This window comes from Halarcobacter sp. (assembly GCF_963675975.1).
GTDB lineage: Bacteria > Campylobacterota > Campylobacteria > Campylobacterales > Arcobacteraceae > Halarcobacter.
Genome location: NZ_OY780939.1, coordinates 1,960,831 through 2,076,173, shown reverse-complemented (window position 1 = coordinate 2,076,173; position 115,343 = coordinate 1,960,831). Strand labels below are relative to the sequence as shown.

The 115,343-nt window shown below is 28.9% G+C and carries 91 protein-coding genes and 1 tRNA gene (2 of these 92 only partly in view); 23 read left to right on the top strand and 69 right to left on the bottom strand.

Going from position 1 to position 115,343, the window contains the following annotated elements:
- Together aroB and ACKU3H_RS10130 are read right to left on the bottom strand one after the other, a co-directional pair.
- Positions 1-676, bottom strand: partial view of a 3-dehydroquinate synthase gene (gene aroB / locus ACKU3H_RS10135; protein WP_320033736.1) — the 5' portion only. The gene continues 365 nt to the left of window position 1, outside the view; only the first 676 of its 1,041 coding nucleotides appear in the window; the start codon lies at positions 674-676; its stop codon lies off the left edge, out of view.
- A gap of 132 nt (positions 677-808) precedes the next feature.
- Positions 809-1,450 carry a thioredoxin domain-containing protein gene (locus ACKU3H_RS10130; protein WP_320033735.1) on the bottom strand — a complete coding sequence of 214 codons (642 nt, stop codon included), beginning with the start codon at positions 1,448-1,450 and terminating at the stop codon, positions 809-811.
- Between the two features lie 158 nt (positions 1,451-1,608).
- On the opposite strand from ACKU3H_RS10130, the gene ACKU3H_RS10125 reads away from it, so the two are divergent.
- The 3 genes from ACKU3H_RS10125 to ACKU3H_RS10115 all read left to right on the top strand — a co-directional run bounded on the left by ACKU3H_RS10125 (position 1,609) and on the right by ACKU3H_RS10115 (position 3,062).
- On the top strand, positions 1,609-2,376 hold the full coding sequence (locus tag ACKU3H_RS10125) for a TSUP family transporter (protein WP_320033734.1): 768 nt from the start codon (positions 1,609-1,611) through the stop codon (positions 2,374-2,376).
- Positions 2,377-2,468: 92 nt separating this feature from the next.
- Positions 2,469-2,606 (top strand): hypothetical protein, encoded by a 138-nt coding sequence (locus tag ACKU3H_RS10120; protein ID WP_320033733.1) that lies wholly within the window; start codon positions 2,469-2,471, stop codon positions 2,604-2,606.
- A 6-nt stretch (positions 2,607-2,612) separates the two neighbouring features.
- Entirely contained in the window at positions 2,613-3,062 is a 450-nt protein-coding gene (locus ACKU3H_RS10115; protein ID WP_320033732.1) for a Fur family transcriptional regulator, read from the top strand.
- Positions 3,063-3,069: 7 nt separating this feature from the next.
- Here the strand turns inward: ACKU3H_RS10115 and ACKU3H_RS10110 are convergent, their stop codons facing one another.
- From ACKU3H_RS10110 to ACKU3H_RS09995, 24 genes are all read right to left on the bottom strand, one after another.
- Entirely contained in the window at positions 3,070-3,435 is a 366-nt protein-coding gene (locus ACKU3H_RS10110; protein WP_320033731.1) for a diacylglycerol kinase, read from the bottom strand.
- Positions 3,419-4,114 (bottom strand): phosphatase PAP2 family protein, encoded by a 696-nt coding sequence (locus tag ACKU3H_RS10105; RefSeq protein ID WP_320033730.1) that lies wholly within the window; start codon positions 4,112-4,114, stop codon positions 3,419-3,421. The genes ACKU3H_RS10110 and ACKU3H_RS10105 overlap by 17 nt, the downstream gene beginning before the upstream one ends.
- The gene (locus ACKU3H_RS10100) at positions 4,095-5,705 is read right to left on the bottom strand and encodes a phosphoethanolamine--lipid A transferase (protein WP_320033729.1); all 1,611 of its coding nucleotides are present in this window, start codon (positions 5,703-5,705) and stop codon (positions 4,095-4,097) included. The genes ACKU3H_RS10105 and ACKU3H_RS10100 overlap by 20 nt, the downstream gene beginning before the upstream one ends.
- A gap of 9 nt (positions 5,706-5,714) precedes the next feature.
- Positions 5,715-7,619 (bottom strand): LTA synthase family protein, encoded by a 1,905-nt coding sequence (locus ACKU3H_RS10095; protein ID WP_320033728.1) that lies wholly within the window; start codon positions 7,617-7,619, stop codon positions 5,715-5,717.
- 179 nt (positions 7,620-7,798) lie between these two features.
- Positions 7,799-7,875, bottom strand: a tRNA-Glu gene (locus tag ACKU3H_RS10090).
- Positions 7,876-7,924: 49 nt separating this feature from the next.
- The gene (locus ACKU3H_RS10085) at positions 7,925-10,360 is read right to left on the bottom strand and encodes a PAS domain-containing sensor histidine kinase (RefSeq protein WP_320033727.1); all 2,436 of its coding nucleotides are present in this window, start codon (positions 10,358-10,360) and stop codon (positions 7,925-7,927) included.
- A gap of 21 nt (positions 10,361-10,381) precedes the next feature.
- Positions 10,382-11,164: an ABC transporter substrate-binding protein gene (locus ACKU3H_RS10080; RefSeq protein ID WP_320033726.1), complete on the bottom strand. Its 783-nt coding sequence runs from the start codon at positions 11,162-11,164 to the stop codon at positions 10,382-10,384.
- A 106-nt stretch (positions 11,165-11,270) separates the two neighbouring features.
- Positions 11,271-12,206 (bottom strand): tetratricopeptide repeat protein, encoded by a 936-nt coding sequence (locus ACKU3H_RS10075; protein ID WP_320033725.1) that lies wholly within the window; start codon positions 12,204-12,206, stop codon positions 11,271-11,273.
- Positions 12,199-12,975, bottom strand: a complete 777-nt coding sequence (locus ACKU3H_RS10070; RefSeq protein WP_320033724.1) for a hypothetical protein — start codon at positions 12,973-12,975, stop codon at positions 12,199-12,201. The genes ACKU3H_RS10075 and ACKU3H_RS10070 overlap by 8 nt, the downstream gene beginning before the upstream one ends.
- Before the next feature lie 9 nt (positions 12,976-12,984).
- The gene (locus ACKU3H_RS10065) at positions 12,985-15,171 is read right to left on the bottom strand and encodes an EAL domain-containing protein (RefSeq protein ID WP_320033723.1); all 2,187 of its coding nucleotides are present in this window, start codon (positions 15,169-15,171) and stop codon (positions 12,985-12,987) included.
- A complete protein-coding gene (locus tag ACKU3H_RS10060) occupies positions 15,168-18,848 on the bottom strand; it encodes a TolC family protein (protein ID WP_320033722.1) in 3,681 nt (1,226 codons plus the stop codon). Before ACKU3H_RS10060 ends, ACKU3H_RS10065 begins: the two co-directional genes overlap by 4 nt.
- 5 nt (positions 18,849-18,853) lie before the next feature.
- Positions 18,854-19,609: a hypothetical protein gene (locus ACKU3H_RS10055; protein WP_320033721.1), complete on the bottom strand. Its 756-nt coding sequence runs from the start codon at positions 19,607-19,609 to the stop codon at positions 18,854-18,856.
- Positions 19,610-19,621: 12 nt separating this feature from the next.
- The gene (locus ACKU3H_RS10050; protein ID WP_320033720.1) at positions 19,622-20,761 is read right to left on the bottom strand and encodes a hypothetical protein; all 1,140 of its coding nucleotides are present in this window, start codon (positions 20,759-20,761) and stop codon (positions 19,622-19,624) included.
- Positions 20,762-20,770: 9 nt separating this feature from the next.
- Positions 20,771-21,724 carry a hypothetical protein gene (locus ACKU3H_RS10045; RefSeq protein WP_320033719.1) on the bottom strand — a complete coding sequence of 318 codons (954 nt, stop codon included), beginning with the start codon at positions 21,722-21,724 and terminating at the stop codon, positions 20,771-20,773.
- A 107-nt stretch (positions 21,725-21,831) separates the two neighbouring features.
- Complete coding sequence (locus ACKU3H_RS10040) at positions 21,832-23,109, bottom strand: HlyD family type I secretion periplasmic adaptor subunit (RefSeq protein WP_320033718.1); 1,278 nt, start codon at positions 23,107-23,109, stop codon at positions 21,832-21,834.
- 2 nt (positions 23,110-23,111) lie between these two features.
- Complete coding sequence (locus ACKU3H_RS10035; RefSeq protein ID WP_320033717.1) at positions 23,112-25,214, bottom strand: type I secretion system permease/ATPase; 2,103 nt, start codon at positions 25,212-25,214, stop codon at positions 23,112-23,114.
- A gap of 6 nt (positions 25,215-25,220) precedes the next feature.
- Positions 25,221-27,650: a tetratricopeptide repeat protein gene (locus ACKU3H_RS10030; protein ID WP_320033716.1), complete on the bottom strand. Its 2,430-nt coding sequence runs from the start codon at positions 27,648-27,650 to the stop codon at positions 25,221-25,223.
- Positions 27,651-27,666: 16 nt separating this feature from the next.
- Positions 27,667-57,660: a calcium-binding protein gene (locus ACKU3H_RS10025; protein WP_320033715.1), complete on the bottom strand. Its 29,994-nt coding sequence runs from the start codon at positions 57,658-57,660 to the stop codon at positions 27,667-27,669.
- A 179-nt stretch (positions 57,661-57,839) separates the two neighbouring features.
- Positions 57,840-59,147 carry an ATP-binding protein gene (locus tag ACKU3H_RS10020; RefSeq protein WP_320033714.1) on the bottom strand — a complete coding sequence of 436 codons (1,308 nt, stop codon included), beginning with the start codon at positions 59,145-59,147 and terminating at the stop codon, positions 57,840-57,842.
- Positions 59,147-59,590 (bottom strand): Sua5 YciO YrdC YwlC family protein, encoded by a 444-nt coding sequence (locus tag ACKU3H_RS10015; protein ID WP_320033713.1) that lies wholly within the window; start codon positions 59,588-59,590, stop codon positions 59,147-59,149. The genes ACKU3H_RS10020 and ACKU3H_RS10015 overlap by 1 nt, the downstream gene beginning before the upstream one ends.
- The gene (gene carB, locus ACKU3H_RS10010; RefSeq protein ID WP_320033712.1) at positions 59,590-62,829 is read right to left on the bottom strand and encodes a carbamoyl-phosphate synthase large subunit; all 3,240 of its coding nucleotides are present in this window, start codon (positions 62,827-62,829) and stop codon (positions 59,590-59,592) included. The genes ACKU3H_RS10015 and carB overlap by 1 nt, the downstream gene beginning before the upstream one ends.
- Before the next feature lie 146 nt (positions 62,830-62,975).
- Positions 62,976-63,656, bottom strand: a complete 681-nt coding sequence (locus tag ACKU3H_RS10005) for a ThiF family adenylyltransferase (protein WP_320033711.1) — start codon at positions 63,654-63,656, stop codon at positions 62,976-62,978.
- Between the two features lie 115 nt (positions 63,657-63,771).
- On the bottom strand, positions 63,772-63,987 hold the full coding sequence (rhuM, locus tag ACKU3H_RS10000) for a RhuM family protein (protein WP_320033710.1): 216 nt from the start codon (positions 63,985-63,987) through the stop codon (positions 63,772-63,774).
- A 252-nt stretch (positions 63,988-64,239) separates the two neighbouring features.
- Positions 64,240-67,134 carry a type I restriction endonuclease subunit R gene (locus tag ACKU3H_RS09995; protein ID WP_320033709.1) on the bottom strand — a complete coding sequence of 965 codons (2,895 nt, stop codon included), beginning with the start codon at positions 67,132-67,134 and terminating at the stop codon, positions 64,240-64,242.
- A gap of 99 nt (positions 67,135-67,233) precedes the next feature.
- On the opposite strand from ACKU3H_RS09995, the gene ACKU3H_RS09990 reads away from it, so the two are divergent.
- Positions 67,234-67,389: a hypothetical protein gene (locus ACKU3H_RS09990; protein ID WP_164969344.1), complete on the top strand. Its 156-nt coding sequence runs from the start codon at positions 67,234-67,236 to the stop codon at positions 67,387-67,389.
- Here the strand turns inward: ACKU3H_RS09990 and ACKU3H_RS09985 are convergent.
- From ACKU3H_RS09985 to ACKU3H_RS09930, 12 genes are all read right to left on the bottom strand, one after another.
- The gene (locus ACKU3H_RS09985; RefSeq protein WP_320033708.1) at positions 67,376-68,170 is read right to left on the bottom strand and encodes a Fic family protein; all 795 of its coding nucleotides are present in this window, start codon (positions 68,168-68,170) and stop codon (positions 67,376-67,378) included. The genes ACKU3H_RS09990 and ACKU3H_RS09985 overlap by 14 nt on opposite strands.
- A gap of 205 nt (positions 68,171-68,375) precedes the next feature.
- Positions 68,376-69,413, bottom strand: coding sequence for a DUF4917 family protein (locus ACKU3H_RS09980; RefSeq protein ID WP_320033707.1), 1,038 nt, complete (start codon positions 69,411-69,413; stop codon positions 68,376-68,378).
- 15 nt (positions 69,414-69,428) lie between these two features.
- Complete coding sequence (locus ACKU3H_RS09975; RefSeq protein WP_320033706.1) at positions 69,429-70,415, bottom strand: hypothetical protein; 987 nt, start codon at positions 70,413-70,415, stop codon at positions 69,429-69,431.
- 8 nt (positions 70,416-70,423) lie between these two features.
- Entirely contained in the window at positions 70,424-71,650 is a 1,227-nt protein-coding gene (locus ACKU3H_RS09970) for a restriction endonuclease subunit S (protein ID WP_320033705.1), read from the bottom strand.
- A 15-nt stretch (positions 71,651-71,665) separates the two neighbouring features.
- A complete protein-coding gene (locus tag ACKU3H_RS09965; RefSeq protein WP_320033704.1) occupies positions 71,666-73,222 on the bottom strand; it encodes a type I restriction-modification system subunit M in 1,557 nt (518 codons plus the stop codon).
- Between the two features lie 202 nt (positions 73,223-73,424).
- Positions 73,425-73,820, bottom strand: a complete 396-nt coding sequence (locus ACKU3H_RS09960; protein WP_320033703.1) for a type II toxin-antitoxin system PemK/MazF family toxin — start codon at positions 73,818-73,820, stop codon at positions 73,425-73,427.
- The gene (radC, locus tag ACKU3H_RS09955; RefSeq protein WP_320033702.1) at positions 73,817-74,479 is read right to left on the bottom strand and encodes a DNA repair protein RadC; all 663 of its coding nucleotides are present in this window, start codon (positions 74,477-74,479) and stop codon (positions 73,817-73,819) included. Before radC ends, ACKU3H_RS09960 begins: the two co-directional genes overlap by 4 nt.
- Before the next feature lie 168 nt (positions 74,480-74,647).
- The gene (locus ACKU3H_RS09950; RefSeq protein WP_320033701.1) at positions 74,648-75,175 is read right to left on the bottom strand and encodes a type II toxin-antitoxin system PemK/MazF family toxin; all 528 of its coding nucleotides are present in this window, start codon (positions 75,173-75,175) and stop codon (positions 74,648-74,650) included.
- 79 nt (positions 75,176-75,254) lie between these two features.
- Entirely contained in the window at positions 75,255-75,479 is a 225-nt protein-coding gene (gene xseB / locus ACKU3H_RS09945) for an exodeoxyribonuclease VII small subunit (RefSeq protein WP_320033700.1), read from the bottom strand.
- Entirely contained in the window at positions 75,476-76,585 is a 1,110-nt protein-coding gene (locus ACKU3H_RS09940; RefSeq protein ID WP_320033699.1) for a homoserine O-acetyltransferase, read from the bottom strand. Before ACKU3H_RS09940 ends, xseB begins: the two co-directional genes overlap by 4 nt.
- A gap of 77 nt (positions 76,586-76,662) precedes the next feature.
- Positions 76,663-77,112: a protein tyrosine phosphatase family protein gene (locus ACKU3H_RS09935; RefSeq protein ID WP_320033698.1), complete on the bottom strand. Its 450-nt coding sequence runs from the start codon at positions 77,110-77,112 to the stop codon at positions 76,663-76,665.
- Positions 77,113-77,155: 43 nt separating this feature from the next.
- A complete protein-coding gene (locus ACKU3H_RS09930; protein WP_320033697.1) occupies positions 77,156-78,160 on the bottom strand; it encodes an adenosine deaminase in 1,005 nt (334 codons plus the stop codon).
- A 139-nt stretch (positions 78,161-78,299) separates the two neighbouring features.
- Between ACKU3H_RS09930 and ACKU3H_RS09925 the strand changes: the two genes are divergently transcribed.
- The 3 genes from ACKU3H_RS09925 (at position 78,300) to ACKU3H_RS09915 (ending at position 80,445) form a co-directional block, all read left to right on the top strand.
- Positions 78,300-78,560 (top strand): hypothetical protein, encoded by a 261-nt coding sequence (locus ACKU3H_RS09925; RefSeq protein WP_320033696.1) that lies wholly within the window; start codon positions 78,300-78,302, stop codon positions 78,558-78,560.
- A 133-nt stretch (positions 78,561-78,693) separates the two neighbouring features.
- Positions 78,694-79,776 carry a YeeE/YedE family protein gene (locus ACKU3H_RS09920; protein ID WP_320033695.1) on the top strand — a complete coding sequence of 361 codons (1,083 nt, stop codon included), beginning with the start codon at positions 78,694-78,696 and terminating at the stop codon, positions 79,774-79,776.
- Positions 79,777-79,830: 54 nt separating this feature from the next.
- The gene (locus tag ACKU3H_RS09915; protein WP_320033694.1) at positions 79,831-80,445 is read left to right on the top strand and encodes an ACP phosphodiesterase; all 615 of its coding nucleotides are present in this window, start codon (positions 79,831-79,833) and stop codon (positions 80,443-80,445) included.
- 1 nt (position 80,446) lies between these two features.
- On the opposite strand, the gene ACKU3H_RS09910 is transcribed toward ACKU3H_RS09915, so the two are convergent.
- The 3 genes from ACKU3H_RS09910 to ACKU3H_RS09900 are packed head-to-tail and all read right to left on the bottom strand — an operon-like array spanning position 80,447 to position 82,421.
- Entirely contained in the window at positions 80,447-81,004 is a 558-nt protein-coding gene (locus tag ACKU3H_RS09910; protein ID WP_320033693.1) for a TIGR00730 family Rossman fold protein, read from the bottom strand.
- 39 nt (positions 81,005-81,043) lie between these two features.
- A complete protein-coding gene (locus tag ACKU3H_RS09905; protein WP_320033692.1) occupies positions 81,044-81,472 on the bottom strand; it encodes a GNAT family N-acetyltransferase in 429 nt (142 codons plus the stop codon).
- A 10-nt stretch (positions 81,473-81,482) separates the two neighbouring features.
- The gene (locus ACKU3H_RS09900; protein ID WP_320033691.1) at positions 81,483-82,421 is read right to left on the bottom strand and encodes a matrixin family metalloprotease; all 939 of its coding nucleotides are present in this window, start codon (positions 82,419-82,421) and stop codon (positions 81,483-81,485) included.
- Between the two features lie 106 nt (positions 82,422-82,527).
- Here ACKU3H_RS09900 and ACKU3H_RS09895 point away from each other — a divergent pair, with 106 nt between their 5' ends.
- A complete protein-coding gene (locus tag ACKU3H_RS09895) occupies positions 82,528-82,947 on the top strand; it encodes an FKBP-type peptidyl-prolyl cis-trans isomerase (protein ID WP_320033690.1) in 420 nt (139 codons plus the stop codon).
- 29 nt (positions 82,948-82,976) lie between these two features.
- On the opposite strand, the gene ACKU3H_RS09890 is transcribed toward ACKU3H_RS09895, so the two are convergent.
- Complete coding sequence (locus ACKU3H_RS09890; RefSeq protein ID WP_320033689.1) at positions 82,977-83,558, bottom strand: hypothetical protein; 582 nt, start codon at positions 83,556-83,558, stop codon at positions 82,977-82,979.
- Positions 83,559-83,613: 55 nt separating this feature from the next.
- The gene (locus tag ACKU3H_RS09885) at positions 83,614-84,501 is read right to left on the bottom strand and encodes a polysaccharide deacetylase family protein (RefSeq protein WP_320033688.1); all 888 of its coding nucleotides are present in this window, start codon (positions 84,499-84,501) and stop codon (positions 83,614-83,616) included.
- A 133-nt stretch (positions 84,502-84,634) separates the two neighbouring features.
- On the opposite strand from ACKU3H_RS09885, the gene ACKU3H_RS09880 reads away from it, so the two are divergent.
- The 7 genes from ACKU3H_RS09880 to ACKU3H_RS09850 all read left to right on the top strand — a co-directional run bounded on the left by ACKU3H_RS09880 (position 84,635) and on the right by ACKU3H_RS09850 (position 93,217).
- Positions 84,635-85,132, top strand: coding sequence for a flavodoxin (locus tag ACKU3H_RS09880; protein WP_320033687.1), 498 nt, complete (start codon positions 84,635-84,637; stop codon positions 85,130-85,132).
- A gap of 91 nt (positions 85,133-85,223) precedes the next feature.
- Complete coding sequence (locus ACKU3H_RS09875; protein ID WP_320033686.1) at positions 85,224-85,643, top strand: peptidylprolyl isomerase; 420 nt, start codon at positions 85,224-85,226, stop codon at positions 85,641-85,643.
- Positions 85,644-85,787: 144 nt separating this feature from the next.
- Complete coding sequence (locus ACKU3H_RS09870) at positions 85,788-86,480, top strand: response regulator transcription factor (protein WP_320033685.1); 693 nt, start codon at positions 85,788-85,790, stop codon at positions 86,478-86,480.
- Positions 86,470-88,158, top strand: coding sequence for an ATP-binding protein (locus ACKU3H_RS09865; RefSeq protein WP_320033684.1), 1,689 nt, complete (start codon positions 86,470-86,472; stop codon positions 88,156-88,158). Before ACKU3H_RS09870 ends, ACKU3H_RS09865 begins: the two co-directional genes overlap by 11 nt.
- Positions 88,159-88,243: 85 nt before the next feature.
- The gene (dsrO, locus tag ACKU3H_RS09860; RefSeq protein WP_320033683.1) at positions 88,244-89,026 is read left to right on the top strand and encodes a sulfate reduction electron transfer complex DsrMKJOP subunit DsrO; all 783 of its coding nucleotides are present in this window, start codon (positions 88,244-88,246) and stop codon (positions 89,024-89,026) included.
- The gene (gene nrfD, locus ACKU3H_RS09855; protein ID WP_320033682.1) at positions 89,026-90,207 is read left to right on the top strand and encodes an NrfD/PsrC family molybdoenzyme membrane anchor subunit; all 1,182 of its coding nucleotides are present in this window, start codon (positions 89,026-89,028) and stop codon (positions 90,205-90,207) included. Before dsrO ends, nrfD begins: the two co-directional genes overlap by 1 nt.
- Positions 90,194-93,217: a molybdopterin-dependent oxidoreductase gene (locus ACKU3H_RS09850; RefSeq protein ID WP_320033681.1), complete on the top strand. Its 3,024-nt coding sequence runs from the start codon at positions 90,194-90,196 to the stop codon at positions 93,215-93,217. Before nrfD ends, ACKU3H_RS09850 begins: the two co-directional genes overlap by 14 nt.
- 33 nt (positions 93,218-93,250) lie before the next feature.
- Here the strand turns inward: ACKU3H_RS09850 and ACKU3H_RS09845 are convergent, their stop codons facing one another.
- The 6 genes from ACKU3H_RS09845 to ACKU3H_RS09820 form a co-directional block, all read right to left on the bottom strand.
- A complete protein-coding gene (locus ACKU3H_RS09845) occupies positions 93,251-93,565 on the bottom strand; it encodes a cupin domain-containing protein (protein ID WP_320033680.1) in 315 nt (104 codons plus the stop codon).
- Between the two features lie 2 nt (positions 93,566-93,567).
- Positions 93,568-93,969, bottom strand: a complete 402-nt coding sequence (locus ACKU3H_RS09840) for a DUF2391 family protein (protein ID WP_320033679.1) — start codon at positions 93,967-93,969, stop codon at positions 93,568-93,570.
- A 62-nt stretch (positions 93,970-94,031) separates the two neighbouring features.
- A complete protein-coding gene (locus ACKU3H_RS09835) occupies positions 94,032-94,364 on the bottom strand; it encodes a hypothetical protein (RefSeq protein ID WP_320033678.1) in 333 nt (110 codons plus the stop codon).
- A gap of 94 nt (positions 94,365-94,458) precedes the next feature.
- A complete protein-coding gene (locus ACKU3H_RS09830) occupies positions 94,459-94,746 on the bottom strand; it encodes a hypothetical protein (protein WP_320033677.1) in 288 nt (95 codons plus the stop codon).
- A 10-nt stretch (positions 94,747-94,756) separates the two neighbouring features.
- Positions 94,757-95,086 (bottom strand): hypothetical protein, encoded by a 330-nt coding sequence (locus ACKU3H_RS09825; RefSeq protein WP_320033676.1) that lies wholly within the window; start codon positions 95,084-95,086, stop codon positions 94,757-94,759.
- A gap of 24 nt (positions 95,087-95,110) precedes the next feature.
- On the bottom strand, positions 95,111-95,281 hold the full coding sequence (locus tag ACKU3H_RS09820; RefSeq protein WP_320033675.1) for a DUF1328 family protein: 171 nt from the start codon (positions 95,279-95,281) through the stop codon (positions 95,111-95,113).
- A gap of 185 nt (positions 95,282-95,466) precedes the next feature.
- Here ACKU3H_RS09820 and ACKU3H_RS09815 point away from each other — a divergent pair, with 185 nt between their 5' ends.
- Entirely contained in the window at positions 95,467-95,754 is a 288-nt protein-coding gene (locus tag ACKU3H_RS09815; protein WP_320033674.1) for a DUF3144 domain-containing protein, read from the top strand.
- 4 nt (positions 95,755-95,758) lie between these two features.
- Here ACKU3H_RS09815 and ACKU3H_RS09810 read toward each other — a convergent pair whose 3' ends face one another.
- The 9 genes from ACKU3H_RS09810 to ACKU3H_RS09770 all read right to left on the bottom strand — a co-directional run bounded on the left by ACKU3H_RS09810 (position 95,759) and on the right by ACKU3H_RS09770 (position 101,967).
- The gene (locus ACKU3H_RS09810) at positions 95,759-97,558 is read right to left on the bottom strand and encodes a UvrD-helicase domain-containing protein (RefSeq protein ID WP_320033673.1); all 1,800 of its coding nucleotides are present in this window, start codon (positions 97,556-97,558) and stop codon (positions 95,759-95,761) included.
- Between the two features lie 95 nt (positions 97,559-97,653).
- Positions 97,654-98,298 carry an adenylate kinase gene (locus tag ACKU3H_RS09805; protein ID WP_320033672.1) on the bottom strand — a complete coding sequence of 215 codons (645 nt, stop codon included), beginning with the start codon at positions 98,296-98,298 and terminating at the stop codon, positions 97,654-97,656.
- Positions 98,299-98,377: 79 nt separating this feature from the next.
- Positions 98,378-98,500, bottom strand: a complete 123-nt coding sequence (locus tag ACKU3H_RS09800) for a hypothetical protein (protein WP_320033671.1) — start codon at positions 98,498-98,500, stop codon at positions 98,378-98,380.
- Between the two features lie 59 nt (positions 98,501-98,559).
- Complete coding sequence (locus tag ACKU3H_RS09795; RefSeq protein ID WP_320033670.1) at positions 98,560-98,988, bottom strand: hypothetical protein; 429 nt, start codon at positions 98,986-98,988, stop codon at positions 98,560-98,562.
- Positions 98,988-99,674 (bottom strand): DUF4198 domain-containing protein, encoded by a 687-nt coding sequence (locus ACKU3H_RS09790; RefSeq protein ID WP_320033669.1) that lies wholly within the window; start codon positions 99,672-99,674, stop codon positions 98,988-98,990. The genes ACKU3H_RS09795 and ACKU3H_RS09790 overlap by 1 nt, the downstream gene beginning before the upstream one ends.
- 115 nt (positions 99,675-99,789) lie before the next feature.
- Positions 99,790-100,137: a DCC1-like thiol-disulfide oxidoreductase family protein gene (locus ACKU3H_RS09785; RefSeq protein ID WP_320033668.1), complete on the bottom strand. Its 348-nt coding sequence runs from the start codon at positions 100,135-100,137 to the stop codon at positions 99,790-99,792.
- Positions 100,138-100,359: 222 nt separating this feature from the next.
- On the bottom strand, positions 100,360-100,569 hold the full coding sequence (locus tag ACKU3H_RS09780; protein ID WP_320033667.1) for a hypothetical protein: 210 nt from the start codon (positions 100,567-100,569) through the stop codon (positions 100,360-100,362).
- A 124-nt stretch (positions 100,570-100,693) separates the two neighbouring features.
- Positions 100,694-101,128: a cupin domain-containing protein gene (locus tag ACKU3H_RS09775; RefSeq protein ID WP_320033666.1), complete on the bottom strand. Its 435-nt coding sequence runs from the start codon at positions 101,126-101,128 to the stop codon at positions 100,694-100,696.
- A 59-nt stretch (positions 101,129-101,187) separates the two neighbouring features.
- Positions 101,188-101,967, bottom strand: coding sequence for a hypothetical protein (locus ACKU3H_RS09770; protein WP_320033665.1), 780 nt, complete (start codon positions 101,965-101,967; stop codon positions 101,188-101,190).
- Positions 101,968-102,169: 202 nt separating this feature from the next.
- On the opposite strand from ACKU3H_RS09770, the gene ACKU3H_RS09765 reads away from it, so the two are divergent.
- On the top strand, positions 102,170-102,664 hold the full coding sequence (locus ACKU3H_RS09765; protein WP_320033664.1) for a hypothetical protein: 495 nt from the start codon (positions 102,170-102,172) through the stop codon (positions 102,662-102,664).
- Between the two features lie 65 nt (positions 102,665-102,729).
- Here ACKU3H_RS09765 and ACKU3H_RS09760 read toward each other — a convergent pair whose 3' ends face one another.
- Both ACKU3H_RS09760 and ACKU3H_RS09755 read right to left on the bottom strand, forming a co-directional pair.
- Positions 102,730-103,185: a DUF3592 domain-containing protein gene (locus tag ACKU3H_RS09760; RefSeq protein WP_320033663.1), complete on the bottom strand. Its 456-nt coding sequence runs from the start codon at positions 103,183-103,185 to the stop codon at positions 102,730-102,732.
- Positions 103,186-103,320: 135 nt separating this feature from the next.
- Positions 103,321-103,668, bottom strand: a complete 348-nt coding sequence (locus tag ACKU3H_RS09755) for a rhodanese-like domain-containing protein (RefSeq protein ID WP_320033662.1) — start codon at positions 103,666-103,668, stop codon at positions 103,321-103,323.
- A 200-nt stretch (positions 103,669-103,868) separates the two neighbouring features.
- On the opposite strand from ACKU3H_RS09755, the gene ACKU3H_RS09750 reads away from it, so the two are divergent.
- Complete coding sequence (locus ACKU3H_RS09750; RefSeq protein ID WP_320033661.1) at positions 103,869-105,386, top strand: alpha/beta fold hydrolase; 1,518 nt, start codon at positions 103,869-103,871, stop codon at positions 105,384-105,386.
- Between the two features lie 100 nt (positions 105,387-105,486).
- On the opposite strand, the gene ACKU3H_RS09745 is transcribed toward ACKU3H_RS09750, so the two are convergent.
- The 4 genes from ACKU3H_RS09745 to ACKU3H_RS09730 all read right to left on the bottom strand — a co-directional run bounded on the left by ACKU3H_RS09745 (position 105,487) and on the right by ACKU3H_RS09730 (position 108,165).
- The gene (locus ACKU3H_RS09745) at positions 105,487-105,930 is read right to left on the bottom strand and encodes an NINE protein (RefSeq protein ID WP_320033660.1); all 444 of its coding nucleotides are present in this window, start codon (positions 105,928-105,930) and stop codon (positions 105,487-105,489) included.
- 279 nt (positions 105,931-106,209) lie between these two features.
- Complete coding sequence (locus tag ACKU3H_RS09740; protein ID WP_320033659.1) at positions 106,210-106,563, bottom strand: hypothetical protein; 354 nt, start codon at positions 106,561-106,563, stop codon at positions 106,210-106,212.
- A 24-nt stretch (positions 106,564-106,587) separates the two neighbouring features.
- Entirely contained in the window at positions 106,588-107,055 is a 468-nt protein-coding gene (locus ACKU3H_RS09735; protein ID WP_320033658.1) for a DUF2059 domain-containing protein, read from the bottom strand.
- Between the two features lie 369 nt (positions 107,056-107,424).
- The gene (locus ACKU3H_RS09730; protein WP_320033657.1) at positions 107,425-108,165 is read right to left on the bottom strand and encodes a Bax inhibitor-1 family protein; all 741 of its coding nucleotides are present in this window, start codon (positions 108,163-108,165) and stop codon (positions 107,425-107,427) included.
- Positions 108,166-108,438: 273 nt separating this feature from the next.
- Between ACKU3H_RS09730 and ACKU3H_RS09725 the strand changes: the two genes are divergently transcribed.
- Together ACKU3H_RS09725 and ACKU3H_RS09720 are read left to right on the top strand one after the other, a co-directional pair.
- A complete protein-coding gene (locus ACKU3H_RS09725) occupies positions 108,439-108,846 on the top strand; it encodes a hypothetical protein (RefSeq protein ID WP_320033656.1) in 408 nt (135 codons plus the stop codon).
- Positions 108,847-108,968: 122 nt separating this feature from the next.
- Complete coding sequence (locus ACKU3H_RS09720; protein ID WP_320033655.1) at positions 108,969-109,148, top strand: hypothetical protein; 180 nt, start codon at positions 108,969-108,971, stop codon at positions 109,146-109,148.
- Between the two features lie 313 nt (positions 109,149-109,461).
- Here ACKU3H_RS09720 and ACKU3H_RS09715 read toward each other — a convergent pair whose 3' ends face one another.
- Positions 109,462-109,833 carry a rhodanese-like domain-containing protein gene (locus ACKU3H_RS09715; protein WP_320033654.1) on the bottom strand — a complete coding sequence of 124 codons (372 nt, stop codon included), beginning with the start codon at positions 109,831-109,833 and terminating at the stop codon, positions 109,462-109,464.
- Between the two features lie 213 nt (positions 109,834-110,046).
- On the opposite strand from ACKU3H_RS09715, the gene ACKU3H_RS09710 reads away from it, so the two are divergent.
- The 3 genes from ACKU3H_RS09710 to ACKU3H_RS09700 all read left to right on the top strand — a co-directional run bounded on the left by ACKU3H_RS09710 (position 110,047) and on the right by ACKU3H_RS09700 (position 111,080).
- The gene (locus ACKU3H_RS09710) at positions 110,047-110,334 is read left to right on the top strand and encodes a colicin Z C-terminal domain-related protein (protein WP_320033653.1); all 288 of its coding nucleotides are present in this window, start codon (positions 110,047-110,049) and stop codon (positions 110,332-110,334) included.
- Positions 110,334-110,753: a hypothetical protein gene (locus tag ACKU3H_RS09705; RefSeq protein ID WP_320033652.1), complete on the top strand. Its 420-nt coding sequence runs from the start codon at positions 110,334-110,336 to the stop codon at positions 110,751-110,753. Before ACKU3H_RS09710 ends, ACKU3H_RS09705 begins: the two co-directional genes overlap by 1 nt.
- A gap of 159 nt (positions 110,754-110,912) precedes the next feature.
- Positions 110,913-111,080, top strand: coding sequence for a hypothetical protein (locus ACKU3H_RS09700; protein WP_320033651.1), 168 nt, complete (start codon positions 110,913-110,915; stop codon positions 111,078-111,080).
- Between the two features lie 90 nt (positions 111,081-111,170).
- On the opposite strand, the gene ACKU3H_RS09695 is transcribed toward ACKU3H_RS09700, so the two are convergent.
- The 4 genes from ACKU3H_RS09695 to rplQ all read right to left on the bottom strand — a co-directional run.
- Positions 111,171-111,779, bottom strand: coding sequence for a hypothetical protein (locus tag ACKU3H_RS09695; RefSeq protein ID WP_320033650.1), 609 nt, complete (start codon positions 111,777-111,779; stop codon positions 111,171-111,173).
- Positions 111,780-112,018: 239 nt separating this feature from the next.
- Entirely contained in the window at positions 112,019-113,464 is a 1,446-nt protein-coding gene (gene guaB, locus ACKU3H_RS09690) for an IMP dehydrogenase (RefSeq protein WP_320033649.1), read from the bottom strand.
- Between the two features lie 23 nt (positions 113,465-113,487).
- A complete protein-coding gene (gene gatA / locus ACKU3H_RS09685) occupies positions 113,488-114,846 on the bottom strand; it encodes an Asp-tRNA(Asn)/Glu-tRNA(Gln) amidotransferase subunit GatA (protein ID WP_320033648.1) in 1,359 nt (452 codons plus the stop codon).
- Between the two features lie 165 nt (positions 114,847-115,011).
- A protein-coding gene (gene rplQ / locus ACKU3H_RS09680) for a 50S ribosomal protein L17 (protein WP_320033647.1) crosses the window boundary here: on the bottom strand, positions 115,012-115,343 show its 3' portion. Its footprint extends 19 nt past the window's final position; the window shows 332 of its 351 coding nt (coding positions 20-351); its start codon lies off the right edge, out of view — the gene reads right to left on this strand; the stop codon is at positions 115,012-115,014.

Genomic DNA, 115,343 nt, shown 5'->3' with positions numbered 1-115,343 from the left:
TTAAACCTTTTTCTTTTTCATCTTGTGAAACTACCCATGCTTTTGTTTCAACTGATTTTGCAATAGCTATTTTGATATTTTCATCTTCATTTAAATCATTGTTTTCTAGCCATTCAAAAAAGTCTTTATTGAAAGTAACGGCCATCTTAACTATCTCTGCAACTCCTGCACCAAACTCTCTTTTTGGTAAAGTAGTTAAAAAATAAGGGTCAATATAAACTGCTATTGGCTGATGAAAAGCACCTACAAGATTTTTTCCATATTTATTGTTTATTCCAGTTTTTCCACCAACACTCGCATCTACTTGAGAAAGAAGTGTAGTTGGAATTTGTACAAAATCAATACCTCTTTGGTATATTGATGCAGCAAAACCAGTCATATCTCCTATTACTCCACCACCAAAAGCTATTAAAAGAGAACTTCTATTTAACTTTTGTTCAAAACAGTGGTCTAAAATAGTGTCAATAGTTGACATATTTTTATACTCTTCCCCGTCAGGGATAGTTACAATACTTAACTCTTTTGCAAAAATATGTTTTTTTAAATAATCTAAATGAAATCCACTTATTGTTGGATTTGTTACAACAACAACTTTTCTATCAAAACTTAATTGTTTTAAATTGTCAATTGTTATATCGTATGAGGTTTTATCTGGTAAAGTTATGTTAACAATCATTAAATTTCCGTATATTATAGTTTACTAGATAATATCTTTTTTTTCTTGAAAAAGTACTGAGTTTAAGGCAGTTGTTAGAAGTTTATAAATTAATTTCAATATGAAGAGAAACTTAAAAGTTCCTCTTATATTTTAAAGATGAGAATCTATTAATTTAACTAAATTATCCCATCCAAAATCTACTAATGGTTCCCCATTTACAAAATAAGATGGAGTTTTATCAATTTTTAAAGTTTTAGTATCTTCAATATCTTGTTTAATTATGTCATTTGCTTTAGTAGAATTCATAAATTCTCCTAGTAATTCCATATCTAAACCTTCTACATTTGCCAAAATACTCCATAATTTTTGAGGATTTACAACATGATGCTCAACCCATGAACTTTGTGTTTTAAACATAAATTCTAAAGTTTCTTCAAATAATCCTTGTTCTCTTGCACCTTCAAGCATTTTTACTGCATAATTTGCATTTTTATGAAAAGGGGCATATCTTAAAACTAATTGAATATCACCTTTTTTATCTTCCATAAGTTTTTTAACTTTCGGATAAAAATAAGCACAAGCTCCACAAGCTGGGTCAAAAAATTCTACTAATTGTACTTTTGCATCTTTATTTCCTATAACTAAAGAATAAGGTCTTTTAAGTGTTTGGGCTTGTTCTTTTGTCATCTTAACTTTGTTTTCACTTTGTAAATTCTTGTAATAAGCTCCTCCTGCAAAAAAAGCTACAAGTAAAATTACTATTGAAAAAACAACCATTTTTTTATTTTGCATATCTACTCCAAATTAAAATTTTTAGATTTTATCTAATCAATGTGTAGTTTATATGTATTACTAATATATAAAATTATAATTAGTTATATTAAATATACAAAACAATAAACTTTTTTTTACCATTAGTGATATAATTACCACTTTTAAAGGATAAAGAGATGGAATTTCTTGATAATATTACAACTAATTGGATTATTATTTTTATTTTAACAGGATTTATAGCTGGATATATTGATTCTATTGCTGGTGGTGGTGGGATGATACAAGTTCCAGTATTACTTTATAGTGGTATTCCTCCTGTTTTCGTTTTAGCTGCAAATAAATCAGCTGGAATGTTTGGTGCACTTATGGCAACAATAAAATACGCAGCTAGTAAAAAAGTAAATTGGAAAGTTGTTTCAATAGCAATTATACCTTGTCTTCTTGCATCATATTTAGGAAGTTCACTTGTTATGTATCTACCTCAAGAATTAATCCATTGGGCAATATTATTATCTATTGCTATTGCAATGATTAGTTTGTTTAAAAAAAGTAAAACAATAAAAGAAGAAAATATAAAACTAACTAAAAAAAGTATTATATTAAGTACTGCACCTATTGGGTTTTATGATGGAATTTTAGGACCAGGTACAGGAACTTATCTTACAATCTCTATGAAGAAATTTTTAAATTTAGATTTTCTAGTTTCAACTGCTTCAACTAAGCCTTTAAATTTTGCTACAAATTTTGGTTCTGTAGTTGCATTCTTTTTTGCAGGAAAAATTTTATGGCTAGTTGCAATACCTATGGGAATTGCCAATATTTGTGGTTCTTATGTGGGAAGTCATTATGCAATAAAAGGTGGAGAAGCTTTTATAAAAAAAGTTTTAATAACTGTTTTAGTAGCTATGTTATTTGCAAATATCTATAAAATGATATTTCAATAGGAACAATACTTGCATTAAGAGAATTATATAGTGTTAAACTTTTATATGCTTATTAAGTTTTCGCTTGTATAATTTTAATTAAAGGCTAAAAGATGTCAATAAATGACAAAAATAATAGTTTTGAAGCTTCAATGTTTTATAAAATGAATATGAGAATAAACAAAGGGTTACCTTATATTTACTCAGCTACTCTTTTAGTTTCTTTGACAATTATATACATAGGAAAATAATTAAAAATGACAAAAAAAGAAGAAAAAAAGTTTGAACACTTTTTGGATGAATTTAAAACTTTAGTTACAAGAAAAGGTTTTAAAAATACTATTCAAAAAGATTGTATTCTAAAAATCTTGTATTTTAGTAATGAGCATCTAAGTGCAGAAGAGATTACTAAAAAAGTTCAAAAAGATTTTGACTTAGATATTGGTATTGCTACAGTTTATAGAAGTTTAAACTTCTTTGAGCAAATGAATATTGTAGAATCTTTAGATGTTGGAGATAACACAAAAAGATTTGAATTTAAACAAGAGCAACATCATGACCACATGATTTGTACAAACTGCCACAGTATAATTGAATTTGCAGATGATTTTATTGAATTAAATCAAATCAAAATTGCAGAAAAAAATGGTTTTGTTTTAGAAGACCATATTATGACTATTTATGGACTTTGCGAAAATTGTCAATAGACAATTTTCACTGAAAAAAGATTACATAAAATATACTAAGCCAAGTAACTACAAAAACAATAATACTAAAAAAAACAATTGCACTTCCTACATCTTTAGCTCGTTTTGCCATAATATGATGCTCTAATGTTACTAAATCAACAGTTCTTTCTATTGCACTGTTTATTGTTTCTGCAATTAACATTCCAAATAAACTAATAAACATAAGAAGTTTATTTACTAAAGTTGTATCAATAAAGATCAAAACTGGCAACAATAAAACTACAATTATCAATTCTATTTTAAATGATGTTTCTGTTTTTAGTAAATCAACAATCCCATTTAGTGCATAACTTGTATTTTTAAAAAAATTGTATTTAGGCTGATTTCTCAAAAAAATTCCTTTTTATAAATTTTGCTATTAATAATATCTCTAACCATGCAATTAACATGGTTATTATAGTATGACTCAAAAAATGGTCACCTATAATCATTTTGTATAATCCCATTGACCACGCTAAACCAATGGCAAAACTTAATGCTAAAACTTGATTTTTTCTTCTCTTAAAAAGAAAAAACAATGACATTAAAGCAAATCCACCACTTGCATGACCTGCTGGCCAACATCGTATTTTACCATATTGAATAAAATCTTTTGGATAAGAATCAAATACTTTTATATCAGGATAATTTCCCCCAAAGTATTCAATGTTTTTTGGACATGGAGTATTTGTAACATTTTTTAGACTAATGATAGTAAAAGGAACCACAATAGATGATAAAACGATTATAATTAATCCAAATCTATATTTTCTAATTATTTGTTTTTTCCAAAAAAATATTAATACAATTAGTATACAAAAAGCAAAAATAATTAGACTTTTTTTCAATCCTGAATATAATAAAAACTCACTAATTGGTTCATTTCTATCCCATATCCAAGTATTATTAGTAAAATTGAAAAAAAACTTTTGAACATAAATATCAGCATCTGTTATCTGAAAAAATACTAATACAAAAACCAAAAGCAAAAAACTAATAAGAATTTGAATATTAATCGATTTTTGCGTCATTTAATATATCCATATCTTTATTATACACTTTTGCTTCAACTTCAAATAATCCTAAAAGAGTATGGAAAAGATTATCATGCGAAAAACTTTTATTTGAATAACTTTTAAGTTTTTCCACATCTAAATCTTCTCTAATATCGCCCTTTCCTAACCATATAAATGAAGCAATATGCTTTTGATTATCAGGAGCAATTAAATATGGCATACCATGTAGATATAAACCATTTTCCCCTAAACTTTCCCCATGATCACTCATATATAACATAGCAGTTTCATAATTTTTTGAATAAGGTTTTAAGAAGTTTATCACTTTTGATAAAAAGTAATCTGTGTATAAAATTGCATTGTCATAAGTATTACTCACCTCTTCTTGGGTACATTTTTCTAACTCATTTGTTTTACAAACTGGTGTAAATTTTTCAAACTCTTTTGGATATCGTTTATAATAAGCCGGACCATGATTTCCCATTTGATGTAATACTATAAATATATCCTTACCTTTGTTTTCTTTTATATACTTATCTAATCCTACTAACATACCTTCATCACGACACTCTTCATCGCAGATTGTATTATTTTCTGGTATTTTATAATCTTGATAATCAACTCTTAAAGCTACACCTTTTGAATCTGAATTATTATCTCTCCAAAGTATTTTAACCCCTTTTGTATCATTTAAGACATCAAGTACATTTTCAGTTGATATACCTTTGTTATAAGTATAATCATCTTTTGTATAAAAAGAGAACATACAAGGAACTGAAACAGCGGTTGATGTACCACAAGAATACATATTAGAAAAATTTACAATATCTTCTTTTTCTAAAAGTGGATTAGTTTGTTTCTCATAACCATTTAAAGAAAATCTATCTGCTCTTGCTGCTTCTCCCACAACTAAAATTATTAGTTCTTTTTTATCTACTTCACCAAAAGGTGGAACAATATTGGCATCATCTCCAATAATTTTAAATTTTGTAATATCAGGAGATACTGCTTCAGCTATATAATTACCTACACTATAAACCCAATATGTAGGATTCATATAAAATCTTAAAGATTTATGTTCCCTAAAAAAAGATGCATAAAACTTACTAAAACTAAATATTATTACAATAATTATAAAAAGAGAAAAAAGTAATACTTTAAGCTTTTTTATTAGCTCTTTTTTTCTATCTTCATATTTAATATTTGATTTATAAACTAAAAAAGATGGAACTATCCCTAAAAAAATCACATACAAAACTAATTTTAAACTAAATAAATCCATAGACTCATTAAGATTAGTTTGAAGTGTATTTCTTATCATTTCACTATCAATTACTACATTATATGTATCCATAAAATATGCCACAAAAGATGAAACCATAAAAATTAAAATCAAAAATATTTTTGTAGAGAATCTGCTACTAACAAGTGTAAATAAAAATATATTTAAAAAAACAAATACTACAAAAACAGATATAAAATATATAATATTCAATCCAACTAAATCATATACTTTAAAAAACTCTTTTATAAAAGAAAAATTATAAAATACTGCAAAAAATAAAACACTAAATGTGATTAATCTATATTGTGTTATCTCTCTCATCTTGCTTCTTTATTTAAATAATCTATTTTCATAAACATGATTTAATACAATAATAAAAGCTAAAAGATCTTTTTCAAGTTCAGTATCATTTGAAGTTTTTACTAAATGCTTATTTTTATAAAGAAAGCTTAGAGGTTTTGTATTTGGTCTTAAAACTGCAACTTTATCATCAACTCTTAAAGCATATCTATCATTGAACTGCATAAGATTCAAGTTTTGTTTTTTATCACTAAATATAGAGTGTCCCATAATTGAATTTTGAGTTTCAATTCCTGCTAAATCTAATACAGTAGCTAATAAATCTGGTTGCGTTGCTAACTTCTCATAAGTTTGAGGTTTTATTCCATCTGCTAAAATTAATCCAGGGATTTGGAACATATCAACAGGAACTATATCTTCACCATAAACTCTTACATTATGATCAGCAGCTATAAGAAATATAGTATCTTTATAATAATCCTCTTTTTTGGCTGATTTAATAAATTCACCAATTGCATAATCTGCATATTTAACTGCATTTTTTACACTCTTTTTTGCTTCACCTTTTACTAACTCTATTTTTCCATCTGGGAAATCAAATGGTGTATGATTTGAGGTAGAAAATATTACAGATACAAATTTTTGATTATCTTTATAAAGTTTTTTATACTCTTCATTTGCTTTTTTGACTACATCGCCATCACTTACACCCCAAGTTCCTACAAACTGTGGATTAGCAAACTTTTCTTGATCAATAATCTCATCAAAACCATTTCCTAAAAACCAAGATTTCATATTATCAAATCTACTTTCTCCACCATATATAAAAGATGAATGATATCCGTAAGGTTTAAGTAAAGAGGCAATTGTAGAAAAACCATTTTGAGCTTTATTTCTTTTTACCACACCTTTACCTGGAATTGAAAAAATACCTGAAGTAAGTCCTGCAATTCCCCTAACACTTCGTGTTCCATTTGAATATAACTGCTTAAATAAAATACCCTCATTTGCTAATGAATTGAAATTTGGAGTTATACCATCTTCTCCTCCAACTGCTTTAACAAACTGATATCCCATACTCTCTTGAATAAATATAACTATATTTTTTTTCTTTTCCTTTGAAAAATGTGTAGGCTCTTTTCTCTTTAAAACATATTTTGCATCACCTTGTTCTATTTTAAGTCTTTTTTCTACTCTTGTTATTGCCTCATCAATACTCATATTTCCATATCTTTTTTGAATATCTTTATTACTGTGTTTAAAAGAAGAATATAAGGCATAACCAATACTATAAATAGAGTTTTTACTTACTTCATTTAATATTCTGTTAGATGAATACATGGCATCAGAAATATTTGCAGGTCTATGTCCAAAAGATGAACGAATCCCTATAAACAGAACTATCAGCAAAGGTAAAAATAATAAAATTCTCTTAAAATAATTTATTTCAAATAATTCAACAAAACTATCTTTATATTTTTTAAGATATAAAAAACAAAAAGTTAAGATAATAGTAAATGCAATTAGAAGTTCAATCTTAAAGTCTGCAAAAATCATTGAAGAAACTTCTTTTGGATATTCAAGATATTCTATAAACAAATAGTTTGGTCTAGAATCATATTGTGCCATAAAAGGGAAAGTAGCAACTTCAATAAAAATTGCAAAAATAGAAAATACCAAAAAATAAATTTTTAATAATTTGTCTATAATATTACTAAAATATCTAGGCATAACTGTTAACATAAATGTTGGAATAATTAATATTATTGAAGCAACAATAGTATCCATTTTTAAGCCATATAAAAAGCTTAAATAGATATTTGAATCTGAATCAATAAAATGGTTAAAATAGCTAATAAACAATAGTAGTCGTCCTATAAAAAATATAGCTATTAATAAGAAATAATATTTTAAAAGTTTAAAAATAATATTCACTTGAAAGTTCCTTTATAAAATTTTAAAGGATTTTATTACAAGTAAATGAACTTTTTATGAATGAATTATGAAATTTTTTTCATAATTTATTTACCTTTTGTTAATTGTTTAATAATTAACAAATAAAGATAGTTAAGAGCAATATGAAGATAAAATAATATTTATGATAATAATGATTTTGGCGACCCCGAGAAGATTTGAACTTGCTGTCTTCAGGAGGAAATCCTGACGTCCTTGGCCACTAGACGACGGGGTCTTAAATTTGAGATTGAAATTATATAAAAAAGCTCTTTAAATATTGCTTTTTATTTGTTGTTTGGCACCTTTATAATAAAACATGCGCCTAAATACTGTTGATTGTCATATTCAAATTCTATATTTTTTACAGATAATTCCCCTTTCATATGATTTTTGATAATTTCTTCACACATATAAAGTCCTATTCCTGTACCTTTTGACTGGTGTTTTGTTGTAAAATATGGTTCAAAAACTCTATCAATTATATTCGCTGGAACTCCTCCTGCATTATCTTGAATTTTTATGTACACATATTCATCTTCTTTAAATACATCAATTAACAATAATTTATTTTTTATATTTAATAATTCAAAGGCATCTTTTGCATTATTTAAAATATTAATTAAAACTTGTATAAATTCATTTTTTACACCATAAACATCTAATTCTTCTAAATTTAAAACTATATTAATCTCTTGACTTTTAACTTTAATGCTTGATAAAGTCAAAGAGTCTTCAATAGCTGAATGAATATTAAATTTTTTGATATCTTTATCTGCTTTTAGAAAATTTCTAAAATCATCTATTGTTTTTGATAAATATTGGCATGATTCATTAATAAAAAGTAAAGATTCTATATCATCTTTTTCATCAGATATTCCCATATTCTTTTTAAGTACCATTCCTGTAGCAGCTGTAGATATAACTGATAAAGGTTGTCTCCACTGATGGGCAATATTACCTATCATTTCACCCATTGCTGCCATTTTTGATTGCTGATATAAAACATTATCTTTTTCTTTTAAAAGTTTTTCTTTTATCTTTTGCTCAGTAATATCACTAAACACTCCAATATAATTTAAAACTTCTTTATCTTTATCAAATATTGCATTAATAGTTAGCCATTCAGTAAACTCTTTTTCATTTTTATTTTTATTTACAATTTCACCTTCCCAATAGCCATATTTATTTATTTTTTTCCACATTTTATTATAAAAAACTTCGTCGTTAGAAGAAGACCTTAATATTTTTGTTTTTTTACCTATTACTTCTTCTTTTTTATAACCTGTAATTTTTTCAAAGGATTTATTTACATCAATTAATCTAGTCTCTTTATCAGTAATCATAATGCCATCTCTAGTATTGTTGAATACTGTATATGCCTGTTTTAATCTTTTTTCTCTTGATTTTCTTTCTGTTATATCAAAACCTATAACAACTATTATCTTTCCATTTTCAGTATCTAAAGATGATATTGTAACCTCAATAATTTTTTCATGTTTATTTTGGTCAAAAGCTACAACTTCTGTTTCTATCTTAGTTTCATCTATATTTTTTATAAAAAGTTTTATACTATTTCTTGAATCATCTATCCAACAATCCAAATCCCAAAAGTATCTTCCCCTTAATTGTGTATCTTTTTTTCCTAAAAAAGTTGAAGCTAAGTTATTTATATCAAAGATTTTTCCTGTTGAATCTAAAACAGCAGCTAAAAAGTGAGAATCTTGAAATAAAAATTTAAATTTTTCTTGTTCTTGAATTTGTAATTTATGTGTTTTAATTTCATCTTCTCTTTTTTTATTATATAAAAAGAAAAGAATCAATGTAATTAAAATACTTATTACTAAAATTGTAATAATTATAATAAAAAAACTATATTGTTTTTTATTCCAACTTAATAAACTTTTATCATAATCAAGCTTCACTAAAATACCAATAGGATAATCTTCAGTTAAGGTTGAAGTTAAAATATATTTTATTCCATCAATATTCTTAATATCAGTGTAAATATTTTTTTCAATGGTTTTGTTTAAAATATCAATTTCTTTTATTCGCTTACCTATAGATTTTGTATTATCTGAACTTAACAACAAAATTCCATCTAAACGAACCAATTCAAAAATTACACTACTTGAATCAATACTTGTAATAAAACTATTTATGAAATAATCACTATTCAAATTAATAATAATTGTATAATTTCCTTTTTTTGTCTTTATATTTTTTGATATAGGTATAAAAGACTTATCAATAAATTCAAAATCATCTTCATAATTGTATATATCATTACCACTAATAAAGTCTCTACCTGTCCATGGTGTAGATACTTTTAAAATATTTTCATCAAATAAAGTTTTAGGGAAAAAATTTTGTCTATTTATTATTACTCCAATATTATATATATTTGAACTATAAACTATTTTTTCATTTTTTAAAATATTTAAAGATCTAATTTGTGGGTAATTTATTTGAATATCTTCCAATCTTTTATTAATATCTATATTATTTAAATCAAATAATGAGTTAATATTTGTAATTGTTTGTTCAATATTATTAATATCTTGATTTAAACCTTTTGAAAAAGATTTTGCATTTAATTTTGAAATTGTTAAATAGTTATTTACAGCTTCTTCTTTTAAAATTGATAAAGAATACATTATACTACTTGTAATAATTAAAAAAGATATAAAGGCTCCAATAAAAAGTTTAATATTTAATTTCATAAAATTCTACTGCTTAGTTTCTTATTTTAATTTTGCAATTGGTAATAAACCATTTTTTTTAGCTAATTTTTTTAATCTACCGTCTTTTTTAATCTTACTAATAAATTTTTCTACTGCATTATAAAACTTATCATCACCATAATTCATAGCCCAAGCATAAGAAGTTAGATGATAAGTTTTTTTAGGAATAATTAATTTTGCCCAATCAGTTTTTGCCAACATTTTTTTACCATAAGGATAATCTGTCATAAAAACATCTGCTATTCCTGCTCTAACTTCATCTTCTCTTTGTTTAAAACCTTTTATAACCATTAGTTTTGCATTTTTTAATTTTTCTTTCATAATTGGTTCGTGGTATGTTCCTTTTGCAACGGCTACAACTACACCTTTTTTATCAATATCATCCCAACTCTTTACTTTCTTATTTGTTTTAGTAGTTACAGCATAAATATCACTTTCTAAATGAGGAGTTGTAAATCTAAGTTTTTCTCTTCTTTTTTCTGTATTACCAATGGCAAACATTGCAATATCACATCTATTTGTATTTACATCTTCAATTAAAGTAGGAAAAGAACTCTTTAAAAGTTTTAAATTTACATTTAAATCTTTTGCTAATTCAACTGCCAAATCACTATCAATTCCAGTTAATTTTTGTGTTCTAGAATCAATATATGAAATACCATAATATTGTGGCCAAATACATACTTTTAATTCATTATTAGATTTGATAATATCAAGTCTACTTTCACTTGCATATAAATTATTTATTAAAAAAAACATAAAAATAATAAATATTTTTTTCATTTTAAAACCTTTTTTTAATGTTATAATATTAATCTATTCTAAAGCTTAATATATAAAACTAATATATTACTATTCTAATATGATATTAATATATAAAATTATGAAGTTAGTAGAATTTGTGAGTTTCTAGAAAATTTTTAGATCTTTGATGACCTTGAGATTCAGCCATTTTCAACCAATATCTAGATTTTTCTAAATCTTTTGATACACCGTGCCCATTATAATAAAACAAACCTAAATAATACATAGATTTTAAATTATTTCGTTTTGCAGTTTTTTCGTATAGTTTAAACGCTTTTTCATAATCTTGTGAAACTCTGTTACCAATTCTATACATATCTGCAAGTTTTATTATTGCTGTTTTATAATCTTGTGCAGATGATTTTTCTAACCAATAAACAGCCTTTTCAAAATCTTTTTTTACCACATCACTTGCTATATACATCATTGCTAAATTATATTGGGCAACTTTATCTCCTGCTTTTGATGAGATTTGATACCAATAAAGCGCTTTTTGTTTGTCTTTTTTTACACCTTTACCGTAATAATACATTGAAGCTAAATTATTTTGTGCAATTATAACACCTTGATTTGCAGCTTTTTCATAATATTCAAAAGCTAATTCAAGATTTTCTTTTGTAGGATTTTTTTCATAAATTAAACCAAGATTTAATTGTGCTAAAGCATAACCTTGACTTGCAGATTGTTCATACCAATATTTTGCTTGAGTCAAGTCTTTTTGAACAATTTCACCCAAAAAATACATATGTGCTAGATTGTTTTGAGCTTCTTTATTACCATTTTTTGCAGCCATTTCATACCAAAAAAAAGCCAATTCTTTATTTTGCTCAAGTCCTAAACCTTTGTAGTTTAATAAACCAAGGTTATATTGAGCAAGTGCATTATCTTCTAATGCTAATTGATTTAATTGTTCTAAAGCAAGAGAATATTTTTTATTTTCAATATTTTGTATTGCTTCATCAATTAAATCAGCATAAAGATATAAGAATGTCAATAAAAAAACTGTTATTAATCTATTCATTTTCTGTAGTTATTCTATCCAATGTTTTATCAATATTATCATTTACTATATCATCTAATTCTTGAATTCTTTTATCTAATTCATTTTCTGTATCAATATTCTCTTGAGTATCTTCTAATGTATCATTTTGTTTTTCAAGAATATCATCATTTGAATCTTCTAAAGTAAAGACTACATCATCCGCTAAAATATCATCTTCAATTTCAGATAAAGATTTACTCGCTTCTCTTTGAGAAATAAATATATTTTCAATTAAATCATCTTGTGTTGGAGAATTTATAATACTTAGGTCAATCTTATCACATAAAACATCATTAATTGAGAGAAAACAACTATTCCAACTATCATTTAATCCTAATAAATAATCAATTCTTTCTAAAAGAAGATTATGTGAATCTTTTGATAGATATTCACTATCTTCTTCATCAAAATCTTTAACTCTTTTTATATTAATTTTAACTATAGATTTACCATCTTTCTCTTCAATTGATATATTCCAAATATCATTTGTAGTATATGCATAAAAAGGGAAATGACTTAGTTTTGTTTTTTGAACTTCTAAATTATTTCTATAAGAATCTATTCTAAACTGATCTTCTCCTAAAAGAATAAATACTTTTTTAGCTGCTTCAAATATTGCATCTTTTGAAATATCTTCATAAACTTTTGTTGTTGTATTTTTTTCCAATTCTGAGATATTCATATTTTTTGTAGTTGAACTACAACCTATAAAAATAAAAAATATAAAAATATAAAAATATTTAATCATATATATACCTTATCTACTAGCAGCATATGTGCCAAGTCTCTCTAATAAATCATAATCTGCATCAAGTTTAACTGTATCAGCAACCACTTTAATATTGTAAAGTTCTGCAAAAATCAAAATATTTTTAACTTTATGTTTTTTTATTACATCATTTGAGAACCCAGTAGTATATTCATGACTCATTCTTATATAATCAAGATTAAGACTTTTTAACTCTTCTAAAGGATAATCAGTTGTCTTATATCTTTTTAATATAATACTTGCACCTACTTCATGAATATTTTTTATAAAATCAATAAAAGCATCTTTATTTAGATATGCTGTATAAGAAGTGATACTAAATACAATTTTATCAATAATATCTTGATTCGCTTTTAATACATCTAATAACCACTTCATAAATTCTTTATTTTTTATAGAGGTCATAGATAAGTTTATAGCTATTTTATGGTCAATATTATTACCTCTAATATATGCAAAAGTCTTAACAATAACCAACTTATCAAATTTATCTGCAATATGAAGTTTATCTGCAACAGAGATAAAAGAACCTATTGATTGAGGATTTCCATTTGAATCAATTAATTGTGGTGAGGCTTCACTCATAATTAAATTTTCATTATCTTCAAAGGTATAAGTATCAAATACAAATTTTAAGTTAAACTCAGCTCTTTTTATAATATCAACAACATTGCTGTCTAATTCAGAATAGTTTCTTTCAATCTCATCTTCTGCAATTATATGAAATGAGTTTTTTCCTTGAGCTTTAGAGCGTTCATATGCTTTTTCCATAGTTGATAGTAAAGAATCAATTGTTCCATAAATATCAAAAAATGTACCACCAATTTGTATATAATCATCTGGCATATTATAAATATCACTAAGTTTTTCATTTAGTTCTTTAATAATATCATTACACATAGATTCACAAGCTTCTATATCTACATTTTTGGCAATAACTGCAAACTTTGAACCATAAAATCTATAAAGTTTCATATCTTTGTTGTATTTGAAAATTACATTTTTTAATATATTTACATAGCTTTCAATAAAACTGTTAATATATCCTGAATCATATTTTTCACTAATCTCATTAAGTTTTTCTATCTTTAAAGTAAATACATAGCCTGGTACAGCTGATACATACATACTTTTTATATCAAAATCAAATATTGTTTTGTTTGGAAGTCCAGTTAAAGTATCACTTGAAACTTTTAACTCTAAAGACTCTTTGTTTACATTTAATTCATTTTTTAAAGCAGCAACTTTTCCTGATAGTTTAGATATCTTTTTAGTTAATTCTTTTATCTCAGGTGTACCTTCAAACTGTGTTTTATCAATAATAGAAAATCTATCGGATAAAATATTTTCCAAATACCCATTTAGATAATTAACCGGTAAAGTAACATATCTTTTAAATAAATATTTATGATAAAAACCTAATACAAAAATAATAGGTAAACACATAACTATATTAAATAAAATAAGTGTAAAAAGAAAATTTTGTATTTCATTGTTTATTTCATATTTATTTATTTCATAAGTAATAGAAGCAACTGTATAATCTTGTTTTTTTATAGGATATGTTTTATTTAATGTATTAGTATCTAAGAAATTTCTTAAAAATGAACTTTCAGAATTTCCAGTAACTAATCTTTTTTCTTTGATATTAGAAAAGTCTAATTTTGCTATAACATTTTTAATTTGACCATTTTTATATAATTGGTATCGAACTCTAAGTGGTTGAGAAATATCATAATTATTTGAAGAGATAAACTCATAAAAAGAGCTATTTGGAAGTTTAGTTATAAGACCAAATCTAACATCAACTATAACCTCACCTAAACTCCATGATTTGTCATTGAAGCCTTCAGAATTATCAATAAGACTATTTTTATCAAAAATATATCTTTTTGTATCTATTTTAATAAGTGAAAAAAGAGAAGAACTAAATACCTTTTCAATATTTTCTTTTAAATTTTCTTTGTTATATAATAAAATATCATTATTTAATTTTGAATTTAAATACTGAACATTTATTTTATACATATCAATTTTTTTACTTAGTATTATTTTCTTATAATGTTGAAAGTACAAATAAGAAGAGAAGATAAAAAGTAAAGCAAACACTCCTAACATAATATTAGAATATGAAGTATTATTATGCTTGAATTTATTATTGATTTTTTTTATCATCTAACACTTCCTATTTGTTTAATAGGAGGATTTGATTCATATATCACTGGGTGTAAAGTCTCAGTTGCTTTTTTTGCTTCCTCTTTAGTTTCATAAATACCATAATAAAGTTTAACTTTATTTGATGCATCTCTTACTACATAATATGGACCAACTGCCCTTGCACTTACAAACCAATCTACTTCACTAGGCTTTAATGTTGCAATTTCTAAAGTGAATTTATCTTTTGGTACTGTTTTGAATTCATCTCTAAAGTTTTCTAATCTTTTTTTATAAGGTATAAATTCCTCTTTTACTTTAGTACCAAAATCTACCTCTTCTATAGAAGTAGTTTGAGGACGCGTATATTTAGGATTTTTTTCAGCTTCCTCTTTTGCTTTTTTGTCTGCTTCTATTTTTTCTAATCTTTCAGCTTCCTCTTTAGCTTTCTGCTCTGCCTCAATTTTTGCTTGTCTTGCAGCTTCCTCTTTTGCTTTCTTCTCTGCTTCTATTTTTGCTAATCTTTCAGCTTCTTCTTTTGCTTTCTTTTCTGCTTCAAGTTTTGCTTGTCTTTCAGCTTCTTCTTTCGCTTTTTGTTCTGCTTCGATTTTTGCTTGCCTTGCAGCTTCTTCTTTTGCTTTTTTCTCTGCTTCGATTTTTGCTTGTCTTACAGCTTCTTCTTTTGCTTTCTTTTCTGCTTCGATTTTCGCTAATCTCTCAGCTTTTTCTTTCGCTTTTTTGTCCGCTTCTATTTTTGCTAATCTTTCAGCTTCCTCTTTTGCTTTCTTCTCTGCTTCGATTTTTGCTAATCTTTCAGCTTCCTCTTTTGCTTTTTTCTCTACTTCTATTTTCGCTAATCTTTCGGCTTCCTCTTTTGCTTTCTTCTCTGCTTCGATTTTTACTAATCTATCAGCTTCTTCTTTAGCTTTTTGTTCTGCTTCTATTTTCGCTAATATTTCAGCTTCTTCTTTTGCTTTTTTGTCCGCTTCTATTTTCGCTAATCTCTCAGCTTCTTCTTTTACTTTCTTCTCTGCTTCGATTTTTGCTAATCTCTCAGCTTCTTCTTTTACTTTCTTCTCTGCTTCGATTTTTGCTAATCTTTCAGCTTCTTCTTTTGCTTTTTTCTCTGCTTCGATTTTTGCTTGTCTTGCAGCTTCCTCTTTTGCTTTTTTGTCTGCTTCGATTTTTGCTTGTCTTGCAGCTTCTTCTTTAGCTTTTTTCTCTGCTTCAATTTTCGCTAATCTTTCAGCTTCTTCTTTTACTTTCTTCTCTGCTTCGATTTTTGCTAATCTTTTTGCTTCAATTTTTGCTAATTGATCTGCTTCCTCTTTTTTATTTAGCTTTTCTGATAAGTTACTTTTATATAATTTATTTTCATTAAATATTAAATTATCATTATATTGTGTTTTTACAGAAGATATTTTTTCTACTATAGGGAAAACATTTTCATTTTCTAAAATTAATTTATTTATTATCTCTTCTATATTTGTATAATCTTCATATATTCCTGTAACTAGTTTTAATAACTCTCCACTGTTACCATATTTAAAGAAAAAAGATTCATCATAAATTTTATTTTTATTTATAAACTCTTCTAGAGCATCCAAATCTGTAAAAGATGAAACATTAATTGTATAAAATGAATTATTAGCATTTAAAAACTTTTCTTTAAACTCAGGATTTGTTTTAAATACTTTTTTTTCTGGTGGTTTAATTAATTTTTCTACTACTTTTATCTTAGTTTCTTGTTCTGGAACTTTTACTTCTAAGCCTTCTATATATTCATTATATAGTTTTTTTATCTCTGAAACATTTTTTATTTCATATTTTTTATCTGAATTTTTTTCTTTTAATTGTTTTATATACTCTTCTGCTTTTTCTTTTGTTTGAAAATTGTTATGTGCGATTTTTGTTTTAATATTATATTTTTCAACAACATCATATGCAAATGAATTATCATCTAAATCATTTTCAATCATAAAATTAAAAGCATCATAGATAGAATCAAAATCACTTATTACTATCATAAAACTTTCATCATCAAAATTAATAAACTGTTTTAGATAATTATCTATTTTTTCTTTTAAAGATAATTCAGGGGTCTTAATCTCAACTACTGGCTTTTCTTCTTTTTTCTCTTCAATAACTTCTTTAGGTTCTTTTTCAACTAATATAAGATTTTGTCCATCTTTTGCAATTACTGTTTTTTTATAATCACTTTTTGAAAAATCAATAAATTTTGAACTATCTGGGTTAACATCAAAGAAAGATGATAATTCTCCTGTTAACTCAAGTATATTGAAAAAATCTACAAGTTGATTTTTCTCAAAATTAACTAATTCTGTTTCTGCTGAATTTAATTGTCTTTGTCCTTGAAGTAAAGTATTTAAATCTTGTTCACCTAATTTAAAAGCTTCCCAATAAGCTGTAACCATTTTTCTTGAAGCTTTAATCTCTTCTATTGTACTTTCTAATGCATCTCTTACAGTTTTTACTGATGTATGAATTTTTGATAAATTCCACTTAACTTTCTTTTTTTCTTCCTCAAGTTTATAAGATAAATCTCTTATTTTACTGTTTACTTCTAATACTTTATTTTTATCTCTTCCACCATTAAATAGATTATATGTAAATTTAACTTTTCCACTTATATCTGTTTCATCCTCTTCAATATCTTCACCGTCAAATGTTTTTCCGTAAGCTAATTCAAAATCTATTTTTGGTTCAAAAGCTGATCTTTTATTTTTTTGATTGAACTTTTCAGCTTCAATACTTTTATAATAATTTATAAGATTCCTATTCTTTTTAAGAGCTCTTTGATAAAGTAAATCAAAATCAGTTATATCAATATTAAAATTTTTTTCGTATGGAATTGTTTTTTGGAACTGCGTACCTACTATATATTCATAATATCTAAGAGCTTCAACAAATTTAGATTTAACTTTTACTAATTTTGTCAAAGCATTTGCAACATTGGCTTTTATTGATGTTAAATCACCAATTGATGCTGCACCACTTTCATATTTTGCAGTTACAATCTCTAAAATTTTATTTAGCTTTTTCATATTTCGTTCGTTTACCATAACTGAACGATTAGTAAACACTACATCAAAATATGCTTTAATTGCTTTTTTTATCTCTTCATCTAACTTTATTCTATATTGATTTCTTGCAACTTCGAGTTTTTTAGATACACTTTTTATATTATTATAAGTTGAATTTCCCGAATACAAATTTTGTCTTAATATAAATTCAAAATTGTTATCTGTATAAAATTTATATTTATCTCCTTCATTCTCCCCAGGTTTTGTTCTTGTTCTTCCATATTCATAATTGAAATTTAATGTAGGATAATAGTCTGCTATTGCATTTTTTACTTTTAATTCATTTTGAATAACACTTTCTCTTGAAGATTTTAAAATATCACTTCTAGATAAAGTTTCTAAAACAACATCAATAAGCTTTACTTTATGATAAAGTTTTGTATCTAAATTATTATCAGAATTAAAAGTTTTAAGTTTTGAAGTTCCAGGAACTTCTGCAATATACTCTTTTTTTACTGCATTAAGAAGTTCTTTTTTCCCTTCAACTTGTTTTAGTTTTGTAGCTCTTATTAGATTTAAATCATTAGAATCATCTAAGGCATATGATGAAGGAACAATTAAAAAGATTAATAATACATATCTTAAAATACTCATATTCACTATTTTTTTATCCTAATTACCAAATATCCATTTTGTTTATTTATATTTTCTTTAACCTCTGTGCTAGATAATAAGTCAATTCTTACATCTTTTTTTTCATATCCAAGTTTTCTAATAAGATTCCTAGCTCCAATAGATCTTGCAAGTGAAATTTGTTTTGAAATTGTTGCACTTGCTCTTCCTTGAACATCTGCAGCATTTATTAAAACCTGATGTTTTCCATATTTTTCTTTTACTTCGGCTAGGAAAATTTTTAATTGTTTTGTAATAGCATTATCAAAGAAAATTTCATCACCTTTAAAGGTAATAATAAAATAGTCATCCACATTTAAAATTTGTTGTTGTGTATCATTATCATCATCTTTTCTATCTTTAACATCAATACCACCAGCTTCAATTTCTGATTCTTCTTTCTCTTTTGCTTTTACAGTTCGTTCTTCAATAGTTTTTCGAAGTCTGATAATTTCATTTTGCATTTGAGCAATAGATTGAGACTGATTTTGTGTTTGTACCTGTGCTTGTGTAGGAACTTGTTCTTGATACATTTTAGTTGTTCCTTCACTAGGATTATCATTTACAATCAAATCATCAGTAGCAATTGAACCTGTATATGATACTTTATATTTAAATTGCGCATAATAACCAAGATTAACCAATACAACTAGTAAGAATAACAACATTACTAAGATAACTGATGAAAAAATATCCACGAACGATGGCCAAGGATTAAATTCATCTTCACATCTATTTGCCATATATTAACCTACTTATCTTCTTGATTCTAATTTGTCTAATTTATTACTTAAAGTAGAAACTAATTCCAATAATAATTTATTGTTTTCTTCTTGTAAGGCTAAACTTTTTTTAATACTTCTATGCTCTGATAAAATAACATTTGAAATCTCCTCTAAAGATTCTTGCATCATAGAAGCGTTTGAAAACTGATTAACATTTGATTCTCTTAAAGTTGAAACAATATTTTCCAATAATACAGCTTCTTTTTCATTTACTTGATTAGTATTAGAAAGATTATCAGTAATTAGTTTATAAATCTGCTCAGAAGATCTATTTGAGTGTTCAAGTTTATCAGTAAAATCACCCATTGTATCAATAAATACATCTAAGAAACCTTGCATATTTCCTCCTCCACCTTGAGGAGCTGCTGCTAAAATACCAAGTTGTTCTCTCGCCTCTTCCATAGTATCTGAACTTTGAGAATCGATAATTTTACCCTTCATCCAATCCTCAACATCTTGTAAAAATCCTGCTTGATTTCTTGTTAAGATATATTGCATAACATTTAGAATAACAGCTGATGCAACACCAAATAGTGAAGAAGCAAAACCTACAGACATACCACCCAATGGTCCAGAGAAGTTAGTCATAATTTCACCAATATCAATATCATCTCCACCAAAAGATAAAATAATTGCTCCCATCTCATCAATTGCAACTAATAAACCTGTAAAAGTACCAAAAAGACCCAACATAAGTGAAGTACCAACGAAAAAGTTTGTATAACCTTTTTGATTAAAAAACTGTTCATTTAACCATTCACTAACATTTTTTGCTTCACCTTGAGTAAAATAAAGAACACCTTTTTTTGCTCTTTTATTAAACATATGAGCAATGGTTGCAGGGAAAATTCCAGTTATACCTTGTAAGTAAAACTCTAAAGCTTTTCCTTTTTTATAAGCTAAGATACCAAATGTACCAGAAAGCATTGTAAGTTTTATTGCTGCTTGATATAAAATCAAAAGCCCAATAGAAAATATTGTTAAAATAGCAATATTAAAAGTTAATGTTGCCATAAAGAATGTTGTAATTAAATTTAGATTTGAAAAAACTAAAAATAGTATGAATAATAGAAAAATAAAATATATTTTTAATATTTTTATACGTCTCATTTAAAAACCTTAAAACATAAATAGAAGAATTGAAATAACTAACCCAAGAGCAACAGTTGTTACGGTTTTAGTCATATTATCTACTATATTTACAAAGGCACCACTACCTTCAACTGGTTCACCTATTACAACAAGACCTATAACATTTCCCTCTATATCTGCTACTTTTTGTACTGCTCTAAAATATGCATCATCAACAGAATAACCATCTTCAAGCATCTGTTTATAACTATCTTTTCCATTCTCAATTATTTTTGCAAAAAATTGTCCATCATATTTTTCTTCTTCAACGTATAATGTATCTATAACTTCTCTATATTTTCCATCTCTAGCATTTATAGAAAGTCTATTTAGCATTCTTTCTTCTATCATAAAAAGAAAAATTAAATTATCTTTCATATATTCAGCTTTGTAATCATGAATCTCTTCTTTTAGTTCTAAAATACCTATCAAATTATCATTTGAAATTATAGGTTCAATATAAGAATAATAAATACCATCTGATAAGACTTCAATTCCAAAAATTTTATTTTTTGTATTTATTACAGAGTTGATTGTGCTTCTATATTGATTAACCTGATTAAATACTGGATAAAAACTCATTTGCAAACTATTAAAGCCATTTTCTTTATAACTATTATTAAAACTAGTAACTATACTTCCTACATTTTGTAAATTATTGTTTTCTACACTAGAAATAAAGTCTTGATTTGATTTCATTGTTAAAATAATTTTTTTAAGAGTTTGTTCTTTTTTTACAACCCTATTTTTATAATTTTTTACATAAGTTGAAGACATATTTACATATACATCTTTTGATACACTTTCTGTCATATGAGTTAAAAGATATAATGATAAGAAGATACCAGAAACAGATAAAAATGCTAAAATTGTAAACCATAAACCTTTTTTAGATTTAAGGTCTGAAATAAACTTTTGAAGAAACTTGAAAAAGCTAAACATTAATTAACCCTTAAAATAATAAATTAAGTATATATATTAGTTAAATTTCCCTTTTATTAAGATGAAAATTTGATTTAATTATACAATAAATAATAACTTATTATCTTTTATTTCTCCCCTAAAGCATTTTTGTTTATATCTTTTAGTGGTTTAATGATATATTGAAGTATTGTTTTCTTACCAGTTAAGATATTTACATTAGCAATCATACCCGGTAAAATAGGCAATTCAGGAGCAAACTGGTTACTATCTACTTTTACTTTTACTAAATAATATATGTTACCATTTCTATCTTCAAAAGAATCTGGAGAAATAGAGATTAATTTACCATCTAATAAACCATATTTAGAGAAATCATATGCTGTAATCTCTACTGATACTTTTTGTCCTGCCCAAATTTGTGCTCTATTACTAGTAGCCACTCTAGCCTCTATTGTCAAAGTATCATCTAAAGGAGTAATTTCAGCAATTTTATCTCCTGATTTTACAATTCCTCCAATTGTATGAAAGTATAATCTATTTATAACTCCATTTACAGGAGAAACAATATCTTTTCTAAGTTCCCTATCTGTATTTGCTTTATTTCTCTCTATAAGCTTATTTATTTCTGCTTTTAAGGTTGAATATTTTTCTAAATATTTACTCTTTATTTCAGATTTAACACTTTGGATTTTCTTTTGAGCTTCTTGTATCTCTTCTTTTATAATAGGTATACTATTTCTTGTTTCTGATAGTTTTGTTACTATATTTTGCTTTTTAGATAGTTCCCCTATGTACTCTTTTTTTGATACAACTTTTTTCTTATATAAAGATTCTAAAATCTGCATATTTGTTTGAGCTAAATTAAGTTCTAATGTTAAATTTTCAAATTTAGTTTGAGCCTCATTTAGTTTATACTCTTTTTGTTTTAATTGATCTCTTGTAATGTTTATCTTTGTTTTTTTATTTTTTAAATCCTCAAAAAATATTTTTTTCTCATTTTCAATTATATCTGGAATTTTTTCTTTTAATTCATCAGGGAATGAAATATCTTCTTGTTCATCTATAGTAGCTTCTAATCTAACAGCTGCAGCTCTAAAAGCTAATAAATCAATCTCTTTTGATTTTAAATCTGCTTTAAAGAACTCATTAGAAAGAGTATATATGATTTGACCTTTTTTTACAGTTTCACCCTCTTTTACTTTAATATCAGAGATTATTCCACCTTCAAGGTTTTGCAAAATTTTTGTTTGACCAGAAGGAACTACTTTTCCACTTCCCCTTACTACTTCATCAACTTCACTAAATGAAGCCCAAGAAATAAAAGCTATAAAAAAAAGCATAATAGGTATAACAGAAACATAATAGTTCCATTTTTTTTCTTCAAATAATAGATTATTACTCATAGCTATTTCCCTCTTTGTTGTAAGGCAGCTAAAACTTTATCTTTTGGTCCATCTGCAACTATCTTACCATTGTTTAAAACTATTACCCTATCTACTAATTCTAAGGCTGCAAATCTATGTGTAATGACTAATAGAGTTTTCTCTTTTAATATCTCTTTTACATGGGAAATAAGTGTTTTTTCCAAACCAACATCAAGCCCAGTAGTAGGTTCATCTAATACTACAATTGAAGGGTCTTTTAAAATAGCTCTAGCAAGTGCAACTAAGTGTCTTTGACCAACAGAAAGATTACTTCCTCTCTCCCCTACTTGTAGGCCATCACCTTGTCCTGATTTTTTCACTAATTCATCTAATCCTGTTAATTTAATTAGACTCATCATTTTTTCTTTACTTATAGGACTAGACAATTCAATATTCTCTTTTAAAGTTCCAGAAAACAAAAATGGCTCTTGGGGCATCACACCTATATTTTGTCTTATTTCAACAGGATGAATAGTTGAGATTTCATGTCCATCTAAAAAGATACTTCCTTTACTTGGAGTATCAAGTCCTGTTAAAAGTCTTAGAAATGTTGTTTTACCTGCACCAGTTTGTCCTATAATTCCTATTTTTTCACCTGGATTTATTTTTAAAGAGCATTCATCAAGTGAAGGATATTTACTATTTTTATAAAAGAAACTAACCTTTGAAAACTCAATTTCACCTTTAAATTGTCCTGCACCTATTTCAACATTTTTATCATTTTCTAAAGGTAGATGCCAAAACTCATTTATATTATTTAAAGACTCTTTTATCTCTTTTAATCTAATTACCATCATTGATGTTTGAATAACTGGAACCATAGCTCTACTTGATAAAATAGTTACGGCTATTAAACCACCAACAGTTAGATTTTTTGAAGCTATTTCAAAAACACCCACAACAATAACTGCCATAGTTACAAACTGAACAACTGTTTGGGAAAGATTCATTGAAAATACATTTAAAGATTGTATTTTTCTCCCTACACTATCAGTTGAAGCAACCATATTTCGCCAATTAAACAGTTTACTTGAGGTTGCATTTGAAAGTTTTATAATCTCACTTCCTTGGATTGTTTCAACTAAATAACTATTTTTTGATTGAATATTCTCTACATTTTTTTTACTTAAATTTGAAATTGGTATTTGCATAACAACATTAAATATTATAATTAAAATTGCTACAGAAAAAGGTACCATAGCAACGGCTGGAGAGATTAGAAATATTACAAATATTGCAATAAAGAAAAAAGGTAAATCTATAACTTGAATAATTGATTTTGTTGCAAAAAACTCTTTTATCTGATTTAATTCTCTAAAAAGATTAGCTTTTGAACCAACTAACATATTATCAAATTCAGATTTTATACACAACATCCTTTTCATCAACTCTTCTTCTAAATACAAGCCAAGTTTTTTACCAACATTTTCTATAATATGATTTCTTACACTTTTAAAATACACATCAAATATTAAAATAATAATAACACCCGAAGCTAATACAAAAAGGGTTTCTGTGGCATTATTTGGAACTACTCTATCATATACACTCATTGTAAAAAGTGGAACTGCAAGAGCAAATATATTAATAAAAAAAGTTAAAAAACCTATTTCTATGTATGAGCGCCAAAAAGTTTTAACAGGTCTCCAAAACCAATCTTTTGATCTTTCAATATCTAATAATTGTTCTTTTTTTGCATCACGGAAAATTAAAATTGCTTTTTTAAAATGTTTTAAAAAACTTACATCTTCTTTTAAAGTTTTACCAGTTATTGGATCGTGTAAAGATACTTCTTTATCCCTTTTTAATAATACATAAGGTTTGTTCTCTTTGTTAAATATAATACAAGGGAAAAAATGAGAAGGTATATCAAAACCATCAATATCTTTTTCAACTGCACTTAATCCAACCTCATTTGCAACATCAATAACCATTTTAGATGTAAAACCATTGTTAGATATTGAAGATAGATTTAATATTGTATCAATTGAGATATCACCAAAATAAAAATCTAATATATATTTTAAGGTATATAAAAGAGGGTATTCCTCTTTATATGCCTCTTTTTCTAAAGCTTCGTCCAAATAAAACTACCTGTCTATTTTAATTTTAAAATTAGAAAATAGTTTATCATAAATAGACTGAAATACGCTATCCCAGACTCTAGCTGTTTTTTGTCTAAAAAGTTTAGCACTTTTATACCAAGGAGTAGTATCTCCTTTATTTGACCATCTCCAATCTGGAATTTTTTGAAGTGGTACCCAAACAGGAACATCTAAGGCACCTGCTAAATGAGCAACTGAAGTATCTGAAGAGATAACTAAATCAAGCTCTTTCATAAGACTTGCTGTTTTTGAGAAATCTGTTAATCTGTCAGTTAAATCAATAATTTTATCTTCTAAACCAAATTTTTTAATATCCTCATTTTCAGGACCAACTTGTAATGAATAAAGATTTATTTTTGGATTATTAGCTAATGGTATAAAATATTCTAAACTAAAAACTTTTCCGTCATAACTTTCACCTGTTACAGATGCACTCCAACAAATACCTATATTTAGTTTGCCTTTTTCCTCCTTTACCTCTAACTCTTTATCTTTTGTAGCAAATAGATAAGGAAACTCTTTTGGTAAATCTTTTGGAGATTTTAATTCTAAAATTTTTGCTAAACTCATAATTGGAAGATGATAATCAAATTCTGGTGTTTTTTCACTTCTATCTACTAAAATATCAATCTCTTCTAAAGATTTAAACAACTCTTTTAATTCATCTCTACATTTAACTACAATTTTACAAGGGAACTTTTCTTTAAATGGTTTTAAAAATCTAATAAATTGAATAGAATCACCAAAACCTTGCTCTGAATGTAAAAGAATCGTTTTATCTTTTATCTCTTCTTTTCCTGTAAACATTGGCTTAGAAAATATATCTTTATTATTTGCAATGTGAGAAAGCATCTCATCTTTTCTAAATCTCCACTCATATTCTAAAAAGCCATTTTTATAATCACCTTTTGCCAAATACATTGTTGCTAAATCAAAGTGTGCATTAACAAAATCTGGTTTTAACTCAATAGCTTTTTTATATGAATCAATTGCTTTTTTAGTTTGACCTAAATGTTTATATGAATTTCCTACATTACTATAAGCATTTTCCCCTTTTGGTTCTAATTCAATAGATTTTTCATGTAGTTTTGCTGCTTTTTTGTAATCAAATATTTTATTATATACATTACCAAGATTTGTATAAGCTCCACCATTTTCAGGATTTTTTTCAATGGCTATATTAAGAGATTCTATAGCTTCATCATACATCTTAAGTTTGTTGTAGCAAGCTCCAATATTGCTGTATAACTCATAATATTTCGGATTTATTTTTAAAGCTATTTTAAATATTTCAATAGCTTCTTTATATTTATCCTGTTTGTATAAAACCACACCTATATTGTTTACTGCTTTATCATAATTAGGATTAATTCGTACAGCTTCTTTATAACATTTTATTGCATCATTATATCTTTTTAGTTTTTCATAAACCATACCAATATTATTATATATTTGAAAATCTTTTGAATTTACTTTTAAAGCATCACTATATACTTTTAATGCTGCTTCAAAATTTCCAGTATCTTTTAATAAATTACCTAGATTATTGTATGTTAAGCCATATTTAGGATTTGAATTTATGGCTTTAATATAACTATCCAAAGCCTCTTTATTTTTTCCAAGCTTTCTTAAAACAAAACCTAAATTACAATATGCTTCTGCATTAGAAGAATCCTCATCTAATATTTTTTTATAAAACATCTTTGCGTCTTCTAATTTATCCTCTTTATAAGCCTTATGAGCTTTTTGAAATAAGGAATTTAACTTATACTTACTATTTTCTAATAAACTTATAAATGTATTCTTAGATATTTTTTCACTAGAGTTTTCAACAGGTAATTTTGATATATTTATCTCTTTGAACTCTTTAATTAAAAGTGAATGTATATCTAATTTATTATCTATCCATCCTTTATTTGTTGGAACTGCACTTTTTATATTATTTAATATATAAATCAAAGCATCATTTTTTAAAGATAATTTTATCAATTTTATATCTTCAAGTGGTTTTATACAATGCTGTAACACCCAAATTGAGTATGCAAAATCAAACCTTTCACCAGCTTCTATTTTTCTTTTAAATTCTTCAGGAGATACTGCTTCAAAATTGGAACTGTCTACATACTCTGTAGCTAGTTTTCTCATAGATTCTGAAATATCTAATCCAATAACTTTACAAGAGGTTTTTTTAATTAACTCCTTTGCTATTCTTCCTATTCCACACCCATAATCCAGTACAATTTTGTTTTCATCAAGTTCAAATTTACTAATTATATCATCAACTACAAATTGAGTTTCTTTATCCCATCTCTCTTCAGTTGAGACATCACCCTCTTTTGTTAATATAATCTTTTTAGCATCATCTAAATCATTTTTTTCAAAAATTTGCGGTGTATAAACCATTTTATTATACATTATTATTCCTAATCTCCTAAACTAAAACTATATCTAAACTAACATTACCTAAATCATATGTTCCACTTGAAACCACATTTCCAGTGTCACCAGTTGCAGTATTTCCATCATTGTCACTATCATATGTAAGACCAGTGTTTACATCAGTAAACTTAATATGCTCTGCATCACCCGCATTTAATCTTAGTGTAAAGTTTGATCCTGAACCATTCCATGTGTCTAAAAGTGAATCAGATAGTGTAAACTCAAACTCATCATTAGTAGCACCAAAATCTAATCCTGTTAAATCAAGACTAGAGATATTAGCAAATGTTGAGTTATCTCCAAACTGTTCTTCCGCACCTAATAACACTGAAGCATCTGTTATAGAAACAGAGTTTGTTCCACTTCCACCATCAATATCAAACTGTAAAGAATCGTCATCAAAAGATAAGTTTGTAAAATCTAATACAAAATCATCATTACCACCTAATCCATTTACATCTGAAGATATTCCTGCTCCAACAGCTTCTTCTCCTAAAGTAATGTTATCATCACCCGATGTTAAATTTAAGGTATCAAAATTACTAATATTTGTAAAATCTAAATCTGTCAAATTAGCATTAGCAGTAATATTTAATGTATTTGTTCCAGTTCCACCATCTATTGTATCTGCACTACTCAAATTATTACCATCTACATTAAGTGTGTCGTCACCACTTCCCATATCAATTGAACCATAATTGAAGCTATCAAGATTAAAACTATCTACATTTGTACTATCTGTTAAAGAAACACTATCTGCACTATCAAAATTTATATTTCTACTATCTAAATAATTTTTTTGACTAATATCAATAGTTATTGAATCTGTCGCATTAATACCATCTACATTTGAATTTATAGTTGTAAAATCTGTAGAAGTATTTAAGTTTGCACTACTATCAACTATTGTTACTGTATCACCTGAAGTAAATGCTAAGTTTCCTGATGCTTGTTCAAATGTTATATTAAGTGTATTATCACTTGCATCAAGTGTGTCAACTCCAACAGCTTCTAAATTAGCAAAATTATATGATGATAGTTGTGCACCTGTGGCATTTAAAGTTACACTATCTGCATTATCAAAAGTGATATTATTTGAAATTAACTCATCTACTTGTGTTTTAGAGATTGTTACATTGTTATCAGATACATTTATACTATCAGTATATGAACTGAATGTTGTAAAATCTGCATTACTAATATTTACCCCATTATCACTTATAGTTACAGTATCTCCTGACACAAACTCTGTTCCTGTTGTATCTAAAGCTGAAGCTTGAGAAACACTAAGGTTTACATTATTATCGTTTGCATCAAGATAATCAATATTTGCTCCATAGTTTCCAATATTTGATACTAAAGTTGCTCCATTTGAACCAGTTACTATAACTGTGTCTGCAAGGGTAAAATCTATTCCAGCACTTGCTTGTGATAATGAGATATTTAAACTATTTCCACCTGCATCTACAGTATCAACACCAGCATTAAATAAATCATTGAAATTTGCATTTTGAATATTTGTAGCACTATCAAGCACAATTATATTATCAACCCCAGCATTTGTTAAAACAGTTGAATTAGCATTTAAAATATTTGTAACAGTATCAATTACATTTACTGTACTATCAATAAAAGTTAATCCAGCACTTGCTTGTTCAACTGTTACATTAATTGTATCTGCTCCACTTACATCAACTTGAGATACTCCATTTGTTTGTAATGTAGAAAAATCAGCAGCAGAAATATTTACTTGAGAATCTGCTGCAGTAATAGTATCTGTACTATCAAATGTAATTCCAGAATTTGCTTCTAAAATTGTAACATCTAAAACATTATCTGTTGCATCAACTTTATCTATTCCATTTGCTACATATGTTGTAATATTTCCTTCAATATTTGATGAAGTATCTTTAACAGTTAAGGTAAAACCATTTTTAGAGATATTATTCCCAAATAATGCAGCTTGTGAAGCTGAAATAGTTGTATTTCCATTCATATTTAATGTTTCAATACTTGAAATATTTATACCACTTATATCTAAATCATTTGTATTAAGTGTTAAGGTATCAGTTCCACTTCCACCATCTATACTGTTAAGAAAAGCTGTTGAGTCAATAGTAAAGGAATCATCACCCCCTCTTCCGTTGTAGTTTGTAAATCCTGCATCAGCAACTTGAGTTGTACCTACTGTTATAGTATCAGCTCCACCATCACTTAAGTTTAATGTTTCAAAGCCACTAAGATTTGTGAAATCTGCATCGTTGTAAGTCAAAGTACCACTTGTATCAGTGATATTTAAACTATCTGTTCCACTACCAGCATTAATTGTATCACTACTACTTAGGTTTGCAGATGAGATATTTAGATTATCATCTCCATTGTCTAATATAAAGTTTACCCCATCAAGGGTATTATCATTTAGATTTAAAGTATCATTACCTGTGTAGAAATCAACTGTATCTATACCTGAAATATTTGCAAAATCTGCACTATCAATTGATCCACTATTTGCAAAATTTATTGTATCTGTACCACCACCAACAATTGTATCTGAACTTGTTAGGGTATTAATATCATTAAAAATTACATTGTTGTTTCCAGCACCAAGATTTAAAGAAACCCCATCCAAGTAAGAATCACTTCCACTTAATGTGATTTGATCATCACCATTTGTGAAGTTTACATCTGAGATATTAGTTACCCCTGAGAAATCCCCACTTGTAATTTGTCCAGATGTTGTGAAAGTGATATTATCTGCTCCACCATTTCCATTTACAACATCATCACTACTTAAATCATTTATTGCATAGTTAAATGTATCATCACCACTTCCACCTAAGATATTAAAATCTTTTGTTCCAACTGTGATATCATTTCCACCATCAGCTAAAACTATATTTTCAACATCTACATTTGATAATTGATTTGCTGTAATTGTTCCATTATCTAAAAATTCTAAAGTATCAGTTCCACCATTACCATTTACTATATCAGCATTTGATAATTGGGCAATTGTAAATTTAAAGGTATCTGCACCGCTTCCACCTTCAAGTGTTGAGTTTAAAGTACCTACAGTTACACTGTTTGTTCCATTTGCTAAATTTACTGTTTCAATTGAACTAACTGTTGTTAAATCAACATTACCAGCACTTGTGATATTTAAAGTATCATTTCCTCCACTTCCATCAATTGTGTCTGAACTGTCAAGGTTAGTATTAGAAATATTTACAATATCATCACCTGCACCAAGATTAACAGTATCATTTCCAGTAGTTAGATTAATAATATCTACTTTATCACTCATTACAATGTTATTATCACCTGTTCCATCATTTAAAGTAACAGTACCAGTGAAACTATCATTGTTTATTGAACTTAAATCAACATTTTCAGTAGCTGTTGCACTATTTAAATCAATTGCACCAGCACCAGCTATGATCATAGCTCCTGTTAATTGAGTATTAAGTAGTGTTAATGTTTGAGATGCTGCAACATCATATCTGTTTACAGCACCTAAATTTTGAGAAGTTAAATTAATACTAGAATCAACATTTAAAGTGATATTTCCATTTCCAGTATTGTTTAGATTATCAAAATCATGGTCACTAACTGTTGTAGTTGCATTGATGATAATATCACCATTTCCAACTGCATCTAATGTTTCTCCATCTATTTGTGTTGATTCAATAGTTAATGTAACTCCACCATTTACATCAAATTCATCAAAAATATTACCATCTGTTCCTTCAATATTTTTTGTACTAAGATCTATATTACTTGTAACATTTAAAGTAATTGTTCCTGTTCCTAATTCATTGTTAACACTAATATTGTCAAAATTGTGATCATTTACATTTGAAGTTGTTTCAACTATAATCTGACCATTTCCTTGTGTATGAAGAATAAGATTTTCATTATTTAGTGCTGTTGCACTAACTCTTACAACTTGATTATTTTGAGCTAATATCTCTTCAAAGTTTACCAATTCAACAGATGATAAATCAACACTTGAACTTACACTTAAAGTATCTATTCCATCACCTGCATCTAAAGTATCTATATTATTAACACCATTTAATATATATGAATCATTTCCACTACCAGTAATTACATGTTCTACATTTGATAAGCTATCTTCATTTGTTCCATCATTTACAGTTATTGAACTACTATTATTTACTGTAACAGTTACTGCTGTTGTCATACTAGTGTAATCAACTTTATCAATTCCACCAGAAGCATTAAAAGTAATATTATCTATTGCTGCTGTATTAAGTGTATCAGCAAAATTTGAACCTATAAAGTTTTCAAAACTTTCAAAAGTATCTGTACCTACACCTACACCATTTGTTGTACCATTATTATTTGAAACATTTAAAGTAACACTTCCTGTTGCAGCTGATACACTTAAAGTATCATTACCATTTCCACCTAATAAACTATTGTTATAAATATCACCTTGTACAGTATCATCTCCATCACCCATCTCAACATTTTCTATATTTGAAATAGTATCATTAACTGCTCCTGTTGCACTTCCAGATGATAAATCAATATTTACAGAACCAACTACATCTGTATAATTTACCCAGTCACCAGTTGTTTCTCCACCTTCAGAACCATTTATTATATTTGTGCCAGTTCCACCATAAATAGTATCATCACCTGTTCCACCTACAAGATTATCATTACCAGCTGCACCAACTAAAATATCATCTCCAGCTCCACCTGAAAAAGTATTATTATTTGCTTCTCCAGCAATACTATCATCTGCGTTTGTACCAATAAGATTTTCTATATTTGTTAAGGAATCTGTTCCATCAATTGTAATTGTTGTTGTTCCACTATCTAGTAAAGTAACATTTAAAGGACCTGTAGCTGTACTATAATCAACTGTATCACTGTTATCTCCACCATTGATAGTATCATCACCTGCACTTGTTATAAAGGTGTCATTTCCAGCATCCCCATACATATCATCATTTCCAGCACCACCATCTATGTAGTCATCATTGTCTCCACCATGTAATTCATCATCACCAGCTAAACCATAAATAGAATCTGTACCACCTTGACCATAAATAGTATTTCCTTCTGTTAAATCATTATCTCCTGTTAAAGTATCAGAAGAAGAACTTCCCACGATATTTTCAAAACTAGTGATAGTATCACTACCAATATTTGTTCCTGTAGAAGTTCCTGCATCAAGATTTACTGTTACACCTGAAGTGGAGTTTGTATAAACAAGAGTATCAATACCTGCTCCACCATTTAAATTATCATTTCCAACTCCACCTTCAACAATATCATCACCATCTCCAGCATCAATATAATCTGCACCTGCAAGACCTTGAATATAATCATTTCCAGCACCACTATTTATAGTATTGTCTTCACCATCAGCTTTTATATAATCATCTTTATCACTACCATCTAGGTTTTCAATATCATAGATTTTTGTAGAATTATTTGCTCCCCCTGAAATAAACTCAATATTATTGTCAATCAACATATCTACGGTAATATCATAGTTTGTAGAATCACTATCTGGATCAACTAAAATATTACTATTTGTATCTTCTGCTATTCCATCTGCATTATTTGTTAAAATAACTTTATCTTCTGTACCATTACCACCATATAGATAATCAGATTTTCCAGCTTCATTAGTAGTTACTGTAAAAGTATCATCTCCATCTAATCCATAAATAATATTGGTAACTCCATCTTCACCTTTTAAAATATCATCCCTTGAAGTTGCAGTAACATTTTCTACATTTGTTATAGTTTGGGCATTTCCAAAGGCATCTGTCGTATTTCCTGCATCTAAATCTACATCAATTCCTTGTGTTCCCTCTTTGAAAATAACTGTATCTTCATCTGCTCCACCGTCAATATAATCAGTTCCCTCTTCATCATAAATCGTATCAGTACCATTATTTCCATATAGATTATCATCACCAGTACCACCCCAAATAGTATCATCATTTTCACCACCTGTTATTCGGTCATTACCAGCATCACCATATAATCTATCATCACCATCATCACCGTTGATACTATCATCATTGTCTCCACCAAAAATTAGGTCAGCTCCACTATTTCCATATAAAGTGTCATCTCCACCCATTCCTAAAACAGTATCATTACCTTCATAGGCATTAACAATATTATCTCCTTGGTCACCAACAAAAGTATCATTTCTAGTACTTAAATAAAATCTTTCAAAGTCTGATGTACCATCACTCTCTCTTAAGATATAGTCGTTTTGATTTTGTGAATCGGTAATTTCAAAAAATGTTTGATCTCCATTAACTGTATCTAATCCATTAAGATTAATAGTTCTTGTTACAGTATTTACAGTAGTATCAGCTACTCCATCATCATCTAAATCTATTGAAGTATTTTGAAGAATAATATTTACGCTATTTCCACTCCAATAACTTCTATAATCAAGGGTATCTAAACCTGAACCACCTATTAAAGTATCAGTTCCACCACCTGCATCAGCTCGGTCATTACCACTTCCTAAATCATAAATATCATTTCCAGTTCTACCTAATACTCTATCGTTTCCATCATACATAATAAATATATTATCAGTTGTTGATCCCCAAATTGTTCTACTTGAACCTATTTGTCTATCAAGAATATTTTCAATATTATAAATACCATTTGTACCTGAATTTAGGTCGATATTATCTAAATAATATTCTAAACTTAACCAGTCACTTCCACCTTCTCCATCAACATAGTTATTTCCTACTGAACTTGAGTGGAAAATAGTATCATCTCCATCACCGGCTAAAATAGAATTAGCTTCTCCCGCTTTACCACCTAAAATATCCACTTGATCTGTACCAATGATATTTTCAATTTGTGAGATTAAGTCAAAATCTGTAGGAGAGTCGTTATTTATAACTTTTATATATGTACCATCTAAGGCATCATTTGCACTGTCTAATGTATATGTTGAATCTGTATAACTACCATTTAAATCAACAGTTATTCCATTTGTTGAACTTGAGTAATCTATCCAATCCTCTTCTGCATTTGAACCACCAATTGCATCTCCAAACATTACTGCTTTATCAAAATTACCAGTAACTGTATCAATACCTTCTTGACCAAAAACTACATCTTCACTAGTATCATCTGTATCTGTTCCTGTATTGATTGTATCATTTCCAGTTCCACCATAAATTGTGTCAAAACCACCTAGTCCATTTATAATATCATTTCCACCATAACCATATATGATATTATCATTATTATTTCCAGTTAAAGTATCAGAATAATTTAATGTACCATTGATATTTTCAATATTACTAATTGCACCTGATTCTGTATTTCCATACCCATCTTCATTCACTGTTGATGTAAATAAATTAACATTAACTGATGCCTCAACATTATAAAAATCTATAGTGTCAATTCCATCTCCACCATCATAATTATCAATTCCATCTCCACCAATTAAAGTATCATCACCATCATTACCAAATAGATAATCAGAACCAGCTCCACCATCTATTGTATCATTTCCACTATTACCATCAAGAGAATTGTTATTTGTATCTCCAGTTAAGGTATCATCAAAGGTAGAACCTAATAGGTTTTCAATCTCTGAAATTGTTGTACTTCCTAAACCACCTGAGATTTGTCCATCTTGCATTTTTGCATTAACAGCTGATCCTAAGGCTTGGAAACTTAACCAGTCTCCTCCACCAACTCCTGTATTATTTGAACCACCATTAATAGTATCCCCACCAGCAGTTGCAATAATAGTATCATCACCAGCACCAGAACTTATATTATTCCAGCCATCTGTACCTTTGATAATATCATCATGGGAAGAACCTATTACTCTCTCCACTGAGATTACATCATCTTGTCCACCAAAACCATCTTCCATAACATGATGAGCCACTGCTATATTATTTTCATCTGTTTGATTTAAGTAAACATTTACTGCTACATTAGCATCTGAAAAATCTAAGGTGTCAGTTCCTGAACCACCATCAATCAGATCATTTCCTGCTTGACCACTTAAAGTATCATCTCCATTTTCTCCATAAATAGTGTCATCACCAATACCACCATAAATTGAGTCACTTGAACCTCTACCATAAATAGTATCATCATAATCTACACCAATAACAGAGCTTCCATTAAATCCTAAAATTGTATCTGTATCAGTTGACCCTTTTATAACCTCTAAATGGTCTTCTAAAGTATCTGTATCTGAACCAATAGTTACTGTACCATAATCGTTACCAGCACCACTTCCAAGGTCTGCAACTATACCAGTTGTAGTTACTTGCTCATAAGTTAAAGTATCAACGCCCATTCCACCAGAGATTGTGTTATCTCCTTGACCTGAATAGATTGTATCATCACCAGCTCCAGCATCAATAGAATCATCACCTGTCCCATTTGTTTGGTTTATAATATCGTTTCCATCTCCACCATCAATTGAATCATTTCCAATTCCACCAGCTAAAATATCGTTTCCTATACCACCTTCAATAGTATCAATCTCTGAACCACCAGTGATAATATCATCACCATCTTCACCTTGAAGTAAGTTAGCTCCAGCAATACCATTTATTGTATCATCGCCTTGCCCACCAATTAAAGTATTAGCCTCACTACTTCCTCTTAATTGATCATCTCCATTTGTTCCAATTACAATTTCAATATCTCTAATAGTATCAACTACTGCACTTCCACCGTTTTGATACCCATCATCGGTAGCTTGTTCTAAACCTAAGTCAATAATTACTGCATTTTCACCTGCGTTATTAACATCAATATTTCTAAAATCTAAGGTATCAACTCCATCTCCACCTATAAAGGTATCAACACCTTGTGATGCATAGAAAGTATCATCTCCTCTATATCCATCTAAAATATTTACTTCTGCAAAATCATCACTACCTTTGATAATGTCATTGTTTCTAGTTCCAACAACGTTTTCTATACCCTCTAAATTATCATAACGACTTGCATTACCGATAACTTTTATCTCTTGTTCATTATTTGTACTTGCATCACCATCATCTAAAGATAAATCAACATCAATAGCTGTTGCATCTTTTAAGTAACTATAATTTACTGTATCATTTCCACTATCAGTGTGTATTCCACCTGTTACAAAACCACCATAAATAGTATCACCATCTAAACCACCTAAGATAGTGTCATTATCCCCTTGACCTAAAAGAACATCTTCACCAACTCCACCAATTAAGATATCATTTCCGGCATTACCAAGTAAAGAGTTATCACTATTATCACCTACTAATGTATCTGCTAAATTTGAACCTATTACATCTTGAATATCATAAAGTCTATCTGTACCTTCTCCAACTGCTGTTTGAGTTGCAATAATTGTAGTTGATTCATTTAAAAGATTAATTGTGCTAACTGATGATGATAAGTTTAATATTATAGAATTAGAAGCTAAAGAGTAATCCACAACATCTCTATCGCTATCTACACTTGCTACATTAAAATCATTACCATAAATAAAATCATCTCCAGCCCCACCAATAAATGTGTCAGCTCCAATTTGACCTATTAAAGTATCACTTCCAGCTCCACCAGAAATCGTATCACCAGAAGCTCCACCATCTAATACGTTATTATTCCCATCACCAGTGATGATATCAACAGCAGAAGTACCAATGATATTTTCAACTCCTGTAATAAACTCAGCATTTCCAAATCCATCATCTTGTACTCTATAAGTTGAATCTGTACCTAAAGTTTGAGTTGTACTTAAATCAACATTAATACCTTGTGTACCATCACTAAAATCAACTGTATCTGCTGTACCATCTCCACCATCAATATAATCTTGACCTTGTAAACCTTTAAGCGTATCGTTATCAGCTCCACCAAATAAAGTATTGTTTTTATCATCACCTGTTATGTTATCAGCTCTTTCAGTTCCAATTACATTTTCAATCTCTCTTAAAACATCTGTTTTACCATTTGAAACAGCTGTACCTTCAGCTGCATTAGCTCCATTATTATCTGTATCTAAATCAACTGTAACACCATAAGCTAAATCAGAGAAATCAACTGTATCTTCATTAGCTCCACCATCTATAATATCAGCTTCTGCTCCACCTCTAATAGTATCATTTCCACTACCTGTTGAGATATTATTTGCTTGTGCATCACCATAAACAGTGTCATCACCAGAACCTGTAATAATATTTTCTACACCATCTAAATATTCAGCATTTCCATAACCATCATTTTCTATTCTGTAAGTATTTTCACTTCCATCTGTTTGAGCTTTAGTCATATCAATAACTACATTTTGTCCTCCAGAAGTGAATTCCGCAGTATCATTTCCACTTCCACCAATTAGTTTATCTTGTCCAGCAAGACCAATTAAGTAGTCATTTCCCGCACGACCCTCAAGAATATTATCAGAATCGTTACCTGATAAGAAATCTCCCTTATCTGAACCGATTACATTTTCAATATTTGTAATTGTATCTGTTCCATATTCAACATGGATTCTTTGTGCAGTTGTTACTGATAAATCAACCTCTACACCTAAGTAAGCATCAGTTACACTTGTATCAACTCCGGTACCATCTACATCTCTAGTATCGCCAGTATCATCATTTATTGCTATTGAACTATAGTCTAAAGTATCGCTTGTTCCATTTGCAGTTCCAGCATCTGTATCATCACCATCAATAATATCATCACCAGCTCCTGCTATAATGTAATCATCTCCAGCTCCACCTTCAATAGTATCATCTCCACCCATTTCTGAGATTGTATCATCACCTGCTAAACCTTTTAGAATATTTGCTGAATTATCACCTGTTATTCTATCACCAACTCCACCTAAATTTGTTCCTGTAATATTCTCTATTGAATTAAAAATATCAGTTCCAATTGAAGCACCAACTGCAAAAAAGTTAGAGATATCTGCACTAACAGTTGCACTTTCACTACTGTAATCAGCTGTATCACTTCCTTGTCCACCAGCTAAATTATCATTTCCAGCTCCACCTATTAATGTATCATCACCATCACCACCATCTAAAGTGTCGTTTCCTGCTCCACCATCTAAAACATCATCTTGGTCATTACCATATAAAATATCGGCATCATCTCCACCATCAATATAGTCTACACCTGTTCCACCATAAATAGTATCTAATCCAAGTCCACCAATTAAAGTTTCTATTCCAGTTGCATTTGCTCCACCATCAATATAGTCATCACCAGCTCCACCAATAATAGTATCAGTTCCACCATTACCAATTAAACTATTGCTATATGAATCTCCTGTAATAGTATCTGATAAATTTGTACCTTCTATATTTTCAATATTTACTATTGTGTGATTATCCACATCTCCATCAATAGTAACACTTGAAACAATATTATCATTTAAGGTAACATCAACACCTGTAGTAACTACATTAACATTGCTATAATCAACTGTATCACTTCCTCTTGAAGTGTCTATTTCATTTCCACCATCTATTACATCAGCTGTGAAATCATCACCTTTAAATAAGTCGTCTCCTTCACTACCAAGTAATATATCAGCTCCAGCCCCTCCAGTTAAAGTATCATTTCCAAGACCACCATCTAAATAATCAGCACCGCTTCCTCCAGATAAAGTGTCATCTCCCGCCATACCTAAAAGTGTATTATCTGCAATATCTCCTGTAATTGTATCGTTTGCAGTACTTCCTGTTACATGTTCAATATTTGAGATAATATCATCATTTGTAGTTCCAGCAATATCAACTGTAGCTTGTGTTGAAGTATTTAATGTCACATTTATAGCACTATTTCGTGAACTATAATCTATTAAGTCACCATTTGTATCTGCTCCACCATCGATAGTATTTACTACACCACTATTTGTAATAAATGTATCATCATAAGAAGATCCTACTACATTTTCTATTGTTGTTAAAGTATCTACAATTCCACCATTTTCTGTTGCAGTTCCTGCTTGTAAATCTACAAATACTCCTGCACCATTGTCATAATCATATCTTACCTCATCAACTCCAGCTCCACCAACTAAAGTATTTACTAAAGCACTACCTGTAAAAGTATCATCTCCACTTGTACCAATGATATTCTCTATTCCATTAACAATATCATCATCACCAGTTAAAATATCAACTGTTGAATCGCCAGTTGCATTTAATGTAGCTACTACTTTATTTGTATTATCTGTTATAACACTATAATCAACTGTATCACTTCCAATTCCACCAATAATAGAATCAACTCCATCATTAGCATCTGTAGCAATAAATAGATCGGCTCCTGTATTACCAACTAAGGTATCGGCACCTGCATCTCCATAAATAATATCATTTCCAAGTCCACCATCAATTGAATCAGCATCAGCTCCACCATGAAGTTCATCATCCCCTTCACCACCTAGTAAAGTATCTTCACCTGCTAATCCATATAATGTATCATTTTCACCCATACCACTTAAAGTATTGACTTCACTATTACCTGTGATAATATCACTTGATAGATTTGAACCTATAATATTTTCTATTCCATATAGATAATCTGTTCCTTGGTCAGCACTTGTTGCTGTACCTTGTGCATTTCCTTCTGCTAAATTAACTGTCATACCAGTAATAGCTTGTGAATAATCAACTGTATCACCATTTGTTGTATCACTATCTGCCAAAGCTGTACCACCATAAACATAGTCAGTACTATTATCTGCTTGTTCAAAAGTTATATAATCATCACCATCTTCACCATAGATTGTATCTGCACCAAGACCACCATTTAAAGCATCATTTGAGTCTCCACCATAAATAGTGTCATTTCCAGCTTCACCCTCAATAGTATCTATACCTTGCTCACCATATAAAGTATCTTTTCCATCTCCACCATATATATGATCAGCTCCATCTCCACCTCGAATAAAGTCATCACCAGCTTTTCCATCTAAGGTATCATCTCCAGAACCTACACTGTTAGCCTCATTTGCTCCACCAAAGATTTGGTCAGATCCATCATTTCCAGTAATAGTATCATCTCCACCCATACCTTCGACTCTATTGATATTTGTATCACCTGTTAAGATATCTGCACTATTTGTTCCTCTTAAATGTTCTATCCCTGTCAAAGTATGTGTGTTTCCACCGATGTCTACTGTTACTATTGAACCTGTAGATAAATCAACAGTAACTCCACTTGATAAACCTAAATAACTAACTGTATCGTAGTTATCTCCACCAATAATCTTATCACCAGTTGCATCACCATCAGTATCAATTATAAATAGGTCATCTCCACTTCCACCATCTAGTGTATCAGCACCTGCTGCACCTTTTAATGTATCATCTCCTGCTTGACCTAAAATTGTATTATCTAAAGCATTACCTGTAATTGTATCATTACCTGAATCTGAACCTATAACATTTTCTATTCCATATATAGTGTCAGTTTCTCCACTTGTACCTACAGTTACACTAGCACCTTCTGCTAATGTTGTAATAATTCTTGCTTGAGAAGTGTAATCAATTGTATCATGAGTACTTGTATCAGTTAAAGTTGTACCACCATAAATAATATCATTTCCAGCTAAACCTTTAAAGGTATCATCTCCTGCTCCACCTTGAAGAATATTTGCTGAACTATTACCTGTAATTGTATCATCACCACTACCACCAATTACATTTTCAAAAGAACTTATAATATCATTGTCTGTTACACTTATATAAGCAGTTTCTGTATTTAGATTAATTTGTGCATCATTTGAAGCATATGCATAAGATACTGTATCAACACCTGAACCTGTTCCATCTATTGCATCACCATATAAAGCATCAATTCCAGCTTCACCTGAGATTGTGTCATTTCCAGCATTACCAACTATAGTATTTGAATCATTATTACCTGATAAATTATCATCTCCACTACCCGATAAGATATTTTCTACATTTCTTATTACATCTGTATCACCAGTATTTATATATAGATTTGCATCTGTATTAGCTGCTGCAAAATCTACTGAGATATCTTCTGTTATAGCTTGGTAGTCTAAAGTATCATTTCCTAAACCACCATCTATATTATCAGACCCATCATTTGCATCTGTAGCATAAATTAAATCATCTCCAGTTCCTGCATCGATAATATCATTTCCATTGTAACCAGTAATTGTATCTGCAGAAGCAAGAGTTGAAATTATATTATCAGCATGACTTCCATAAACAATATCAGAAGCATAATTTGAACCAATAACATTTTCTATACCATACAGTATATCATCACCTTGTCCTTGTTCACCACTTGCTCCATCTGAAAAACCAACAGCATCATAGTTTCCAAATTCATTATCTGTATCTAAATTTGTATCTAATCTGATAGTTAAACTCTCTAAGGCATTTGTATAATCTACTGTATCACTTCCTGAATCTGTTGTGGCATCTCCACCATAAATAATATCATCTCCAACATCTCCTGTTAGAGTATCATCTCCACTCTCTCCATAAAGTGTATCATTACCAGCTTCACCCAATAAAATATCATCTTCTGAACCACCATAAATTTTATCAGCACCAGCTCCACCGTTAATAATGTCAGCTCCTGCATTTCCTAATAAAGAGTTGTTCCCCATATCCCCTTGGATACTATCTGAATCTTGTGTACCTGAAATATGCTCTACATTTACAATAGTATCAACACCTGCTTGACCTTGAACAGTAACTGTAGTTGGATTTGTTGTATCTAAAGTTACTTCAATACCATTTGCACCACCAGCTCCATCACCAGTAATAACAGAATAATCTACCCAGTCGTTAACTCCAGCACCACCATCATAAGTATCAGCACCATCATCACTCCAAGCATCTAAATTTCCGTCATTATCTATATCGGTACCAGCTATAAATGTATCAGAACCAGCATTACCTTCTATAGTATTATTAACACTTGAACCTATAAAAGTATCATCAAGGTCAGAACCTATAATATTTTCTATATTTTCTAAAGTATCATTATCTCCAGTAGCTACTGTTTGAGAAGCTGTTGTACTTAGATTTACATTAACACCTGAAGCTGTATAATTTTCGTATGAAATTGTATCTGAGCCTGAACCACCTTTTATGTCATTGGCAATTGCTCCCTCTTTCATAATAATTGTATCGTTAGCATCACCACCAATAACATTTTCTATATCTATTAATGTATCTGTACCAATTCCAGTACCTGTTGCAACATCATTATTTAAATCAACTACAACATTTAAACTCTCACCAGCATAAGTAACTGTATCACTGTTGTTTCCACCATCAAGGTAATCATCTCCTGCATCACCTCTTAGAGTATCATTTCCATCTCCACCTCTAAGAGTATTGTTATCAGAATCTCCACCAATATAATCATCTCCAGCCGAACCTGTAATATTTTCAATATCAACTAATGTATCTGCAGCACCACTTCCATCTGCATCAGTCACTGTTACTGTACCACTTACAGATAAATCTACATTTATACTATCTGCACTTTGATCTAAACTTGTACTATAGTCAACTGTATCTCCATTTATTTCACCATCTTCTGATATACCACCAGTAAATAGATTTGATACATCATTAGCTCCATAGAAAGTATCATCATAATTTGAACCAATAACATTTTCAATATTTGAAAGTTTGTCAAAACCTTCTGCTGCACCTATATTTTGAGAAGTACTACCATCATCACCTAAATCAACTGTAACACTTCCACTTGCATATTGATAATCTACCGTATCAATTCCAGATTCACCATTTAAAACATCGTTATTTTGTCCACCTCTTAAGGTATCATTTCCATCTCCACCCATAAGTGTATCATTTCCAACATCACCATCTAAGGTATCATTACCTTGTCCACCATATATTGTATCATCACCACTCTCACCAAATAAAGTATCGTTTCCTGATACACTATTTGCTAAATCATCCCCATAAATCAGGTCATTATCACTTCCACCTTCAATATAGTCATCTCCTGCATCACCATAAATAGTATCTAATCCACCTTGACCATATAAGGAATCTCTTTGACTACCACCATCTAAATAGTCATCTCCTGCACCACCTGAAAGTGTGTCTAATCCAGCATTTCCTTCTAATGTATTATTGTTTGTATCTCCAATAATTGTGTCATTTACAGTACCACCAATAACATTTTCAATATTTTTAACACTATCAACTGTACCATTTCCTAAAGTAACATTTGCAGCTGTTGAACCAGTTAATGTAACAGCAACTGTATTTGTAGAAGAGCTATAATCTACAGTATCTTGACCACTATTTCCATCGAATTCATTATCAATTGAAGTATCAGAAATAAAAGTATCATCTCCTGTACCACCAATAGCATTTTCTATACTAGTTAAAATATCATTATCACCTGTAGCAGTAGCTCCAGCTGTCATATCAATAGTTAAATCGTCAGTATAATTTTCATAACTTACTGTATCGTTATCTCCACTATTACCATCAATTTCATTTTCAATCCCCGCTAATAGTCCTGCATTTGATTTAAGAATAATAGTATCATTTCCTGTTGTACCTGTTACATTTTCAAAACCTATTAAAGTATCACTATCTCCGGCATTTATAATACCTGTACCATTTTCTAAATCTACTGTTACCCCTGCGTTACTATAAGAGTAATCAACTCTATCGTCATTTCCAGTTCCTGCATCTAAATAATCAATTCCATCTAAACCTGAAATAGTATCATCACCTGCTAAGCCTATAATTGTATTATTATTTGCATCCCCTGAGATTGTATCATCTCCTGAAGTTCCGGTAACATTTTCTATATCAAAAAGTGTATCTGTAGCATTAGAAGTTACTGAACCATCATTATAAATATCTACATTTCCAGTAGTTAAATCTGCTACAATTTTATCATTTGCATCTGTAAGTCTAGAAGAATAATCTACTGTATCACCTACTGCTTGGTTGTTACCACCATAAAATTTATTATCTGCATTTTCATTTGTGATAAAGGTATCATCATAATCTGAACCTAAAGCATTTTCTATATCAACTAAAGTATCTGTACCAAGCCCTGCACCAACAGAAACTGAGCTTCCAGACATATCAACAGTAACACCTGAAGTTGCATCAGAATAATCTACTGTATCCCCTTCACTTCCATTAGCTCCACCATTGATATAATCATCACCGAATCCACCTTTTAGTGTATCATCTCCATCTTCACCATAAAGTGTATCATCTCCTGCATTACCATTAATTTGATCATTACCTGCTTGTCCATAGATAGTATTTGTATCACTATTACCTGTAATTGTATCTGCCCCTTGAGAAGCAATAATATTTTCAATATCTTTTAAACTATCTGCATCTCCACCATTTGCAATGGTGACTTGATTAGTACTTCCTATTTCTGCAAGTGTTAAAGTGATTTCATTGCCTACACCTAATACACTATAATCAACAGTATCATTGTCAATACCACCATCGATTATATCAACACCGTCATTTGCACCTGTTGCTATAAAAGTGTCATTTCCAGCTTCACCTTGAAGATTATCATTTCCAGCTTCACCTGTAATAATATCATCACCACTTCCAGCTTTTATAACATTTGATGTTGATGAACCTCTAATAGTGTCATTTCCAGCTCCACCAATCACATTTTCAAAGCCACTTAAAGTATCTGTATCACTTGTATCTCCTGAAACGTCTACTGTTGCAGTACCTGCTGTTAAATCAACATTTACCTCATCTGCACTAGCTACATAAGCATAAGATACAGTATCAATGTCACTATCTACTCCTGTTGTTAAGCCATAACCTCTTAAATCATCAGCTCCACTTCCTCCAGAAATAGTATCACTTCCAGCACCTCCGTATAATGTATCAGCTTGGTCATATCCACTCATAGTATCATTATGTGAAGAACCAACAATTTTTTCTATACTTATTAGATTATCACTTGCACCTTCACCATCTTGAGTAACTTCACCATTAGTTAAACTCATATCAACAACTATTTTATTAGTAGCGCTTAAATAATCAGCTGTATCATTACCAGCTCCACCATCTAAAACATCATTACCGCCAGCTCCAAATAAAGTATCTGCTCCAGCTCTACCCTCTAAAGTATTATTATTGCTATCTCCACTGATTGTATCATTAACACTAGAACCAATAACATTTTCTATATTTCTTACAGTATCATCTTTATAATCACCTACTGTATTATTAGCATCCAAATCACCTACAACTACTGTAGCATCACTTGAACCATTTAGTGTTACATTTATAGATTGAGAGATTGCACTATAATCAATAGTATCACCAGAAGTTTGAGATAATGAACCACCATCTATGAAATCTGCTCCATCATCTCCATCTTCTAATATTTTATTTCCATCTGTATCTAAACCAGCTTTGAAGATATCATCACCCTCTCCACCAGTTAAATAATCATCTCCTGCATCTCCAACAATAGTATCATTACCATTTAATCCTATTATTGTATTATTTGAAGCATTTCCACCAATATAATCGTCTTGATTTGTACCTCTAATATTTTCAATATCTTTTAAATAATCATCTCCAATATTGTCTAAAAGTGCTTGAGAATAACCGTTAGCATCTACATTTCTAAAATTAACATCTAGTTTTCCAGATTCTGCTGAGAAATCTACACTGTCTCCAACTAATGTATTTGCTCCACCATCTAAGTAGTCAATTCCTTCTCCACCAGAAAGTGTGTCATCTCCATCTCCACCATATAGAGTATCAGCTCCCTCTTCACCATTTAAAATATCATCTCCAGCATCTCCATAAATAGTATCTTCTTTATCACCACCTAAAATACTATCTACTCCATCTCCACCATATAATAAATCTTTTCCATCAGCCCCATCAAGGAAGTCATCTCCACTTCCACCAACTAAGGTATTAACATTACCATCTCCAATAATATTATCATCACCTGCTCCACCAATTACATTTTCAACATCTTGAAGAGTGTCATTAGCTGCACCATTAATTGTCACAGTTTTAACTTCTGAAGATTCTAATTCAACACTTATACTTCTTGAAGAATCTGTAATACCACTATAATCAGCAGTATCTTTTCCTGTACCACCAATTACAGTATCTGAACCATTTAATGCCTCATTACTTCCCAGAATAAAAGTATCACTATTTTCTCCACCATCCATATAATCATCTGAAGCACCACTTACTAAAGTATCATTTCCACCATTTCCTAATAGCGTGTTCCCTGTAGCTCCTGCAATTAAAATATCATCTTGAGAAGATCCATCTGCTGTTTTAAAATTAAAAATTGAATCTTGTTCATCCTCTAAATCTAAATTGTTTCCACTAGCATCAAAACTAAATCCATCTCCATCTAAATCTGAGATTGCACTGTTAGTACCTAAATCAATCCTTACTGAATATAATGAACTATTATAAGATAAAGTGTTACCAACAGCTGTTGAAGTTCCACCATCTAAATAATCTTCACCAGCTCCACCATCTATGGTATCATCACCTGCTCCACCTAGAAGTGTGTTTACTGAGCTATTACCTGTTAGAGTATCATTTAGAGATGAACCTGTAATATTTTCTATATTTTGTATTGTATGATCAGCTGTACTTGATAGATTTACAGTTGATGCAACACCATCTAATAAAGTAATATCTATGTTTGAATTTACATTAGAATAATCAACTGTATCACCAAAAGTATCATGAGTTCCCCCATTTATAATATCATTTGTTGTTTCCCCATCTTTTTGAATAAATAGATCATCTCCAGCTCCACCTAATAAAGAGTCTTCACCTGCTCCACCATCTATGGTATCATCACCTGCTAAACCTTCAAGTCTATTATTTTGAGCATCACCTGTAATAGTATCATTATTTGAACTTCCGATAATATTTTCTATACTACTTATAGTATCAATATCTAATGTTGTAGTTCCATTTAATACCATAGCTGTTGGAACTGATAAATCTACATCTATATGATATGCTGAATTTATTAAACTATAATCTATGGTATCAGTGTTTCCTCCACCATTAATTTGGTCATTTTCATTATCAATGCTTGAATCATCTATAATAAAAGTATCATTACCACTTTGTCCATTTAAAATATCAGCACCAGCTCCACCTTTTATAATATCATCACCATTTCCAGCATCTATTGTATTAATACCAGAATCACCTGTTAAAATATCATTTTTTGTTGAACCAATTAGATTTTCAAAACCACTTATTACATCTGTACCATCATTTACTGTTACTACAGTATCTAATGATAAATCAACAGTAACCCCTGTGTTATCAGAAGAAGTAGCACCTGCATAAGATAAAGTATCTGTTCCATCTCCACCAATTAAGGTATTATTACTGCTATCCCCTTCTATAGTGTCATTTCCAGTTGTACCAATAAGATTTTCAATACTAGTAAATTGGTCTGTATCTGATCCAACTAATCCTGTACCATTTCTTAATGAAGCATTTACTGAACTTTCAAGGGCATAAGAAACAGTATCATTACCAACTCCACCAATAAAGCTATCACTTCCTGCTCCACCTAAAAGTAAATCATTTCCAATACCACCATCAATTGTGTTTGTATTTGAATCTCCTATTAAAGTATCTGCATTCGCAGAACCAACAATATTTTCAAATCCTAATAAAGTATCTGTACCAGTTGTTGCACTTTGACCTGAAGAAGCATTAATTGAGTTTGAAGTTAAATCAAAATTAATATCACTATTGATATCAGAACCTAAATTTACTGTTACTGAAGATGTAGCATTTTCATATGAAATTGTATCTGTACCTAAATCACCATCTAAAACATTATCTACACTATCACCTTCAATTGTATCATTACCTGTAGTACCCGTGATATTTTCTATATTTGATAAATAATGGTCATTTATACTAGACCCTATTGTTACACTAGATAAACCTAAATCATTTAGGTTTACAATAATTCCTTGGTCACTTGATGAGTAATCAACAGTATCACTACCTCTACTTGCATCAGCTTCACTACCACCATAAATTATATCACCATTAGTTTCACCTGAGTTTTGGATAAATGTATCATCGCCCTCTTGTCCATAAAGGGTATCTGAACCTGCTCCACCTTCTAATATATCTGAACCTACTCCACCTTCTAGTGTATCAGAACCAGCTCCACCTTTTAAAGTATCATCACCTGCTTCACCAATAATTATATTTGAATTGATATCACCTTCAATATAGTCATGATCTTGAGAACCTATTACATTTTCAATGCTTACTAAAGTGTCCTCTTCTTCTGCAACAGGTGCTGTAGTGTGAACTTTGATTCCATCATCTAAAGTATCAATATAAGCTGTACCAGCTCCATTTACTAAAGTTAAATCAATACCATCGCTTCTATTACTATAATCAACTGTATCAATTTCTGTTCCACCGTCAATATAGTCATCTCCTAAGCCACCTACAAAAGTATCATTTCCTGATTCACCATATAAAGAGTCATTTCCATCTTTGCCATCAAATGTATCATCACCTGCACCACCATATAGTACATTGTCACTATCATTACCAATTAAAATATCATCACCATCTGATGCAACTAGATTTTCTATATTTACTAAGGTATCTGTACCATTTGATTTAATTACTTCTATAGAATTATCATTTTGTATTGTTACAGTTATTCCATTAGCTGTAGTATAATCAACAGTATCTCCTAAAGTTTCATTTCCACTTCCACCATCAATATAGTCATCACCACCACTAACATAAACAGTATCATCTCCACCTAAAGTAGATATAGTATTATCTGAAGAGTTTCCGATGATAATATCATTTGCACCACCACCTTCAACATTTTCAATATTTTTGATAATTAAATCAACGCCATTTACACCATCAGTATCTTGTGCATTTTCATCACTTAAATCAACTCTTATATTTACAGGAGTTGTATAATTAAAACTTACAAAGTCTTCATCACCATCTCCTCCGTCTAAATAGTCAGCACCACTATCAGAACCTAAACCATATAAAGTATCGTTTCCGGCTCCACCTATAAGTGTATTTTGAGATGATGTTCCTCTAAGTTCATCATCAAAATCTCCACCAATAACACCCTCAATTGAATCAAAAGTATCAAAACCTAAACCAGCTCCAATATCTACAGGAGTTCCTGCTGTAGCACCTAAATCTACAGTTATACCAGCTGTAGCGTCAGAAAAATCTGCTGTATCATTTCCTGCTCCACCTTCTAAAATATCATTTCCAGCTCCACCTTTTAAAATATCATTTCCAGCATCACCTTTTAAAATATCATCACCATCTGATCCAAGTAAAGTATCATTATCGTTTCCACCACTTAGAGTATCGTTTCCTGCTCCACCATCTAAAGTATCATCGCCATTTCTACCTTCAAGTATATTATTTGAACTATTTCCTGTTATAGTATCTATTTCATCAGAACCTATTATATTTTCAATATTTTCAATTCTATGATTTGAGGTATCAGAGCCTACTTGAACAGTTGTTAGACTTGTATTATTATCATTTAGGGTTACTTTTATACCTTGTGATAAGTTATGATAATCTATTGTATCACCGGCAAGTGTATTATCTCCACCATCAATAGTATCTCCTGTAAAATTAGTATCTACAAAAGTATCATTACCTGTACCACCTAAAAGGCTATCTGCACCAGCAGATCCTGTAATTGTATCATCACCTGCATCTCCATCTATAATATTATTATTTGAATCCCCAACAATAATATCATCAACAGAAGAACCTATTATATTTTCAATTTCATATAACCTATCTTCTTCTTCACCTGTAGAAGTACCTTGTAAGCCATCAGATGCTGTATCAATATATGCAGTTCCAGTTCCAGAGTTTAAAGTTAGATTAACACCATTTGTTCTACTACTGTAATCTACTGTATCTCCCGTACCACCTATACTAGTACCACCTCTTAACTCATCATTCCCTAAACCACCTACAAGTATATCATCTCCATCTTCACCATAAAGAGTATCATCTCCATCTTGTCCATATAAAGAATCGTTTGAATCTCCACCTTTAAAAATATCATTAGAAGAAGAACCTGTCATAGTGTCTTGATAATCAGTACCTTGTATCTCTTCAATTCCTATTAAAGTATCAACTGAACCATCTTTTTTATCTACACTATCTCCATTAGTTACTACAATACCTTGACTTGCAGCTGAATAATCTACCACATCAATATCATTTGAAGTGGCATCAACTCCACCATTTAATATATCATTTCCATCACTAGAGAAGAAAGTATCATTACCTTCATTTCCATCAATACTATTATCAGTAGAAGATCCTGTAATTCTATCATTTAAGATAGTTCCTTTTAAATTTTCAATATTTAGGATAACATCGCTATCTGTTAATGTTACTGATTGAGAATTTGTTTCACCTAAATCCACATTAATAGCAGTAATAAAGTTTGAATAATCAATTAAGTCAACACCCTCTTTACCATTAATTATATTTGTGATAGTTCCTTCTTTCATTATGAAAGAATCATTATTTATAGTACCTGTTACATTTTCTATATCTACTAAAATATCAGTATAAGTTCTTTCTGTAGCAGAATTGTTTGTCAAGTCAACATCAACACCATTTGAAGTAGTATCTAAATAACTATAATCTACAGTATCACTTCCAATACCTCCATCTAATATATCATCTCCATCATTTCCAATTAAGGTATCATTTCCACCTTGTCCATATACAGAGTCATCACCTGCTCCACCAGATAAAGTATCATCACCATCAATACCACCTGATACATCATTGCTAATGTTATTACCATAAATTGTATCATCTCCAGAACCACCTGATATTGTGTCATCTGAAGCCATACCTTCAAAAATATTATCTATACCGTCTGTTGTATCACCTATAATCTCATCACTATTTTTTGTTCCTCTAATATTTTCTATATCTATTAAAGTATCGACTGAAGATACATTGTATTCTACTTTATCTACAGCACTATCTAAGTCTGCTTTTATTCCTAATCCTGTTGAAACCGATGAATAATCTGCTGTATCAATTCCACTTTCACCATTAAGCAAGTTATTATTTGAATTACCAAATAAGGTATCATTTCCATTTCCACCTAATAGTGTATTTTGTAAAGAGTTTCCAATAAAATTATCATTTCCATCTCCACCTTGAATATTTTCAACATTTGTTACTAATATAGTACCTTCACCTGTTACTTGTGCAGAGCTTTGTGATAAATCTAATGTAACATCATTTGAAGTATAAGTAAAATCGATTGTATCAATACCTGTTCCACCATCAATAGTATCATCTCCACCAAAACCTATTAATGTGTCATCTCCGGCATATCCACCTATAACATTTTTAGTATTTGTTCCTTTTAAGGTATCATCTCCGCTTCCACCGATAACTCCCTCTATAGAATCAAAACTATCAAATCCTTGTCCAGCTGCTACTTGTTGTGTACCTGTAAAATTTGCTAAATCTACATTTAAATTTTCTGTAACATCACTATAATCAACTGTGTCGATTCCACTTCCACCTTCAAAGAAATCATCACCAGCATTACCTTTTAAAGTATCATTACCTAAACCACCACTTAATGTATTATCAAATTCATTACCAATTAATGTATCAGCAAAATCTGACCCAATTATGTGTTCAATATTAACTAAAGTGTCGTTACCTTCTGAACTACTGATTGATTGTGAAGTTGTTTTTCTTAAATCAACAGTAACTCCTGTAGAGATTGCTCTTGAGTAATCAACCCAATCGTTTCCACTTGAATTATCAGCCTCATTTCCTCCATCAAGATAATCGTCTCCAATTCCACCACTTAATGTATCATCACCGGCATTTGAGATAAAAGTATTGTTAAAATCATCTCCAATTAAAGTATCATCATTGCTTCCTGAAACTATATTTTCTACATTTTTAACTTTATCATTAGCAACTGAATCTATATATACAGTTGATTCGTTTACTCCATCTAAAGCTATATTTAATTTACCTGTTTCTAAACTATAGTCAAGAGTATCATTTCCGATACCTCCATCTATTGAGTCGATTCCATCATTTGTAAATGCAACGAATGTATCATTTCCCAGACCTCCATTCATTACATCAGAGCCTTCACCGCCATTAATCACATCATTACCAATACCACCTAATAGTAAGTCATCCCCAGCTTGTCCATTTAATATGTCATCTCCAGCTCCACCTTCAAAGGTATTGTTATTTAAATCTCCACTAATAATGTCATCTTGATTAGACCCTACAATTTTTTCTATATCAATTAAGGTATCAGTTGATCCATCAGATAGTGTAACTTGCTGTGTTGCATTAGTTAAATCAACATCTATAAATCCTGTACCTAGTGTTGTATAATCAGCAACATCAATAAAATTTGAAACACTATTTGTTCCATTTGTTATGTTTATTGTTTGAGAACTTTGAATTAATAATTGATTTCCATCTCTTATTATATTTCCTAAGCTTCCATCAGTATTTGCTATATTAAATTGTGAAACTATATCATCAAGCATAGTACCTTCAGCCGCCGCTGCAGTACTAAAAGTAAAACCACCAACAGCTAAAATAAAAGTTGTACCTGTATTTGTAATTGTAACTCGATATGAATCTGAATCTCTACCACCATCTAAAACATTATTTCCAGAACTACCAAAAAGAGTATCATTTCCAAATCCTCCTTTTAAAGTATTATTATCTGAATTTCCTCTTAGATAATCATCTCCAAAACTTCCTTCAATATTTTCTACATTTGTTATTACAAGTTTACCAATACTTGTGTCTTGTGCTAAAGTATTAGATAAATCAAGTGAAATATTTTTTGTTGTAAAATCAAAACTAACCCAGTCTCCAGCTGAAGTATTTGTTCCCCCATCTAGATAATCTGTATTTCCATTTACTGTATCAGTAACACCAGAACTTATTAGAGTATCATCTCCACTTCCTCCAACAATACTATTAGCACCATCCGTTCCAATTAAAATATCATCACCAGTACCTCCAATAACTCCTTCGATAGAATTAAAGGTATCAGTACCTTGACTTGGTGAAATTTGTTTATTTCCTACTAAAGTTGATAAATCTACATTTAAATCTTCAATAACATCACTATAATCAACCGTATCAATACCATCTCCACCTAAAAAGGTGTCATCTCCTGCTCCACCTTTTAATATGTCGTTTCCGGCACCACTATCTAATATATTATCTTCACTATTTCCATATATAGTATCAGCATATCTAGTACCATTTACATTTTCAAAATTTATTACAATATCTTTATCATTTGTATTTAAATCAATTGCTGTTTCTGACTCTAAATCAACTCTTACACCTTGACTATTAGTTATTACATCATCTACATATGAATAATCTAATAAATCAATGTCTGCACCCCCATCCAAGTAATCATTTCCTTCTCTACCTGAAATGGTGTCATCTCCTTCTTGACCTCTTATTATATTACTTGATGAGTTTCCTATTAGTGTATCATCTTGTTTTGAACCAATTATATTTTCAACTTGATATATACTATCAACAAATGTACCATCTACAATATCAGTAGGTGCACTATCTTCTAATCTAACATTAATACTATAATCTCTACTACTATAATCTATAGTATCACTACCTAAACCACCAATATAACTATCATTTCCATCACTAGCAATAAAATAGTCATCTCCTAAGTTTCCATCTATAATATTATCTTCAGAATTTCCACCTAATGTATCGCTATATAAAGAACCTACTATATTTTCTATATTTTTTACACTATCTAGCTGTGTACCTATAGTAGCTGTAGCTTCTGCTCCATTATCTGCAAGTGTCAACTCTACAGAATCAGCTTTATCATAATTTACGGTGTCGTTTCCAGCCCCACCATCAATTGAATTATTACCTTCTCCACTAATAATAGTATCATTTCCAGAATCACCTAATAAAATATCATCTCCGGCACCACCATCAATAATATCATCTCCACCTAAACCATTTATTTCATTACTATCAACATTACCAGTAAGTGTATCAGCTTGAGTTCCACCATCTAAATCCTCAATATTTATAATCGTTACATCACCATATCCCGTTGATTGTTCATTTGAAGTAGATAAATCTACTGTAACACTATTTGAACTATTTTGAAAACTAATTTTATCTTTTCCTGCACCACCATCGATTTCGTCAGTTCCTACTGATGCATAAATTAAGTCATCTCCATCTTTTGTTTCAATTATGTTGTCTTCTGATGTACCCCAAACTGTATCATTGTAATAAGTACCTATTAGGTTCTCAATTGAGTCTAATGTATCAGTCCCTGCATTTTGAGTATCTTGTGCGGAAGTAGATCCAAGATTAACTACAACTCCACCTTCTTCGGTATCACTATAATCTACTGTATCAATACCTTCTCCACCACTAATACTATCATTTCCCAAGCCACCATTTAGAACATCATCTCCAGTGTCACCAATTAGAATATCATCACCCTCTTTACCTTCTAGGGTATCATCACTTTTTCCACCATCTAAATAGTTATTTATACTATCTCCAATTATGGTATCAGAATATTTTGTTCCAATTACATTTTCAATATTATATATTTCATCTAAACCATCTCCACCACTTGCTTCATTTATAGATAAATTTACTACTTCACCTGTTCCATTTTCTGCACTAGAATAATCTAAAGTATCAATTCCATCTGAACCATCAATGTAATCATCACCTTTTCCTCCAATTAAGGTATCATCACCTGCTCCAGCATCTATATAATCATTTCCATCGTAAGCATTTATTGTATCATTACCATCTAATCCAAATAGTGTATTTTTAGATTCATTTGCTTGAATATTATCATTGAAGTTTGTTCCTATGATATTTTCTACATTTAAAATTGTATCAACACCTTCAGAACTATTTGCACTACCTACACCAGGGTTATCCTCAGAAACTTCTAAGATAACTTCAACACCACTTGTAGCTTGTTCATAAGATACGGTATCTCCATTTTTCCCGTTTGCACCACCATCTAATAAGTCATCACCTAAACCACCATCTAAAAAGTCATTTCCATCGCCACCTAATAAGGTATCAATTCCATCTAATCCATATAGTGTGTCGGCTCCATTTTCACCTTGCAAAATATTTGTGTTGCTATCACCTGTTAAGGTATCATTATCTTGTGTTCCAATAATATTTTCTATATTAGAAACACTATCAGTACCATTTCCTGTAACAACTCCTGTAGTTAAATTGGCATCAACTCCTACATTACTATCTAAATCAATTGATGAATAATCTAATGTATCTATACCCTCTTCACCATCAATAACATCATCACCTAATCCACCAAATAATGTATCATTTCCAGTATTTCCAAAAATTGTATCATCTTTTTCACCACCAAAGATTGTATCGTCTGCTAAACCACCTGTGATAGTATTTACTAAAGTTTCAGATCCATAAATAATGTTATCATTTAAGTTAGTACTTACAACAAAACCTGTCTCAATCATGTTACCATTTGAATCTGCAAAAGATTCAAAAAGATATTCAAAAGTTTCATCAGGGTTAGTGATTGCTCTAAAATTAACTCCAAATTGCATATCTGCAACTAATTCCTTTTCTAAAGGCTCTTCAAACTCGTCTCTTTCATCTTCAGGAATATTTTCAATATCAAAAATAGAAGTTGCTTCAATATTAAAAACAAAATTACTATCTTCTTGAGAGTTTACTGTAAAATTAAATTCTAAATTACCACTTCCATTTATTGTAAAACCATCTATTTCTTCTGTATCTGGATTATCTTTTAATAAAGTCCATGTATCTCCATTTCTAGTTGCATTTTCTATAAAAAATCCTGGAGGATACTCATCAGAACTAAATTTGATTGTTTCGATTTCAAAACCTTCTGATGAATCTGCTATCAATTCAAGTTTTCTAGAAATCAAATTTTCATCAAAATATTTTGCGTTATCTGCATTGATAATCAATTTATCAGCTTTTGTATTAGTTATATATCTATAATCTAAAAGTTCTGCTGCCGTTTGTTTTAATAATTCTGGTACATCTAAATTATTAATAGTTTCTTCTGTGGTAGGATAATAGTTTTCATATCCAATTCCACCACCACCTTCAACATTTAATAATCTTGTTGTTCCTTCATTACCATAAGTATTTAAAGAAGACACGTGTTGAATATCAATTTTAAAATCAAAAGTAGGTTTAGAACCTTCTGTTTGAGCTTCTTCTTCAAGATCACTACTTGAACTATTTGAAGAAGAACTATCATCAAAACTTGTATAATCATTTTCTACAACTTCAGGAGATTCTTCAGGAGGTACTTGAAAATCTTCTTCAGCCTCTAACTCTGAGATAAAATCATTTTCACTTACTTCTTCTACTTGTTGGATTATTATTTGTGGAGTAGATTGTGGATTATTTTCTGTTGCATCACCTTCAACAGTTTTTTTGGCAGTATTATCAGGAATATTTACATCAACACTTGAAACAAGCGAATCAATAGGTAAGGCATTTATATCTTCAACATTTGAAAGGATATCACTTAATGAAAATTCTCTTCCTGAGCTACTAATAAATCTTGGAGGAGTATCATTGTAGCCCATTAAAGCCATTGATACAAAGGTAAATGTTCCTTCACCTGGTATATCAATTACAATATCACCACCAACTAATTGATAAATTAAATCTTCTAAATCTAGTCCAGGTATTTGAAAGTCTACTAAATCCCCTGGTCTAACATATACAGATACATTTTCACCTTTTGCAGGTTTACCTACAATTTTTACACTTTTGTTTTGATATTTGATATAGTTGTTATCAGTTGCCATAAGATATCCTTAATAATCCACATTAATTAAAAGATATTATATCTAAATAAAGCAAAGTAAAATATTTTTTTATAAATAAGTTTAAAATAGTTATGTTTTTAAACATAATTATTATAAAAGAACTATATAATAAGACTTATAGATTAAAATAATATTATGTGTATAAACATAATAATAGGCTATTTTATATTAAAAAAAGTGTTTTTTGTAACTATTACATACTTTTTTTCTAAGGAAGTTTTAAATTTCTCTGAAGCTGTTTTAAGTTTCCCATAGGCAATTTGTGCCACATCTTTATCTTCCCATAGGATTTGAATAAATGTGATATTTTTTCTATCGTATGCAATTAAATCAATAGTATTATTATGATTATCCCACCAACTACCAATTGCAATTGGTTGATAGCCTAAGATAGATTCTTGTTTTATATTTATATAGTCTTTAATACATTTTTTATAACTACTAAATACTGTTTTTCTTATAAACTCATCTTGTATTAGTTGACTAACCTCTTTTACATCATTTTGTTGTAAAGCAGTAAGATTTGGATAGATATATAAAAACCAAAATTTTAAAGTATTGTCACAAATAATGTATCTGCCAAATTTTGAGTTTTTTTTATCATCATTTATAGGTATTATTTTTTCTATAATCATCATATCAATTAGTTTTTGTAAATAGCGTGAGAGATATGTTGATTTTACATCTAAGAAGTTTGCAATATCTCCAACTTTTGAATTACCCTTTGCTATTGCATAAAGAATAGAAGAATAAGTACCAATATCACTAATTTCAGATTTTAAAATCTGTATTCCATAATCAAATAAATATGAGTTTGAAGATAAAAATAGATTATATATATTTTCCGTAAACTCAACTTTTGGATTATAATACTTTAAATTAGTTGGAGAGGTACCAAGAAGAGAATAAATATATAAATGGTCTAGTTTATTAACTTTTGGGAAAAACTCTTTTATAGCTAAAAAACTTAGGTATTTAAGTTTGATATTTGAGTTTGCAATGGATTCAATCTCTTGATCTTTTGATTCACCATACAAAATAGAGCTAGTTACAATCAATTGAATATTTTTTGCTTTTAAATCACTTTTCCAATATTTTAAAAGCTCACTTAGAGCGTCTTTATCCACTTTTAAAACATTTTGAAAATCATCAAATATTATGATGGTTTTCTTCTCAATTTTTTGACTATTTAAAAACTTTAATACTTCTAAAAAAGTATCAAAAGGTTTTCCTACAGTATCAGTCCCATGAAACTTTTTACTAATAGTATTTGCCATTTGTGTAAAAAACTGAGAAGGAATCATCTCATAATTTGAAAAATACAGCTTTTCTTTCTCTTTTGAATACTCATTTAACAGCGTAGTTTTTCCTGTGCTCTTGGCTCCAAAAATAAACTCTAAAGAGGAATTTGGTTTGTTGTAATTGTCTTCTAATATTTTTAATTCATTTTCTCTTTGTAAAAACATTATCTTATCTTCTTTAATTTATTTTTTCCAAGTTTATATATAGATGAAGATATATTTTCACTAAATCCATCTTTTGTCAAAACCAATATATCTGAGTTTTCATAAGCAAAATCTTTGTCAAATTTATTTCCAGTAAGATTAGCAGATGTTGAGAACTGGTTTCCAAACTTTTGTATAAAATCTTTAAATGCTATATCCTCTTTTATAACCCTAAAAGATTTTAGATTTGGATATATAAAAGTTGTCTTTTTTGAGTATCTTACTTTTTTTCTATGATGTTTAGGAACTCTTGCATTTTTGTTTAATGTTGCAAAAGAATCAACAGTTTGAAGTATTTTTTGAGAAAGGGGTCTTTGCTTTATAGTTGACAGTTTCTCATCGTCTGCCGATGAGAAACCAACTGTAGTATCAGTTTGGACTAAATATACTTTATTTTTGTCCATTAGTCATTTAAAAATTCTTGGATAGATTTAACACCTATTCCATCTTTGTGTCTTAAGGCTTTCATAGCTTCTACACAAGCTAAAGCTGCTGCTGCAGTTGTAACATAAGGAATACCCTCTTTTAATACTGCTCTTCTAATATTTTTTCCATCATCTTTTGAAGATTCTTTTCCATCACTTGTATTAAGTGCTAATGCAATCTCCCCATTTGTGATAGAATCAGTAATATTTGGTCTACCCTCAGAGATTTTTAGAACTTTTTCACACTCAATTCCTGCATCAGTAATAGCTTTGTGAGTTCCACCTGTTGCAACAACTGAGAAACCTTCTTCTACTAAACCTTTTGCTATTTTTGGTGCAAATTCTTTATCTAAATCACATAATGAGATAAACACTTTACCCTCTACAGGCAAGTCATTTTTAGCTGCGCTTTGAGCTTTTGCATAAGAGATACCAAAGTTATCAGAGATACCCATAACTTCACCTGTAGATTTCATCTCAGGAGTAAGAATCATATCAGACCCACTTAGTTTAGTAAATGGGAATACTGCTTCTTTGATAGAGATATGGTCTTTTAAAATTGGTTTTAATACTCCATTATCTTCCCATACTAAATCTGAGTTATAAGTATCAAGAGCATTTCTTAAACTCTCTCCCCACATAACTCTTGTAGCAACTTTTGCTAAAGGCATACCTGTTGCTTTTGATACAAATGGAACTGTTCTAGATGCTCTAGGATTTACTTCGATTAGATAAATTTGTCCTTTGTGAATAGCATACTGAGTATTCATAAGACCAATTACACCAAGTCCAAGTGCCATAGCTTTTGTTTTAACTTCAAGCTCTTTGATAAGCTCAGGATCAATAGAGATTGGAGGTAAAGAACAAGCTGAATCCCCAGAGTGAACCCCTGCTTCTTCAATATGTTGCATAATACCACCAATATATACCTCTTTTCCATCACAAATACAATCAACATCAAGTTCAATTGCTCTATCAAGGAATTTATCAATAAGTACAGGCGCATCATTTGATACAGAAACTGCTTCATCCATATATTGTTTTAATTCTTCAGTTGAGTAAACAATCTTCATACCTCTACCACCAAGTACAAATGATGGTCTTACAAGTACTGGATAACCAATTCTTTCTGCGATTTCAATAGCTTCTTCAACTTCAACTGCTGTTCCGTTATCTGGTTGTAATAATCCAGCTTTAGTAACAAAAGTAGAGAACTTTTCTCTATCTTCTGCTAAATCAATAACTTCAGCAGTTGTACCAATGATTTTTCCACCAGCTTCTGTAATTGCATTTGCAAGTTTAAGAGGAGTTTGTCCTCCAAAATGAACAATAATTCCATCTGGATTTTCTTGTTCAATTACACTTCTTACGTGTTCGAAATCGATCGGTTCAAAATATAAAATATCTGAAGTATCATAATCAGTTGATACTGTTTCAGGATTACAGTTGTACATGATAGTTTTTACACCCATTTCATTTAATGCAAAACTTGCATGAACACAACAGTAATCAAACTCAATACCTTGACCGATTCTGTTTGGTCCACCACCAATAATCATGACTTTTTTCTCAGTTGATTTGTTTTCAACTTTTGGTAACTTAGTTATGTTTGTTGTAGAGTAAAGATATGGGGTAAGAGCTTTAAACTCAGCTGCACAAGTATCAACTTCGTTGTATTCAAAATCTACATCTAAAGCTTTTCTAGCTTCATAAATATCATTTTCAGATTTTCCAAGAAGTTTAGCAATCATTGCATCAGAGAAACCATTTGATTTGATAATTCTCATTTGTGAAGCATCTGTTAAGATTGATTCGTTTATTGATTGTTCTAAGTTATAAATCTCTCTGAATTTTGTTAAGAACCATGGATCTACAGCACATAATTCAAAAATATCTTCATTTGTAAGACCTTTTCTCATACCATCCATTAAATATCTTAATCTATCAGCATTTGGTCTTCTAATCTCTGCTTTGATTTTTTCTAAATCATCACAAATAGGATCAAATCCTATAAGTCCAGTTTCAAGAGAACAAAGTGCTTTTTGAATAGACTCATTAAATGTTCTACCCATAGACATAACTTCACCAACAGATTTCATACCAGTTGTTAAAGTTGAATCAGCTTTAGGGAATTTTTCAAATGTAAATCTAGGGATTTTTGTTACAACATAATCAATTACTGGCTCAAAAGATGCTGTTGTTCCTGTAATGTCATTTTGAATCTCATCAAGTGTAAATCCAACTGCAAGTAATGTTGCAACTTTTGCAATAGGATATCCAGTTGCTTTAGATGCAAGAGCAGAAGATCTTGAAACTCTTGGATTCATCTCAATTACAATCATTCTTCCAGTTTTTGGACAAATTGAGAACTGAACATTTGAACCACCAGTATCAACTCCAATCTCTCTAAGAATTGCAAATGAAGCATTTCTCATATTTTGGTACTCTTTATCAGTAAGAGTAAGAGCAGGTGCAATAGTAACAGAGTCACCAGTATGAACACCCATAGGGTCTAAGTTTTCAATAGAACATACAATGATACAGTTATCTTTTCTATCTCTGATAACTTCCATCTCGTATTCTTTCCAACCAAGCATTGATTCCATAATCTCAATTTCATTGATAGGAGATGCTTCAATACCAGCTTCAGCTAAAGCTTTGAACTCTTCCATATTATAAGCAACACCAGAACCACCACCTGCTAAGGTAAATGATGCTCTACTGATAACAGGAAATCCAATCTCTTTTGCTATTTTTATAGCTTCATCAACACTATACGCGTTGGCACTTTTAGGTAAGTCCATACCGATTTTAATCATTGCTTCATTAAATAGGTGTCTATCTTCACCTTTTTTAATTGCATCTGGATGAGCACCTAAAAATTGTACTCCATCTAGCATACCTTTGTCATACATTGAAGTTGCAACATTAAGTGCAGTCTGTCCACCCATAGTAGGTAAAATTGCATCAATATTTTCTTTTTCAATTATCTTTGCAACAACTTCTTCAGTGATAGGCTCAATATAAGTTCTATCAGCAAACTCTGGGTCTGTCATGATAGTAGCTGGATTTGAGTTGATAAGTACAACTCTATAACCTAACTCTTTTAATGTTTTAGTAGCTTGTGTTCCAGAATAGTCAAATTCGCAGGCTTGTCCAATAATAATTGGGCCTGAACCAATAAGTAAAATAGATTTTATGTCTTCTCTTTTTGGCATTTAAGTTCCCCGTATAATTTCTTATAATTTCCATGTTAAAAATCCGCATAGTATATCTAGAAAGTGCTTAAAATTTTGTTAGAAAATATACAGTTGTAAAAGAAGTAAAAAAACTCTAAAACAGTATCTGAAAAAAGATACTGTTTTTAGTTTGTAGGAAGATTGAATTTTTTGTTTTCTAAAACACCCTCTTCGTTGAAAGAAAGATAATATAAAACATCTTTTTTAACTGGAAGTCCAGCTAAGTGTCTAATAGCCAAATTTGCTTGTAATGAAGCAATATGCATAACAATAGGACAAGCAATACCGTTTGGTTTTCTATCATTTACTACAAATACAGCCTCATAAGAAGCCTTTTCAAAGAAACAAACCTGCCCATGAAACTCCTCAACACTTCCATAAATCCAAGGTTGATTTTTTTCAATGCAGTATTCATTTATAGCTGCTCTTGTTGGAAGGTTATCAGTGGCATCAATAATCAAATCATAAGTTAAACCTTTTTTAGCAAAATCTTGGAAAGATTCTTTATAAGCTGTAACTTTTGTAAAAGGACATCTTGATTCCATAAGCTCTTTTAAAACATCAGCTTTGTATTTTCCATCATCACCAACTTTAAAACCTATTTGTCTATGGATATTGTGGACACCAACCTCATCAAAATCCACAAGTGCAAACTCACCAATACCAGAAGCCCCAAGTGCAATACCTAAAGAACAACCAAGTCCTCCACTTCCTATAATAGCTACTTTTTTATCTTGCAAAGAATTTTGTGTATCTTCACCCCAAAGTTTAATTTGTCTATTAAAAAACTCATTAGCCTCAATCATCTTAAATCCTTAGTAAATTAGTAATGTTTATTTTTGTATTTATCTTATAATAATAGCAGATTTTGTTTAAATTAGTTTGACCTTTGTCAATTTTAATGTTGAGTAAATTAGTTGATTATTTTAATTTTTTAATATCCTCTTTTAACTCTTTTAGACTCTGTACTTCTTCTATTTGAAGCTCATCAAAATATGACATTTGATTACCATTTTTAAATCTATCATCATCTAATACAAAACCTTTAGTAATGTACTCTTTTAGCTTTTGATTTGTCCAAATTCTAAATTTTGTTCCAGTGTTTGAACGAACTTTAAAATCAAGAGCTATTATCATATCAAGGTTGTAAAAAATAAACTTCTTTACTTTGAGTTTTTCCCTCTATTGCTCCATGCTTTGTGTTGTTCGGAATTTCCGAACAACCACTTTTTCATTTAATTCCCCATCTTCAAATCTTACATCAACTTTGATATTTCCATTCTGATTTTCATAGATTAGGATATTTTGATTTTCCATAGTTTTACTTTTTTATTTTATGATAACATGATAATTTAAATTCTTTAAAAAATATTTCATAATATAATACTTTTAATTATATTCTGGTTTTGGTTGGGCTACTTTTAACTCTTCAATGTTATTTGAATAGTCACTATTATTAGTTGTAGTTTGTGTTCCTATATCATCATAGAATTTTTCTACAAAGTTTACAATCTTATCTAAAACTCTAGGTATCACTTTTTTTCGCTCTAGTAGTTTTGGTTTTACTTTTAAAGTGCCTGCTATTTCATCTTTTAAAGGTAATCTTTGCTCATAGATATATTTATCTACAACTCTTCTAACCTTTTTACAATCAAGGTTTTCATCACTACATAACTCTTTATAAGCTTTGTCTTTTTCCTCTTCCCAATACTTATCAAATTCTTCTTCTATATCATCTTCATTTATTGCATATAGATTTTCATTGATAAACTTCTCTATAAGTTCTTTTTTGCTTCTTAGTTGTGGATTGTTTGTCAAGATATTTGAAATATTTTCTTTTTGTTTTTTCTGCTCTTCTTCATCTGAGTCTTTGTATCTTGCTAATAGTTTTAAAATATACGCTACATTTATCTCATCTTTATGTATAAGTTCCAGTTCAAAATCCACATCATCTAAAATAGATACTTTTTCACCTTGTTCACCTCTTTTTGGTTTCATATCTAAATATTTTGACAAGTAGTCATTAAACATCTGTTCACTCATAGATAAATCAGACCATTTAAAATCACTAAATCCTTCTAGGATATTTTTGATTCTCATTAGCTCCCTAAAAGCTTTGATAAATTCCAATTTATCATCTTCACTTATCAAAGTATCAACACTAGATACTGTTGGAACTATTTTAATCAAAGTGATAAAGGCTTCATTAAACTTTTTAACATACTCTTCATATGGTTCCATAAGGATAATATCTTTTGCATCATTTCTTGAAAAAAGCGCTATTGCATCATCACAAGCTTTTTTGATATTTCTAAAGCAGACAATATTTCCTTGTGATTTTACCTCATCAAGTATTCTATTTGTTCTACTAAAAGCTTGTATAAGTCCGTGGTATTTTAGATTTTTATCCACATACAAGGTATTTAATCTTTTACTATCAAAACCTGTTAAAAACATATTTACTACTAGAAGGATATCAACCTCACCTTTTTTTACTCTTTTTGATAGTTCATTGTAGTAGTTATAAAAAGTTTTACTATCTTTGGTACTATATTTTGTGCCAAACATTTTATTATAATCTTTTATATACTCATCTAGCTTTTCACGGCTGTGTTTATTTATATGCTCTTCATCTATATGTGCACCATCTGATTCATACAGACCATCGGCACTTTTATCCTCTTCATTATCTGCATAAGAGAATATTGTCGCTATTTTTAGATTGTGTTGTTTTCTTTTAAAAGTTTCATAGTATTTTGAAAGCATATCAACTGAACTAACTGTCATCATAGCTGTAAAGTCTTTGTTGTGTGTTTTTCTGCCATGATTTGCTATGATATAGTCAACTATCTTTTCAACTCTATCATCACTTTCAAAAAGCTCTTGTCTATCTATATCTTCAACTTCTATATCAATATTTGTAACACTGTTTTCTTTCTCTTTATATCTTCCTATATATTCAACTGAAAATTTTAAAACATTGTCATCGTTTATTGCATCTGTTATCACATATCTATGAAGTCTATCATCAAATAAATCTGCTGTTGTTCTTTTACCTAACTTATTTCCCATAGCATTTTCAGGAAAAATTGGTGTTCCAGTGAACCCTATCATTTGATTATTTGTAAAGAACTTATTTATATTTAGATGAGTTTCTCCAAACTGACTTCTATGACACTCATCAAAGATAAAGACTATATGTTTATCTTTTTGTTTTGACATCTTTTCTATATATTGTCTTTTTTTGATTGCTGTGTTTAGTTTTTGAATTGTTGTAACTATTAGTTTTGTGTCATCACTAAACTGTCTAACCAATGTGGCAGTATTGTCTGTACCATCTACACTTCCATCACTAAAAGAGTTAAACTCTTTTGTAGTTTGAAAGTCTAAGTCTTTTCTATCTACTACAAAAACAACCTTATCTACTTTTGGAAGCTTCATAAGTATTTGTGCTGTTTTAAAAGAGGTCAAGGTTTTACCACTTCCTGTAGTATGCCAAATATATCCGTTTCTTGTGGATGTTGTAACTTGTTCGATAATAGCTTCAACAGCATAAAACTGATAAGGTCTTAAAACCATAAGTATCTTATCAACCTCTGCTAAAACTATATATTTACATATCATCTTAGAGATATGGCATCTTTCTAAAAAAGAGTTTGTAAACTCTTCTATATTTGTGATGTTTTTATTTTCTTTATCTGCCCAAAAAAAGGTTTGTTTGAAGGTTTGTTTTTTGTTGTTTGCGTAATACTTTGTATTTACTCCATTGCTTATAATAAATATTTGAATATACTGAAACAAAGCACTATTTGCTCCATAAGAGTGACTTTGATAACGATTGATTTGATTGAAGGCTTCTTTTAGCTCTAAACCTCTTCTTTTTAGTTCAATTTGTACAAGAGGAAAGCCATTTATCAAAATAGTTACATCGTATCTGTTTTTATATGTACCATTTATACTGATTTGATTTGTCACTTGAAATAGATTTTGACACCAGTGTTCAGAGTCTAAAAACTCCATATAAAAGTTTGTACCATCATCTTTGTTTAGAACATATTTATCTCTTAGTTTTTTAGCTTTTTCAAAAACGCTTCCACTTTGTAGGTGGTTTATTATCTTTTTAAATTCATTGTTTGAAAAGGTTGTTTTATTGTGTTTTTCTAACTGTCTTTTTAGATTTTGTTCTAATTCATCATCATCTTTTATAGATATTCTTTCATATTTTAAAGATTCAAGTTGTTTGATAAGGTTTTCTTCTAGTATGGCTTCGCTTTGGGTACTCAAATTCCATTCCTCAAGTAATATATAATATGCCCGTTATATAACTTGCATATTTATCATCTTTTTAGTATAATACAAGATACTTAAAAGGATTATATTTTTATGAAAAAAACTATTGCAAATAGTAACAAACACTTCTCTTCTGTTACTAAAAAAAGAAAAATGATTGTAAATTCTGTTCATAGTTCTGCTAAAGTTGAAGGTTCTAAAATCACAAAAAAAGAGCTTAATGAACACTATAAACTTATTCATTCATAAGTTCCTCTTCAATCTTTTGTTTCAGTAACTCTTTCATAGGTTCATAGTCACATTCATATCCACTATGTACTCTTTGTATATAATTATCACTTTTTTTCAAATTTAATCCAATCATTGGAAAACCATTTTTAGCTAAGATAATATCGCATATTAGTCTGCTTACTCTTCCATTTCCTTCTCTAAATGGATGTATAAATAAAAACTCACATATTAACTTTGATAAATCTTGGGAAATAGTCTCAATATCTTCATACTCTTTTTTAGTAACTTCTTTTAAAAACTTATCAAAATCAGGCAAAGCATTTAAAAACTCTAAACGCCATTCCCAAGCATCTACTCCACTTCCTTTACTCATATTTACAGTACGAAGTTTGCCAGCAAAAGGATAGATAGTTTCAAATATCATTTTATGCCATTTTTTAATCACTTCAAACCCAAAAGACTTAGAAATATCAAAATTCTCAACTAAAAAACTATAAACTTCCAATAGTTTCAAATCCTCTTGTTTTGTAATATACTCATCATCTGTAGATTTTAGATAGTTTATACAAACACCATCTTTTGTTATAATTTTTTGTATATCGTTTGTATTCCACTCTTTCCAAGGATTTAAGATAATATCTTTTTTGTTTACTTGCTCTTTTGAAGCTGTTATTTTATCAAGTATATTTTTGGGTGGTTTTGTTTGAGTAAAGTATTTATCATCAGTTTTATACCAATAAAAGTATTTACTATTTTTATACTGTTTAAATTCATATAATAAATACTTTGTTTTTGTCATTTATTTACTCTTTGTTTATCTATTTTTTTGAAATTTATCCAATAACCAGATATAATATTTTTACAAAAGTTCCCATCTACTGATAAGGCTCCAAGGGAGGCTTCGTAAGATAGGTAGAATGGGTCACTTATCATAATGATTTTTTTAATATCAATAAAAATTATTATATCAATATTTCACTAAGAATAAGTATCCAAGTTACTTATCATTTACCCCATACACTCACTGTTTTATAATTATAAAAAAATACATTTTTAGGTTTATCAAGCTTTTCTAACTCTTCTTTAAAACTTTCAAGTTCTTCTATATTTTCTTCTGAACTTACACCAAAATAAATATTTTTAACTTTATTTTTCTTTATAGCTTCTCGTATATGTGTATCATTTGTTTTTAACATTGTTCCAAATATTATTAAACTACTGTTTTTACTACCAATAGAACACAAACTTTTATAACAATGATTCAAGTATGCATTATGTATAATTTTTGCCTTTTTCTGCTCACTACTTCCTTCTGAAACAAAAACAGGGTAAATATCATTTTGTAGATTTTTTAAAGTTTGTTCTTTTAATGCAATGTCTGTCCTAGAGTAGGTATTTTTAATTATAGATGATTTTTTATCAAAAATATGTAATGCACCATGTAAATAATATACTTCTTGTGAAGAGTTATCATTTCCAAAAACTACATAATCATCAACTATATCTGAGTTATGAAATCCATCTGTAGGATTTAACACTACATTATCAATTTTATTATTATAAATTAAATCTAACAATTTTATTGTTGACCAATAAAGTAAAAGATCATAATTTAAAGTATAAACTTTATTATATTGACTAATAAATTTAGTGCTATATGAAAATTCTTCATCAGAAATTTCTGTAATTTTTTCAGGGTGATTATTTGTTATAATATTAACCAAGTGTCTTTTGAGAGTTTTTGCATCATTTTGAATAAGTTCTTTATCTTTAGTATTTATTGCTTTGTATTTTTCAACAACTTTTACAGAAGTCTCCAATAGCTTTACAACTTCTTCAAAATCTTTTGTTGCAAATTCTTGAAATACACTATAAATTGGACTTTCTTTTTTAATTAAATTATTAGCTACAGCACTTTCCAATAAACTTGTAAATGAGAACCTTTCATAGTTATAAGAAATACTAAATCCATTTCCTGTAAGTAGAAATCTTTTATCCTTTGCTGTTTGAGATAAAACTTCATCATATGTTAATAATGCCAAAATAACTCCTTTATATCAAATACCTTTTATATAATCATTAATGTATCTAAATATTTTTTCTTTTATCTCTTTAACTTTTTCATCTCTATCAAGAATTTTCGGTTTTATCTTTAATACTTTTGTAATACTACTAGATAATGGTTCTCTTTTATCAAATAGATATGTATCAATTACATTTAATACTTCATCTATATAAAGTTCATTATCATCACAAAGTTTATTTAATACTTCTTCTGAGTTTTCTCTTAATGAAAACTCATTATAACGTTCAATAATATCACTTAGAGAAGTTTCTACTTTTGTTTCAGTATCTATAGAAGTCTCTTCTTCATCTACTAACTCAGATATCTCTTCTTCATCTGCTAACTCAGATATCTCTTCTTCATCTGCTAAAAATTGCTTTAATTGTGTTCTATAGTCTTCTAAGTATTGTTCATATAAGGCTAAACTAAATTTTACTTTTCCAGGTAAAGGACTATTTTCATCTAAAAAAGCATTAAACTCTTCATTATCCTCATAAGCAACCTCTTCTTCAAACTCTAGTTGAAAAAAATATTCTAAACAATAAACTAATAAGGATGATGTAAGCGCTGAGATAAATGATGCAAACTCAACTGAACTTATTTTTTCTTTAGGTGCTTTTTTCCCATGTGCAACGTCACCTCTTTTTGTTCTAATCTCTCCAATAATTTTTACACTGTGATTAAATCCATTCATAAAATCCAATTCAAAGTCTTCATTATATTCTGCTAGTTTTTCCTTAAATTCTTTAAATATCTTTTGTAAATTATAATCTTTTAATATTTTTGCTTGAGATAGTGAACTATCTAAAGACACTAATATAGTTGTACATATTCCTTCAATAAGTGATTTACAGCACTCAATTGAAATATCAGGGTTTTTTAATAAGTTTCTTTCAACTTTTTCAATCAGTAAATAATAATATTCAAAATGTTGAAACTTTTTACTATTTTTTTCAATTATAATTTTTAGATGATTCATTTAAGTTCCTACACAAACATCTTTTGTAAAAGTGCTTTTTTAAACTTTTGAGTCTCTTCTAGGGCTTTTTTATTTTGTGATATTTTTGTATCAAGAGAGGATAAAGAGTTTGCTATTTTTGTTTGTTCTTCTAGAAAAGGTAATTTAATTAAACATTCACCTATTTCTCCTAAATTAATCTTTTTAGGAAAGGCTACATGCAATGTTTTACTGTACAACTGCCTTTGAAAATAATTAGATTTAATAAACTGATTAAGGAAAGAAGAACTAAATTTTTTACTATTTTTAATTAAGGCAAGGCTAACATAAAAAGAAGCTTTAACATCCCAATCTATAAGTTTTGAAGTACCAATATCACCTATTCTAGTCATTAAAATATCATTCTTCTCTAGTTTTACTCTTTCATTCTCTTTTTCAAATACTTTTTCTGAAATATATTTTGTTTCTACAAACTGATTTGCAGTTACATGTTCAACACTATAAAATGGTACTCCTGACTTAACATACTTTGGAGTATTATGAGTACCGTCATAAACTTTTGTTATTTGATTTAACTTCTTCTCTTCCCACTTAGGATAATCACTTCCATCTTCTTTTTTAAATCTAAGTTTTTGTGAAAATATCTTTTGCATCATAGCTTTTTTATAGTTTTGTAGTAACTCATCTTTTTTTGATAGTTGATTTATCTTTTTATCAATAGAGGATAAAAAAGAGGCAATTTTTTCTTGCTCTTGTTTAGAAGGGAAAAGAATAGGTGTATTTTTTATTGTTCTTAAGGATAAGTTTTTAATAGTAGAGCCAGTTAATTCTGATTTATAAAAATACTGTATTTTATTAGATGAAAGTTGATTACTAATAAAATATTTGTTGGTTTTAGATGTCTCTATATTAATATAAGATGCACTTTTCCCAAGCATTATTTTCTCATTTTTATAAAAAGCAATATTACCTATCGTACCATTTATTGACATAAGTATAGTATTATCATTTAGTTCCCTATAATGTTTTTCATATTCTTCTTTTGACACCCTCTTTGTTTTCTCATCTAAAATAATTTCACCATTTTTAAGATTATTCCCATTTACAAAATAATATTCTCCTAACTCATCATATACTGGTGTACTGTGAATACCATCACTAATTTTTATACAAAGCTTTTCTAAAGTTTTCTCTTCCCACTCCCCAGAAAACTCCTTAAACCTAAGCTTCGGCACTCTTAATTTTTCATTTTTCATTATTCACTCTTCATTTTAAAAGGGAGTTTTAACACCAAGCTCATCACAAAAGCTTTTTATCACTAGGTCATTTTGCTCTATTTGCTTATCAAGTTCTTTAAGTTCACTTGAAACTTCATCTAAGTCTATTTCCTCTTCTTCTTCAAAAGTATCTACATATCTTGGAATATTTAGATTGTAGTCGTTCTCTTTTATCTCTTCTAGGCTTGCTTTGTATGAGTATTTGTCTTCTTGGATTCTTTCTCTATACGTTGTTACTATTTTTTCTATATCTTGTGCTCTTAGATAGTTTTGATTTTTCATCTTTTCAAAATGTTTTGAAGAATCTATAAAAAGTACATCATCACTATCTTCTCTACACTTTTTAAATACCAAAATACAAGTGGGTATAGAAGTTCCATAAAAGATATTTGCTGGCAAGCCTATAACTGCGTCAAGATAGTTTCTATCTTCAATCAAGTATTGTCTTATATGTCCCTCTGCACTTCCTCTAAATAAAACTCCGTGAGGTAGTACCACTGCCATAGTTCCATTGTCATCAAGATGGTGTATCATATGCTGTACAAAGGCAAAATCAGCTTTTGTTTTAGGTGCTAGCTTTCCATATTGGGAAAATCTATCATCACTTAAGTGTAGTGGATTTGCCGACCAGTAAGCAGAAAATGGAGGGTTTGCAACTATTGCTTCAAACTTCATATTTTCGTGTTGTGGTCGCTCTAGGGTATCTTCTTGTTTTAAGTCAAATTTTCTATAGTGAACATCATGCATGATCATATTCATACGAGCAAGGTTGTATGTGGTTCTATTTAACTCTTGTCCATAGAAGTTAGATACATCTTTTACCTCTTTTGCAACCCTTAAAAGTAGAGAACCTGAACCGCAAGTTGGGTCATATACTGATTTTAGTTTTTCTTTGTTTGTTGTAACTATTTTTGCTAAGATTTTTGAGACACTTTGGGGAGTATAAAACTCCCCTGCTTTTTTACCAGCACCCGCTGCAAATTGTGAGATAAGATACTCATAAGCATCACCAAGTACATCTCTATCGTGGTTTTTTAGTTCAAAGTTTATATCATCAAGGTGGGCTAATACTTTTGAGATAAGAGTATTTTTTTGCTCTTCACTTCTTCCAAGTTTTTTTGATGTAAGGTCAATATCTGAAAACAAATCTTCAAAATCATCTTCACTCTCATGCCCCATAGTTGAAGCTTCAATATTTCGTAAAATCTTTGTCAAATCATCTAAGATAAAATTGTCTTGGTCACTATTTCCTCTTTTTGCAATTGCAGAGAAAAGTTCACTTGGTTTTAAAAAATATCCAAGTTGTTCTAGTGCATCCTCTTTGATAGCTTCAAGATATTCTGTATCCTTTTTCTCATCAAGGTTTGTATATATAAGTTTGTCTTCTTCTAAAAGCTCATTTGCATAGCTTTCCATCTTTTCAGACAGATATTTAAAAAAGATAAATCCAAGGATATAATCCCTAAACTCATCAGCATCCATCTTACCTCTTAGGGTATTTGCTATATTCCATAATTGTTGTTCTAGTCTTCGTTTATTTTCTTCGCCCATAAAAAACCTATTGTATTATTTAAAATATTATTTTACAAAAACTTTGCCCTATATTGGATAAAACAAAAGAGATTTAATGATGTAGTTGGTTTAATTGGAAGTTTGTGGCATAAACAAAAATTGACAAAACAAATATTCTTAGATATAATATTTCTACAATTATCCTTCGGGACTACTCTCTTACTCTTGTAAGAGAGGAAAATTATAACTTCATTAATTTTTTAAATTTAATTTCTAACTTTTCAAAATCATTTTTATTTATTGTTCCAATTTTTCTATCAAGTCTTTTTACATCAAATGTTTTAGCTTGAACTAATAATGCACAGCTGTCTTTATTTTCTAAAAAATTAAAATTATAAAAAAAGCTACCTTCTCTTATTGTTGTTGATAGAGGTATTCCACAAAAAAGTTTATTATTATATTTTCTAAGAATTAAAAGTGGTCTCATAAAATCTTTACCTTTACCATTTTGTTCATAACCAATATTCTTGCCAATATTAGCCCAATAAATTTCTCTTTCTCTAAAATAAGCAGTGATTTTTTTATCTTGTGTTCTCTTTTTTATTTCATTCCATTTGTCAAAATCATTTTCTATCATAAAACACCCACTTCTTTCAAACTTATAAAATCATCTTTTGTAAAGATTATATGGTCAAGTAGTTCTATGCCTAAGATTTGTCCTGCTTCTTTTAGTCTTTGTGTTACAGTTATATCTTCACTACTTGGTTTTAGTATTCCACTTGGGTGGTTATGGGCAACTATTATACTGGCACATCTTTTCTCAATTGCATAGGAGAATACTTCTCTTGGATGAACTAGACTTTGGTTTAGGGTTCCTATTGTGATTACTTTGGTCTCACATAAGTTGTTTGCTCCATCTAAATACAGGCTTAGGAAATATTCTTGTTGTTTGTTTTTATATGGGCTTAATTCATCATATACTTCTTTTGCTGATGAGATTTTATAGTGTTGTGTATCAATAAGGTATCTACGTGAAAGTTCTATTGCAGATATTATTTGACTGGCTTTTGCTTTACCTAAGCCGTGGATTTTCAGTAGTGTTTCTAAATCCATTGTTTCAAAGTTTGAGTTAAAAAACTTCTCAATCTCACGGGAGAGTTTTATTACATCTTTACCTTTTACTCCACTTCCTAAAAGTACAGCTATAAGCTCATAGTTTTTAAGAGCACTTAGACCATATTTTAAAAGTCTTTCTCTTGGTTTGTCTATATTTTGTAGTTGAGTTATCGATTTCATAAACTTCCTTTTATTTGACAAATCTCTTTTTGTATGTTAAACTTCTCTCATTATTGTTTACGGGCACACCCACTTTTTTAAGTAGGTCCCTAAATTACTCCGTTTTAGGAGCTATCCCTTTAAGTAGGGGTAAACTTAAGGAACTTTTATAAGTTCCTTTTTTTATGTCTAAAAAATACTAATATATTTACTTATAAGTCTCTGAATACCTTTAATATCTTCTTTATTTAATTGGGGATAAATATGTTGTACTAATCTTTTATTGTCGATAGTTTTTATGTCATTACAAATAACTAAAGAATCTTTTTCTAAACCTAAATAGTTAATATTTCTTTTTTTGTTATAAAAACTCTGATAATTATTTGAAATTAACTCATAATGAAAATGCTTAACTTTAGAATTATCTTTTTTTGAAGTGATTGGCATAACTATCACTTTTTTGTTGTATGTTGCATGATTAAAATTGTTTGTTGAGATTATTACACAAGGTCTTAAGGTTACAAGTTCTTTGCTTGTAAAATGGCAGCTTGTTTCGGTTCCTATATTTTCACCAACTTCAAACCACCATAAACTCCATGGCTGTATTCTAAATTTTACACTTCCATCTTTTTTATGATTTATACTTATTTTTTCATTGATTATCTTTTTTTTGTTATTCCAGATATCAATTCTTGTGTTTTTATTATCTAAATTCATAAACTTCCCTCAGATATTTGAAAGAAGTTTATCTAGTTTAAAAAGTAATGTTTAAAAATATAACATTTTGCAATATTTTTTAAAATGGTTCGTTAGAATCTTTCTCTTTAGTTGTAAAGATAAGTTTGGCTTCATCTAGGAGTTTTTGTGCTTCTTCTAGCTCTTTTACTCCATTTTTATAAACTTCTAATGAATCACTTAGGGTTATTTGTGGGTCTGATAGTTTTTCTAAAAGCTCTTTTGCTTTTTCTATCTTTTTTTCAAAACTTAAGTTTTCTATCTCTTCTTTTATCTCTTCACTCATTTGTTTCCTTCTAATAGTTCTATCATATATTTTTCAAATTTATCAACTTCAACCAAAAACGAATCGTGTCCTGATTGGCTTTCTATCATTTTATATGTTACTTGCTCACTTTTACCTAGTTTAATCATAATATCTCTTATCTCTTCCATCTCTTCGGGGAAAAACAACATATCATCACTAAAAGATATAAGATGCAGTTTGCTTTTTACTTTTGAAAATGAGTTTTCTAAAGTATCTTCATTTCTTCCTGCATCAAATATATTCATAGTTTTACAAATGTATAAATAAGATAAAGGATCAAACACTTTTGGAAAGTTGTATGCGTTATATTCAAGGTATCTTTCCACTTCAAATCTACCAAACAGCTCATATAAACCATCTGTTCTTGAATAATCTCTTCCAAATTTTTTATTAAACAAAGTTGGACTTAAATAAGCTATTAGTCCAGCCATTCTTCCTATTGCAAGTCCGGGTAAACCCTTTGCAAGTAAATCATCTTTTTTATAAAATCCATCTTTAAAAACTGGGTCGTGTCTGATTGCTTCTATTGCTAGTTTGTTTATAGATATTGCCCAAGGTCTTGTATAAGCCGTAGTTGCTAGGGCAAAAATATGCTCGGCAAAATTTGGATACTCTATTGAGTAGCAAAGTGCTTGCATACCACCCATACTTCCACCTACAACTGCTTTTGCTTTTGAGATACCCAACTCTTTATATAATCTCATTTGTGCTTTAACTATATCAGAGATAGCTAAAACTGGAAATTTTAATCTATACTCTTTTTTTGTAGCTGGGTCTATGCTTAAAGCATTTGTCGAACCAAAATTACTACCTATGTTATTAGAACAAATAACAAAATACTTTGTTGTATCTATAGCTTTTCCATCACCTATTAGTTTATCCCACCATCCGGCTTTTGCTTCATCGGCATATCTTCCTGCTGCGTGGTGGCTTCCTGCTAAGGCATGACAAACTACGATTACATTTGATTTGTCTTCATTTAGTTTTCCATAGGTTTCATAAACTATTTCAAACTCTTCTAAAATCCGACCACTCTCTAATCGTAGTGGTTCTTTAAATTTTATTTTATTTGTTTTTATTTCCATTATTTATTAATATATTATCCAAATTATCTATTTATAAGTTGGCTATTTTATCGAAAAGTTACTAAATTTGCAGTGACTTATAAAAGAGCAAGTTTGTCTATTGAGCACTTCATTAAATCTTGCCACTGTTTACTTGGTGTCCATTCATCAAATATTGATAAATCAATTTGTTCAAAGGGAGTATTTAATATATGTTTGTGATATAGATACATAAAAGCTGTAACTCTATAGTTTTTAGCACAATGCACTAAAACTTTTTTATCTTGTAAAATACCCATAAGAGATAAAAACAGTTTTGCATCTTCAAGTTTTGGATTTTCAAAATCAACTGGGATATGAAAATAAGTAAGGTCTAATCCTGTTACTATTTTGTCTTCATTTTCAATTGCATTTGTAGCAGTACAAAGGGCTAAGTTTATAACAACTTCAAAACCTTCATCTTTTATTTTTTGAAACTGTTCAACTGTTGGTTGTCCTGAAGTAGAAATCAACTCATCTATTTTTATATAGTTTAATATCTCATTCATACTTATCCTTTGTAGTAGTTATTAAAATCTTATCTAAATATGTTTAAAAACTCTCAACTATCTTATCTACTTTTTCTAAATATACTTTTTTAAGTTCATCATCGATAAAAGAAGAGTTAAACGAATTTTTTACTAGTTTTACTATATCCTCTTTTGATAAATCTAGATTTTCATAAATATTTATAAAGTTTTGGTTTAAATACCCTTTGAAATATGCTGGGTCATCAGAGTTAACTGTAACATTTAATCCTAAATCCAAAAGCTCTTTTATGTTGTGACTTTTATAATCATCAAAAACTTTTAACTCAATATTTGAGTTTGGACAAACTGTTAAAGATATTTGTTCATCTACTAATCTTTGAACCAAAGATTTTGAATTTATAGCTTGTACTCCATGGTCTATTCTATCAACTTTTAATAAATCCAAAGCCTCAACGATATAGGAATAATCAGCTTCTTCTCCTGCATGGGCAACTATCTTAAAGCCCTCTTCTCTTGCTTTTTCAAATACCTCTTTAAACTTTGATGGGGGATTTCCTATCTCTGAAGAATCTAAACCAATACCTACAATATCGTGTTTAAACTCCAAAGCTTCAGTTAAAGTTTGAAAACACTCTTCTTGACTTAGGTGTCTTAAAAAACACATAATTATATTAGAAGTGATACCTAACTCATTTTTTGCATCATTTAAAGCTTCAGTTATACCTTTTATAACTGTGTAAAATGGTACTCCTCTTTGTGTATGTGTTTGTGGGTCAAAAAATATCTCTGTATGGATGATATTGTTTTCTTTACACTTTAGTAAATAGTTCCAAGTCAAAGAGTAAAAATCTTCCTCTTTTATAAGAACACTTGCACCTTTATAATAGATATCCAAAAAGCTTTGAAGGTCAGTAAACTCGTAAGCTTTTTTAATATCTTCAACATTACAATAAGGTATATATATAGAGTTTCGTTGGGCTAATTCTAACATCAATTCTGGCTCTAATGTACCTTCTATGTGCAGATGTAATTCTGCTTTTGGCAATTTTTCAATTAAATCAATCATTGTCTTATCCAACTTTTTATTTAATTGTACAGTTTTTTTTTAAATTTTAAAAGGATAATATTTCATATTATTTATATTTATTTTTAGTTTACAATATATTTTTTTTGCTACAATACCTTTTTAAATACAAAGGATTAAAATGGATTATATAAAAGAACTGGAAACTCTTTTAAAAACTGATGTATTAGTAGAAGTAAACAAAGATGTACAAGAGCTTGAAAAAGAGTATTCTCAAAAAAAGAAAAAAGCTATAAAAGAAGAATTGGAATATATGTTGCAAGTAAAATTATACTTTGATGAAGTATTAGTTGATATTGAAAATAAAACAATTACTCAAGAACAAGCACTGGATATTTTAGAAGGGCTTGAAGATATGAAAGTTGAGAATCAAGAGATATAATTTATACTTGACTATTTTAATCATATATATTTTAGCTTAAATTATAATTCTAATAAAAACCTCGAATATCTCTCTTATAATTTAATCTATATAATACTAAAATCAAAACTTTATTTATTTAGTAAGGATTAATATGTCAGATTTCGAGGTTTATGAAATAGTAAACATACTTGGCTTTCTTTTAGGTTTAGCCTTTGGAGCTGTTGCACAAAAAAATCAATTTTGTTTTAGTGGTTCTATTAAAGACTATATTTTAACAAAATCAACTATGAGAGGTTCATCTGTAGTTGTTGCTATGCTTATTGGAATAATCTCTACATTTTTTGTAAGTTCTATTTATGAACTTGACTTGACTGAAACTGTTTATTACAAAGACAATATCAACTACTTTGCAATTATTATTGGTGGATTGTTATTTGGTGTTGGGATGATGTTATCAGATGGATGTAGTAATAGACACCTTATTAAATTTGCCCAAGGGGATATTAACTCACTTATTGTATTAGTTTTTATTGCAATCTTTGGATACTCAACAGCAAAAGGTTTTATGGGTGAGATTTTAAATCCTTTGATTATAAACAATGAAACACTAATAAATTTATCATCTTATATTGGTAATGCTTCTATGAATATTTATGTGGTTAGTATATTATTATTGATTCTTTTATATATTTTAGTAAAAAAGATAAAAAGATTACCTTCTTTATGGGATGGAGTTGTACTTGGATTATTTGTTGGAGCTTCTTGGTATATTACAGGTGTAATTGGTGAAGAGAGTATGGAAAGGGTTATTGAACTTACAGGAATCACTTTTGTTTATCCTGCTGCTAAAACTATGGAGTTTTTTACATATTATCAAATCTCTGAATTAACTTTTGCTATAAGTTTAGTATTTGGAGTATTAGCTGGAGCCTTTCTAATGGCAAAAGTAAACAGAAGATATAGCTTTGGTTGTACAGCAGCAAAGGGGCAACACAAAGTAAAATACAACATCATAGGTGGAAGTTTGATGGGTACTGGTGGTATCATGGCTATTGGTTGTACAGTGGGACAAGGTCTAACTGGTATGTCAACATTGGCTTTTTCATCATTGGTTGCTATTGTATCTATATTTATAAGTGCTACTATAACTGCACTTATAATGAACAAGAAAAATAAACTTCCTATGTGTTTTATTTTTGAGTGGAAAGACAACACTCCAGATTATCAAATATAATTGATAAACAAAAGTTTACATACCTTTAATGTAAACTTTTGTACTCTTCTACCTATGAATTGGATTGCACATATATTTTTATCAGAACTTAATACTGACTTTCAAATTGGAAACTATTTAGCTGACCCACTCAAGGGAAAATCTTGGGAAGATGCAAATGAAAATATAAAAAAAGGTATGTATGTTCATAAGATTATTGATTCATACACTGATTCACACGATTTTTTTAAAAATAGTAAAAATAGACTTGGCTCTAAAGGTTTATTAAAAGCTGTAGTTATTGATTTAACTTATGATTATCTTCTAACAAAAAATTGGGAAAAATTTTCAAATATTCCTATAAATGAATTTTTAGATAGTTTTTATATAAATGCTTTAAAAAGATTAGATTCTTTACCTTTACATGCAAAAACTCCCCTAGAAAGATTAATACAACACGATATATTAAATCAATATAAGACTTTAGATGATTTAGAAAAAGCTTTTTTAAGAGTTGATTATAAACTATCTCAAAGATTGCTAAAAAGAGATACTACACATAGATATATTGATATTGTAAGTTCAAATATACATAGCATAGAAGAAGATTTTCTTATCTTCTTTCCTCAACTATGTAAAGAGGTAAAAAAACATATAGATGATGATAAATCAAATCATATAATAGTGTAATCTACCATTTGTTTTTTGGTGGGATATACTCTTTTATAGCTTTTAGTAGTTGATCTTTATTATCTGTTTTAATAAGCATATCAAGTAAATCTTTTTTTAGAAAACCTGAATCACACATCCCTTCAAGCATCTCAAAAAGTTTATCATAAAAACCGTTTATATTATAAAAAGCACAAGGTTTAGAATGAAAACCTAATTGACCCCAAGTCCATACTTCAAATATCTCCTCTAAAGTACCTGCCCCACCTGCTAAAGCTACAAAAGCATCTGCTTTACTTGCCATTAAAGCTTTTCTTTCGTGCATATTTTCAACAACATCAAGCTGTGTTATGTTTGTATGAGCCAACTCTTTTTCTTTTAATTTAATAGGAATTACACCATGTACTTTTCCGCCATTTTCCATAACAGAATCAGCTAAGGCACCCATTAAACCAACTTTTCCACCACCATAAACAACATCAATACCATTTAAAGCAAAATATTTACCTAACTCTTTTGTAGAATCCAAAAAATCACTATCATTACCACTACTAGAACCACAAAAAACTGCTATTGTCATAATATTTCACTCCTAAATTTTTTTGAAATTATATTGAAATTAAACTAGAGATTTTATTAAATATTTTGGGGATTCAATATATCCTTGCTTATAATAAAACTTATGTGCTTTTCGCCTTCTTTGATTGCAGTGTACTTCTATTCTGTCACACTTTTTTTCTTTTGCTAGTTTTACAGCATATGATTCTAAAAGTGCCCCTACTCCATCACTTCTATTATCTTCATCAACACAAAAATAACTAATACGACAAAAGTCACCCTCTAAAGCTAATTGGGGTATAAAATGTAAAGATAATACTGCTACAACTTTTTCATCTTTTTTTGCCACTAGTAAAGTCTCATCTTTATGTTCAATAAGCTCTTTTACTCTTTTATTTATAAACCTATTAGTACCAGAATAATCCAATTGTTCAAGTAAATTGGAGATTGATTCACTATCATTTATACTAGCTTCTCTTATCTCAATCATAAGATTCCTTTTAATCTAGATATTTATCAAAAAGTTGAATATCTGCAGGGGTTAAATTTAATCCTTTTTCCAGTTGTGATTTTTGAATTATTGGATTCATCAAAGCATTTTTTTCATTTACATGGGGTAAACCAACTAAGTGGGCTATTTCATGTGCTAAGATGATTTTTAATTCATCCAGATTTTTAAAACCATAAATCTCTATTTTATCCATAGATATAGAGATTTTTTGTTCCTCTTTTTTCTTTCCATCTTTAAAAGTTGTTTTCTTTTCAATAGTTTGTAAACCAAAAGTTCTACCTCTGATTTTTGAATAATTTCTATTCATAGCTTCTAATTGGATATTTAATCTATTTAAATCATTTATTAAGTTGTTGAAACTAGTAACTTTAGAGTTAAACTTTATAATCTCTCTTCTTAGTTCTCTTCGTTTTGCCTTTAGCTTTTTGATTTCATCATTTAAAACTGTTTTCTCTTTTTTTGAATATGTTTTTACTTTGTTTAACTCTTCTTTTGTGATACTTTTTTTTGAATTTATTGTTTTGATGTAGTTATTATATTTTCTTACTTTATTGTTTAATTCATCTTGCTGCTTACTTAGTATCTCTTTTGTATTTTCTATATCATTTTTTTTATTTGGGAAATAATCTTTTAGCTCTTGTATTTTTTGCTTTTTACTTTCTATTCTTGAGATTTTTCTTGAGATTTCATTTTCTAACTTTGAAGGTGGCAGATAAATAAAGTTTATGGGTTTTCCATCATCTGCGTAATCAAAAACATCTTTATCTAACTCTTTTTCAAATGTAAATTCAATCTCTTTTAGTATAGAATATATTTGCTCTTTTGATATTTTATAGTGTTTATCTATAGTGCCAATTGAAACTTTTTCAAAAGATGCATTAACAAATGAAAAAAGGATTAGTATTAGTATATTTATCTTAAAAAACATAAAGTATTTTAATTAAAAAGATATTTATAGAAGCTTACTTTTTATTTTAAGTTTTTATTATTATATTTAGATACTATTTTAATTCAAAAATAAAAGAAGGACCATTATGGCTATAAAAAATAAACAACTTGTAGTTATGCATTATGAATTAAAAGTTAATGGTGCACAAATAGAAACAAACTTTGATGGAAGTCCTATAGAGTTTTCATATGGTACTGGTGAGATTATTCCAGGTTTAGAAGAAGCTATTCAAGATATGAATGAGGGTGAAACAAAAGAGGTGAAAATTCCTGCAGAAAAAGCTTACGGAAAACATGACCCTAGTTTAACTGAGACTTTACCTATTTCAGATTTTGAAGGTATTGACTTAGAGATTGGTTTGGTTTTAGAAGCTGATGATGATAACGGTGATTTAATAAAAGCAACAGTTACTGAAGTTACAAAAGATGAAGTTACTGTTGACTATAACCATCCATTTGCAGATTGTGATTTAGATTTTAAAGTATTTATAAAAAGAATAGTTTGATTTAAAAAAGAGCATAAACTTTTTAGAGTTTATCCTCTTTTTAAAGGTTTAAGTACAAATAGATTTCTATATTCATCTAAATTAGGCTTGTTTACATTAAAAGTTTCTATTGTCAAATCAAAATTATTTGTTCGTACTAGAATATAGGCATTTTTATCATTTTTAATCATAAAAGTATTATCTTTATCTATTACTATATTTTCCAAACCTATTTTTTTGTACTGCTTTGTTAAAAGCTCTTTAACCTCTTGAAAACTGTTTTTATTTTTCATTATAAGTCTAATTATATATGAAGCTTCTGTTTTAATCTCTTTATATACTTCATTAACTAAAGGTGCACCGCAACTATTACAAGAATAACGACTATCCTCTAAAGGTGAATTACAGTTATGACAATGTTCTAATTTCTCACGTTTTTTATAAAATGACAAAACAAGCAAAACAGCAACAAATAATAACTCAACACCTATATTTATTCTCTCATCAGTGATATTCAATTCTACAATAAGTATTTGTTCTATGAAAAAAAGTAATAGTAAACCTAAGGCTTCAAAAATCCAGCCACGGTATATTACAAAAAGAAATAAAACTATTTCTATAACTAATAACATTATAAATTCTCCCTCTTAGGGCGAAATTATATTGAAACTTTTATTTAATTTAGTTTTAGTGTAAATCTTTTAAGATAGAAGAGATTTCCAAATCCTTGTTTTTTACTATATTATCAAACTTTTTTATACCCATTGGCTCATTTTTGTTTCCATGAACTAAGATAATACTCCCATCTTGTATTGGCTCTTCTTTTGCCAACCAAGCATTTGTACCTATGGGAATCATGCCTAAACTATTTACTAATAAAATACTCTTTTTGTCTGCTACAAGTCCTGGAAATCTAAATAATATAGCTGGTGTTATATCATATGATAAAAGTAGTTTTTCTAATTCTAAGATTTCATATTTAATATCAATATTATCTGATAAGAGAAAATTTTTAATAAGAGGGTTTTCTTTTTTATAGGGATGACTAAAGGTATGATTTCCAAAAATTATATCAAGTTGTTTTTGTTTTTTTAATCTAACAAGTTCTAAAAAATTTTCTTTATGGTTTTCTATCCAAGTTCCTGATATGAAAAGAGTAATAGAACTGTTTGCATATTTTTTTATAATATTTTTAAAAAAATCTTTTTCATAACCCTTTTTTCTTGAAGGACACATATCAACAGTGATATAAACATATTTTGTATCAATTTGAGTTGCACCATAGTTTTGAAGTAAAAAAGGTGGTTCTTTATATTTTTCCAGAAGGGTTTGATATCTAGAATCTTTTAAGTTTTTAGTTTTAAATTTTATGATTTTTGATTTTTCTATAATTTTGGTTTCTAAAGTATTCTCATCAACAATTAGATAATAACTTATTTTGCTTTTTTCAAATGTACGTAAAACTCTATAATCTTTGTTTTTATAAACAACTGATTTGTTTACAACTTTGTAGTTTAAAATTTCACTTGAAAACAAAAAACTAAAAAATATAAAAAAGGTAATAAAAAACTTCATAAACTCACTTTAAAAAACAAAAATTATACCACTAAAAGTGCTTTTTTAATATAAAAGGTTATGAAAATATTTTTATTGTGATTTAATCTTTAGATGTTAAATTTCCATTTTAAATTATACAAAGGATTTTTTTATGGAAAAAATAGGTTTATTTTTTGGTAGTGATACAGGAACAACAGAAGAGATTGTAGAAAAAATTAAAGATTTATTCTCTCAAGAGATTGATATTCATAATATAGCAAATACAAATAAAGATGATATTTCAAAATATAAAAATATAATTTTTGCTTCACCAACTTGGGGAGATGGAGATTTACAATCTGACTGGGAAGATTTTGAAGAAAACTTAAACGATATTGATTTTAACGGTAAAACTGTAGCTCTTTTAGGAATGGGAGATCAAGATGGTTATGAAGAAACTTTTTGTAATGCTTTAGGTCATCTATATGAATATGTAAAAGATGCAAATATAATTGGTCAAACTTCAACACAAGGATATGAGTTTGAAGATTCAACTGCTGTTATAGATGATCAATTTATAGGTTTAGTATTAGATGAAGATAATCAAAGCGAACTAACAGATAAAAGATTAGAGGATTGGGTAAAAGATATAGAAAATAAATTTATATAATTTTTTTATAATATTTATATATATTTTTTATTTATCTATATATAAAAAAATTTAGATATAGTGTATGATCAAAATCAAAAAAGGAGTCATTATGGCTATAGAAAACAATCAACTAGTATCGATAAACTACGAATTAAAGATAGAAGGAGAAGTTGTTGATAGCAATATTGACAAAGAACCACTAGAGTTTACATATGGTTCAGGACAAATTATTCCAGGACTAGAATCAAGAATCGCTGATATGAATGTAAATGACACAAAAGATATAAATGTACCGGCACAAGAAGCATATGGAGAATATAATCCAGAAGCAAAACAGTTAGTACCAAAAGAGCAATTTGGTGATTTAGAACTTCAAGTTGGAATGCCTCTTCAAGGTCAAGGTGAAGGTGGTCAACCTATCCAAGTAATTGTTACAAATATTTTAGATAATGAAGTTGAAGTTGATTTTAATCACCCATTAGCAGGGAAAGATTTAGATTTTTCAATTACTATCCAAGCTATTAAATAATTCTATGGGATTTCCCATAGATTATACTCTATTAAAAAGCTAACTTTAAATTTTTATAAAATAAAAAATATAATTCTCTTGATAAATAATATTTTATTAAGTATACTAAAAAGCAAAACCTGAAAATAAAATTTTGGAAAATATATGGAAAATGAAAACCATCTATTAGACCTACTTTCTAATAGAAAAGTTCTTTATGCAGAAGATGAAGAAGGGATACAAAACAATGTATCAAAACTATTAAAACTTTTTTTTAACAATGTAATCACAGTTAGCAATGGCGAAGATGCCTTAGATGAATATATTATAAATAGACCTGATGTTGTAATTCTTGATATTTGTATGCCAAATATTGATGGCTTGGAAGTTGTAAAAAAAATCAGAGAAACAAACAAAAAAGTACCAATTATTATATTAAGTGCTTACACAGATAATGAATATTTATGGAGAGCTGTTGAACAAAAAATTTGTAAATATCTTACAAAACCATTTAATAAAGCAGAATTTATAGAGGCTTTAAAAATTGTTGCTTTAGAATTAAGTGATTATTCAACACAAATAAAGATTGGTGATGGTTTTTATGATACTTGCGAAAAAAAGTTTAAAACGGAAAATAAAGAGATTCAATTATCAATTAATGAAAGTAAAATGATGGATTTGTTGCTATCAAAAATAAATCAGTCAATCTCTTATGATGAGATATGTGATTATATTTGGGCTGATGAAGAGTATCACTCTAAAGATGCCATTAAAGCTATTATAAAAGATTTGAGAAAAATCATTGGCAAAGATTCAATAAAAAATATTTTTGCAGTAGGATATAAACTTGAAATTTAATATTGATAAACTACAAAAAAATACCTCTACAAAAACTAAAACAACAGTTTTAGTAATCGGGATGTTTTTTGTTTTATCTCTATTTTTTGTATATATGCAATATGCAACAACAAAAGAGTTTATTCAAGAGAGTCAAAAAGCCTATGAAAAAAAACTAAACTCTATTTTTGAAGAATCTATTATAAGAGTTGAAAAGTTTTACCATAATAGAGGATTGGCAAATTTAAACTCTTATGGGATACAAGAGGCACTAAGTAACCAAGATAAAAACAAACTTTATGCACTTTCAAAAAATCGTTGGAAAATTTTAAGAAATGAAAATAGATTTTTAAAATCTATGATTTTTTTTGATAAAGATAAAAATCTACTAACCTATTTAGGTGAAAGCCCTGCAAATAATATAACACCTTCAAACAACTCTTTATTTATAGATACTTCAAACAATCATTTAAATTATATAATAACTATTTCTTCTAAAAACAATGGATATTTAGTATTTATGATAGATTCAATATATTTCTTATCTGAGATATATGAGCTTGCAAATATAGAATCTTATATTGTTTCAAATGATAAAACAAAACCTATAATAAGCCTAAAAAACTCTAAGGGGTTATCTTTAACAAACTATTTAACAAAACAAAAAAACGAAGTACCAAAACTATTTAATTTAGATTCAAATATATTTACAACACACCATATAAAAATCAATAATGTAGTAAGTGATAATAGCTTTGAAATCCTATTTTTCCAAGATATCACCTCTGGACAACAAAGACTATCTAATACTGTGCTAAAAAGTTTTTTTCTTATATCTATTTTAGGAACAATTGCGTTAATAGTTATGCATTATGGATTTAAAGTATTAATTGTAAGACTAGAAGAGAGTCAAGAGGAGCTATCTTCTTTAAATAAAAATCTTGAAAAAAGAGTGGAAGAAGAGGTTGCTTTAAAAACAAAAAAAGAGAAAGAAGCAAAAGAGAAAGAGAGAATATTAGTTCATCAAAGTAAATTAGCAAGTATGGGTGAGATGATAGGAAGTATTGCCCACCAATGGAGACAACCTTTAACACAACTTAGTAGTATTTTGGTTTTTATAGAACTTTTATATGAAAAAAACAAACTTACAAAAGAGGAATTAAGAGGCTCTATTCAAGAAGCAGAAGAACAAATAAAGTTTATGTCTAAAACCATAGATGACTTTAGAAACTTTTTTAAACCAGATAAAGAGAAAAAAGTTTTTAGTCCAAAACAAAGTATAGAAAAAAGTTTATCTCTTATCTCTTCTAGTTTAGAAAACCATAAAATAAAAGTAGCTATAGATTTTAAAAATGAGTTTACAATAAATGGATATGAAAATGAATTCTCTCAAGTTATCCTAAATATCTTAAGTAATGCAAAAGATATATTAATAGAAGAGAAAATCAAAAACCCACAAATTACAATCAAAGTTGATAAATATAAAAACAAATCACAGATACAAATTTGTGATAATGCAGGTGGAATAAAACTCTCTCCTTTAGAGAAAGTATTTGAACCCTATGTTAGTACAAAACACGCAAGTACTGGTACAGGGATAGGTTTATATATGAGTAAAAATATTATAGAAAAAAGTATGAATGGCTCATTAAGTGTTCATAACAACGAAAAAGGAGCTTGTTTTACAATTCTTCTATAAATTAAACTATATAAAAGTTTAATCTCCCTAGTTTCACACAAGTTACTGTTATAGTTTCCTTATAGTATATAAGGAGGCTATAATTATGGATGAATCAAAAAGAAATTTCATAAAAGGCGGACTTGCCACACTTTTTGTCGCAACAACTTCTGCAAAAGCTTTTTCACTAAAAAATCCCGGAAGAGATGAAGAAGACTTAAGATATATCGGAAATAAAAATAAACAATATGCAATGGTAATTGACTTAAGACAATGTGTTGGTTGTCAAGCTTGTACATCTGCATGTATGGTAGAAAATGATGTACCAATAAATCAAAATAGAACTTCAGTAACAGAGATGGAATTGGGTGAATTTCCAGATGTAAGAAAAGCATTTTTACCTCAGCTTTGCAACCACTGTGATGATCCAGCTTGTGTTCCTGTATGTCCTACTGGTGCTACATTTAAAAGAGAAGATGGAATTGTAGTTGTAGATTCTGAAATCTGTTGGGGATGTGGTTATTGTGCAAATGCCTGTCCATACGATAAAAGATTTATGAATAGCAAAACAAAAGTTATGGATAAATGTACATTCTGTGCTCACAGAGTTGATGAAGGTTTACTTCCAGCATGTGTTGAAACTTGTGTTGGTGGAGCTAGAATTTTTGGTGATTTAAATGATAAAACATCAGAGGTTTCAAAACTATTAGCAAATTATCCAACTAATACTCTAAAAACAGAACAAGGAACTAAGCCACAAGTATTTTATATAGGACTAGATGGTCGTGTAGAAAATGTATTAAATGCCACAGCAAATCTCGATGATATTATGAGAAAAGAGATTGGTCTTGATAAACAAGAATGGGCAACAATGCTAGGAGAAAAATAATGGATACTTTAATCACAACACTTTCAGCAATAACTCCTGACAAAGTCTGGGGAATTGATGTACCAAACTATTTTTGGTTTACAGGTAGTTCAGCGGCTGCTTTTATTATCTCAAGTTTTGCCCATGTATTTGGGATGGAAAAGTATAAACCAATTGCAGGTTTTTCTCTTCTAATGGCACTTGTTTTACTTATAGCAGCACCAATGAATCTAATTGATGATTTATCACAACCAGGAAGATTAGCAAACTTTTTCTTATATGGATGGGAAAACTTTCCAACTTCTCCAATGAAATGGGGAGTACTTTTACTTATGGCCTACCCTATTTTGATATTTTTTGAAGCTTTGATTTTATATCGACCATATTTTGTAAAAAGAATGGAAAAAAGTTCAGGTATAAAAAGAAAAATCTATTCAATCTTAACACTTGGAAGATATGAAATAAATAAAGAAGAGGATAAAAAAGACCATAAATTAGGTTTTATTTTAGGCTCAATTGGTATTCCCTTAGCTTTATGTGTACATGGATATACAGGGTATATTTTAGGTGCAGTTCATGCAAACTACTTATGGAGTACACCTTTAATGCCAATTTTATTTTTAGCTTCAGCTATGGTTTCAGGAACTGGACTTTTAATAATCTTAATTCCAATATTCCAAAAATTCTTTACAAAACAAGCTAGAGTTGATAGAGATATTATTGCACAGCTTGCAAAACTTCTTGCTTGGTTTATAGTTATAGATTTAACAATCAGAGCATTATGGCTAAGTTTTGCAATACCTTTTGGAAATGAACCTAAAAACTACTTATTAGAGTTTTTTACACTTCATTTTAATATGACAGTATATGTGGAATATATTTTATGTTTAATTATCCCAATGATTATTGGATTTACAAAATTAAGACATAACCTACCTTTGGTTTTTATAACAGGTATTGTTGTAGCTATTGGGGTTTGGCTTTTTAGATGGAGTACAGTAATTGGTGGACAAACTATCCCTAGAAGCATGTCAGGATTTTTAGAATATACACCACACTTAATAGGACAAGGAAGTATAACAGCAATAGTAGCTAACTGGATGCTTTTTATAGCTCTTGTGTCTTTAGTAACTGCTCTTTTTCCTTGGGATGAAGAGATGGATGAGCACTATAATAAAGGAGTAGATTATGAACAAAAATAGAAGAAGATTTTTATTAGGAACAACAGTTGTAGCAGGTTGTGCTTCTGTTGTTGGATATAAAGATACATTAAAAGCTGCTGCTACAATGAGTAGAAATGGCGAAAAAACAAATGATCCAATCTATACTAATTCTCTTGAAACAGAAGGGATTATATTTGATAAATTTTCTAAAAATGATGATTACTCTTTAAGAAGTAGTGTATGTAATGGATGTACTACTCACTGTGGTGTTAGAGTTAAAGTAGATAATAAAACAGATAATGTAGTAAAAGTAACAGGAAATCCATATAGTCCTTTATCTAGTGACCCATGGCTTCCTTACAATACATCTTTGGAAAAAAGTTTTTCTCTTCTAGAAAGAGATTCTAAAGAGAATTTAACTTACAGATCAACTGCTTGTGCAAGGGGTAATGTAGTATTTGATAAGATAAATGATAAATTAAGAGTATTAAAACCTTTAAAAAGAGTAGGAAATAGAGGTGAAAATAAATGGGAAGAGATAGAGATAGAACAACTTCTTGAAGAGATAACAAAAGGTGGGAATCTTTTTGGTGAAGGTGAAGTTGAAGGGTTAGCTTCTATTAGAGACTTAACAACTCCTATTAAAAATGAAAATCCAGAAATGGGACCAAAAGCCAATCAATTGTGTATCTTAGGAACAGGAGATGATGGAAGAAAAGCTTTTATGGTACATAGATTTAAAAACTCTTTTGGAACAATGAACTATCAAGGGCATACATCTATTTGCGGACTTTCTATGCGTTCAGGAGAAGCTTCTTATTTGGGTGATTTTAAAAAATATCCCCACTTAAAACCAGATTTTGAATATTGTGAATATTTATTAACTTTTGGTACAGCTCCAGGGCAAGCAGGTAATCCTTTTAAAAGACAAAGTAAACTTCTTACAAAAGGAAGAGTAAAAGAGAATTTAAAGTGTGTAACTGTAGCACCTATGCTTACAAACTCTGATAATATAGCTGTTGGAGAAAAGAGTGAATGGATTCCTATCTTGCCAGGTGGAGACTTGGCTTTTGCAATGGGACTTTTACAAGTTATTATTGCTAACTCTTTATATAATGAGAAATATCTTAGAATTCCATCTTTAGAAGCCAAAGAGAGATTAAACGATGCTTCATATACTAATGCTACACATTTAGTGATTCAAGAGGGAAAAAATAAAGGTAAATTTTTAGAACAAGATAAAGAGCCTTTAGTTCTTGATGCAGTAGATGGAAAACTAAAAAAAGCTTCACTTGTAGACCAAGCTGAATTATTTGTTGACAAAGTGATTACTATTGATGAAACAACATATAAAGTTAAAAGTTCAATGACACTTTTAAAAGAGAGTGCATTTGAACAATCACTGGAAACTTATGCAGAAGAATCAGGGATAAGTAAAGAAAAAATTATCGCAACAGCTAAAGAGTTTACATCACATGGAAGAAAAGCTGCAACAGATTGTCATGGTGGGACTATGCATACTACAGGATTTTATACTACTTATGCAATTATGATGTTAGGTGCAATGGTAGGAAATCTAAACTACAAAGGCGGTATGAGTGCTGGTGGTGGAAGATATAAAGACTTCAAAGGTTCAAAATACAATCTTGTAGGATATAAAGGGAAAGTTAAAGCCAAAGGCTACAGAGTAGATAAAACAAGAGTAGCTTATGAAAAAACTGCTGAATTTAAAGAAAAAATAGCAAAAGGTGAAAATCCATACCCTGCAAAAGATACTTGGTATCCTTTTACAAATGCTATAGAATCAGATATTATCACTAATAGTGCAAATGAATACCCATATAAGTTAAAAGCTCTTATTAGCTGGAATGCAAATTTTGTTTATGGTCAAAGTGGTTCACAAAATATTGTAAAACTACTTAAAGACCCAAATACTTCAGTTCCTTTAATCATTGCTATTGATCCATTTATAAATGAAACATCTCAATATGCTGATTATATCGTACCTGATTCAGTTATATATGAAACTTGGGGAGTTGCAGGAGCTTGGGCTGGATCTCAAACAAAAATAAACACTGCAGCATTTCCAATGATAAAACCAAAACAAGCAAGATTTAAAAATGGTGAACCAATTTGTATGGATAGTTTTATGATTGAGTTAGGTAAAAAACTTAATCTTCCAGGATTTGGAGAAAATGCTATTGTAGGAAATGATGGTAAAAAATATCCTTTAAATAGACCTCAAGATTTTTATATAAGAGCATTTGAGAATATTGCACTTGATAAAAATGGTGTTCCTGATATCACAGATGAAGAGATTAAATTAGCAAGTTTAGAACCATATATAAAAACCTTACAAAATATTAGTGGTGAAAACTGGAGAAAAACTGCTTATGTCATGGCTAGAGGTGGAAGATTTGAAAGTAAAGAAGATGGGTATAAAGAGGATAAGTTAGCCCATAAATATACAAATATTATAAATATCTATAACCAAACTGTTGGTACATCAAAACATGCCTTAACAGGTGAAGAGTTTAGTGGAACGCCTAGATTTTATATGGCAAGACTTAATGATGGGAAACTATTAAAAGATATATATCCCAAAAATAGATTTCCAATGTTGGCATTTAGTTATAAATCAAATGTTTTATCACAATGTGATGCTTCAAGTAGTAAACTTCAACATATAAGATTTACTACTTATGTTGATATGAATCCAAGTACTGCCAAAGAAAAAGGCTTAAAACATGGAGATATGGTAAAAATAACTTCACAAGATGGTATAGTAACGGGAATGCTTAGATATAAAAATGGTTTATATCCTGAATGTATTGGTATAGAGCATGGTTTAGGAAGAGATGCGGAAGGTGCAGTTGCTGTTACAATAAACAACAAAACATTTGAAGCAAGAGTAGCAAGAAAAAGTGGTGTAAATATAAATAAATTAGGACTTCTAGACAAATCAAGAAGATTAGCCACACTTGGAGATTTTGTTATTGGTTCAAATGCTAGACAAGCAATACCTGTAGATATAACAAAAATAAGTTAATTTAGAATGTAGGCTTTTAGCCTCATTCTAGACTTAATAAAAAACTGCCAGCCAGATTGTTGGCTCATCTTTTAAAGTGTATTCCACTCTATGTTTTCTTTTGGAAGGGATATTTATATAATCACCTTCTAACATAGGAACTTTTTCGTTTTCAAATTCAAGTATAGCTTCACCTTTTAAGATAATAACAAACTCATTTTCATCTTGAGAATACCAAAAATCTTTTGGTGAACATTGTCCATTTGATACAATTTTTTCTATTCTTACATTTTCATTTTTTATTAAATCAATAAACTGTTCATTTTTTTTATCGATTAAAATGTCATCATAAATATTGTCAAATAGCATTTTTATTCCTTATCAAAACCATCAACAATAATAGCTCCCATGGAAGCTGGCATAGATATTACTATTATTCTTTTTATTGCTATAACTGTTTCATCAATCAAGGGTAATTTGTCTATTGCTAAAAGTATTAAAAAAACTACTACTGTAGCAATCAAATATGCAATAAATACTCTGAAAACAAAAGCAAAGAGTCTATGTTTTACAGCACCTTGAAATATACTTTGAAAAGTATAAAAACCTAAAAAACAAAAAGATAAGAGAAGTAATAAAGATAGGTTAAAAAAAGGCAAAGTTTCACTTAATCGCCAAGCCTCTTCTGAGAAAGATATTGGAATTGCCAAGGCAAAAGAACCAATAATTATCTGACTAACATCTTCTAAATTAAATCTCAAATCTTTTGACATAGCTACACTTTTTAATCTTTTTTCTAAAGATATAATTATATTGATTAAATTATGCTTTTATGTTATTTTGCCAAATAATCATTTTTTAGACAATTTTCACATTTAATTATATCTTCATAATTGATTTTATCAAGTTCTAATTCTTTGAATTCCTCTTTTATAATCTTAATTGCTTCTTCATCAGCAGAATATAAAATCGATTTTCCATCCATATTTCCGCTAACTACCTTATCAGTTTTAGACAAGACTCTATTAAGGCTATCTTCCCAATATTGTAGAAGTTCATCATTATCTTCTAACTCATCATAACGAATATCCCATTTAAGACATAAGTCTGGTAAAAGACCACATGTTCTTTTATCATAAAAATCAATTGTTATTCCTTGAAGTTCCATAATAAACTCCTTTATATGTTTTTTTAATTTTATAACCTACATTCTTAATCCATTAAATTATCTATGAATTAATAATGTAAGTTAAGTTTCAAAATTATTTATCAAATTTTGAAAGGGCTGCTTTTAAACTACTTTCCATGATTTCAGTAGATTTTTCAAATCCCGCTTTAAATTCATCCCAAGCATCACTACTTGAAGATTTTAATTTATTAAATTTATCAAGAGTTTCATCTTTTAAAGAATTTAATTCCTCTATCTTTTTATCATATTCAATTTTGGCATCAGCTTCTAAACCATCTTTTTTTGCTTTTAGAACTTGAATTCGTCCATCTATTTCATCTAATTTAGCTTGTGCTTTTTGTTCATATGTATTTTTATCCATAATATCTCCTTTATTCTTTAACTTTTTCTTTTACATCTTCATATGTTTCTTCAACTTTATCCTGAACATCATCAATTGTATCGCTTACTTTATCTTCATTTGAATCAACAACATCTTCTGCTTCATCGACAATATCCTCTGCTTTATCAGATACATCTTCACTCTTATCATCTATAGTATCTTCTGCATTATCAATAACATCTTCTACTTTATCTCTTACATCTTCACTTGTATCTTTTATATTCTCTTTTACACTAGAAACTTTTTCTTCAACTTCATTATCATTGCAACCTTGTAAAATAAAAACTAAAAATGGTATTAGTAGTAATAATTTCTTCATTTGAATCCTTTTAATATTTTTTGTCTAAGGAGTTTTTCCCCTAAGAGCTCTTGAAACTGCTGAAACTATAAGAAGTATTAAAAAAATAAAAAATAATATTTTTGCAATACTTGCAGCAGCACCTGCAATACCTGTAAAACCTAAAACTCCAGCAATAATTGCTAAAATTAAAAAGGCAAAAGACCATGATAACATCCCATCCTCCTATATTTACAAACCTAATTGTGTTACAACTCATTAGGTTACTACTAATTTAACAAATGCAACTTAAAATTAAATAAATTAAAAATATTATTTATTATTTATAGATTATTTTTACAAAAATTCCAAATTAGTATAAAGAAAAATTTCAATATAATAAAAGAAAAACAAGGTATAAAATGACAAATAATAATGGATTTTTAATAAGAGCAGACCAGCATATTGCTTTAGCAAATGAACAATTAGAAGAAAACACAACACAAGGTGAAGTTAGTGCATCTTTGATGTACGCAGCAGCAAGATTTAATGCCTGGATGGCTTCAACTTCTTTTGAATCAAAAGAAGCAATGGAAGCTGAAAAACAAAAAGTTATAGAGTATTTTACAGAGCAATATAAATTAGCTTTAGGTGAAAATATAGATAATCATATAGAAAACTACGATTTTTCACAAAATGATGTAAAATAGTTCATCAAGCTAGTATAGTTTTACTAGCTTTTTGATTGTTCTTTACTAAAGTTGATAAGATATTTTTCTCCTCTTTAGTTATAACTTCACTTTTTAATAATTCAGCTAATATGGCTGTGGAAGTTCTTTCTAGTTTTGTAGCTATTATGGCTATATTTGTATCTTTTTTGTATAAACTTTTTAGTTTTATTCTATCTTCTAAAGACCATTTTAAACCACTATTTTTAGCTTTCCCTTTTTCAATGTTTTTATTTTCTCTAATCTTTTGAAACTCATCTTTGTCCATTTTTGATAAAACAATATTTTTGTCATCTTTTTCAAACTCTTCATTTGTATCAGATATCTTTTTATCAATTAGTTTTTCTAGATTTGAATACATAAGATAATGGAAGTTTTCACTATCTTTTACAAGTTTTGTTTTTGCTCTTGTTAAAGCCACATAAAAAAGGTTAAACTCATCAATCAACTCTTGATTTGTAAGTTTTTTCAACTCTTTTTTAAACTGTTTTAAACTTGTATATCCCATATCTAAAATCAAGTCTGCAAAATTTGGAAAATCATCTGCTACAACTACACTATCCCACTCCAAACCTTTTGCTGTGTGAGCTGTAGTTAGAAATAAAATCTCATTTAATCTTTTGTCAAAATTGTTTAAATCTCTATTTTGCCAAGCTTTATAAAACTTTTGAGCTATCTCTTTGAAATCAAATATTTGATTTTGATACTCTTTTACTATTTTTAAAGCACTTCTTAGTTCAAAGTCATCTGTTTCTTTTGCATAAGAAGCTAACTCTTCTTCATCTTTAAAACCTTTTAAAAAAGGGTTTTTTCTTATCATATCTGTTTCATTGTTTAGTAAATAGTATATTTCAATACTAAGACTAAATATCTCATCAGGATTTCTAACAGTGACAAAAGGTTTTCTTTGTTCTATTCTTTTTGAGATAACTGAGATTAGGTGGGCATTTGTTCTTGAGATATAACCAAAGGTTTTTAACTCATCATTGTTTTTATTTGATTTTATATCAACTTGTTCATCTTTGAAGCTTTTTAATAAAATATTTGCATAGTTTGCAATCTCTTTGTTAAATCTAAAACTTTCTGATAAATATAATTGTTTATCACAAGAGATTTTATCAAGGGCATTTTTACTACCTCTGAAACTATATATTTGTTGATGTCTATCCCCAACATAGATTTTAATTTTTGAGCTTAAACAGTTAAATATTCCTAGGGTTACTTCATTTGTATCTTGAGCTTCATCTAGCATCACAATATCATAGGTAAATTGTGGGATTTGCTCTTTTGAGATAAGTAGATAATAGTATTTTAAATAAAAGCTATGTGTAGGTTTTAAAACACCAATTAACATATGATCAAACATCTTTTTTGCAGTTTTATGCTCTATATCTTCTTCATTTATTTTTTCTTGTGTGTTATTGCAAAAATTTTCAAAGATTTTTAATGCACTTAAAGCTTTTGTATAAGGTATCTCAAACTCATTTGCAATATCTATTGCCCTATAGTTTTGCAAGCGGCTTAAATCTATATCAGTATATTTTTTTATAGCACTATAGGCTAAGCCGTGAGTTGTTTTTACATAAGCATTGCTAGGAAAAGTTGAACTTGCTTCGTTTTTAATTGCACTGTTAAATGCTAGATAAAGAATTTTTCTATCTTTATACTCATTTGCTATACATCTTAAAGTTGTAGTCTTCCCTGTGCCTGCAAAAGCGTTTATTTTTATATTTTTATATTTTGAGACAGCTTTTAGTATCTCTTTTTGTTCATTAGTTAAATTCATAAATCAATATTAACAAAAAATTTTCAAATGCTATAGAAATATTGCAGTTTGTAAGATTGAGTTGAAGTAAAACTTCAACTCATAAGAGGTTTTGATTAAGCTTCAATTGCAGAAAACATATCTGCTGTAACTTCTGATACATCTTTTGTACCATCAAGTTCTACCATAACACCCATCTTAGTATAAAACTCAATTAATGGAGCTGTTTGCTCATGGTATGCACCAAGTCTGCTTTTTACAGTTTCAGCATTATCATCTTTTCTGATAATAAGTTCACCACCACAGTAATCACATACATTTTCCTCTTTTGAAGGATTAAATTCAACATGGAAAGATGCTCCACATTTTGAACAAACTCTTCTTCCTGTGATTCTTCCTACGATTAATTCATCTGGAACATTTAATGAAATAACTTTATCTAAAGAGATAGCCATTTTTTCCATTAGTTCACTTAAAGCTTCTGCTTGAGCTAAAGTTCTTGGAAAACCATCAAGAATAAAACCTTTTTTACAGTCATCCTCAGCTAATCTATCTTTGATAATACCAATAATAGTTGAATCAGGAACTAATTTACCCTCATCCATAAACTTTTTAGCTTCCATTCCCATTTCAGTTTTGTCTGCAATAGCAGCTCTTAAAATATCCCCTGTAGAGATTTGTGGGATATCATACTTTTCAATTAAAAATTTTGCTTGTGTACCTTTACCTGCACCTGGTGCACCAAATACCATTAAATTCATAGTCAATTTCCTTAGTTTTAGTGGTGTGATTGTATAAAGAAATTCGTTAAAACTAGATAATACGAAAGAAATATCTAGCTTATTTTTTTTGTTGTGCTATTTTTTGGTTTGTTTCTTTGATATTATCAAATCTATCTTTCATCAAAACAAACATATATCCAATAGCAACAACAACTATAGTTATAATAAAAATATTTTTCATTTCATATCCTCAATATTTAAAATATTAGTATACAAAATTTATATTAAAATCAATAATGCTTAACTTTTCTTTCTTTGAAAAAAACTAAATGCACCAAAAATACCAAAGATAATTCCTAAAATACTTAAGATACCTAAATACCTTTCTATAGGAAGTTTATCAAAATCTTTAACTTTATAATCATCTGATAATTCAATATTAAACTCTTTTTCGTGGTTCCCATGATCACTTGACATAGAAACTTTTACATGCCATGTGCCTGCACTATCAGGCATAAAAGCAAAATTTCCATTTATGTCAGTATATCCTTTTGCATAAGCTAAACTTCCTCCTGGGGCAAAAACTTTTACTTCTGCATCACTTATACTAATATTATTAGCAGAAGAGAGATGAATACTAATCGCTCCCTCTACTACATTATAAAAAATACCATGCGCAAATAATGAAATATTTGAAATCAAAAATGCAATAAGATACTTTTTTATCACTATTTTACCTCAAAAGAGATACTACTTTGAATAGTAATATTATTTACATTTGGATCATTTATTTCACTTGAATAATATTTTGCTGCAATTATTTGTAATCCAGTTGATTTTACAGGTATATATGCAATACCAAATTTATTTGTTTTTATATCTAAATCCTCATAATCAGATGTTTCGAAACCTGCATTTTGTAAAGCTTCCCCATCTTTTAAAACTAAAACTGGTAGTTTTTCACCTTTTTTTATGTTTAAAGGATTGATTAAAGGCACAACTTCCATACTTAAACCTACAGGGTTTATAAATGAATCACTCCAAGAGAAATATCTTTTTCCATATTTGATACTTTTTAAAGTATTAAAAACCATACCTTTATATTTGCTTGGTTCTATATTTTCATAACCTTTATCAGTTCTAGTCCAATATCCAGCATCAAAAGATAAAGCTATCATCGCAGGTTTTTTTGCCATAAATAATTGTGTACCCTTTGAATAATCAATTCCTGTTTTTATCTCTTGGTTATTTTGATCATAAGCAGTAGCACCTTTTAGTTGTTTGATATCAAAATTATCATATTTTCCATGTGCCCAAAACTGAGCACTATAAACATTATTTTCTAGTTTTGCTGTTATTTGATGTGCAAAAACAAAACTAGTAGTAAGTATTGCTGATAAGATTATTTTTTTCATTATCTCTCCTATTAATTTTGAGAGGAGTTTAACAAGTGTATTATAAACAATGAATAAAATTATTTTTTTCTTATGTATTTTTAGAACTAAAGTTGATAATAATTACTATAATTAGCTAAATTTTAGTATCTTTACCTATTAAATTAAGAATAATTTTTCTTAATATTTTTACAAATGAATAGATATAATTTCTAAAAAATTTATTATCTTTAAAATAAATTCTTTTTTTAGAGATTTTATTTAAATATATAATTGCATCTGAACCTTGATATAAATCTTTTTCATCTACTCTTATTATAAATCCATCATTTATATCAAATCCAAGATTTCTAAATTCATCAATAGTCTTTTTACTCTCTCTTACATTTTGAAGAATAAGATTATGATTTTGTTTTAGTTCTATATAATTTGCATAATATTTACAAAAAGGACACTCTTTATCATAGTATAGTTCTATTTTCATATTTAATTATACTATGATTTAGGTTGTTTTTTATTTCTTTTTTAATGAAGTACAGATACATATACAAAAAACGAGGAAAGATAATAAAATACACTAAATACACCAAAAATGATTTGATCTTCATACTTTTCTAACATAACACAGCCTTTATAAAATAATAATCCATTTTATATTTAATTTATGTATTTTTGTATGAAGAAATAGTTAGTTTATAAAATTATTCTATTTCTTATTTTTCTTTCTTGAAGCTTTTGCCATTTTGGCTTTTTTCTTAGCTTTTTCTTTATTTAAGCTTGCACTTTTTCTAGCATTTACCACTTGGTCTTTTACTGTAGTATCTTTTGAAAATGCTTTTGGAGTAGAATTACTTCCAAGTTTGATAAGATCAACTTTTGAACTTTTTACACTGTTATTGTTTTGACTTTTAGCCATTTGCAACCCTAGATTTATTTAATAAATTATCATTTAGAAAAGAAACTGTAAATATAATTTCTTTTTTAAAAACTTTGAAATAATAGTTAGTTAAATATTAATAAAAGATAAATTCTAATATTTTCTACCATTTAGTTCTTTCAATCACGCTAATACCATCTTCTGTAGGTTTTTTACTATTCATACTATCTTCTCTTGTTTGTATTACAATATATAAAAGATTTGTATCTTTTGAAGTATTACAAATATTTCTGACCTCTTTAGGACTAACTTTTACTACACTACCCTCTTCTATTTGAAATTTATTTCCATCTATTTCAAATTCTCCATTACCCTTTAGTATAATAAAGATCTCTTCATTTTTTATATGTTTATGATCAAAAGGGAAGTATTGACCTGGAGCAAAGCTGTTTAAAGATATTTCACTTCCACTTAAACTCATTAATTCATTTAAAAAAATTTTACCTTCTAATACCTTTTTTGAATCTGGCAAGGTATATTGACTATCTTTAATATCTTCAAATTTTCCAATATTTATAAATTCAAAACTTTTTGACATATATATCCTTTTTATAAATTTTTGAATTTATAATTTTAACTCTTTTTTACTAAATAGTTTTAGATATTTTCTTTTATGTACTTTGACATACTCTCTACAACCTTTTCTTCAACACCTAAATATCCATGATGGGATTTAGCTCGACATGGGCCTTGAACTTCATGTCCACCTTCAAAAATACTAACTTGTACTTTTTTTGTATTTGATAAAAGCTCTTTTATTTTTTGTGCTCCTGAAGCTGGTGTATGTTTACAAGCATCATCTTTATGAGCAGTTATTAAAACTGGAACTTTTATTTCATCTAAATCCATTTGTGTAACAGCTATACCTCTAGAGCTTTCTTCACTAATACTTGAACTTAAAATCAAACCATCAATTCCAACTTTTGTATTTATAGCTATACTTGCAGCTGACTCAGTCCCTCTACTTGTACCTATCAACCAAATAGGCAATGAGTATTTTTCTTTTAAATATGAGATAACCTTATCTATATCTTCTTGGTGAGAAACACTATTTCTAAAACCACCTAACATACCTTTTTTAACTTGCTTATCACTTGGAGCATCTACAACAGCTACATTAAATCCATTTTTTACAAAATCATCTTTTACTCTAACTAAAAAATTTAATTTTCCCCAACCATAATTAACACCAATATATGATGCAGATAAATCCAATGCACCTTTTCCACCTACAAATAATATCAAACTCGCTACAGGATTCCTAGCTTCTATTAATTCAAACTTCTGGGTAATCCCCTCTCTAGTATTCAACTCAATTAATTTTCCTGCAAAAATATTTACACTAAAAATTATAAAAAAACAAACTATCTTTTTCATATGCTATCCTAGTATTTTCATAAGTATAATAGTTGTTTTTATATTAATATAAGTTAATAATATTTTTATTTTTTACTATAAAAAAATGAAAAAAATAGTGTATAAAATTTATTATGAATATTTGTTCATTTTCACTTGTATTTTTATTTCTATTGTGATAATATTCGCAAAAATTAAGCCCATAAAATAAGGAATAAAAAAAGTGGCAGATGTCCAAGAAAAAAACCTTCTAGAAAAGGTTTTTAGTCAGCTAAATCAATTTGATAAAATTTTAGAAAATAAAATCGATATCATATTTTTGCGTATTATAAATTTGTTAAAACATCTATTTATATTGAGTATGATAGTTTATTTAGCAGTTTGTATATTAAGTCTTTCTCATAAAATGATTTCATTGACTCTTTCACAAGGAGCATTAGATTTTATGTCTATAAAAATGATATTAACAGATGGTTTATTTACCTTGATTGTATTGGCAATAGTAAAAACACTATTTATAAAAAGTGGTTTTGAATATGCCCTAACCTTCCTAGAGATTGCATTCGTAGTTATCATAAGAAAGTTAATTTTACTTGACACAGTACCTGAAGAAACAAGTCTATTATTAGTATTAGGTGTAACATCATCAATATTTTTTATTTTGATTGTTTATATACATAACCTAAAAAGAACTTGGCAAAAAGAAGATAAAGTCTAAGTACAAAAGGCAATAATAGATTAACTCTATTATTGCCTACAGTAAGAATGAGCTAATAATTTTACTTAACTATTTAAAAGAAATATTCCTGCACTTATAAATATTACTCCTGTAATCATTGGGGTAAAATTCCATATAGTAGCTCCAGGAAATAGTACACTATCCCCATGATTTTTGGGATTATAATAAACAATAATTTTATTTGTAGATAAATACTCATTTAATAGTTTGTTTAGGCAACTCATTGGTTTATTAACCATGTCAGAAAAAGTGACTCTTTTTGAAATATATATTTTTCCATCAACTTCATATTCATATTGAACATCAATATGAATACTTTTCCAATCAATATTTTTTGTTATAATATCTCTAGAAATATGAAGTCTTGTCCCCTTATCTAACAATACACCAGATGTTTTTTCCCAACTTTTACTTTTAGTGGCTCTTAATATCAAACTTGTAAGAAATATAATTAAACCTACTCCAATAAAAATAAGAAAATAAGGTAAGTAGCTTTCCATAATTATTATTTACTCCCTAACATTATTTTAATTTTCATAATATTCAAAATCAGTTTAACAAGCTCTTTTATATAAAATTTGTAGGCTAAGTTTTTTCATTATTACAAATCAGAAATACTTAGAATAAAAGCTGTTTTAAAACTTTAAAAGAGATTTCCACATACCAGCATTATGCACATTCTCAAAGCCATTAGATAATAAAAGACGTCTTGCTAAGCCACTTCTACTCCCACTAGCACAACAAACAATTATAGGTTTATTATTGTCTAACTCATTTATTCTATTTTTTAGAGAATCTAATGGGATATTTACGCTTCCCTCTTTATTAGCTAAACTAAACTCTTCTTTTGTTCTAACATCAATAATCTGGGCACCCTCTTCTAAAAGAGATGGTACAAGTTTTAAGACCTGGTATTGAGTATATTTTTTATAAGCTATGAAAGCTATTATTGCAATTATAGGGTAGATTAGAGTTTCATTCATAAATTATTTTTCCTAATTAAATTTTTGTGAAGAGAATTATATCTATTTGAGTTTAATTTTTGCTCTTATTTAAAATATAATATTATGAGTGTTTACTTAGGTATAACTAGGGATATTATTTTAGTGCTTGTATGGTATTATTTATTCTATCAACTTATAGTGTAGATGGCTTTTTTAACTTTTTATAAAGAAGGAATTGTATGAGAACAATTATTTTTTCCCTTATTATGGGTATTTTAATCTTTTCAGGCTGTGGCAGTGATAACACTATCCCACAGATCTCAAAAAGTTATTATACTACAGAGTGTAGTAGTTTTGATATTGATAGAACTGACCTTGAATGTGGAGTGTTAGAAGTCCCAAACGACTACTTTAATCCAACATCAACTTTTTCCCTTCCAATTGTTATTAAAAGAGCAAAAAAAGAAGCTATAAAATCACCAGTTATTTATGAAGTAGGAGGTCCTACTGAAAAAGGAGCTTTAAAAGAACTCACTTTTCTAGATTGGGTATCATCTAATTTCTCTACTTTTGATGATAGAGACCTTATCTTTTATAATCGTAGAGGGGAGCAGTACTCCTCTTCCTATCTTTCTTGTTCTAGTGTAGATGAGAGTGAATTAAAAGAAAACCTAACAGAGCTTCTTGGTGAAAACAACACAATAAACTCTATCACCCAAGAGCAGTTTGAAACTTCAATTAAAAGCTCTTATATAGATGCTTTAATTGGGTGTAAAAATTTTCTACAAAGTAAAGGTCTATTTAAAAAAGATTTTACAACAAGAAATAGTGCATATGATATTGAATCTTTAAGAAAAAGTTTAGGATATGAAAAGATAAATCTACTAGGTGTATCTTATGGAAGTAGGCTCTCTTTAGAGTATTTAGAACTTTACCCTGAAAATTTAGAAAGTGTTGTGTTAGATGGTGTTTTACCAGAAAATAGTGATTTTATGCAACACTCAGTAACTCAATATAAAGAAGCTATTGAGCGTTTTTTTAAGGTGTGTGAAGAGGATAGCAAATGTAATGGAGCTTATCCAAACTTGAAAGATGAGTTTCTCTTTGTAATGGACTATTTACATAATAAACCATTTTTTTATACCTTTAATGGTAATAAATACAATATTGATGGGAGAAATCTAGCTATAAAAGTTTACGAAAACCTTTATTCGAGAAGCAATTATAGCACTATTCCATATATGATTCATAGGATCTATAATGAACTTATATATGATAACTACACCTTTTTAGAGTCTCTTACCACAACCTACACAGAAGAAGGTGATGAAGATCTTATATTTAACTTTATTCACTACCAAGATTATCCTATTAATCTCAATACTCTTTTAGCTAAAAAAGATACTTTAGGAGAATTTACAAACTCTTACAGCATTTATGACATTATGACACATAATGGGATTTATGAGGTATATGGAGGGGGAAGATTTGTACAGTATCCTTATAAAAATAACGTTCCAGTACTTATAATAACAGGTACACTAGATCCCGTAACTCCATACTTTTATGCAGAAAACATTGATGCAAGACTTCAAAACTCAACAAACATTGTTTTAAAAAACTATGGTCATGGAAACTTCACTTCAAACTGTGGGAAGTTGTCACTTGAAAGATTTTGGGAAAGCAAAAGTGAATTTACTCCACCCGATTGTGTAAATGATAAAAATCCTATTGATTTTTTTGTTGAAGAAGAATAAGAATATATTGAATAACGAAGAGGTAAAGTTTAAAAATGAGAATTTATCTTCTAGGATAAATAAAAAGAAAAAAAGTTAGCTATTTAAAATAGCTAACTTTTTAGAACCAACATTTTTTATTATCAATATAAATTTTTTCGAAATCTTCTTCTGATTTAATTAAATATAATATTGCTTCAATAAATGCAATCATTCCAATAAAAATACTTGGGATTCCTAATAAAATAAAACCAAATAAGAAAACTAAAAGCATTATAATACCAGCAGTATTACAACCTAAATAAAATTTATGAATACCAAATCCACCTAAAAATAATGCCAATAATGCTGCTGCAAGTTTGCTTTTTTCTCCACTAGCTATTGCTTTTTCTAAATAAATAGAAACTGCGCTGTTTTCATTCATATCAAAATCTACAGTTTGACCAACTGCAGGTGCTTTTTCATTTTTCCATTCTGAAATAACAAAATCATATCGAGTTCCATTATCACCAGAAATAATACCTTTACCCTCTTGTAAGCTAAAGTCTAATATTTTTCCTTTCACTTATAGTCTCCTTATATTTTAATATTAATATATTATTATTTTTATTATTAATAAATACTTATATTACTTATTAATAATTATAGAAAATATTATATAATAGTGTTCAATAATATATATTTGAGTTTAATTTTTGCTATTTTTTAAGTATATTTTCTCAATAAAATATTAGTATTTAGAAAATTCTATATTATATTTTTTGAAGGATCATCTAAATAAAAAAGAAAATGCAATTTTTCTACTCAAAAATTTTGAAGTGGAATTTTTGTTTTATACTAATTACTATTTATAAAACCAGGAAGAAGCTTCTGATTGAAAAAGACGGAAGATAGCAAAAACTTCTATAGGTAACACAACAATTGAAACAATCATATCTAACTTTGGCATATCAGTACCAACACCACCAAGCATTAAAAGAATACTACTTACAATTAATATTGTATAAATCCATCTCGTAGGATTACTACCTTTAGCTAATTTGTAAGGGAAAATACAAAATAGAGCACATAAAAGTATATAAATAATAAACTTTTCAACAGATAATTCTCCCAGCAATCTATTAATAAGTGCAGAAATTACTGATAATCCTATTGTAACCCAAATTGCAATAATAGCTTGATTTACTCCAGATGGCATAGATTATCCTTCATTATATTAAGTTTATTGCTTACTCAATTTTTGAAGTCGTTCTGACTCTGCCTTTATCATCGCCTGTAATTCCTCAATATTTTCCTGCACACGGGATGCCCCAATCTGAGCTCCTTGTGTCATTAGTGAAGGCATTAATTCGATGGTCCTTTTTCCGGTTTTAGTTGCGTAAAATTCGTTGATTTCATGAAGCTCTTTTGCAGAGAAAGCTTCAGAATAAATTTTTAAAAATTCAGGTTTTAACGACTCCCAGCTCATATGTTTATTAAAAAACTTAATTATTACAGGCTTATACGGAGCTAAAGCTGGAGTTTGCTGTAATTGAAGATCTATCATCTGAGACATTGACAGATTCATTACCTTTTCCATGCCTATTGTACTTAATAATTTTTCGGCTTCCCTATCTGCCTCTACGTCTGCAATACTGTATTGTGCTATTAAAAGTGATAAACAAATAACACCTGATTTTAATACTTTCATAATTGATCCTTAATTTGATTTGAAATATAACTACTTAAAAAATAATAATATATTATATATATTTGTTACTTAATTATTTATATAACTAGATAATTACATAAAGTATCCTTAAATTTGCCATTTAATAAAAACTAATTGTAAATATAATATTATGATTTTATTTTTACTTTTAATTATAATTAAAATATATATTTTATCTATATATCTGTAATAACAATACTTTATGTGTATTAATTAGAAAAAATATAAAAGATGACTGATACTTTTTTATTCTCATTGATATGGAATAGTATTATATAAATAGGAGGTATGTCATTACCTGTTTATTCTATGCATAAATATTCTTTTTTAGGAATTTGTTGTAATACATTAGTTTGACTCAGATAAAATTTCTAACAAATCTAAGAATAGATTTATTATGTCTAAATAAATATTTACTGATATATTAATTGCTGTTGACCAACTTTCATCTCCTGATTTACTTTGAAGGTAATTGAAGTCATATAATAAATAGAATGTAAAAACTACTGCGCCAAGATATGCTCTAATCAATGAAAAAAGCTTTGAACGTATAAAGAAAGTATTAATTAATCCCATTATAATGAGAATAATCAAACTTATAAATAGAAAGCCACCTAAAAAACTAAAATCAATATCAGTGAGAAAAACTATAGAAGCTGTTGCAACGACAGCTAAAGCAGTTCCCATCACCGCTTGAAAAATCACATTTTGCCATTCTTTGTGATAAGCATCTTTATCAAAAGACTTTTCAAATTCTTCCATTTGTTTATCTGTGGCACTTTCACCTTTTTTTAAAACAATTCCATTGCTTTTTAAATACATTCGTAGTTTATATCTCATTCCAAAACGTTCAATTGCAGGTCCAATTAGCCAACCAATCACTAAAGAAAAAGCAGCAACTAAAATAAGATTTAAAGGGTAGTCATTTGAGAAGCCTAAAATTAGAAATAATAATAAAAAAGAAATAATAAATGTTGACCACATTTCAAATGAAGTTTCAAAGAATCGATTAATTTTTGCTGTCAATGCTGTAAGGAAAAGCATTCCTCCTACAATTAAAAATGTTTTTGCAAATAATATATTTACCATCGTTTTCCTTATAACGGTTAAGTTGAGAAATAGTTGTGTCAGTAGGACTAACTATCTCTTCAAGATTTTATCAGTATTTTATTACCACCCACAATACATAACTATCTAGCATCAAAAATAGTGTCTGGCACTTTTTTGATAATTTTTGTTCTAAATCATATTTACATTGAAAAATTCTCATGTTATTTTAAGTAGATATTTAAAAAAATTATATTTATAATATCAAAAGATAACTTTTAATATTATAAATATATTAATAAAGGTTGAATACTAATGAAAAATCTAATTCTATTAATTCTAACTATATTTATTTTTAATGCATGTTCAACAACTAATAAAAAAATTTCATTTAAAAACAACTTTTTTATATATGAAAAAACAATAAGCTTAACAAAAAATGATATAAAAAGTATTTCATACAAAAAGGCATTAATTGACCCCAAGAATGAAAACTTATACAATGTAGTTATTGTTTTTAATAAATTAGGCTATGCTAAATTACATGATTTATTTAAACAATCAGAAGGTAAAAGTTTTGGTTTAATAGTTAATAATAATGTAATTCAATTTGGCACTAAAATATTAGAAAACTTTTTTAAAGAAGAAAAAGAATTGATTTTACAATATAAAAAAGAAGATGCAATCCTTCTACTCAAAAGTTTTGGAGTGGATTTTGAATAAATTTAAAAGTGGAGTTTCTAGCTCTGGGGTGTTACTTGCAATTTTAAATATTGGCTTATAAATATATAACACAAGATTTACATATATTTTTACTATGATGTCATAAATAAAAAAGGAAATCAATGTTTGAACTAGTAGCATTACTATCTTTTGTTTGTTCTGGAATCATTATTTATTTTATTCAAAAAAAAAGAGCTGAGAATAAAAGAGTTAAAAATCAATTTACACCAACACGTCAGAAAGATATAAAAAAAGCAATGAAAAAAGCAATGAAAAAAGCTAGAAATGAAAGTAAAACCTGATAAGCTTTTATAAAGTTGTTAAATTAAAAAGTAGAAACTTAAGCCCTGGGATAGAAATTCTACTTTTTTATTGAAAAAAGTAAAACAAAAAGCAACCCACAGAGTTTCGAAGGCAGAAGCTTCCCTCGCTTTTTATTTATTATTTCTGTTTTGTAAAACTCACATAAAAATATGCTCCCAGCACATTTCTTATGCTCAAACAGTTACAAAACTTTTCCGAAACAATAAATAAACACTCGGCTTCTCAAATGTGGGAGAGTGGGATAATGACCTTTACATTTTTTTGTACCATTTATTTTAGTTGGTGAGATACTCAATGATTATTATAAAAATGGAGATTCAACCTCAGGGGTATTATTTCTGTACCAGCGTTATGAACATTGTCAAAACTATTAGACAATAAAAGTCGTCTGGCTAAACCACTTCTACTTCCACTAGCACAACAAAGAATTATAGGTTTACTATTGTCCAACTCATTTGTTCTATTTTTTAGGGATTCTAAAGGGATATTTACACTTCCCTCTTTATTAGCTAAATTAAACTCCTCTTTTGTTCGAACATCAATAATCTGAGCACCCTCTTCTAAAAGAGATGGTACAAGTTTTAAGACTTTGTATTGAGTATATTTTTTGTAAGCTATGAAAGCTATTAGAGCAATCATTGGATAGATTAGAGTTTCATTCATAAATTATTTTTCCTAATTAGTTTTTGTGAAAAGAATTATATCTATTTGAGTTTAATTTCTACTCTTATTAAAGTATGTATTGTCAATATGTATGTTGAGATTAAGAAAATCATACATCTTATCTACTAATAAATACTATAAAAAATTATTTCTAATTACATTAAAAGATAATTTATAATATTATAAAGCTTAACTTTATAAAAAGGTAGTAAAATGACTATATTTAAAGCATATGCACCACCTCTTGGCATAGGTTGGGGAAAATGGATTAAAATTTATACACATACTGGAAGAATTGGATTTAAAGTTTCATTTTCATCAGAATCGAAAGCTAAATCTACATTTGATATTGAAATATTAGAAGGTGGAAAAAGTATGCCCAAAAAACTTGTAGGTCCAACAAGTACGACTTTTATGTCTAAAGATTGTTTTTGTAGTACCAAAGTCCGTTTTAAAAGTCATACACTAGGACAAAATATATTAATAAAGGTTGAATACTAATGAAATATCTAATACTATTAATTCTAACTATATTTACTTTTAATGCATGTTCAACAACTAATGAGAAAATTTCTTATAAAAACAATTTTTTTATATATGAAAAAACAACAAGTCTAACAAAAAATGATATAAAAAGTATTAGATACAAAAAAGCATTAATTGACCCTAAAAATCAAAATCTATACAATATAATTATTGTTTTTAATAAATCAGGATATGCAAAATTACATGAGCTATTTAAACAATCACAAGATAAAAGTTTTGGTTTAAAGGTTAATAATAATGTAATTCAATTTGGCACTAAAATATTAGAAAATTTTTTTGAAGAAGCATCTAAAGAAGAAAAAGAATTAATTTTACAATATAAAAAAGAAGATGCAATACTTCTACTCAAAAGTTTTGGAGTGAATTTTAAATAGATTTAAAAGTGGAGATTCTAGCTTTGGAGTGTAATTTTTAATTATTTTTTGTGAAAAGAATTATATCTATTTGAGTTTAATTTCTACATTTATTTAAAATATATAACATAAGATTTACATATATTTTTACTATGATATTATAAACAAAAAAGGAAATCAATGTTTGAAGTAGTAGCATTACTATCTTTTGTCTGTTCTGGAGTTATTATTTATTTTATTCAAAAAAAAAGAGCAGAGAATAAAAGAGCAGAAAATCAATTTACACCAACACGTCAAAAAGATATAAAAAAAGCAAAGAAAAAAGCTAGAGATGAAAGTAAAAACTGATAACCTTTTATAAAGTTGTTAAATTAAAAAGTGGAGATTCAACCTCTGGGGTATAATTGTAATTGTAGGGTATAATTGTAATTGAAAAAGTTAAAGTACTTTATAGGATTTTGATGGTTGTTTCTTCCAATCTGCGTCTGGACTTGTATCTGTTGGCTCTTTTTTTTCTTTATAAATATACTTGATCTTTTCTGTAGTAAAACCAAAATAAGAACTTTCACCTTCTATTGTAATTTGATCTCCATATTTTAACCTATTTAAATGTTCTTCAGGTATTCCACATATTCTTCCATTAACAAAAGAGTAACCTTGTAATTCAATCCCATTTTGACATCTTCTAAGAGATATTTTATCTTTTACTTTTACTACTTTTATACTTTTTTCAGATGTAAGTATATGAAAGAAAAGCATTAGTGATTGTTCAAAAAAAAGTTTTACAAAAAAAGGCACTATAAAAGGTGAAGCAATTACTAAAATAAATAGTTTGATTGATTTGACTGTATCATTCCATTCATTTCTTAATTCTTTGATGAAAAAAAACATAACATAAATAGTAATAATTCCAGCTAGAATGTCAGTCCAACAATAAATAAAGATATCTTCATTGACAATGATAGGTTTATTAGTAGACCAGACCATTATAACGAATGAAAAAAGAAAAAATAATATGAATAAACTTTTTTTACTTTTTACTGTCACAAACAACCTTTATAATATTAAAAATTATATTGCAAAAAACTTTAATTTAAAATTATTCAGATAAGAACTTATAAAAAAATTAAATATAAAGTGATGTTATAAATATTAGATTTTAGTTTTAATCAAGGCGAAGTGAAAATTTTAAGCGGAGCGTACACGTAAGTACGTGAGCATTAAAATTTTCACTTCAACGCAGAGTAAAGCAAAAAGATGATGTTTAGAACATCACTTTTCATTTTTTAGATGTGGTAGTTAGGCGCTTCATTAGTAATCGTTACATCATGAACATGAGACTCTTTAAGCCCTGCACTTGTAATCTCTACAAACTCTGCTCTTTGTTGGAATACTGGAATTGATTCACTTCCTACATATCCCATAGAACTTCTAAGTCCACCTATAAATTGGTGAATGATATCTCCGATAGCTCCTCTATATGGAACCATACCTTCGATTCCTTCTGGAACTAGTTTATCAGCTGCTGTTCCTTCTTGGAAATATCTGTCTGTACTTCCTTTTGTCATAGCTCCAATTGAACCCATACCTCTGTATGTTTTAAATTTTCTACCATGTGAAAGGATAACCTCACCTGGAGATTCTTCTGTACCAGCTAAGGCACTTCCCATCATAACTGCACTTGCTCCAACTGCTAATGCTTTTGCAACATCACCTGAGTATTTGATACCACCATCAGCGATAACAGGTACACCATGTTTTGCACCTTCTGCAGCACACTCATCGATTGCAGAGATTTGAGGTACACCTACACCTGCAACAATTCTTGTTGTACAGATTGAACCAGGTCCAATCCCAACTTTAACTGCGTCTGCACCAGAAGCAATTAAATCTGCTGTTGCTTCAGCTGTTGCTACATTTCCTGCAATAACATCTACATCAAGTTCTGCTTTGATTAGTTTTACTGTATCTAAGATACCTTTTGAGTGTCCGTGAGCTGAGTCAAGAACTAAAACATCAACACCAACTTCTACAAGTGCTTTTGCTCTGTCTAATTGACCAACACCAATTGCAGCTCCAACTCTTAATCTACCAAATTGATCTTTGTTTGCGTTTGGATATTCTCTTTTTTTATTAATATCTTTAATTGTAATAAGTCCAACTAATTTATTATTTTTATCAACAATTGGCAATTTCTCAAATTTATTTTGGTGCATAATATCAGCAGCTTCATCTAAAGTAGTTCCCTCTTTACCAGTTACAAGTGGCATAGGAGTCATTTTGTCTTGAACTAATTGAGAATAATCTTTCGTAAATCTCATATCTCTGTTTGTAAGAATACCAAGTAGATTGTTATCATCATCAACTACAGGTACACCTGAGATTTTGTATGATGCCATAATATCTTCAGCATCTTGTAGTGTTTGAGTCTTTTTGATTGTAACTGGGTCAATAATCATCCCAGATTCACTTTTCTTAACTTTTTTACATTGAAGTGCTTGAGACTCAATATCCATATTTTTATGAATAATACCAATCCCTCCAAGTCTTGCCATTGCAATTGCAGCTCTGTATTCTGTAACAGTATCCATAGCAGCAGATACAAATGGAACATTAAGTGTAATATTTTTTGTTAATTTTGTTTCTAAACATACCTCTTTTGGTAAAACTTCTGATTTTGCAGGAACTAATAAAACATCTTCAAATGTTAATGCTCTTTTTCTAATTCTCATAATATGCCTTTTGTAAATTTTTATTATTTATAATTAACAGCTTTTTCTAACGCTAAAGCACCATCAAATAACGTTTGCTCGTCATAAGCTCTTCCTATCATTTGTAAACCTATTGGCATACCATCACTATTTCTATCAACAGGTAGTGATATTGCTGGAAGTCCAGCTAGATTTACTGATATTGTGTAAATATCACTTAAATACATCTCTAATGAAGTTTTAAAACTTCCAAACTCAGGTGCAGTTGTTGGTGCAACTGGAGAAAGAATTAAATCTGCATCTTTAAAAATCTCTTCATACTCATCTTTGATTAAGTGTCTTACTTTTTGAGCTTTAATATAATAAGCATCATAATATCCAGAACTTAAAACAAAAGAACCTAACATGATTCTTTTTTGTACTTCATCTCCAAAACCTTGTGATTTTGTTTGAACATACATATCTTTAAGTCCACCCTCACCTTTTCTATTTCCATATCTTACACCATCGAATCTTGAAAGATTTGCACTTGCCTCTGCAGTTGCTACTATATAATAAGAAGAAAGAATCTTATCAGTATCTAACATACTTTTATGAACAATCTCATGTCCTGCATCTTCTAAAGCTTTAATTGCTTTTCCAAAACCTTGTTTAATCTCATCACTTGCTTGTTCAACAAAGTTATCAATTACAGCGATTTTAAGTTTTTTATCGCTATTTAAGTTACTTGCTACAGGAGTATAATCTACGTTTGCAGAAGTTGAGTCCATAGGGTCATGTCCAGAAATAATATCATATAAAATTGCTGCATCTTCTACATTTTGAGTTATAGGTCCTACTTGGTCTAAAGATGAAGAGTAAGCTGTTACTCCATATCTAGAAACCCTTCCATATGTTGGTTTCATACCAACACATCCGCAATATGCTGCTGGTTGTCTAACTGAACCACCAGTATCTGTTCCAAGTGCTGCAATTGCAATACCACCAGCTACTGCCGCTGCACTACCACCTGAACTTCCACCAGCTGTTTTATTAGGATTATTTGGATTTAAAGTTTTACCATAGCAAGAAGTATCAGTACTACTTCCCATTGCAAACTCATCCATATTTGCTCTACCAAAAGGACTAAGTCCCGCATCTCTTAAATTTTTAATAACTGTTGCGTCATAAGGACTAACATAACCTTGAAGTATATTACTACAACAAGTAATATTCCAATCTTTAACATTGATAATATCTTTAATAGCTATTGGAATACCTTCACCTGAAGTTGAAACTTCACTATTAGTTAGTTGTTCTACATAAGCACCGATGTTACTCTGCTTGATTTTAGAGTTTAAATCTTCTCTTAAATTTTTAACTTCTTCACTACTTAAACTTAGTGCTTCTTTTAGAGTTATCAAATCTGTCTCCTAGGATTAACGAATAGTATATTGCGCGCTATTATATAAAAAAATTGATTAAATCTGGGTAAAGTGATATTTGAAATATTTTGAATAGTTTTTAAGTATAAAAAAAGGGAGATGAAACATGTTCATCTCCCTTTTTGGATCTATTTGTTATCTTGATTAAACAAAAGAAATAAATGCCATAGGTGTAGCATCACCTCTTCTAATTCTTGTCTTAACAATTGAAGTGTATCCACCATTTCTTTCTAAGTACTTTGGTGCAATTTCATTGATAATTTTTTTAGTAGCTTCTTTATCTTGTAATAATGCGAAAACAGCTCTGTGAGTGTTAAAATCTGCATTTCTAGATGTAGTTACTAATCTTTCAATGTATCTTTGTAATTCTTTTGCTTTTGGTACAGTTGTTTCAATCTTCTCTCTTTCGATTAAAGCGATTGCTAAGTTCTTTAGTAACGCTTTTCTATGAGAAGAAGTTCTGTTTAATCTTCTAT

Excerpts from the sequence above, each read along its gene's own strand:
- ACKU3H_RS10130 (WP_320033735.1), bottom strand. The coding sequence starts at position 1,450 with ATGCAAAATAAAAAAATGGTTGTTTTTTCAATAGTAATTTTACTTGTA.
- ACKU3H_RS10125 (WP_320033734.1), top strand. The coding sequence starts at position 1,609 with ATGGAATTTCTTGATAATATTACAACTAATTGGATTATTATTTTTATT.
- ACKU3H_RS10120 (WP_320033733.1), top strand. The coding sequence starts at position 2,469 with ATGTCAATAAATGACAAAAATAATAGTTTTGAAGCTTCAATGTTTTAT.
- ACKU3H_RS10115 (WP_320033732.1), top strand. The coding sequence starts at position 2,613 with ATGACAAAAAAAGAAGAAAAAAAGTTTGAACACTTTTTGGATGAATTT.
- ACKU3H_RS10105 (WP_320033730.1), bottom strand. The coding sequence starts at position 4,114 with ATGACGCAAAAATCGATTAATATTCAAATTCTTATTAGTTTTTTGCTT.
- ACKU3H_RS10100 (WP_320033729.1), bottom strand. The coding sequence starts at position 5,705 with ATGAGAGAGATAACACAATATAGATTAATCACATTTAGTGTTTTATTT.
- ACKU3H_RS10085 (WP_320033727.1), bottom strand. The coding sequence starts at position 10,360 with ATGAAATTAAATATTAAACTTTTTATTGGAGCCTTTATATCTTTTTTA.
- ACKU3H_RS10080 (WP_320033726.1), bottom strand. The coding sequence starts at position 11,164 with ATGAAAAAAATATTTATTATTTTTATGTTTTTTTTAATAAATAATTTA.
- ACKU3H_RS10075 (WP_320033725.1), bottom strand. The coding sequence starts at position 12,206 with ATGAATAGATTAATAACAGTTTTTTTATTGACATTCTTATATCTTTAT.
- ACKU3H_RS10070 (WP_320033724.1), bottom strand. The coding sequence starts at position 12,975 with ATGATTAAATATTTTTATATTTTTATATTTTTTATTTTTATAGGTTGT.
- ACKU3H_RS10065 (WP_320033723.1), bottom strand. The coding sequence starts at position 15,171 with ATGATAAAAAAAATCAATAATAAATTCAAGCATAATAATACTTCATAT.
- ACKU3H_RS10060 (WP_320033722.1), bottom strand. The coding sequence starts at position 18,848 with ATGAGTATTTTAAGATATGTATTATTAATCTTTTTAATTGTTCCTTCA.
- ACKU3H_RS10055 (WP_320033721.1), bottom strand. The coding sequence starts at position 19,609 with ATGGCAAATAGATGTGAAGATGAATTTAATCCTTGGCCATCGTTCGTG.
- ACKU3H_RS10050 (WP_320033720.1), bottom strand. The coding sequence starts at position 20,761 with ATGAGACGTATAAAAATATTAAAAATATATTTTATTTTTCTATTATTC.
- ACKU3H_RS10045 (WP_320033719.1), bottom strand. The coding sequence starts at position 21,724 with ATGTTTAGCTTTTTCAAGTTTCTTCAAAAGTTTATTTCAGACCTTAAA.
- ACKU3H_RS10040 (WP_320033718.1), bottom strand. The coding sequence starts at position 23,109 with ATGAGTAATAATCTATTATTTGAAGAAAAAAAATGGAACTATTATGTT.
- ACKU3H_RS10030 (WP_320033716.1), bottom strand. The coding sequence starts at position 27,650 with ATGTATAATAAAATGGTTTATACACCGCAAATTTTTGAAAAAAATGAT.
- ACKU3H_RS10025 (WP_320033715.1), bottom strand. The coding sequence starts at position 57,660 with ATGGCAACTGATAACAACTATATCAAATATCAAAACAAAAGTGTAAAA.
- ACKU3H_RS10020 (WP_320033714.1), bottom strand. The coding sequence starts at position 59,147 with ATGTTTTTACAAAGAGAAAATGAATTAAAAATATTAGAAGACAATTAC.
- ACKU3H_RS10015 (WP_320033713.1), bottom strand. The coding sequence starts at position 59,590 with ATGGACAAAAATAAAGTATATTTAGTCCAAACTGATACTACAGTTGGT.
- carB (WP_320033712.1), bottom strand. The coding sequence starts at position 62,829 with ATGCCAAAAAGAGAAGACATAAAATCTATTTTACTTATTGGTTCAGGC.
- ACKU3H_RS10005 (WP_320033711.1), bottom strand. The coding sequence starts at position 63,656 with ATGATTGAGGCTAATGAGTTTTTTAATAGACAAATTAAACTTTGGGGT.
- rhuM (WP_320033710.1), bottom strand. The coding sequence starts at position 63,987 with ATGATAATAGCTCTTGATTTTAAAGTTCGTTCAAACACTGGAACAAAA.
- ACKU3H_RS09990 (WP_164969344.1), top strand. The coding sequence starts at position 67,234 with ATGAAAAAAACTATTGCAAATAGTAACAAACACTTCTCTTCTGTTACT.
- ACKU3H_RS09985 (WP_320033708.1), bottom strand. The coding sequence starts at position 68,170 with ATGACAAAAACAAAGTATTTATTATATGAATTTAAACAGTATAAAAAT.
- ACKU3H_RS09975 (WP_320033706.1), bottom strand. The coding sequence starts at position 70,415 with ATGAATCATCTAAAAATTATAATTGAAAAAAATAGTAAAAAGTTTCAA.
- ACKU3H_RS09970 (WP_320033705.1), bottom strand. The coding sequence starts at position 71,650 with ATGAAAAATGAAAAATTAAGAGTGCCGAAGCTTAGGTTTAAGGAGTTT.
- ACKU3H_RS09965 (WP_320033704.1), bottom strand. The coding sequence starts at position 73,222 with ATGGGCGAAGAAAATAAACGAAGACTAGAACAACAATTATGGAATATA.
- ACKU3H_RS09960 (WP_320033703.1), bottom strand. The coding sequence starts at position 73,820 with ATGATAGAAAATGATTTTGACAAATGGAATGAAATAAAAAAGAGAACA.
- radC (WP_320033702.1), bottom strand. The coding sequence starts at position 74,479 with ATGAAATCGATAACTCAACTACAAAATATAGACAAACCAAGAGAAAGA.
- ACKU3H_RS09950 (WP_320033701.1), bottom strand. The coding sequence starts at position 75,175 with ATGAATTTAGATAATAAAAACACAAGAATTGATATCTGGAATAACAAA.
- xseB (WP_320033700.1), bottom strand. The coding sequence starts at position 75,479 with ATGAGTGAAGAGATAAAAGAAGAGATAGAAAACTTAAGTTTTGAAAAA.
- ACKU3H_RS09940 (WP_320033699.1), bottom strand. The coding sequence starts at position 76,585 with ATGGAAATAAAAACAAATAAAATAAAATTTAAAGAACCACTACGATTA.
- ACKU3H_RS09935 (WP_320033698.1), bottom strand. The coding sequence starts at position 77,112 with ATGAATGAGATATTAAACTATATAAAAATAGATGAGTTGATTTCTACT.
- ACKU3H_RS09930 (WP_320033697.1), bottom strand. The coding sequence starts at position 78,160 with ATGATTGATTTAATTGAAAAATTGCCAAAAGCAGAATTACATCTGCAC.
- ACKU3H_RS09925 (WP_320033696.1), top strand. The coding sequence starts at position 78,300 with ATGGATTATATAAAAGAACTGGAAACTCTTTTAAAAACTGATGTATTA.
- ACKU3H_RS09920 (WP_320033695.1), top strand. The coding sequence starts at position 78,694 with ATGTCAGATTTCGAGGTTTATGAAATAGTAAACATACTTGGCTTTCTT.
- ACKU3H_RS09915 (WP_320033694.1), top strand. The coding sequence starts at position 79,831 with ATGAATTGGATTGCACATATATTTTTATCAGAACTTAATACTGACTTT.
- ACKU3H_RS09910 (WP_320033693.1), bottom strand. The coding sequence starts at position 81,004 with ATGACAATAGCAGTTTTTTGTGGTTCTAGTAGTGGTAATGATAGTGAT.
- ACKU3H_RS09905 (WP_320033692.1), bottom strand. The coding sequence starts at position 81,472 with ATGATTGAGATAAGAGAAGCTAGTATAAATGATAGTGAATCAATCTCC.
- ACKU3H_RS09900 (WP_320033691.1), bottom strand. The coding sequence starts at position 82,421 with ATGTTTTTTAAGATAAATATACTAATACTAATCCTTTTTTCATTTGTT.
- ACKU3H_RS09895 (WP_320033690.1), top strand. The coding sequence starts at position 82,528 with ATGGCTATAAAAAATAAACAACTTGTAGTTATGCATTATGAATTAAAA.
- ACKU3H_RS09890 (WP_320033689.1), bottom strand. The coding sequence starts at position 83,558 with ATGTTATTAGTTATAGAAATAGTTTTATTTCTTTTTGTAATATACCGT.
- ACKU3H_RS09885 (WP_320033688.1), bottom strand. The coding sequence starts at position 84,501 with ATGAAGTTTTTTATTACCTTTTTTATATTTTTTAGTTTTTTGTTTTCA.
- ACKU3H_RS09880 (WP_320033687.1), top strand. The coding sequence starts at position 84,635 with ATGGAAAAAATAGGTTTATTTTTTGGTAGTGATACAGGAACAACAGAA.
- ACKU3H_RS09875 (WP_320033686.1), top strand. The coding sequence starts at position 85,224 with ATGGCTATAGAAAACAATCAACTAGTATCGATAAACTACGAATTAAAG.
- ACKU3H_RS09870 (WP_320033685.1), top strand. The coding sequence starts at position 85,788 with ATGGAAAATGAAAACCATCTATTAGACCTACTTTCTAATAGAAAAGTT.
- dsrO (WP_320033683.1), top strand. The coding sequence starts at position 88,244 with ATGGATGAATCAAAAAGAAATTTCATAAAAGGCGGACTTGCCACACTT.
- nrfD (WP_320033682.1), top strand. The coding sequence starts at position 89,026 with ATGGATACTTTAATCACAACACTTTCAGCAATAACTCCTGACAAAGTC.
- ACKU3H_RS09850 (WP_320033681.1), top strand. The coding sequence starts at position 90,194 with ATGAACAAAAATAGAAGAAGATTTTTATTAGGAACAACAGTTGTAGCA.
- ACKU3H_RS09845 (WP_320033680.1), bottom strand. The coding sequence starts at position 93,565 with ATGCTATTTGACAATATTTATGATGACATTTTAATCGATAAAAAAAAT.
- ACKU3H_RS09840 (WP_320033679.1), bottom strand. The coding sequence starts at position 93,969 with ATGTCAAAAGATTTGAGATTTAATTTAGAAGATGTTAGTCAGATAATT.
- ACKU3H_RS09835 (WP_320033678.1), bottom strand. The coding sequence starts at position 94,364 with ATGGAACTTCAAGGAATAACAATTGATTTTTATGATAAAAGAACATGT.
- ACKU3H_RS09830 (WP_320033677.1), bottom strand. The coding sequence starts at position 94,746 with ATGGATAAAAATACATATGAACAAAAAGCACAAGCTAAATTAGATGAA.
- ACKU3H_RS09825 (WP_320033676.1), bottom strand. The coding sequence starts at position 95,086 with ATGAAGAAATTATTACTACTAATACCATTTTTAGTTTTTATTTTACAA.
- ACKU3H_RS09820 (WP_320033675.1), bottom strand. The coding sequence starts at position 95,281 with ATGTTATCATGGTCTTTTGCCTTTTTAATTTTAGCAATTATTGCTGGA.
- ACKU3H_RS09815 (WP_320033674.1), top strand. The coding sequence starts at position 95,467 with ATGACAAATAATAATGGATTTTTAATAAGAGCAGACCAGCATATTGCT.
- ACKU3H_RS09810 (WP_320033673.1), bottom strand. The coding sequence starts at position 97,558 with ATGAATTTAACTAATGAACAAAAAGAGATACTAAAAGCTGTCTCAAAA.
- ACKU3H_RS09805 (WP_320033672.1), bottom strand. The coding sequence starts at position 98,298 with ATGAATTTAATGGTATTTGGTGCACCAGGTGCAGGTAAAGGTACACAA.
- ACKU3H_RS09800 (WP_320033671.1), bottom strand. The coding sequence starts at position 98,500 with ATGAAAAATATTTTTATTATAACTATAGTTGTTGTTGCTATTGGATAT.
- ACKU3H_RS09790 (WP_320033669.1), bottom strand. The coding sequence starts at position 99,674 with ATGAAAAAAATAATCTTATCAGCAATACTTACTACTAGTTTTGTTTTT.
- ACKU3H_RS09785 (WP_320033668.1), bottom strand. The coding sequence starts at position 100,137 with ATGAAAATAGAACTATACTATGATAAAGAGTGTCCTTTTTGTAAATAT.
- ACKU3H_RS09780 (WP_320033667.1), bottom strand. The coding sequence starts at position 100,569 with ATGGCTAAAAGTCAAAACAATAACAGTGTAAAAAGTTCAAAAGTTGAT.
- ACKU3H_RS09775 (WP_320033666.1), bottom strand. The coding sequence starts at position 101,128 with ATGTCAAAAAGTTTTGAATTTATAAATATTGGAAAATTTGAAGATATT.
- ACKU3H_RS09770 (WP_320033665.1), bottom strand. The coding sequence starts at position 101,967 with ATGAAAAAGATAGTTTGTTTTTTTATAATTTTTAGTGTAAATATTTTT.
- ACKU3H_RS09760 (WP_320033663.1), bottom strand. The coding sequence starts at position 103,185 with ATGGAAAGCTACTTACCTTATTTTCTTATTTTTATTGGAGTAGGTTTA.
- ACKU3H_RS09755 (WP_320033662.1), bottom strand. The coding sequence starts at position 103,668 with ATGAATGAAACTCTAATCTACCCTATAATTGCAATAATAGCTTTCATA.
- ACKU3H_RS09750 (WP_320033661.1), top strand. The coding sequence starts at position 103,869 with ATGAGAACAATTATTTTTTCCCTTATTATGGGTATTTTAATCTTTTCA.
- ACKU3H_RS09740 (WP_320033659.1), bottom strand. The coding sequence starts at position 106,563 with ATGCCATCTGGAGTAAATCAAGCTATTATTGCAATTTGGGTTACAATA.
- ACKU3H_RS09735 (WP_320033658.1), bottom strand. The coding sequence starts at position 107,055 with ATGAAAGTATTAAAATCAGGTGTTATTTGTTTATCACTTTTAATAGCA.
- ACKU3H_RS09730 (WP_320033657.1), bottom strand. The coding sequence starts at position 108,165 with ATGGTAAATATATTATTTGCAAAAACATTTTTAATTGTAGGAGGAATG.
- ACKU3H_RS09725 (WP_320033656.1), top strand. The coding sequence starts at position 108,439 with ATGAAAAATCTAATTCTATTAATTCTAACTATATTTATTTTTAATGCA.
- ACKU3H_RS09720 (WP_320033655.1), top strand. The coding sequence starts at position 108,969 with ATGTTTGAACTAGTAGCATTACTATCTTTTGTTTGTTCTGGAATCATT.
- ACKU3H_RS09715 (WP_320033654.1), bottom strand. The coding sequence starts at position 109,833 with ATGAATGAAACTCTAATCTATCCAATGATTGCTCTAATAGCTTTCATA.
- ACKU3H_RS09710 (WP_320033653.1), top strand. The coding sequence starts at position 110,047 with ATGACTATATTTAAAGCATATGCACCACCTCTTGGCATAGGTTGGGGA.
- ACKU3H_RS09705 (WP_320033652.1), top strand. The coding sequence starts at position 110,334 with ATGAAATATCTAATACTATTAATTCTAACTATATTTACTTTTAATGCA.
- ACKU3H_RS09700 (WP_320033651.1), top strand. The coding sequence starts at position 110,913 with ATGTTTGAAGTAGTAGCATTACTATCTTTTGTCTGTTCTGGAGTTATT.
- guaB (WP_320033649.1), bottom strand. The coding sequence starts at position 113,464 with ATGAGAATTAGAAAAAGAGCATTAACATTTGAAGATGTTTTATTAGTT.